This window comes from Acuticoccus sp. MNP-M23, from assembly GCF_031195445.1.
Taxonomy (GTDB): domain Bacteria; phylum Pseudomonadota; class Alphaproteobacteria; order Rhizobiales; family Amorphaceae; genus Acuticoccus.
In genome coordinates this window covers 1,406,417-1,519,667 of record NZ_CP133480.1, presented here as the reverse complement: position 1 = coordinate 1,519,667, position 113,251 = coordinate 1,406,417, and the positions used below count along the sequence as shown (strand labels likewise).

103 protein-coding genes and 1 tRNA gene (1 of these 104 only partly in view) are annotated in these 113,251 nt (G+C 66.6%); 37 read left to right on the top strand and 67 right to left on the bottom strand.

Translation table 11 applies throughout. The features are described from left to right. Window positions 1-194: 194 nt before the first annotated feature. From RDV64_RS07195 to RDV64_RS07185, 3 genes are read right to left on the bottom strand one after another with little or no spacing between them, the layout of a single operon-like run. The gene (locus tag RDV64_RS07195) at window positions 195-1,343 is read right to left on the bottom strand and encodes a mandelate racemase family protein (RefSeq protein WP_309198590.1); all 1,149 of its coding nucleotides are present in this window, start codon (window positions 1,341-1,343) and stop codon (window positions 195-197) included. A 1-nt stretch (window position 1,344) separates the two neighbouring features. Then, window positions 1,345-2,265: a 5-dehydro-4-deoxyglucarate dehydratase gene (gene kdgD, locus RDV64_RS07190; protein ID WP_309198589.1), complete on the bottom strand. Its 921-nt coding sequence runs from the start codon at window positions 2,263-2,265 to the stop codon at window positions 1,345-1,347. Window positions 2,266-2,320: 55 nt separating this feature from the next. Further along, the gene (locus RDV64_RS07185) at window positions 2,321-3,073 is read right to left on the bottom strand and encodes a FadR/GntR family transcriptional regulator (protein ID WP_309198588.1); all 753 of its coding nucleotides are present in this window, start codon (window positions 3,071-3,073) and stop codon (window positions 2,321-2,323) included. A gap of 376 nt (window positions 3,074-3,449) precedes the next feature. Here RDV64_RS07185 and RDV64_RS07180 point away from each other — a divergent pair, with 376 nt between their 5' ends. Together RDV64_RS07180 and RDV64_RS07175 are read left to right on the top strand one after the other, a co-directional pair. Continuing rightward, complete coding sequence (locus RDV64_RS07180) at window positions 3,450-4,001, top strand: BA14K family protein (protein ID WP_309198587.1); 552 nt, start codon at window positions 3,450-3,452, stop codon at window positions 3,999-4,001. A gap of 198 nt (window positions 4,002-4,199) precedes the next feature. Further along, window positions 4,200-4,523, top strand: a complete 324-nt coding sequence (locus RDV64_RS07175; RefSeq protein WP_309198586.1) for a metalloregulator ArsR/SmtB family transcription factor — start codon at window positions 4,200-4,202, stop codon at window positions 4,521-4,523. A 184-nt stretch (window positions 4,524-4,707) separates the two neighbouring features. Here the strand turns inward: RDV64_RS07175 and RDV64_RS07170 are convergent, their stop codons facing one another. Beyond that, window positions 4,708-5,739, bottom strand: coding sequence for a putative zinc-binding metallopeptidase (locus RDV64_RS07170; protein ID WP_309198585.1), 1,032 nt, complete (start codon window positions 5,737-5,739; stop codon window positions 4,708-4,710). 192 nt (window positions 5,740-5,931) lie between these two features. On the opposite strand from RDV64_RS07170, the gene RDV64_RS07165 reads away from it, so the two are divergent. The 4 genes from RDV64_RS07165 (at window position 5,932) to RDV64_RS07150 (ending at window position 10,764) form a co-directional block, all read left to right on the top strand. Then, window positions 5,932-6,870 carry a TAXI family TRAP transporter solute-binding subunit gene (locus RDV64_RS07165; protein WP_309199449.1) on the top strand — a complete coding sequence of 313 codons (939 nt, stop codon included), beginning with the start codon at window positions 5,932-5,934 and terminating at the stop codon, window positions 6,868-6,870. Between the two features lie 9 nt (window positions 6,871-6,879). Continuing rightward, window positions 6,880-8,658 (top strand): TRAP transporter permease, encoded by a 1,779-nt coding sequence (locus RDV64_RS07160; protein WP_375143813.1) that lies wholly within the window; start codon window positions 6,880-6,882, stop codon window positions 8,656-8,658. 25 nt (window positions 8,659-8,683) lie between these two features. Beyond that, the gene (locus RDV64_RS07155) at window positions 8,684-9,655 is read left to right on the top strand and encodes a calcium/sodium antiporter (protein WP_309198584.1); all 972 of its coding nucleotides are present in this window, start codon (window positions 8,684-8,686) and stop codon (window positions 9,653-9,655) included. Between the two features lie 74 nt (window positions 9,656-9,729). After that, window positions 9,730-10,764 carry an aspartate-semialdehyde dehydrogenase gene (locus RDV64_RS07150; protein WP_309198583.1) on the top strand — a complete coding sequence of 345 codons (1,035 nt, stop codon included), beginning with the start codon at window positions 9,730-9,732 and terminating at the stop codon, window positions 10,762-10,764. Window positions 10,765-10,984: 220 nt separating this feature from the next. On the opposite strand, the gene RDV64_RS07145 is transcribed toward RDV64_RS07150, so the two are convergent. Then, entirely contained in the window at window positions 10,985-11,326 is a 342-nt protein-coding gene (locus RDV64_RS07145; RefSeq protein WP_309198582.1) for a DUF952 domain-containing protein, read from the bottom strand. A 215-nt stretch (window positions 11,327-11,541) separates the two neighbouring features. Here RDV64_RS07145 and RDV64_RS07140 point away from each other — a divergent pair, with 215 nt between their 5' ends. Beyond that, the gene (locus tag RDV64_RS07140) at window positions 11,542-12,177 is read left to right on the top strand and encodes a helix-turn-helix transcriptional regulator (protein WP_309198581.1); all 636 of its coding nucleotides are present in this window, start codon (window positions 11,542-11,544) and stop codon (window positions 12,175-12,177) included. A 7-nt stretch (window positions 12,178-12,184) separates the two neighbouring features. Here the strand turns inward: RDV64_RS07140 and RDV64_RS07135 are convergent, their stop codons facing one another. Continuing rightward, the gene (locus RDV64_RS07135) at window positions 12,185-13,252 is read right to left on the bottom strand and encodes a ligase-associated DNA damage response exonuclease (RefSeq protein ID WP_309198580.1); all 1,068 of its coding nucleotides are present in this window, start codon (window positions 13,250-13,252) and stop codon (window positions 12,185-12,187) included. 91 nt (window positions 13,253-13,343) lie between these two features. Here RDV64_RS07135 and aceB point away from each other — a divergent pair, with 91 nt between their 5' ends. After that, entirely contained in the window at window positions 13,344-14,927 is a 1,584-nt protein-coding gene (gene aceB / locus RDV64_RS07130) for a malate synthase A (protein WP_309198579.1), read from the top strand. A gap of 243 nt (window positions 14,928-15,170) precedes the next feature. On the opposite strand, the gene RDV64_RS07125 is transcribed toward aceB, so the two are convergent. Further along, window positions 15,171-16,055, bottom strand: coding sequence for a rhodanese-like domain-containing protein (locus RDV64_RS07125; RefSeq protein ID WP_309198578.1), 885 nt, complete (start codon window positions 16,053-16,055; stop codon window positions 15,171-15,173). Between the two features lie 76 nt (window positions 16,056-16,131). After that, window positions 16,132-16,932 (bottom strand): sterol desaturase family protein, encoded by an 801-nt coding sequence (locus tag RDV64_RS07120; RefSeq protein ID WP_309198577.1) that lies wholly within the window; start codon window positions 16,930-16,932, stop codon window positions 16,132-16,134. A gap of 134 nt (window positions 16,933-17,066) precedes the next feature. On the opposite strand from RDV64_RS07120, the gene RDV64_RS07115 reads away from it, so the two are divergent. After that, on the top strand, window positions 17,067-17,810 hold the full coding sequence (locus tag RDV64_RS07115; RefSeq protein ID WP_309198576.1) for a sulfite exporter TauE/SafE family protein: 744 nt from the start codon (window positions 17,067-17,069) through the stop codon (window positions 17,808-17,810). Here RDV64_RS07115 and RDV64_RS07110 read toward each other — a convergent pair. From RDV64_RS07110 to RDV64_RS07040, 15 genes are all read right to left on the bottom strand, one after another. After that, window positions 17,807-18,301, bottom strand: coding sequence for a PAAR domain-containing protein (locus RDV64_RS07110; RefSeq protein WP_309198575.1), 495 nt, complete (start codon window positions 18,299-18,301; stop codon window positions 17,807-17,809). The genes RDV64_RS07115 and RDV64_RS07110 overlap by 4 nt on opposite strands. Window positions 18,302-18,319: 18 nt before the next feature. After that, window positions 18,320-19,600, bottom strand: a complete 1,281-nt coding sequence (locus RDV64_RS07105) for a type VI secretion system ImpA family N-terminal domain-containing protein (protein WP_309198574.1) — start codon at window positions 19,598-19,600, stop codon at window positions 18,320-18,322. Between the two features lie 93 nt (window positions 19,601-19,693). Then, complete coding sequence (locus RDV64_RS07100) at window positions 19,694-20,233, bottom strand: OmpA family protein (protein ID WP_309198573.1); 540 nt, start codon at window positions 20,231-20,233, stop codon at window positions 19,694-19,696. A 48-nt stretch (window positions 20,234-20,281) separates the two neighbouring features. Beyond that, window positions 20,282-21,826 carry a caspase family protein gene (locus tag RDV64_RS07095; RefSeq protein ID WP_309198572.1) on the bottom strand — a complete coding sequence of 515 codons (1,545 nt, stop codon included), beginning with the start codon at window positions 21,824-21,826 and terminating at the stop codon, window positions 20,282-20,284. Window positions 21,827-22,077: 251 nt separating this feature from the next. Continuing rightward, window positions 22,078-24,540, bottom strand: coding sequence for an autotransporter outer membrane beta-barrel domain-containing protein (locus RDV64_RS07090; protein ID WP_309198571.1), 2,463 nt, complete (start codon window positions 24,538-24,540; stop codon window positions 22,078-22,080). A 223-nt stretch (window positions 24,541-24,763) separates the two neighbouring features. After that, complete coding sequence (locus RDV64_RS07085) at window positions 24,764-27,244, bottom strand: protein kinase (RefSeq protein ID WP_309198570.1); 2,481 nt, start codon at window positions 27,242-27,244, stop codon at window positions 24,764-24,766. Continuing rightward, the gene (locus RDV64_RS07080) at window positions 27,244-28,008 is read right to left on the bottom strand and encodes a protein phosphatase 2C domain-containing protein (RefSeq protein ID WP_309198569.1); all 765 of its coding nucleotides are present in this window, start codon (window positions 28,006-28,008) and stop codon (window positions 27,244-27,246) included. The genes RDV64_RS07085 and RDV64_RS07080 overlap by 1 nt, the downstream gene beginning before the upstream one ends. Continuing rightward, window positions 28,005-28,613, bottom strand: coding sequence for a type VI secretion system-associated protein TagF (gene tagF, locus RDV64_RS07075; protein WP_309198568.1), 609 nt, complete (start codon window positions 28,611-28,613; stop codon window positions 28,005-28,007). Before tagF ends, RDV64_RS07080 begins: the two co-directional genes overlap by 4 nt. A gap of 6 nt (window positions 28,614-28,619) precedes the next feature. After that, window positions 28,620-32,138 carry a type VI secretion system membrane subunit TssM gene (gene tssM, locus RDV64_RS07070; RefSeq protein WP_309198567.1) on the bottom strand — a complete coding sequence of 1,173 codons (3,519 nt, stop codon included), beginning with the start codon at window positions 32,136-32,138 and terminating at the stop codon, window positions 28,620-28,622. Between the two features lie 9 nt (window positions 32,139-32,147). Next, complete coding sequence (gene icmH / locus RDV64_RS07065; RefSeq protein WP_309198566.1) at window positions 32,148-33,644, bottom strand: type IVB secretion system protein IcmH/DotU; 1,497 nt, start codon at window positions 33,642-33,644, stop codon at window positions 32,148-32,150. A 2-nt stretch (window positions 33,645-33,646) separates the two neighbouring features. Continuing rightward, complete coding sequence (gene tssK, locus RDV64_RS07060) at window positions 33,647-34,978, bottom strand: type VI secretion system baseplate subunit TssK (RefSeq protein WP_309198565.1); 1,332 nt, start codon at window positions 34,976-34,978, stop codon at window positions 33,647-33,649. Between the two features lie 37 nt (window positions 34,979-35,015). Further along, window positions 35,016-36,527, bottom strand: coding sequence for a type VI secretion system-associated FHA domain protein TagH (gene tagH / locus RDV64_RS07055; RefSeq protein ID WP_309198564.1), 1,512 nt, complete (start codon window positions 36,525-36,527; stop codon window positions 35,016-35,018). Window positions 36,528-36,608: 81 nt separating this feature from the next. Next, window positions 36,609-37,166 (bottom strand): DUF6931 family protein, encoded by a 558-nt coding sequence (locus RDV64_RS07050; RefSeq protein ID WP_309198563.1) that lies wholly within the window; start codon window positions 37,164-37,166, stop codon window positions 36,609-36,611. Window positions 37,167-37,177: 11 nt separating this feature from the next. Further along, window positions 37,178-38,986, bottom strand: coding sequence for a type VI secretion system tip protein TssI/VgrG (locus RDV64_RS07045; RefSeq protein WP_309198562.1), 1,809 nt, complete (start codon window positions 38,984-38,986; stop codon window positions 37,178-37,180). A 177-nt stretch (window positions 38,987-39,163) separates the two neighbouring features. After that, the gene (locus tag RDV64_RS07040) at window positions 39,164-39,946 is read right to left on the bottom strand and encodes an SDR family oxidoreductase (RefSeq protein WP_309198561.1); all 783 of its coding nucleotides are present in this window, start codon (window positions 39,944-39,946) and stop codon (window positions 39,164-39,166) included. A gap of 471 nt (window positions 39,947-40,417) precedes the next feature. Here RDV64_RS07040 and RDV64_RS07035 point away from each other — a divergent pair, with 471 nt between their 5' ends. Next, window positions 40,418-40,627, top strand: coding sequence for a cold-shock protein (locus RDV64_RS07035; RefSeq protein WP_309198560.1), 210 nt, complete (start codon window positions 40,418-40,420; stop codon window positions 40,625-40,627). A gap of 92 nt (window positions 40,628-40,719) precedes the next feature. Here RDV64_RS07035 and rocF read toward each other — a convergent pair whose 3' ends face one another. The 8 genes from rocF to RDV64_RS06995 all read right to left on the bottom strand — a co-directional run bounded on the left by rocF (window position 40,720) and on the right by RDV64_RS06995 (window position 48,457). After that, entirely contained in the window at window positions 40,720-41,634 is a 915-nt protein-coding gene (gene rocF / locus RDV64_RS07030) for an arginase (protein WP_309198559.1), read from the bottom strand. Between the two features lie 123 nt (window positions 41,635-41,757). Next, window positions 41,758-42,549: an ABC transporter ATP-binding protein gene (locus tag RDV64_RS07025; protein ID WP_375143796.1), complete on the bottom strand. Its 792-nt coding sequence runs from the start codon at window positions 42,547-42,549 to the stop codon at window positions 41,758-41,760. Then, window positions 42,537-43,604 (bottom strand): dihydrodipicolinate synthase family protein, encoded by a 1,068-nt coding sequence (locus RDV64_RS07020; protein WP_309198557.1) that lies wholly within the window; start codon window positions 43,602-43,604, stop codon window positions 42,537-42,539. Before RDV64_RS07020 ends, RDV64_RS07025 begins: the two co-directional genes overlap by 13 nt. Further along, entirely contained in the window at window positions 43,601-44,434 is an 834-nt protein-coding gene (locus RDV64_RS07015; RefSeq protein WP_309198556.1) for a GNAT family N-acetyltransferase, read from the bottom strand. The genes RDV64_RS07020 and RDV64_RS07015 overlap by 4 nt, the downstream gene beginning before the upstream one ends. Beyond that, on the bottom strand, window positions 44,421-45,476 hold the full coding sequence (locus RDV64_RS07010; RefSeq protein WP_309198555.1) for an NAD(P)-dependent oxidoreductase: 1,056 nt from the start codon (window positions 45,474-45,476) through the stop codon (window positions 44,421-44,423). Before RDV64_RS07010 ends, RDV64_RS07015 begins: the two co-directional genes overlap by 14 nt. Continuing rightward, window positions 45,473-46,879 (bottom strand): amidase, encoded by a 1,407-nt coding sequence (locus RDV64_RS07005; protein ID WP_309198554.1) that lies wholly within the window; start codon window positions 46,877-46,879, stop codon window positions 45,473-45,475. The genes RDV64_RS07010 and RDV64_RS07005 overlap by 4 nt, the downstream gene beginning before the upstream one ends. After that, window positions 46,876-47,724 (bottom strand): ABC transporter permease, encoded by an 849-nt coding sequence (locus RDV64_RS07000; protein WP_309198553.1) that lies wholly within the window; start codon window positions 47,722-47,724, stop codon window positions 46,876-46,878. Before RDV64_RS07000 ends, RDV64_RS07005 begins: the two co-directional genes overlap by 4 nt. Before the next feature lie 70 nt (window positions 47,725-47,794). Then, a complete protein-coding gene (locus RDV64_RS06995; RefSeq protein WP_309198552.1) occupies window positions 47,795-48,457 on the bottom strand; it encodes a TetR/AcrR family transcriptional regulator in 663 nt (220 codons plus the stop codon). A gap of 148 nt (window positions 48,458-48,605) precedes the next feature. Here RDV64_RS06995 and RDV64_RS06990 point away from each other — a divergent pair, with 148 nt between their 5' ends. Then, the gene (locus tag RDV64_RS06990) at window positions 48,606-49,592 is read left to right on the top strand and encodes an ABC transporter substrate-binding protein (protein ID WP_309198551.1); all 987 of its coding nucleotides are present in this window, start codon (window positions 48,606-48,608) and stop codon (window positions 49,590-49,592) included. 100 nt (window positions 49,593-49,692) lie between these two features. On the opposite strand, the gene infC is transcribed toward RDV64_RS06990, so the two are convergent. Both infC and RDV64_RS06980 read right to left on the bottom strand, forming a co-directional pair. Further along, complete coding sequence (gene infC, locus RDV64_RS06985; protein WP_309199447.1) at window positions 49,693-50,238, bottom strand: translation initiation factor IF-3; 546 nt, start codon at window positions 50,236-50,238, stop codon at window positions 49,693-49,695. Window positions 50,239-50,331: 93 nt separating this feature from the next. After that, entirely contained in the window at window positions 50,332-51,513 is a 1,182-nt protein-coding gene (locus RDV64_RS06980; RefSeq protein ID WP_309198550.1) for a glycosyltransferase family 4 protein, read from the bottom strand. Window positions 51,514-51,584: 71 nt separating this feature from the next. Between RDV64_RS06980 and RDV64_RS06975 the strand changes: the two genes are divergently transcribed. Then, window positions 51,585-52,340, top strand: coding sequence for an alpha/beta hydrolase (locus tag RDV64_RS06975; protein ID WP_375143795.1), 756 nt, complete (start codon window positions 51,585-51,587; stop codon window positions 52,338-52,340). Here RDV64_RS06975 and ccoS read toward each other — a convergent pair. From ccoS to ccoG, 4 genes are all read right to left on the bottom strand, one after another. After that, on the bottom strand, window positions 52,337-52,516 hold the full coding sequence (ccoS, locus tag RDV64_RS06970; protein ID WP_309198548.1) for a cbb3-type cytochrome oxidase assembly protein CcoS: 180 nt from the start codon (window positions 52,514-52,516) through the stop codon (window positions 52,337-52,339). The genes RDV64_RS06975 and ccoS overlap by 4 nt on opposite strands. After that, window positions 52,513-54,720: a heavy metal translocating P-type ATPase gene (locus RDV64_RS06965; RefSeq protein ID WP_309198547.1), complete on the bottom strand. Its 2,208-nt coding sequence runs from the start codon at window positions 54,718-54,720 to the stop codon at window positions 52,513-52,515. The genes ccoS and RDV64_RS06965 overlap by 4 nt, the downstream gene beginning before the upstream one ends. 123 nt (window positions 54,721-54,843) lie before the next feature. After that, the gene (locus RDV64_RS06960) at window positions 54,844-55,308 is read right to left on the bottom strand and encodes a FixH family protein (protein WP_309198546.1); all 465 of its coding nucleotides are present in this window, start codon (window positions 55,306-55,308) and stop codon (window positions 54,844-54,846) included. Next, the gene (gene ccoG / locus RDV64_RS06955) at window positions 55,305-56,849 is read right to left on the bottom strand and encodes a cytochrome c oxidase accessory protein CcoG (RefSeq protein ID WP_309198545.1); all 1,545 of its coding nucleotides are present in this window, start codon (window positions 56,847-56,849) and stop codon (window positions 55,305-55,307) included. Before ccoG ends, RDV64_RS06960 begins: the two co-directional genes overlap by 4 nt. A gap of 129 nt (window positions 56,850-56,978) precedes the next feature. On the opposite strand from ccoG, the gene RDV64_RS06950 reads away from it, so the two are divergent. Beyond that, complete coding sequence (locus RDV64_RS06950) at window positions 56,979-57,695, top strand: 3-keto-5-aminohexanoate cleavage protein (RefSeq protein WP_309198544.1); 717 nt, start codon at window positions 56,979-56,981, stop codon at window positions 57,693-57,695. A 92-nt stretch (window positions 57,696-57,787) separates the two neighbouring features. On the opposite strand, the gene ccoP is transcribed toward RDV64_RS06950, so the two are convergent. The 6 genes from ccoP to RDV64_RS06920 form a co-directional block, all read right to left on the bottom strand. Beyond that, window positions 57,788-58,666, bottom strand: a complete 879-nt coding sequence (gene ccoP / locus RDV64_RS06945) for a cytochrome-c oxidase, cbb3-type subunit III (protein WP_309198543.1) — start codon at window positions 58,664-58,666, stop codon at window positions 57,788-57,790. Further along, window positions 58,663-58,902 carry a cbb3-type cytochrome c oxidase subunit 3 gene (locus tag RDV64_RS06940; protein WP_309198542.1) on the bottom strand — a complete coding sequence of 80 codons (240 nt, stop codon included), beginning with the start codon at window positions 58,900-58,902 and terminating at the stop codon, window positions 58,663-58,665. The genes ccoP and RDV64_RS06940 overlap by 4 nt, the downstream gene beginning before the upstream one ends. Further along, on the bottom strand, window positions 58,899-59,678 hold the full coding sequence (ccoO, locus tag RDV64_RS06935) for a cytochrome-c oxidase, cbb3-type subunit II (protein ID WP_309198541.1): 780 nt from the start codon (window positions 59,676-59,678) through the stop codon (window positions 58,899-58,901). The genes RDV64_RS06940 and ccoO overlap by 4 nt, the downstream gene beginning before the upstream one ends. A 4-nt stretch (window positions 59,679-59,682) precedes the next feature. After that, entirely contained in the window at window positions 59,683-61,302 is a 1,620-nt protein-coding gene (gene ccoN / locus RDV64_RS06930) for a cytochrome-c oxidase, cbb3-type subunit I (protein ID WP_309198540.1), read from the bottom strand. Window positions 61,303-61,482: 180 nt separating this feature from the next. Further along, on the bottom strand, window positions 61,483-62,226 hold the full coding sequence (locus tag RDV64_RS06925; protein ID WP_309198539.1) for a Crp/Fnr family transcriptional regulator: 744 nt from the start codon (window positions 62,224-62,226) through the stop codon (window positions 61,483-61,485). A gap of 151 nt (window positions 62,227-62,377) precedes the next feature. After that, window positions 62,378-63,082 carry a DUF2927 domain-containing protein gene (locus RDV64_RS06920; RefSeq protein ID WP_309198538.1) on the bottom strand — a complete coding sequence of 235 codons (705 nt, stop codon included), beginning with the start codon at window positions 63,080-63,082 and terminating at the stop codon, window positions 62,378-62,380. Between the two features lie 156 nt (window positions 63,083-63,238). Between RDV64_RS06920 and RDV64_RS06915 the strand changes: the two genes are divergently transcribed. Next, window positions 63,239-63,880, top strand: a complete 642-nt coding sequence (locus tag RDV64_RS06915; protein WP_309198537.1) for a DNA-3-methyladenine glycosylase I — start codon at window positions 63,239-63,241, stop codon at window positions 63,878-63,880. Window positions 63,881-63,892: 12 nt separating this feature from the next. Here RDV64_RS06915 and hisG read toward each other — a convergent pair whose 3' ends face one another. The 3 genes from hisG to hisS are packed head-to-tail and all read right to left on the bottom strand — an operon-like array spanning window position 63,893 to window position 67,370. Next, window positions 63,893-64,864, bottom strand: coding sequence for an ATP phosphoribosyltransferase (hisG, locus tag RDV64_RS06910; protein WP_309198536.1), 972 nt, complete (start codon window positions 64,862-64,864; stop codon window positions 63,893-63,895). Further along, window positions 64,864-65,949: an ATP phosphoribosyltransferase regulatory subunit gene (locus RDV64_RS06905; protein ID WP_309198535.1), complete on the bottom strand. Its 1,086-nt coding sequence runs from the start codon at window positions 65,947-65,949 to the stop codon at window positions 64,864-64,866. Before RDV64_RS06905 ends, hisG begins: the two co-directional genes overlap by 1 nt. Then, window positions 65,946-67,370 (bottom strand): histidine--tRNA ligase, encoded by a 1,425-nt coding sequence (hisS, locus tag RDV64_RS06900; protein WP_309198534.1) that lies wholly within the window; start codon window positions 67,368-67,370, stop codon window positions 65,946-65,948. The genes RDV64_RS06905 and hisS overlap by 4 nt, the downstream gene beginning before the upstream one ends. Window positions 67,371-67,634: 264 nt before the next feature. On the opposite strand from hisS, the gene RDV64_RS06895 reads away from it, so the two are divergent. Then, window positions 67,635-68,522: a hypothetical protein gene (locus tag RDV64_RS06895; protein WP_309198533.1), complete on the top strand. Its 888-nt coding sequence runs from the start codon at window positions 67,635-67,637 to the stop codon at window positions 68,520-68,522. Between the two features lie 59 nt (window positions 68,523-68,581). After that, a complete protein-coding gene (locus RDV64_RS06890; RefSeq protein WP_309198532.1) occupies window positions 68,582-70,177 on the top strand; it encodes a helicase HerA-like domain-containing protein in 1,596 nt (531 codons plus the stop codon). 4 nt (window positions 70,178-70,181) lie between these two features. Here RDV64_RS06890 and RDV64_RS06885 read toward each other — a convergent pair whose 3' ends face one another. Continuing rightward, a complete protein-coding gene (locus RDV64_RS06885; RefSeq protein WP_309198531.1) occupies window positions 70,182-71,585 on the bottom strand; it encodes a malonyl-CoA decarboxylase domain-containing protein in 1,404 nt (467 codons plus the stop codon). Window positions 71,586-71,653: 68 nt separating this feature from the next. Here RDV64_RS06885 and RDV64_RS06880 point away from each other — a divergent pair, with 68 nt between their 5' ends. Beyond that, window positions 71,654-72,241: an NUDIX hydrolase gene (locus tag RDV64_RS06880; protein WP_309198530.1), complete on the top strand. Its 588-nt coding sequence runs from the start codon at window positions 71,654-71,656 to the stop codon at window positions 72,239-72,241. Between the two features lie 18 nt (window positions 72,242-72,259). Here RDV64_RS06880 and RDV64_RS06875 read toward each other — a convergent pair whose 3' ends face one another. Genes RDV64_RS06875 through RDV64_RS06860 form a run of 4 tightly spaced genes read right to left on the bottom strand, consistent with a single transcriptional unit; the run spans window position 72,260 to window position 75,487 of the window. Beyond that, window positions 72,260-73,051 (bottom strand): class I SAM-dependent methyltransferase, encoded by a 792-nt coding sequence (locus RDV64_RS06875; RefSeq protein WP_309198529.1) that lies wholly within the window; start codon window positions 73,049-73,051, stop codon window positions 72,260-72,262. Next, on the bottom strand, window positions 73,048-74,091 hold the full coding sequence (locus RDV64_RS06870; RefSeq protein ID WP_309198528.1) for a glycosyltransferase family 4 protein: 1,044 nt from the start codon (window positions 74,089-74,091) through the stop codon (window positions 73,048-73,050). Before RDV64_RS06870 ends, RDV64_RS06875 begins: the two co-directional genes overlap by 4 nt. 13 nt (window positions 74,092-74,104) lie before the next feature. Further along, a complete protein-coding gene (locus RDV64_RS06865) occupies window positions 74,105-74,503 on the bottom strand; it encodes a 6-carboxytetrahydropterin synthase (RefSeq protein ID WP_309198527.1) in 399 nt (132 codons plus the stop codon). 18 nt (window positions 74,504-74,521) lie between these two features. Further along, window positions 74,522-75,487, bottom strand: coding sequence for a zinc-binding alcohol dehydrogenase (locus tag RDV64_RS06860; RefSeq protein ID WP_309198526.1), 966 nt, complete (start codon window positions 75,485-75,487; stop codon window positions 74,522-74,524). A 182-nt stretch (window positions 75,488-75,669) separates the two neighbouring features. Between RDV64_RS06860 and mdoH the strand changes: the two genes are divergently transcribed. Beyond that, window positions 75,670-77,460 (top strand): glucans biosynthesis glucosyltransferase MdoH, encoded by a 1,791-nt coding sequence (mdoH, locus tag RDV64_RS06855; protein ID WP_309198525.1) that lies wholly within the window; start codon window positions 75,670-75,672, stop codon window positions 77,458-77,460. Between the two features lie 5 nt (window positions 77,461-77,465). Further along, a complete protein-coding gene (locus RDV64_RS06850) occupies window positions 77,466-78,227 on the top strand; it encodes an MOSC domain-containing protein (RefSeq protein WP_309199446.1) in 762 nt (253 codons plus the stop codon). A gap of 48 nt (window positions 78,228-78,275) precedes the next feature. Here RDV64_RS06850 and RDV64_RS06845 read toward each other — a convergent pair. Then, window positions 78,276-78,360: transfer RNA gene (locus tag RDV64_RS06845), tRNA-Tyr, on the bottom strand. A 48-nt stretch (window positions 78,361-78,408) separates the two neighbouring features. Here RDV64_RS06845 and RDV64_RS06840 point away from each other — a divergent pair. Continuing rightward, window positions 78,409-79,131, top strand: coding sequence for an RNA methyltransferase (locus RDV64_RS06840; protein ID WP_309198524.1), 723 nt, complete (start codon window positions 78,409-78,411; stop codon window positions 79,129-79,131). Here RDV64_RS06840 and RDV64_RS06835 read toward each other — a convergent pair. Together RDV64_RS06835 and RDV64_RS06830 are read right to left on the bottom strand one after the other, a co-directional pair. Beyond that, the gene (locus RDV64_RS06835) at window positions 79,121-80,068 is read right to left on the bottom strand and encodes a glycosyltransferase (RefSeq protein ID WP_309198523.1); all 948 of its coding nucleotides are present in this window, start codon (window positions 80,066-80,068) and stop codon (window positions 79,121-79,123) included. The two genes, RDV64_RS06840 and RDV64_RS06835, sit on opposite strands and share 11 nt — an antisense overlap. Window positions 80,069-80,097: 29 nt before the next feature. Next, on the bottom strand, window positions 80,098-80,922 hold the full coding sequence (locus RDV64_RS06830; RefSeq protein ID WP_309198522.1) for an SDR family oxidoreductase: 825 nt from the start codon (window positions 80,920-80,922) through the stop codon (window positions 80,098-80,100). 97 nt (window positions 80,923-81,019) lie between these two features. Between RDV64_RS06830 and RDV64_RS06825 the strand changes: the two genes are divergently transcribed. Beyond that, complete coding sequence (locus tag RDV64_RS06825) at window positions 81,020-82,093, top strand: Ldh family oxidoreductase (protein WP_309198521.1); 1,074 nt, start codon at window positions 81,020-81,022, stop codon at window positions 82,091-82,093. A gap of 54 nt (window positions 82,094-82,147) precedes the next feature. On the opposite strand, the gene RDV64_RS06820 is transcribed toward RDV64_RS06825, so the two are convergent. Further along, a complete protein-coding gene (locus tag RDV64_RS06820; RefSeq protein ID WP_309198520.1) occupies window positions 82,148-82,780 on the bottom strand; it encodes a glutathione S-transferase N-terminal domain-containing protein in 633 nt (210 codons plus the stop codon). 161 nt (window positions 82,781-82,941) lie between these two features. On the opposite strand from RDV64_RS06820, the gene RDV64_RS06815 reads away from it, so the two are divergent. From RDV64_RS06815 to RDV64_RS06805, 3 genes are read left to right on the top strand one after another with little or no spacing between them, the layout of a single operon-like run. Then, window positions 82,942-83,877, top strand: a complete 936-nt coding sequence (locus RDV64_RS06815; protein WP_309198519.1) for a TAXI family TRAP transporter solute-binding subunit — start codon at window positions 82,942-82,944, stop codon at window positions 83,875-83,877. A 21-nt stretch (window positions 83,878-83,898) separates the two neighbouring features. After that, entirely contained in the window at window positions 83,899-85,788 is a 1,890-nt protein-coding gene (locus RDV64_RS06810) for a TRAP transporter permease (protein WP_309198518.1), read from the top strand. A 53-nt stretch (window positions 85,789-85,841) separates the two neighbouring features. Beyond that, window positions 85,842-86,579 carry a fumarylacetoacetate hydrolase family protein gene (locus tag RDV64_RS06805; protein WP_309198517.1) on the top strand — a complete coding sequence of 246 codons (738 nt, stop codon included), beginning with the start codon at window positions 85,842-85,844 and terminating at the stop codon, window positions 86,577-86,579. 7 nt (window positions 86,580-86,586) lie between these two features. Here RDV64_RS06805 and RDV64_RS06800 read toward each other — a convergent pair whose 3' ends face one another. Both RDV64_RS06800 and RDV64_RS06795 read right to left on the bottom strand, forming a co-directional pair. After that, window positions 86,587-87,396, bottom strand: a complete 810-nt coding sequence (locus tag RDV64_RS06800) for an exodeoxyribonuclease III (protein ID WP_309198516.1) — start codon at window positions 87,394-87,396, stop codon at window positions 86,587-86,589. Then, entirely contained in the window at window positions 87,393-88,214 is an 822-nt protein-coding gene (locus tag RDV64_RS06795) for a CoA ester lyase (RefSeq protein ID WP_309198515.1), read from the bottom strand. Before RDV64_RS06795 ends, RDV64_RS06800 begins: the two co-directional genes overlap by 4 nt. Before the next feature lie 133 nt (window positions 88,215-88,347). Here RDV64_RS06795 and RDV64_RS06790 point away from each other — a divergent pair, with 133 nt between their 5' ends. Further along, window positions 88,348-89,805, top strand: coding sequence for a PfkB family carbohydrate kinase (locus RDV64_RS06790; RefSeq protein ID WP_309198514.1), 1,458 nt, complete (start codon window positions 88,348-88,350; stop codon window positions 89,803-89,805). A gap of 3 nt (window positions 89,806-89,808) precedes the next feature. Here RDV64_RS06790 and RDV64_RS06785 read toward each other — a convergent pair whose 3' ends face one another. Next, a complete protein-coding gene (locus RDV64_RS06785; protein ID WP_309198513.1) occupies window positions 89,809-90,531 on the bottom strand; it encodes a L,D-transpeptidase in 723 nt (240 codons plus the stop codon). A gap of 70 nt (window positions 90,532-90,601) precedes the next feature. On the opposite strand from RDV64_RS06785, the gene RDV64_RS06780 reads away from it, so the two are divergent. Beyond that, the gene (locus RDV64_RS06780) at window positions 90,602-91,402 is read left to right on the top strand and encodes an alpha/beta fold hydrolase (protein ID WP_309198512.1); all 801 of its coding nucleotides are present in this window, start codon (window positions 90,602-90,604) and stop codon (window positions 91,400-91,402) included. Here RDV64_RS06780 and tssH read toward each other — a convergent pair. From tssH to tssB, 7 genes are all read right to left on the bottom strand, one after another. Beyond that, window positions 91,399-94,059: a type VI secretion system ATPase TssH gene (tssH, locus tag RDV64_RS06775; protein ID WP_309198511.1), complete on the bottom strand. Its 2,661-nt coding sequence runs from the start codon at window positions 94,057-94,059 to the stop codon at window positions 91,399-91,401. The genes RDV64_RS06780 and tssH overlap by 4 nt on opposite strands. Window positions 94,060-94,092: 33 nt before the next feature. Beyond that, window positions 94,093-95,085 carry a type VI secretion system baseplate subunit TssG gene (gene tssG, locus RDV64_RS06770; protein ID WP_309198510.1) on the bottom strand — a complete coding sequence of 331 codons (993 nt, stop codon included), beginning with the start codon at window positions 95,083-95,085 and terminating at the stop codon, window positions 94,093-94,095. After that, a complete protein-coding gene (tssF, locus tag RDV64_RS06765) occupies window positions 95,082-97,037 on the bottom strand; it encodes a type VI secretion system baseplate subunit TssF (protein WP_309198509.1) in 1,956 nt (651 codons plus the stop codon). Before tssF ends, tssG begins: the two co-directional genes overlap by 4 nt. 3 nt (window positions 97,038-97,040) lie before the next feature. Continuing rightward, window positions 97,041-97,586 carry a type VI secretion system baseplate subunit TssE gene (tssE, locus tag RDV64_RS06760; RefSeq protein WP_309198508.1) on the bottom strand — a complete coding sequence of 182 codons (546 nt, stop codon included), beginning with the start codon at window positions 97,584-97,586 and terminating at the stop codon, window positions 97,041-97,043. 62 nt (window positions 97,587-97,648) lie between these two features. Continuing rightward, on the bottom strand, window positions 97,649-98,131 hold the full coding sequence (locus tag RDV64_RS06755; RefSeq protein WP_309198506.1) for a type VI secretion system tube protein Hcp: 483 nt from the start codon (window positions 98,129-98,131) through the stop codon (window positions 97,649-97,651). A 117-nt stretch (window positions 98,132-98,248) separates the two neighbouring features. Further along, a complete protein-coding gene (tssC, locus tag RDV64_RS06750) occupies window positions 98,249-99,739 on the bottom strand; it encodes a type VI secretion system contractile sheath large subunit (RefSeq protein WP_309198505.1) in 1,491 nt (496 codons plus the stop codon). A 28-nt stretch (window positions 99,740-99,767) separates the two neighbouring features. Further along, entirely contained in the window at window positions 99,768-100,295 is a 528-nt protein-coding gene (tssB, locus tag RDV64_RS06745; protein ID WP_309198504.1) for a type VI secretion system contractile sheath small subunit, read from the bottom strand. A 226-nt stretch (window positions 100,296-100,521) separates the two neighbouring features. Here tssB and RDV64_RS06740 point away from each other — a divergent pair, with 226 nt between their 5' ends. Beyond that, complete coding sequence (locus tag RDV64_RS06740; RefSeq protein ID WP_309198503.1) at window positions 100,522-101,871, top strand: tetratricopeptide repeat protein; 1,350 nt, start codon at window positions 100,522-100,524, stop codon at window positions 101,869-101,871. Window positions 101,872-101,906: 35 nt separating this feature from the next. On the opposite strand, the gene RDV64_RS06735 is transcribed toward RDV64_RS06740, so the two are convergent. Next, window positions 101,907-102,347 carry a hypothetical protein gene (locus RDV64_RS06735; protein ID WP_309198502.1) on the bottom strand — a complete coding sequence of 147 codons (441 nt, stop codon included), beginning with the start codon at window positions 102,345-102,347 and terminating at the stop codon, window positions 101,907-101,909. A gap of 64 nt (window positions 102,348-102,411) precedes the next feature. On the opposite strand from RDV64_RS06735, the gene RDV64_RS06730 reads away from it, so the two are divergent. The 7 genes from RDV64_RS06730 (at window position 102,412) to RDV64_RS06700 (ending at window position 110,316) form a co-directional block, all read left to right on the top strand. Further along, window positions 102,412-104,748, top strand: coding sequence for a BON domain-containing protein (locus RDV64_RS06730; protein ID WP_309198501.1), 2,337 nt, complete (start codon window positions 102,412-102,414; stop codon window positions 104,746-104,748). Between the two features lie 18 nt (window positions 104,749-104,766). After that, complete coding sequence (locus RDV64_RS06725; RefSeq protein ID WP_309198500.1) at window positions 104,767-105,060, top strand: hypothetical protein; 294 nt, start codon at window positions 104,767-104,769, stop codon at window positions 105,058-105,060. Between the two features lie 105 nt (window positions 105,061-105,165). Further along, window positions 105,166-106,230 (top strand): 2'-deoxycytidine 5'-triphosphate deaminase, encoded by a 1,065-nt coding sequence (locus tag RDV64_RS06720; RefSeq protein WP_309198499.1) that lies wholly within the window; start codon window positions 105,166-105,168, stop codon window positions 106,228-106,230. Further along, the gene (gene recQ / locus RDV64_RS06715) at window positions 106,227-108,083 is read left to right on the top strand and encodes a DNA helicase RecQ (protein WP_309198498.1); all 1,857 of its coding nucleotides are present in this window, start codon (window positions 106,227-106,229) and stop codon (window positions 108,081-108,083) included. The genes RDV64_RS06720 and recQ overlap by 4 nt, the downstream gene beginning before the upstream one ends. Before the next feature lie 309 nt (window positions 108,084-108,392). Beyond that, window positions 108,393-109,646 (top strand): flavodoxin-dependent (E)-4-hydroxy-3-methylbut-2-enyl-diphosphate synthase, encoded by a 1,254-nt coding sequence (ispG, locus tag RDV64_RS06710; protein WP_309198497.1) that lies wholly within the window; start codon window positions 108,393-108,395, stop codon window positions 109,644-109,646. 2 nt (window positions 109,647-109,648) lie between these two features. Then, the gene (locus tag RDV64_RS06705; protein WP_309198496.1) at window positions 109,649-109,930 is read left to right on the top strand and encodes a 4a-hydroxytetrahydrobiopterin dehydratase; all 282 of its coding nucleotides are present in this window, start codon (window positions 109,649-109,651) and stop codon (window positions 109,928-109,930) included. Continuing rightward, on the top strand, window positions 109,927-110,316 hold the full coding sequence (locus RDV64_RS06700; protein ID WP_309198495.1) for a YkvA family protein: 390 nt from the start codon (window positions 109,927-109,929) through the stop codon (window positions 110,314-110,316). The genes RDV64_RS06705 and RDV64_RS06700 overlap by 4 nt, the downstream gene beginning before the upstream one ends. Window position 110,317: 1 nt before the next feature. Here the strand turns inward: RDV64_RS06700 and RDV64_RS06695 are convergent, their stop codons facing one another. Beyond that, entirely contained in the window at window positions 110,318-110,554 is a 237-nt protein-coding gene (locus tag RDV64_RS06695) for a hypothetical protein (protein ID WP_309198494.1), read from the bottom strand. 95 nt (window positions 110,555-110,649) lie between these two features. On the opposite strand from RDV64_RS06695, the gene RDV64_RS06690 reads away from it, so the two are divergent. From RDV64_RS06690 to rlmN, 3 genes are all read left to right on the top strand, one after another. Then, window positions 110,650-111,534 carry a LysR family transcriptional regulator gene (locus tag RDV64_RS06690; RefSeq protein ID WP_309198493.1) on the top strand — a complete coding sequence of 295 codons (885 nt, stop codon included), beginning with the start codon at window positions 110,650-110,652 and terminating at the stop codon, window positions 111,532-111,534. Between the two features lie 159 nt (window positions 111,535-111,693). After that, on the top strand, window positions 111,694-112,194 hold the full coding sequence (locus RDV64_RS06685; RefSeq protein WP_309198492.1) for an invasion associated locus B family protein: 501 nt from the start codon (window positions 111,694-111,696) through the stop codon (window positions 112,192-112,194). Window position 112,195: 1 nt separating this feature from the next. Beyond that, window positions 112,196-113,251 carry the 5' portion of a 23S rRNA (adenine(2503)-C(2))-methyltransferase RlmN gene (gene rlmN / locus RDV64_RS06680; RefSeq protein WP_375143794.1) on the top strand. The gene runs 168 nt beyond the window's last position, so the window shows 1,056 of its 1,224 coding nt (coding positions 1-1,056); it begins with the start codon at window positions 112,196-112,198; the stop codon falls past the right edge of the window.

The following is a 113,251-nucleotide window of genomic DNA, read 5'->3' as shown; positions in this document are numbered from 1 at the left end:
GAAAGACGAGGGATTTCCTCCCTCGTGCTCCCTCCCGTTCGCCACGTGGCAGGGGTTCAGGGCAGATGGCCGCTTCGCGTCCTTCTGTCCTGAACCCCTGATGCGAGCGTGTGCCGGGCCCGGCACGCGTCAAGGGTGAAGGCTTCGCCCGCCTTCGGCGCCCTTGACCCGTGCCGGTCCCTCGGGAAGCTGGCTCAGGCGACGCGGTTGTTCTCGATGTGGTCGAAGTCGATCTCTTCGCCGAGGCCCGGCCTGTCGGAGAGGTGGACGAAACCGTCCTCGTCCATGGGGTCGGCCAGCGTCTTCAGGTAGTCGTGCCCGTCGTCATATTCGAGGAAGGGGTGGAGGAGGCCGCGCTCGTACCAGCGGCAGTTGCGCGAGGCGGCGGCGACAATGAGGTTGGCCGCGCCGTTGCCGTGGACCTCGCAGTCCATGCCGAAGCATTCGGCCATGCGCATGGTTTTCAGCGCTGGGGTGATGCCGCCCACATCGTGAACGCCGGTGCGCAGGATATCGACCGCGCCGGCCTTCACCCACTCGGCCCGTGCCCAGAACTTGCCTGCCGCGGTTTCGGGGCCGAGCACGGGGATGTCGAGCGCGCCGGCAAGCCACGCATAGGACGACATCGACTGCTCGTCCATCGGCTCCTCGATCCAGGCAAAGCCCAGTTTTTCGAGGCCGCGGCCAAGGGCCAGTGCGTCGAGCCGGGAGTACCAGTGGAAGGCGTCGATCATCAGCGCAATGTCGGGGCCGACCGCCTCGCGCACGGCAGCGCATGCCCTGAGGTCCGCCTTCACGTCCGGCGCCCAGGAGACCGGCGGCATCCAGGTGTGGAGCTTGATGCCCTTGTAGCCGCGGGCAACCAGCTTCTGCGCAAACCTGCCATAGTCGTCGGGGGTGGCAAGGCCGCCTTCCAGCTCGTCGCCGCACATGGTGGAGCCGTAGGCGGGCACCTTGTCGCGGTAGGCGCCGATGAGCTTGTGGACCGGCTGGTTGAGCGCCCGGCCGGCAAGGTCCCACAGCGCGCAGTCGACGATGGCGAGGGTGCGGTCGGTCAGTTGGGCCGCGGAGCCGCGCTGCCAGTGCGCCAGATCGTGCCACAGGCGTTCCCGGTCGCGCGCATCCTGCCCGATCAGCACCTTCTTCACGTACTTGTCGATGAGGTGCGGGCGGACCACTTGCGGCGCCGCAAACGCATGGCCCTCGTGACCGTCCTCGGTGGTGACGGTGAGCAGGGATTGCGCGACCTTGTGAGCAGGGCCGGGGTGGCCGTGCCCTGCGCTGTCGGAATGGCGCTTCGTCTTGGTCCTGAAGGTGCGGACGGAAACGTCTGTGATGATCACATCATGCCTCGACGGAGTTGGCGTCCACCTGGTCCATGAGGCGGGACATCATGGCCTCTTCCTCGCCGGTGAGATCGGTGAGCGGGGAGCGGACGCCGCCGGCCTTGAAGCCGCGCAGGCGCACGCCGGCCTTGATCGCGCTGACGGCGTAGCCCTTCTGGCGGTTGCGGATGGCCATGAACGGATAGAAGAAATCATTCAGGATCGCCGTGCAACGGGCGATGTCACCGCCGCGCAGGGCCTTGTAGAACTCCTGCGCCAGCGCCGGAACGAAGTTGAACACCGCCGACGAATAGGTGGTGAAGCCTGCGCCGAGATAGGCTTCGGCAAACAGCTCGGCGGTGGGCATTCCGCCCAGATAGGTGAGCCGGTCACCCATCTTTGCCGTGATCTGGCGCACCTTGCCGATGTCGCCCGACCCGTCCTTGAAGCCGACGAGGTTGGGGCACGCATCGCAAAGGCGGGCAAGGGTGTCGGCCTCCAGAATGGAATTGTCGCGGTTGTAGACCATCACGCCGATGCCGATCGCGTCGCAGACCGCCTTGATGTGGGCGAAAAGGCCCTCCTGCGGTGCGTCGATCAGGTAGTGCGGCAGGAGGAGGATGCCGTCGCCGCCGGCGCGCTCCACGGAGCGGGCGATCTCGATGGCAATCTCGGTGCCGTAACCGCAGCCGGACACGATGGGCGTGTTGCCGGCCGCTTCCTTGGCCGCGGTGACGATTTCGGGAATTTCGCGGGGGGCAAGGGAGAAGAACTCGCCGGTGCCTCCTGCGGCAAACAGGGTCGCCGCATTGTAGCCGGACAGCCATTCGACGTGGGCCTGGTACGGCTCTCTGGTAAAGGCGCCGTTGGCATCGAATGCCGTCACCGGGAAAGAAAGCAGCCCACTGCCGAGTGCTGCCTTGAGGTCTTGAGGGGTCATCCTGCGTCCTTCGCCTGTCGTTCGGCTTGCAAATCAGCACAAATGACGAATCTGTTCAACTCGTATGATGAGTTGCGGGACGGTGTCGCGCCAGATCGCGATAGCGCTGCTGGCTGCGCTTCAGATGGTCGCGCATGGCCTCGCGGGCGGCGCCCGGATCTGTCCGGCAGATCGCATCGGCAATCTGGTCGTGCTCGTTGCAGAGCATCTCGATGTAGTCCGGCGTGATTACGCTGCTGATTTCGGCGCGCATGGCGGCGCGGGGGATGGCGCCAACGCCCATCACCTCCAGAAATTCGCGAAAGCGCGGATTATTGGTGGCATCTGCGATGGCAAGGTGGAAGGCAAGGTCTGCTTCCGTGGTGAGGATGCCCGCGGCCGCGCAGCGGCGCAGCTCGGTACAGGCATCCATGATCGCATCTTCCTGGACCGGGGAGCGGCGGTTGGCGGCGAGGGATGCGGCCTCCATCTCCACCGCGGCGCGCAGTTCCAGCATCTCGATGATGGCCGAGATCCGGTCCCAGTCGAGGATCTGAAACGGCTTGGCTTCGTCGATTGCAGGTTCGAGCACGAAGACGCCTGCGCCTTGCCGGGGCTCCACGAGGCCATCGGCGCGCAAGCCGGCGATGGCTTCCCGCACCACGGTTCGGCTGACCTTGAACTGCTCGGTGAGCTGGCTTTCCGGCGGCAGACGTTCGCCGGGCTTGTAGGTGCCGCCGGCAATCTGGTTGCGGAGATCCTCGATCACTTCCAGCACCAGATTGCGCCGGGCCGGCCTCGGTACTCCGGCGTTGCGTTCATCGGTCATCGATGGGGGCCTGGCGCGCTTGAGGTCGACATACGGGCCGCCGGGCGGCGGGTCGCAAGTCGTATCATATCTTGATCTGAATTGGTGTGATAGCTCTGCGGGGCGGAGGGTCGCGCGGTTTTACCGGCCGGCAATCCTTCGCAGACGGATGTCTGCAAGTTGAGTGTTCTGGCCATGGGCGACCCTTGCCCCGTTCTGCTCCGGCGGTAAAACGTTCAAGCGACATTCATGGTCACGGGACGATATTGGCATTATTCGGTTGCCAAGGAAGGCGTCCGCGGCAGCACGCACCAAGGAGAGTACAATGTTGTTCGATCGAATTCGTCGGCCGGCCGCATGGATCGGTCTCACGGCCGCGATGGCGCTGGGAGCGCCCATGGGGACTGCCAGCGCAGCGGTTCATGGCGGCCCGACGCCGCTGACCATCACCCCGCACTTTGCTGACGTGATGGCAAATGCGGCAACCGAGGATGCTGCCGCAGGGGAGGGTGTCCAGGTTGCCGAGACCGCGCGCCAGCGGCGCTTGCGGATCCGACGCCAGGAGCGCAGGCGCGCCAACCGCCGTGCCACGCAGCGCAACCGCCAGGTCCGGCGCAACGTGAGGCGCAACACCCGCCGCCGCGTGGCCCGGCAGGAGCGCAACCGCATCTACCGCAACAATCGCTGGTACTACTACAACGATGGCGGTTGGTACGATAACAACGGCGCAGCGTTGGCTGCTGGCCTGGTCGGCCTTGCCGCCGGTGCAGCCATTGCCGGCTCCGTGAACAGGCAGCCTGAGGTTGTGGTGGTTGAGCCCGGATACGGCGTCGCGCCCTACTCTTCGGAGTGGTATCGCCGCTGTGACATGAAATACAACTCGTTCCGCGCCAGCGACGGGACGTATCTGGGTTATGACGGCGTTCGCCACACCTGCCGCCTGCCCTGATCCCTGCCAGTCAGGCCTTTGATAATGAAGCCGGTCCCCAGCGGGGCCGGCTTTTTTCGTTGTTATTAAATCTCGCCATAACTCGACCACATTCTTAAATCACTATCGGATCATTCAAGGGGTCTATGCAAATCAAGGTTGCAAAATGCCCGCAAAGGTACTAATAATCAATTAATGCAACCCATACGGGAGATTGACATGACGGATTCTAATGGTTTGCTCGCAATTTTCGCGGCACTCGCAGACGACACACGCTTTGCGATCGTACGGAGGCTGCTGTCCGACGGGGAACTTCCCGTTGGCGCGATTGCCGCACCGTTCAGCGTGACGGCCCCGGCAATTTCCCGGCACCTGCGCGTCCTCGAGTCCGCGGGCCTTGTGGAGCGTCGCATCGACCGGCAGCGCCGGATGATCCGCGTCCGCCCGGATGCGCTCTCTGAAATCGCGGCATGGCTGAACCAGGAGCCGCAGGTTGCCCCGGGCGCCATCGGCAAGCAGGGCCCGCTTTCCATCCACGCCTGATGGACGGATCACGGCGGTCTGGCGAGCAAACGCCGCGATTGGTTCACGCAATCCGGGTTTCTCGCCGCACCGCAGCCACTGCACGATAAACAGGGCGGCTGTTCGCCTCGCGGCAAGCTCTGACCGGAGCCTGCCGCGCGGGTCTCATTCCATCATGCGCGCGGCTGTTCCGTCCGGTTGTGCTTCAGCCCGCCGCGACGGGGACGCGATGCACCATGTCGTGAATGAAGGCGAGCTTCTCGCTCACCGGGCCTGACAGGACGAACGGGTAAAGGTCAGGCTGACCCATCGAGCGGTTGATCGCGTTGATGGCCACCGTCGTCGGCACCCAGGCCGCAACCAGCGCGGCGGAATCTGTCGCCTGATACGGGTCTGCAATCGGCGCAACATTGCCAACGCCAGCGCCGAACGCCGCAGCCGTCTCCAGCCCGTCCACCATGTGAACATAGTGGGCGAAGGTTTCGGCAAAATCCTCCCATGCGTGCGCGGTGGCGTATGTGGAAATGAAATTGTCGGCCCAGTCGGCCGGCGCGCCCTCATCATAATGACGCTTCAGCGCCTCGCCATAATCCTCCCGGTCATCGCCGAAGAGCGCGCGGAAGCTTTCCAGCCGCGCCGGGTCCGTGGCTACCATCCGGTCCCAATAATAATGCCCGACCTCGTGGCGAAAGTGGCCGACCAGCGTGCGGTACGGCTCGCCCATGGACGTGCGGCGCCGTTCGCGTTCCGCATCGTCGCCCTCGGCGATGTTGATGGTGATGAGCCCGTTGGCGTGGCCGGTGAGGTGGTTCTTCTCACTGCCGTCCGCCAGCACCTGATCGGCCAGAAAATCGAACGCCAGACCGCCGTCGTCCGCGGCGACCTTCACCGCCCGCGGCAGATCCCAGGCGATCAGCGAATAGAACAGGACGCGCTTGGCCGCCTCGATCTTGGCCCAGCGCGCAGCATTGCCGGGAACCGAAAGGTCCGGGATCAGCCGGTTGTGCCGACAAGCCTCGCACAGGGCCTCATCGTCGGTCGTCAGCCAGTTGCATCCGATGTCGGCGCGGTTGTCGCAGGCGGGGTAGGACACATCGCCAATCTGCCAACGCTCTCCAGCGGTGCTGAGCATCACGGCCTGCTGCGGCGCATAGGCCAGCGCCTGCCCGCAGCTCACGCAGCTGACAGAGTCGAAAAACACGTCGTGGCCGCAATTCTGGCACGTAAGCCGGCGCATCGCGCCCTCCCTGGTGTGCGCCTCGCATGAAGTGGAGGCGGCATTGGCGCTCCCAAACGCATGGGGGGTGCAATAGTTTCCGCCCCCTGCGCCGTTCGTGCGCTTGCGCCCTGTGCGCCGTTCATGCCCTCATCCGGCAAACGGGGTGAGATGCCCCAGAAAAAACTCACCGGGAGGTCAAGTCAGATGCGTATGAAAACCGCCGCCAGCGCCCTCGTTGCCGGCCTCGTCCTGTTTGCCGCTTCGGCAGATGCGCAGACCCGCGTGACGCTGAAGGCCGCCAAGGCCGGCTCGTCCTATTACCAGATGGCCGTGCAGCTGGCCGAAGCCATGCCGTCCGGCATCGCGGTCACCGTGGAAGAGAGCCAGGGCTCGGTTCAGAACGTGATGGAAGCCACCGTGCGCGGCGGCGATTACGTGTTCACCAGCCCGCCGTCGCTCGTCGGCCTCGCACGGGATGGCAAGGCGATGTTCGCCGACCGCGCCAGCCCCAAATTCGCCGATATCCGCGCGCTGTTCCCGATCCCGTCGCTGACCATGCATTTTGTGGTGCGCGCTGACCAAAACGTGTCGACCTTCGCGGACCTCGAGGGCAAGTCCGTCCTTCTCGGCAAGGGCTCGTTCGGTGCCCGCGAGGGCGAGAAATATATGGCGCTCTTCGGGCTCGACGGGAAAGTGGACATCGCGGACGCTGAGCTCTCCAACGCCGTCGCCGCGCTGAAGAACGGCCAGATCGACGCTTTCGTGACCGCAGGCTCCTTCCCGGCGCCCAACGTGGTCGAGGCCGCGGCCGGCAGCGACGTGACGCTGATCTCGATGACGGACGACGAGGTCGCCGCCACCAAGCGCACCCGGCTCGTCATCCCCGCCGGCACCTATGCCGGGCAGGACGAAGAGGTGGTGACCACCTCGCTGCCGGTCGTCGCCTACGCCACCACCGGCATGGATGACGATACCGCCTACACGCTCACCAAGGCATTCTGGGACAAGAAGGCCGCTCTGGGCAGCGACGCCCGCTGGTGGGACGGCGTGACGCCTGAACTGCTGGCCAACATCACCGGCCAGATCCACCCCGGCGCGCTGAAATATTACGAGGAAGCCGGCATCGAGGTGCCCGAGACGGCGCAATAATTGACCACGATCGAAGACAGCGCGGACGCGCGTCCGGCGATCGGTGCGCGTCCCGTCTGGATCGTACTCGGCGCCGCGACCATTGCGTTTCATCTCTGGCTCGTCGCGTCGGGGCTGGTGCCGAACCTTGTGGCGCGGCCGCTGCACATGGCGCTCGCCATCCCCTGGGTCGCCCTTTATGTGCGCGGGCCGTCCATATCCGGGGCGATCCTGACGGCGGTGGGCGTTGCCGCCTGCCTCTACATTGCCATCAACCACGCCAGCCTCGGTGATCAGTACGGCATGGTCTTCGGCATCACGCAGAAGGTCGTGGCGTTTGCGCTTCTGGGCGTCACCCTGGAGCTGGCGCGCCGGGCCATCGGCTGGCCGCTGCCGCTGGTGGCGCTGATTGCGCTCCTTTACGCATTCTTCGGCGAGATGATCCCCGGCCGCTTCGGCCATGCCGGCATTCCGGACGCCAGCCTTCTGGGCACCCTGACCATTGCCGAGGGCGGCCTCTGGGGGCAGCTCACCGGCATTTCGGTCAACGTGGTCGCCGTGTTCGTCATCTTCGGTGCGGTCCTCAATGCCGGCGAGGCTGGCGCTGGCTTCATGAATGTCGCGGCTGCTGCCGCGGGGCGGCTGAAGGCGGGCGCGGCCAAGGTTTCGGTGCTGTCGTCTGCCCTGTTCGGCTCCATCTCCGGCTCGGCGTCGGCCAATGTCGCGTCCACAGGCGCGGTGACACTGCCGGCAATGCGCAAGCTCGGCTATCCGCGCCATCTGGCCGGCGCGGTGGAGGCTGTCGCGTCCTCCGGCGGCCAGATCATGCCGCCTCTCATGGGGGCGGGCGCCTTCGTGATGGTTGAGCTGACGGGCACGCCCTACAACGCCATCGTGCTGGCGGCGCTTCCCGCGGCCTTTCTCTATTTCTTTGCCGTGTGGATCGGCATCGACGCGTTCGCCACCCGCCACCCGCTGAAGGGACTGCCGCCCGAGGCGCGCCCGGCGGGGCGCACGGTGCTGGTCACCTCGCTGTTTTTCCTCGTGCCGTTCAGCATTCTTTTGGGGGCCATGTTCGGCCTTGGCTACACGCCGCAATATGCAGCGGCCATGGCCATTATGGCCGGTGCCGCGCTGCTGCTCCTCAACGGGCAGCTGCGGTTCAGCCTGCGCCACGCCGGTTCGCGGCTGGCCCGGGCAGCGCTGGTGGCCGGCGAGCAGGTTGCCATCATTGCCGCCATCATCCTGTGCGCCTCCCTCGTGGTGGGCGTGCTGGGCATGACCGGCCTTGGCGTGAAGGTGACGTCGCTCATCTTGTCGGGGGCGGGCGGCGTCCTGTGGCCGGCGCTTCTCCTCACGGCGCTCGCCTGCCTCATCCTCGGCATGGAGGTGCCGACCACGGCGGCCTACGTCATCTGCGTTGCGGTGGCAGGCCCGGCGCTGATCGACCTCGGCCTCGAACCGCTTCACGCGCATCTCTTCGTGTTCTGGTACGCGCTTTTGTCCACCATCACGCCGCCGGTGTGCGGCGCGGTGTTCATTGCCGCCGGCATGGTGGAGGAAAAGTGGCTGAAGGTGGCTGGTGCCGCCATGGCGCTCGGCGTCGGCCTTTACCTTATCCCGCTGGCAATGGTTGCGAACCCGGCTCTGCTCGCCCTGCAGACGGCGCCGCTTCTCGCGTTGCTTGCGCTGCTGAAGTCCGGCGCGGGGCTGGCTGCGGTGTCTTGGGGCATCATCGCGCGCGGCCGCCTCTTTTTGCGCGCGGGCCTTGTGGCCGGCGGTCTCGCCATCATGTTGTGGCCAGTTTGAGTTCCTCCGGCGCGGACGTTGCCCCATGACCTACCTGACGTTGCTTGCCGGCCTCGCCCTTCTTCTGGGCGGGGGGGACTTTCTGGTCCGCGGTGCGGTTGCGCTGGCAACGCGGCTCGGCGTTTCGCCGCTGGTGATCGGGCTCACGCTGGTGGGGTTCGGCACGTCCATGCCGGAGCTGGTGGCCAGCATCCAGGCCGCGCTGATCGGGGCGCCGGGCATTGCGGTGGGCAACATCGTGGGCTCCAACATTGCCAACATTCTCTTGATCCTCGGCCTGTCGGCGCTCATCCTGCCAATCGCGGCAACGCGCGCGGTGCTGCGGCGCGACGGCGTGATCATGTTCGGTGCCTCGCTCGTGCTGGTCGCGGTGGCAGTGTCCGGCGCCATCGAGCGGTGGATGGGTGCAGCGCTGATTGGCGCGCTTGCCGTCTACACCATCGTCTCGTTCGTGCGCTCGTCGCGCAGCGGTGAGGCAAGCGGGGAAGCGGCGGATGTGCCGGGGTGGCCGCGCGGCCTGTGGGTCTCGCTCGCGGTCACTTTGGCGGGCATTGCCGGCGTGGTCGTCGGTGCGGACTTTCTGGTCAAGTCGGCAATCGTCATCGCGCGGGACTTCGGCCTCTCCGAAGCTGTCATCGGGCTGACGGTCGTGGCCATCGGCACGTCGCTGCCGGAGCTGGTCACCTCGGTGATGGCGGCCTTCCGGCGGCAGGGCGACGTGGCGCTCGGCAACATCATCGGCTCCAACATCTTCAACATTCTGGGCATCGGCGGGGCGACGGCCCTGGTCACACGGGTGCCGATCCCGCCGCAGATCGTCCAGCTGGACGTCTGGGTGATGCTGGGGGCTGCGGCCCTGCTCATCGTGTTCGCGTCGATCGGCCGGGGGATTTCCCGCGCCGAGGGAGCGATCCTCGTGGTGTGCTACGGGCTTTATCTGGCGCTGCAGTTCTCGCCGGTCCTGCGCGGGTTCATCGGCGTATCATGGCACCCATGACACATTGCGATTGGACAAGCGCACCGGTTGGCGCCTATGTGCCCGCTGTCAGACCAACGAGAAGTGAGATGGACATGGGCTTTCACGTGGCAGTCGTGGGCGCGACGGGCAACGTCGGCCGCGAAATTCTGGATATTTTGGCTGAGCGCGGCTTTCCGGCCGACAAGGTGACGGCGCTCGCCTCCCGGCGTTCGAAGGGCACCGAAGTGTCCTACGGCGACAAGACGCTGATTTGCCAGGACCTCGAAACCGCTGACTTCTCCAGCGTCGACATCTGCATGATGTCCGCCGGCGGCGACGTCTCGCGCGAGTGGGCGCCCCGGATCGGCAAGGCGGGCTGCGTTGTGATCGACAACTCCTCCGCCTTCCGCACCGACCCGGACGTGCCGCTGATCGTGCCGGAAGTGAATGCCGATGCGGTGACGGGCTTCACCAAGAAGAACATCATCGCCAATCCGAACTGCTCCACCGCGCAGCTGGTGGTCGCGCTGAAGCCGATCCACGACGTGGCAAAGATCAAGCGCGTTGTGGTGTCGACCTACCAGTCGGTCTCCGGCGCCGGCAAGGAAGCGATGGACGACCTGTTTGCGCAGACGCGGGCAGTCTTCGTGTCCGACTCGGTGGAATCGAAGAAGTTCCCCAAGCGGATGGCCTTCAACATCATTCCGCAGATCGACGTGTTCATGGAAGACGGGTCCACCAAGGAAGAGTGGAAGATGATGGTCGAGACCAAGAAGATCCTCGACCCCAAGATCAAGCTGACCGCCACCTGCGTGCGCGTGCCGGTGTTCATCTCCCACGCCGAGGCGGTGAATCTTGAGCTCGAAAGCCCGCTTTCGGCTGACGAGGCGCGCGAGATCCTGCGCGAAGCGCCCGGTTGCCTCGTGATCGACAAGCACGAGCCGGGTGGATACATCACGCCCTACGAAGCGGCCGGCGAAGACGCCACTTACATCAGCCGGATTCGCGACGATGCGACGGTGGAGAACGGCCTGACGATGTGGGTTGTCTCCGACAACCTGCGCAAGGGTGCCGCGCTCAACACCGTGCAGATTGCTGAACTGCTCGTGAACCGGAAGCTCCTCGGCCAGACCCGCCAGGCGGCCTGATGCGAGCGGGGCAGGGCCCAAGGCCCTGACCCCCACCCGCCTTTGCATTAATGCTGATGCAGAGCGGTAACGGCCCCCACGCCCGAAAATTCCTCATTGAGCCGGCGTATTAGCGGTATTTCCGCAATTGCAGGGTGGGCGCGGCCATTCGCGGAAATGAATAATATCCCATACTGACTCAATGGGACTAATTTAGATGCGTCAATCTGCCGCGCCCTGCTCAAGCGGTTTTGTACGAAAAAATCTGGTTGCTGCCGGAACCGTTCAGCGGCCGGATAGAAACAATATCATCTATGTTAAAATCCCGAAAAAGGTGGGGAAAGAAATCCCCGTTGCGGGACGCTTCCCACCGCAGGGCATCTCCCAAAGCGTTCGTCGCCAGTTCCACGGCATATAGTCCTGTCTGACCCTCGAAATGCTTGTCGAGTGTGCCCCGCATTTGGATCAAAGTTGAGAGATGGATGAATCCATCTCGCTTGTCGTCTTCCGAACCGTCGAAGTTCTTATGGTGGAGAAGATGTACAGCCTGCGCTGTCGAAAGTATTTTCCAAACCGTATCCATCGGGATCCCGTATTTTCCAGTTTTGCAAAGCACACCGGAGCGTAGTCCGCGCGCTCAATGTTTCGTAAGACGATGGGAGCTGCTATAGAACTCCAGCGAAAGCCGTTCGGCCTGCATCACAATCCGAGCGGGCACTGAACTCGGCTGGACGTGGTTACCCTGGCGCAACTTCGCCTGATTTCCGTCGCATTTCGCGGCGTAGACGTGGAGGTGGTATGCTGGCACACGATGATGTGTGGGGCGCAATTGATTCCCTCGCCGAACGCAATGGCATGTCTCCTTCCGGGCTGGCACGCCGTTCCGGGCTCGACCCCACCACTTTCAACAAATCCAAACGGTATGCGCCCGACGGAAGGCCGCGGTGGCCGTCCACCGAATCGATCTCGAAGATCCTGCGCGCCACCAGCAGCAACATCGGCGAACTGTTCGGCAGTGGCGCTGTCGCCGGGGGCAGCGGTGCGCTTGCAGTGCCGCTTCTGGGCGAAGCCCACGCCGGGTTCGACCTTGCGCCAACTGGCACCGAGGACCCTGTCATGGTCCCCAAACCGCCACGGATCGTCAGCTTTCCCGACAAACGGCACGACCCGCTCTATGCCCTGTCGGTGGTCGGCTCGTCCATGGAGCCGCTTTACCGCGACGGCGACATCCTGTTCATCGCACCGTCCGCGCCGACGAACCCCGGCAACCGCGTCGTGGTCAAGTTGAAGGACAACGATGTCGTGGTGAAGGTGCTGAAGGAAGCCGCAGGCGACAATTTCGCGTTCCACGCCGTCAACCCCGACCATGAAGACGTGGCGGTGGATGGCGACGAAGTGGAGTGGATCGCGCGGATCGTCTACGCCACACAGTAGGCCGCGCTCATCCGCCATCGCCGGACGCCGGTTTCTCGGAGGCGCCGTCCACCAAGGCGGTGTCGTCTTCCTCGTCGCCGTAGCCGAGGAGATGCAGCGGCCTTGCGTCGATCCCCTGTGTCCGCGCCCAGTGGCAAAGGGCATCTTCCTGCCCGTGGGTGACCCACACCTGCGTCGCGCCGGTCTCCACAATGGTGGTGCACAGGTCCTCCCAGTCGCCATGGTCGGAAATGACGAGGGGAAGCTCCACGCCGCGTTGCCGGGCCCGTGCGCGCACCCGCATCCAGCCTGACGCGAACGCGGTGACGGCATCGCCGAACCGCTGCGCCCACCGGTCCGACAGCGCCGACGGCGGACACATCACGATTTCCCCGCCGAGCGACTTGCGGTCCACGTCCTTCACCGGAACAAGCTCGCCGAAATCCTGTCCACTCGCGATGTAGTGCTCGGTGAGTCGCTGCATGGCGCCGTGGAGGTAGATCGGCCGCGTGTGGCCGGCCGCGCGGATCAGCGCCATCACCCGCTGCGCCTTGCCCAGCGCATAGGCCCCCACCAGATGCGGCCGTTCGGGAAACAATGCGGTCGACTGCACCAGTTTGGCGACCTCGCCGGCGGCGTCCGGGTGGCGGAAGACCGGGAGCGCGAAGGTCGCCTCGGTGACGAACAGGTCGCACGGCACCAGCTCGAACGGGGCGCAGGTGGGATCGCTCTGCCGCTTGTAGTCGCCCGACACCACGGCGCGCTCGCCCCCCCGCTCGATCAGAATCTGCGCCGAGCCGAGGCAATGGCCGGCGGGGTGAAAGCTGACGGTCACGTCGCCGACTTTGGTGCGGACGCCGCAGGGCGAGGGTTGCCGCGTCTGGCAGAACCCTTCGCCGTAGCGCACGGCCATGATGCCGATCGTTTCGGGTGTGGCCATCACGGCGGTGTGGCCGGACCTCGCGTGGTCGGCATGGCCGTGGGTGATCAGCGCCCGCGCAACCGGGCGCACGGGGTCGATGTGAAAGCCGCCGGGCGGGCAATACAGCCCTTCGGGTGAAAGGGAGAGGATCGGAACGCTGGCCACAGGGGACAATGTAGCCCATCGCGGCCGGGGAAACAGGTTGCGCACCCGGCAATCCCAGCCCAGAACTTGATGAGACACGCAACAGCCTAAGGAGCGCAGGGTGGCAGATCTTGACGGGGTGACGATCACAGGGGCGATGGCGCCGCGTTATGACGAGGTTCTGACCGCCGATGCGCTGGCCTTTCTGGCAACGCTGCACCGGGCCTTCCAGCAGCGCCGGGTGGATCTGCTCGCCGCGCGGACCCAGCGCCAGAACGCGATCGACGCCGGCGCGCTGCCGGACTTCCTGCCCGAAACCGCCGACATCCGTGAAGGGGACTGGACGATCGCGCCGATCCCGGCTGATCTCACGGATCGCCGCGTCGAGATAACCGGCCCCGTCGACCGCAAGATGATCATCAACGCGCTCAACTGCGGCGCCAAGGTGTTCATGGCCGACTTTGAGGATGCTTCGTCCCCCACATGGGCCAACATGATGGACGGGCAGGTCAACATGCTCGACCTGTGGCGCGACGAGATCGACTTCACCGACGATCGCGGCAAGGACTACAAGCTGTCGGACGACCCGGCCGTGCTCCTCGTCCGCCCGCGCGGCTGGCATCTGCCGGAAGAACACTTCACGGTTGACGGTGAGGCAATCTCCGGCGCGCTGTTCGATTTCGGCCTTTATTTCTTCCACAATGCGAAGAAGCAGATCGACAAGGGCACCGGCCCCTATTTCTATCTCCCAAAGATGGAGAGCCACCACGAAGCTGCGCTCTGGAACGACGTTTTCGTCGCAGCGCAGGACTATGTCGGCCTCCCCAACGGGACCATCAAGGCCACGGTCCTGATCGAGACGCTACCGGCAGCCTTCGAGATGGACGAGATCCTTCATGCGCTGAAGGACCACATCGTCGGCCTCAACTGCGGGCGGTGGGATTACATCTTCTCGTTCATCAAGACGCTGCAGGCCAAGCCCGACTATGTGCTGCCGGACCGCTCCCAGGTGATCATGGGCAAGGCGTTCCTGCGGGCCTATTCGCAGCTTCTGATCAAGCAGTGCCACCGCCGCGGCGCGTTCGCGATGGGCGGGATGGCGGCGCAGATTCCCAACCGGCGCGATGCCGATGCCAATTCGCAGGCGCTGGAGAAGGTCCGCGCCGACAAGGAGCGCGAGGCCATGGACGGCCATGACGGCACGTGGGTTGCCCACCCGGATCTGGTGCCCATCGCCATGGAGGTGTTCGACCGCGTGATGCCCGGCGCCAATCAGGTGGGCCGCCAGCGTGACGACGTGACGATGAGCCAGGCCGCGATGCTTGAGGTTCACGAGGGCCAGAAGACCGAAGCTGGCGTGCGCGACTGCATTCGCGTCGGCGTCCAGTACATCGAGGCGTGGCTGCGCGGGAAGGGTGCGGTGCCGCTCTACAACCTGATGGAAGACGCCGCGACCGCGGAAATCTCCCGCTCGCAACTGTGGCAGTGGCTGAAATATGGCGCAACGCTCGAGGACGGCACCACCGTCGACCGTGCGCTGTTCGATCGCTGCCTGAAGGAGGAGATGGCTGCGGTGCGCGAGGACGTGGGCGCCGAGACGTACGACGCAGGCCGGTTCGATGACGCGATTGCGCTGTTCACCGATCTCTCCACGGCGGACAGCCTGTCGCCCTTCCTGACGCTGCCGGCTTACCGGATGCTCTGAATTGGGGTGGTCGGCGCTACGCGCCGGCTCTTCACCTGAAAGACGAGGGATTTCCTCCCTCGTGCTCCCTCCCGTTCGCCACGTGGCAGGGGTCAGATCAGACGGACGCTTTGCGACCGGCTGTTCTGATCCCCTGATGCAAGCGTGTGCCGGGCTCGGACCGCGTCAAGGGTGAAGGCTCCGCCCGCCTGCGGCGCCCTTGACCCGGCCCGATCCCTCCCGCGACGTGCGTTGGGCGTTGGCTTACTCGCCGGGGACGGCCTCGCCGCCATTCTTGACCCAGCCGACCATGCTCTCCGGGTAGAGCTTCACGTTGTCCTTGCCGGCAAGCTCGGACAGGGCGAACCAGTTGGTCGCCGCCCAATGGCCCGTGTTGCAGAAGGAGACGATCTCATCGCCCTCATCCGCGCCGAGGCCGGTTGCAAGGTCGGCGGCGTGCGACGCATTGGTGATCTTCACGTCGTCGCCATCGAACCAGTTTGCGAAGGGCAGGCTTTCGGCGCCCTTCAGCGTACCGGCTTTCGCAGCGACCTTGTGCTTGGTCTCGCCCTTGAAGAAGGGGTCTGGCCGTGCGTCGATCAACGTGCCTTTGCTCTCGCCGGCGACGATGGAGGCGACGTCGCCGGCCTCGACCATCCATTTGTCCGACAGGGTGAACGTCTCGTCATGGGGGGCAACCGCAACTGCGTCGGTTGAGAGCGGCTCGCCTTCGGCAGTCCAGCCCGCGATGCCGCCGTTCAGAATGGCGATCTCGGGGAAGCCTGCGGATTTCAGGGTCCAGTAGACACGGGCTGCGGCGCCGAAGTCGGTCTGGTTCGCGCCGGACGACACGACGACCACCTTGTCCTGGTGGTCGAGGCCCGCATTTTGCAGCACTTCGGTGAGCTGAGCGTCGCCGATGACGGCGCCGGGGTTGTCCGCCGGGCCGCGCCACTTGCCGTAGGGCGCGTTGACGGCACCGGCGACATGGCCGGCGGCGTAATCGTCAGGCGAACGGATGTCGACGATGGTCACGCCGTCCAGCGCGGCAAGATCGGACGGGGTGAGAAGCTTCTGCCAGTCGCCGGCGGCCTGCGCACTGCTGGCGGCAAGGGCAGCCGCCATCGCGGTAAGGAGAATGCGTTTCATAAGAGCGTCTCCGTATAGGGTTTTTCTATTCGTGCCACTGCACATAATAGAAAAACCTGCGGTGACAAGCGCCCGGTCAGATGTCGCGGGAGAGGGCGACGTCGCGCGGTTCGGGCGCGTCGCCACCGGCAACGCGCGTCTCCATGGCCACCACGGCGTCGTCATACCTCGGATGGACGGTGCCCATCACCCGGTCCCAGACCGAGAAATGGTTGGCGAAATTGTAGTTGAACGTCGAGTGGTGAAGATCGTGGAACGTCACCGATGCCAGCGGCCATGGCGCGCGCGAGGACGGCCCGGCCGCGAACTCGAAGCCGGAATGGCCGATCATGCCGTTGAAATGGTCGAACACCCGGTGCGCGACGAACACGAACGGCGAGAACGGCGCGATCAGCGGCATGAACAGGAAATAGCTCTGCTGGGTGAAGGCATCGAAGAAGGTATCGGAATAATTGCTCCACACCGTGGGGGCGACCGACTGGTGGTGGAGGAGATGCCACTTTTTGAAGGCGCCGGTGTGGCCGAGGCGGTGGACCCAGTAGAACCACGTGTCGAACAGGACCACCGAGGCGCCGAACATCAAGGGCGCGGACCACCAGGTGAGCGCCAGCGGGTCGAACAGGGTGTAGCCACGCAGCGCAAGGTGCAGGCCGCCGGCAAAGCAGGCGCATGTGACGATGAGCGACCGCGCGCTCGCCGCGATTTCCTTGTTGCGTCGTTTCAGGCCGTCCCGGCGCGGCTGGATCTTGCGTTCGGGATGGTGGTTGGCCCATGCGGTAAACAGGACGCCGAAAATCAGGTATGAGCCGAACGTGAGTGCATAGGTCAGCGCCCAGAGCAGCGAAAAATCCGCAAAGCTTTCAACAAGGCCCGACATGGTGGACTCCACTTCGACAACGCCGCACGTCTGGCACTAAACGATAGACGACAAAAACGAAAGCGCCGGACAGCGACGCCCAGCGTTGCACGAAACGCGCGGCAGCCGGAATCCGGGAGATTGGACGGGGGTTTATGGAGGAGTACGGCTGGCTCGCGGGGGCGATCGGTCTGTTGATCGGCGGCATCCTGAAGGGGGCCACCGGGGCTGGGGCGCCGATCGTCGCAGTGCCGGTGCTGGCGCTGATCTACGATGTGCCGCTCGCGGTGGCGGTGTTCACCACGTCTTCGCTGCTGTCCAACATCTGGCAAGGGTGGCGCTATCGCGGATCGCAGGGGTCCAAAAGTTTCGTGTGGTGGTTCGCCGGGATGGCGTCGGTGGGCACGATTCTCGGCTCCCTGCTCCTGGTGACGCTGCCGTCGGAATTCCTGATGACGTCTGTGAGCGCGCTGGTGTTCCTCTATATCGTGTTCCGCCTCTTGCGGCCGGAATGGCAGCTTTCGGAGCGGGCGGCGGGGCGGATTGTGGCGCCGGCCGGCTTTCTGGGCGGAATGTTGCAGGGGGCGGCGGGGCTTTCGGCGCCCATCTCGCTCACCTTTCTGACTGCGATGAAGATGGAGCGGGCGCGGTTCATCGCCACCGTGTCGGTGTTTTTCGCAATGACGTCGATCACGCAGATCCCGACCCTTTACGGGCTCGGCGTGATGACGCCGCAGCTCTTCGGCGTCAGCCTGCTCGCCTGCATTCCGGTGTTCGGCGGCATGCCCATCGGCGCGGCGCTGGCAAAACGCTTCTCGAAGAAGACGTTCGATACCGTGATGCTGGCGATCCTCGCCGTGGTCGCCTCGCGGCTGGTGGTCGAAGCGCTGTTCTTCTAGCCGATCGACACGGTGAAGTCGCCGGAGACGATCTTGTTTGGCGGGCCGACGGCTTCCAGCAGCGTGTCGCCCATCCGGCAGGCGGGCAGGTTGTTGATCAGCACGGTGGGGCTGCCATTGATGACGACGCCCACGCCGTGCGGCGGGATCGGCAGCGGCGTGCCGCACATGTGCTTGTCCGCCATGCCGGCCGCGCTGGAGATGGTCGAGCCCATGGTGGCGGCGGCAGCGGCCTTGGTGGTCTCTTCGGCCGCCTTGGCGGCGGGGGCGCCCGGCGTTCCGGCGGCGGCCAGCGTGGCGGTTTCGGCCACCTGGATGGTGGTATCGCTCACCTGCTTGGCGGCCTGAAGGCCTGCGGCAACGGCGGCCATCACCCCGCGCCAGGCGGGCTTGCCGCCGATCAGCACGGTCACCGATCCGGGGCCGGGTGCGAGGGCAGGGGGAATCGGGTGGACGACATTGTCGGCGACCCGTGCAGCGGGCTTACCCATCGGTCAAAACTCCTTCGATCATGCGTCCGGCACCGTCAGTTCGGTGAGGAGCGATGCAAAATCCTTCGACATCAGTTCGCGGGCTTTATCGAGCAGAAGCGGGATCGGGTTGGACGGTTCGCTCACCCTGTACCAGCGGGCGACTTCGGACAGCAGCGCCGTGGCACTTGCCCGGTCCGGCGCCGCATAGTCCTGGGTGGGGCTTTGCTCCTCCGCCGCTTCCACTTCGACGTAGGCGAATTCCTCGGTCAGCTTTTCCATGGGAAGCGAGATCCGCTTGCGGCCCGGCAGCGGGATGGCGGTGGAATAGACCGCATCGGGCGCAATCTGCTGGATCAGTTGCGGAAACGTGAGGCCGATCAGCGCCTGCGACTTCTTCAAGAGGAGGAAGGCGGGGCTTGAGGGTTCGTTGTGCTCGAAATAGCGGGAGGCGGCGATGAGGGCGGCCTTGGCGTCCCACAAGGTCTGGACGGTGCCGATGGACGGGGTGGCGCCGGCGTCCGCCGCGGGAGCCGCCGGATCCTCTGCGGTCTCGTCCTCCGGGGCGGCTTTGGCAAGGGCGGGATCGCGGTTGGCAACCGATCCGTCGAGGAAGGCCGCCATCTTCTCCAGCATTGGCGCAAGACGCCTGAAGACGAGGCTGGAGGGGTCGGTGTCGCGCGCGGCCCAGAGGAGGGTGATGGCGGCAAGATCGTCCACCATGCTGGCGGCTGTGTCGCGTGCGGCCACCAGCACGTCGAGGTCGCAGCGGGCGAGAACGCGTTCGATGTCGGACTGGCTGGGGTGGCTGTCGCCTTCGCGTTCGCTGAGGGCACCGCTGGCCACCGCATGGTCGCGGTAGCAGACCTGCCCGTTCCGGTCCGACACCAGCGGTGTGTATTGCAGCGGCAGGACAAAGGCCGCGAACTCGTCGAGCCGTTCCACCGCCACGCCGCGCAGGATGTGGACGCTCTCGCCGGCTTCCGGCTGCACGGTGTCCCACCGTTCGGTGAGATAGTGGCGGATGAGCGCCATTGCGGCGGCGGTGTTGGGGAGGCTTGCCTGCAGCGCGGCGATTTTGGCCAGCGCCACCAGCAGGCGGACGTCCCGGCTGCGATCGAGGAGGGCAAGGGTCCGCGCGCCGAACGTGTCCAGATCCGGGTTGATCTTGCGGAAGCCGAAATAGAAGTCGTCGGCCTTGGTGGGCAGGAAGCCTTCGATGTCGGCTTCGAACTGGGCAAATTGCGGGTCGTCGCCAAGGTCGGGGCCGTCGCTGCCGTCCGCAAGCGGAGCGGCAAGGCTCGTGAAATCAATGTCCATCGGGGGTCATCATGGGTTGCGCGCGAGCCCATTGGCGCCCTGTTGCGCGGATTGCGCAGCAGGGCGCCGAAGGGTCACGGCGTTGCCCGCTGGCTACTGGATGTCGGCCAGGGAGGCTTCCACGCGGCGATTTTCGGCGGCAAACGGGTCGAGGTTGATGGGCTGGGTCTCGCCATAGCCCTCGGCCTTCAGCCGTGCGGACGATACGCCCTTGTCCACCAGATAGGCGACAACGGCATTCGCGCGCCGATCCGACAAGGTGAGATTGAGGCCGTCGGCGCCGCGCGCATCGGTGTGACCGTCGATGTGGAAGCTAGCGCGGGACAGGGCCCCGGTTGCAGCCTCGGCAAACACGTCAAGCTGCTGGCGGGCCTCCGGCGTCAACTCGGCAGAGCCGAGCGGAAACTGGATCTGGAGGTTGAACGGCTGCGGTGCCGCGGCGGCCTCGGGCGCGCCGCACTCGGTCGGCGTGCCGATGCACAAGGCGCGTGTCTTGCCGAGGTTGGCGCTCTGCGAGAAGTGTTTCACCACATCGGACACCGAGTAGGTGTCCTCGGCGGATGCAGCGCCGGCGGTGAGGGCGAGCCCCGTGCCCAGAACGGCAACGCGGGCGAAGCGGGTCAATACGATCAACACAAGCTTTCTCCTTTGAAGGGGGCGGCGAAATGGATTGCCGCTCGATTAAAAACCGATACCAACGCCCATCTGAAGGTCGGGCGGCAGAGCCTCGCGACGTTGCGCGCGGCGGGAGACCTGGGCCTTGCGGCTCTGGCCCTTTGCGGCGCGCTTGCGGAACGAGGGAACAGTCTTCCTGCTGGCGCGCTTCGTGCGTTGCTTGCGCACGGTCGCGCGGGCCGGGGTGCGCTTTGCGACGTTGACGCTCTTCTTGCGCTTGATGATCACCGGCTCGCGGCAGATCCGGCCCGAATCGAGGCTCGTGCGGTTCAGCATCGAGACTGACGGGTCGAGGCTGTCCGCCGAAAGGTTCTTTTCCTTGAGGTATTTGCGCAGGGCGCCGCGTGAGCCGCGTCCCCAGTCCCCGTCGATGCGCATCCGGTAGCAGCCGAGCCGCTGGAGTTCGGTCTGCAGCTTGCGCGCAAGTTCGCGCCGGTCGACCGGCTGCGGGCCGGGCGCGCTGGCCACCGGGCGGCCGTCGTCCAGCCGGGCGAACATCAGCGTTTCCAGCACGTCGTCGCTGCGCTGGCTGTCGGCCGGGTCGGTGTTGGACGGCGCGGTGCTGGCGATGGCGATGTTGGACACCGGGTCATCGCCCGTGCCGTCTTTGGCAGCCTTTTTCGTGCCGTCCGCGGGCTTTTCGTAAAGCTCCTCGAACTGCAGCGGTGCGGGCTGACCGAGGACGGAAACGCCGCGCTGGCGGGCCCGGAAGACGGCGGGCAGGAAGCTGAGATTTTCCTCTTCACGCGCCTTCAGGAAAGCCTCCAGCTGGCGCGGGTCGTTCAGGATTTCGGCGGCGGCGATCCGCAGCGCGGCGGGGTCCAGCACCTGCCGGTCCGTGAAATAGAACTGCGCCTGCAGCGACTCCTGCGTCCATGGCGTTTGCCGGTTCAGCGTCAGGTCCTGGGTCTCGTTGCGCACGGCAATCATCAGGTCCGACACGCTCTGGCCGGGGGTTTCGAGGTGGGTGGCCATGGCCAGCGCAAACGGGCTGTTGTTGCCCTGCCCGCCGAACGAGACCTTGCCCAGCTCCGTGGAGAACGCGATGAACGTGTTGGTGCCGGCTTCGATCTGCGCCAGGCCGTCGATGGTGTCGGCGTCGACCGAGGGCGGCAGCGGGTTTTCCCGGCACGCATCCATGAAGATCAGCGTCGGCCTGTCGGTATTTGCAAGCTCGGCCACAAGCGCGTCGAGCTGCACGGTCTGCAGCGGGATGGCGCCGATGGAGGTGAGCTGCGCGTCGACGGGAACCACGTAATTCTTGCCGTCAAGCTGGAAGCCGTGGCCGGCATAGTAGAGGACCACCGCTTCGGCATTGTCGATCTTGGCGCGGTTGCTGGCGAAGAGGGTCGTCAGCTCGTCGAGCGTGAGGTCGTAGCCCTCCACAACGTCGAAGTTGAGGCGGCGAAGCGACCGGGCCACGAGCTTGCCGTCGTTGATGGGGTTCTTCAACGCGTCGACGGTGAGGTTGTCGTAGTCCTGGTTGCCGATGACGAAGGCGACGCGCGGCGGCTCCGAAGCACTGATATCGCGCGCATCGCTGGCTGCCATGGCGGCTCCGCAGAGCCCGAAGCCGGTTGCGACAATGGTGGTACAGATCGCCTTAAATAAACGCGTTGTGCGTTTGAGGCTTTTCCCAAGCATTCTCGACGCCTCCCCTCATGCTGACGAAATATAATTCGCGCCAGTGTGCCGTCTAGATGGGGAAGACGATAGCAGCTCCCCCTCGCTTCTCCAATGTCCGGGAAGTGGGGACCTTCGCGGGAGCAGTCAAGCAAGAGACCATCATTGTGTGATCGGGATTACGAATCCCGTCCGCCGCCAAAGCGATAGCTGAGAGACAGTTTTCCGAAGATCGAACGCTGGTCTTCCGAAAGACGTCCCTGAATGGCGGCGCCTGCGGTCAGCCGCTCCGTGAGGTTTGCTGTGGCGCCAAGCTCGCCGCCGACCGTGAAGTCCGCGTCGTCGAAGGAGAAATTGGTGCCGTTGATGCCTGCGGTGTTGTCGTAGCCGACCCGCAGCTGCATCAGCGCGCGGGCGGTCGGGTTGATGCGCACGCCATTGTCCAGGACGAATGCGGTGGAGACGCCCGGCTCGAAGTTGAGGAGGCCGTAGCTGGTTTCGCTCTCGCTGAAGTTGGTGCCCACCGAGTCGGTGAAGCTGTTGCCGTGGAAATAGACGTAGGAGCCGCCGAAGCGCAGGTCGAGGCGCACCCGATCGGCGATGGGCATGTTGCGGCCCACTTTTGCCGACAGGATCAGGCCTTGCGTGCCGTAGCTGCCCTTGCCGTTGTTGTCGCCGTTGGTTGTGTCGGTTTCACCGAGCAGGCCCGCGACGCTGCCCAGCGCATAGTTGAGGTTGCCCTCGCCCTGGATCTTGCTGACCAGAACCGAGCCGCCCAGCACAGCGCCTTCGTTGAAGCCGGTGCTAGTGAACGGCGTTGGCGGCCCGCCATCGAGGCTGCGGTCCAGCGACACGTAGGACTGGACGTAGCCGCCGAAGACCGACAGGCGCAGACCGATATCCTCGATGCCCCACTGGGCGGAGGCGTCCAGCTCGCCGGTGGCAAAGAGCGAGAAATTGTCTGCGGTGAAATCGGGGGTCGCAAGGTTCGTTCCGCCGCCGGAAACCGAGTATCCGTCGTGGAAGACGCGGCCGAAGGAGCCGTTGGAAAAGACGCCGAACGTGGGCGAGATCTGCGTGCGGCCGGCGCCTCCGCCGAAGCCTGTGGCGCCATCGGCAAGCTGGGTGTTGATTTCACCGACCTCACCGCTGGTCAGCGCGGCGGCGGCGCCGTTGGCAACTGCGGGCGGCGGGTCGAAGGAATCACCCGCGTCGACAGCGGCGGACACCAGGACGACCGTGCCGTTGTTTCCCGGCCGCAGGGTCAGTTCGCGCGTCGGATCGTAGTTGGGGCCGATGCCCTCTGCGCTGAAGGTCGACAGCGCGGCCTGGATGAAGCGCACTTCGCTGTCGCCGTAGATTTTCGCGATCTCCACCTCCACCTCGCCGCTGGTCGGCGCGACAAAATTGACCTGGAGGATGTTGCGGCCAGAGATCTGGTCTTCCAGCTGCCGGTTGATCCGGCGCCGGTCGAAGATCAGCTGGTCGGCCCGCTGGTTGGCACTCACCGCATCCACGTCGAACCGAAGGGTGGAGTTCTGGAACCGCCCGGCCGAGATGCGCAGGCTGTCGTCCGCCGCTCCGTCCACCGCGTCGATGATGGAATTCTTTGCCACCAGTCCGCCGCGCGAGCCGCCGGAGATGAGGCTGACCGCCCCGGAAATCGCCAGACGCGAGTTGTTGATGAGACGCAGCTCGTTGATGCCCTGCTGGCCCGAAAGGCGGAATTTCGAGCGGGAGACCGCAAATTCGTCCACGCCCGACAGGTCGAATGTGGGCGCGCTGCTGCCGCGGCTCAGGAAGTTCGTGCCGGTGAGGGACACGTCGGTGGTGCCGGTGCCTTCGATCGTAACGGTGCCGCCGATCCGGGCGCCGTTCTTTTCCTTGATGTCGACGGTCTCGAAGCCGGTGATGGCGCCGCCAACCTCGCCGCCGGTGAAGTTCAGCGTATCGCGGCCGGTGCCACCGGCGAGGGTCCCGTCGATCCTGCCGTCGAACAGGGTGACGCTGTCATTGCCGGCGCCTGCGTCCACCGAGCCATAGCCGAAGCCGCCCCAGGTGATCGTGTCGTTGCCGCTGCCTGCCAGCACGTCCATCGACGCGAAATAATTCCGCGAAACCTGAATGTTGTCGTTGCCGGAGCCGGTGTCCACCGACGCATTGGTGGGAAAGCTCGCCCGCGGCGGCAGTGAAGTCGTCCGGCCCGGCGCGAGATTGACGCGGCGGCCGAAGATCACGGTGTCGTTGCCGGCGCCGGTGAGGATGGTGCCCTCGTACCTGGCGTCGCGGATCACGAATTCGTCGTCTCCGGCACCAAGGTCCAGAAACGCTTCGGTGTTTTCGACGGTAATTGTCTGCACCCGCAGGACACTGTCGGATCCCTCGGGGTTTCCGGTCACCAGCAGGCGGTCGTTTCCTGCAAAATCGGTGGTGACAGTGCGGTCCCCGGAGAGGGTCAGCTCGTCGGTGGATCTGCGGTAGGTCAGCGTCTGGGTGAAATCGCTCTGGCGGCAGTTCACCAGAATGGGCGAGGCGTTCTCAATGGCGCAGGCGGCAGCGGCGCGGTCGGGCGCCGCGAGGGAAACAGCGCCCAGCGCGACAGCGGACAAAGAAACACGCAGAAAGGCCTGACGGAGATCCATCCAGAAATACCTCGGTCTGATCTGCCGGTCCGCAATATTGGCAGCAAGTTTTAGAAACGCTTTTGCAACTTGCCTTACGTTTGCGCAGGCGCAACGGCAAAAGGGTCAGAAGACCGCTCATCCGCGCCGTCAGCCCGATTCGCTGCGCGGTTGTTGCCAGGCTGCAACATCCGCCGATGCTGTCCACAGCTTGTCCGCTGCGGCGCAGAGTCTTCAGGTGCCGTCACTCGCCGTATTTAAAGTAACGCAGAACTGCCTCGACATTGCTGCTCTTTGTAAGGCCCGCACGAATTTGCGCGATTTCCGCGGCTGCACTGCCGGCAGCGGAAATCTCGACTGCGGGCAGCGCATTGCCAGCGAGGGCCAGAAGCAGGTGGCCGCTTTCCGGGCCTGAGGTGCCGCTCATCACGGTGTGGAGTGCCGCGTCGTCCTGCCCGCGAGTGATGAGGTCGTCCAGCCCGTAAAGCCGCCCGTCGCTGGCAACGAGGTAGATCCTGAGGTCGCGCCCGTCGAGCCCGGTGACGGCGCCTGACAGGACGTCGCCGGGCTTGATGATGTCCTTGTCCAGCTGAAAGCGCAGCTCTCCCTCGTCACGCGGGGCGACCGCGTCGGCAAGGTCCACCAGCGGGCATTGGGCCGGCGTCACGATCTGAAGGTTGATCTGCGCCTCGAACCCGTTGCTTTCCTTGAAGTTGCTGTCGAACTCCTGAAATGGCGGGACCGTGTCGCCAAAGGCATCCACCACGGCACTGGCCTCGCCGTAGCTGGTCAGCCGGATATGGGTGCAGGGGCCGAGGCGGGATTGGCGCACATAGCGCAGGACGCTGTCCTGCGGTTCGCCGCTGGGGGCGAACGCACTGTCCGGGTCGATGGCCGCCAGGTCGACTGGCGGCGCTTCCGGATCCGGCGCGGCTTCGGTCACCGGCACGGAACCGACTTGTTCCGCGGCAGTGACCCCTTCAGGCTCAGCGGCGGTTTCGGGCGTGTCAGGCAGCGCCGCCACCACGATAGTCTCGGCGTCCGGCGCAGGATCGTCCGCGATCTCCTGATCTGGCGGGGTGATTGGCGCGGGCTCATCCTCCACCCGCACCGGCGTGATGATGGCGGCCGGCCGGGATGTGTCGTGCGTCACGGATGCGGTGCCGCCCGGCGCGTCCGTGGGCTCTGGAGGGGTCGGTTCGGCGCTGGCCTTCTGTTCCGGCGGGGGGGCCGTGAAGGCATCCGGATCGGACGTGTCCTCGGCAACGGTGGCGTCCGCCGGCTCCGAGGGCACCGGTTCGCCGGTGCCTGCTGGGTCCGGAAGAGCTTCGGGGTCTGGTGCGGGCGCGGCCTCTATGGCGGCCGGCTCCTGCGCCACGGGCGGTTCTGCATCCGGGATGGCGGCCGTGGCGGGCGCTGTGCCGGGTTCCGGCGCCGGGGCAGTTTCGGGCACGAGGGCGGCAACCTCGGGCGGCGGTGCTTCGGGCTCGGCATCCGGTGCGCTGTCGGGGGGCGCCTGGGTGATCGCTGCCGGCGGCGAGAGCGGGCTTTCCGGCGGGGGCGCCTGGTTGGTGACGGGCTCGGCGTTGTTTGCGGTGCTGTTGGCGGTGGACCGTGCGTCTGCCTCCAGGACGGCGTCCTCGGCGGGGTCCGGTACGGGGACGAGGGCAGGCGGTGCGGCGCGCGCGGGTTCCGCGCTGTCGGCCTGGCGCATCAGGGGCGGCGGCCCGTTTTCGGCGTCCGGCGGAATGTCGTTGTCGCCCTCGGTGAGGTAGAGCGCGCCGCCGCCCGCAACGAGGCTCGCCACCACAACGCCGGCGGCAATCTTTGCCCAAGGGCGTGCGCCGCCCTTTTTGGAAATGCCCGTCCGCAGCGCGTGGGCCTGCTCCACCACGGCGCCCATCGAAGCCACGCGGTCCTGTGGCTTGGGCTGGGTCATGGCCGTGAGGAGGCCGCGCAGGCCCGGTTCGACGCCGGAAAGGTCCGGCACCTTGCGGCGCTTCTCCACCACCTCCAGCTGCGTGCCGCCCATGTTGAGGCCGCGCCCCAGCATCGCCTCGGCCAGCACGATGCCGAGGCTGTAGATGTCGCTGCGCGCATCCACGCTGCCGCCATAAAGGCCGAGCTGCTCGGGCGACATGTAGTCGAACTTGCCGGCAATGGAATCGCCGATCACCGTGCCGCCGCCAATGGTGGCCGCCCGCGCGATGCCGAAATCGATGATCTTGGCGCGCTTCACGTCGCGGGCCGGGAGGATCACGTTGTCGGGCGAAATGTCCCGGTGGAAGATCGAGAGCGCGTGGGCGGCGCGCAGGCCGTCGGCAAGGCGCTCTGCCAGCGACAGCACCTCGTTGCGGCTGAGCGAGCCCTCGCCCGTGATATCGGACAGCGAGGTGCCCTCCACGAACTCGGTGGCGAGATAGGGCCGCCCGATGCCGGGGTCGGACGTGAACAGGTAGTAGCGGACGATGGCGTCGTGGAAGAGCTGGTTGAGCACCGCCGCTTCCTTGCGAAACAGCGCAATCACCTGAAGATTGTCGGCCATCTCCGCCCGGACGATCTTGATGGCAACAGCGTCGCCGGTCTCCACATTGTGGGCGCGGTAGACCATGCCCATCCCGCCCGCGCCGATCTGCTTCTCGATCTCGAAGATGCCGTTGAGGCGGGTGCCGGGCGGGATGGTGAGGCCGAAGCCGGCCACGCGGGTGGGTTCGTTGCCGGACATCACATCACCTTCCGCGCAGGATGAAAGACGGTGGTCTGGTTAGTGTCCACGTCGGCACGCACGACAATCACGCTCACGTTGTCTTCTCCTCCACGCGCCAGCGCCTGCTCGATCAAAGCCGAAACCGCCGCTTCCGGCTCGTTATGGATGACGTAATCGCGAATTTCGTCGTCGGTTACATGCAGCGTCAGCCCATCGCTGCACAAGATGAAGGCGTCACCTGCGCGCAGGTCGCCGTAGAGCACCTCCATCTCCAGCTCGTCGTAGACACCCACCGCGCGGGTGATGGCGTTCCGCCCCTTCCACGCAAGCGCTTCCTCCCGGCTGATGACGTTGCGGGCCAGAAGGTCGCCAACCTCGTTATGGTCGCGGGAGAGCTGGGCAAGGCGGTTCTGGCGGATGCGGTAGAGCCGGCTGTCGCCGGACCAGACGCAGGCGACGTATTCCTCATAGGCCAGCAACGCCACCACGGCGGCGCCGACCACGCGGGCCTGCTGCGCGTGCGCGTAGGCCACAAGTTCGCGGTGCGCGCGGGTGAGGCGGTCCTGCGTGCGGCCGAGGAGGTCGTCGGCGGAGGTGGCGCGGCCGATTGTGGTCATGGCGGCAATGACGGTGGCGCTGGCGTGGTCGCCGGCCGCCTCGCCGCCCATGCCGTCGGCCACCACCCAGATGCCATGGTCCGGGTCGGACAGGAGCGCGTCCTCGTTGCGGGTGCGCACCCGGCCTTCGTGGGTGCCGGTGGCGCAGTGGAACCGGAACTTCATTGCGGCAGGGCCTTGGTTGGCCCGTCTGCCGCCACCGTCGGCACGGCTGGCGCCGGACCGGCAAGGAGGGCGGCAAAGGCGGTGGGGGGCGGCAGTCCCGCAAAGGCCTCCCGGCGCGGGGCGTGTCCTTCTCCGCCAAGGGTCCACCATAACGAGCCGTCCACCGGCGCCTCCACCGAACCCGCAAGCCCGGCCGGGATTGCGGCAAGCCGGTCCAGCAGCGCATCCAGCGTCGCCTCGTGGGACAGGGCGGAGAGGAGCGCGGCCTCGACCGCGGCGAACCATCTTTCGTGATCGGGCCGGGGCGCTGCGAAGTCGCGGCCATGGGGGGCAAGGTCCAGCGCCAGAAGCGGGAAGTAGCGGCCCACCTTGTCCACCGACGGCATCAGCACGCCCGCCGCGCCGGACCCCGCCACCGACGCGCTCCACCAGAACCGCCACAGCGGCGCGCCGAGATAGGCGTCCAGCCACGTCGTGCCGAGGGTGGCTTTGCTCTGCGCCATCGCCTCCTGCAACCACGGCTCGATCTGCTCCAGAACAGGGTTCGGCACCCCGCGGGCGATGAAGTCCCGCCGGGCGGGGAGTTTGCCGAAGAGGGCGAGCACCGCGGCTCAAAGCTCCGCCGGGCAGCGGAATTGTCCCAGCGCCGGCAAGGTCAGCGGGTTGATGCCGGCGTTGGAGACGAAGCTGAACGAGAGCTGCTTGCCGCCCACGTTGAAGTCCACCACCAGCTTGCCGTCACTGGCCACCGCACGCCCGGCGCGCACCAGGCGGAACAGCGCCCACGGCCCCTGCGTGGCAATCCGCTCGGTTCTGGCGCTGGGGCCATAGGTGACGGACACGACGGCCTGATTGTCGGCATTGTCGCCCGGCCACTTCACCGGTTGCGAGTATGCGATGCGACTGGCGTGGACGAAGGTGCGGTTGATCCGCAGGACGCCGGAGGACGCGGTGGGGTCCAGCGCGCGGGTGGTGACGATCATGTCGAACTTCGGATCGGCCGACCCGTCTGCGAAGAAGGCCTCGGTGATCTCCGCTGCTTCCTCGAAGGCGCGCAGCGTGCGTTCCGACAGGTCCACCTGCGGCAGCCACTGCCACTGTTGCCCGGTCTTGTCGATGTAGGTGTCGAGATTGGCCTTGCGGAAGCCGTCGAGCAGACCGTCCGGCTTGAAGAGGGTGGCAAAGTCCCCCAGCGTCATGTCGCGGGCGCTGTCATAGAAGGGAAAGCGGTTGGCGAGGATCGCCTCGCACTGCTGCGTCACCTCCCGGTTGAACGATTGGGAGACGCGCGTGACCCGCTCGCCGCGCAGGTCCGACCCCACATCGGCGATGGCGGAGAGAACGAGACGGGAGGCGGGTTCGGGCAGGCGGGCGGCGTCTGCCCGCAGCGCGGCGAGTTTTTCGTTCAGCGCCTCGATGTCGGCTTCGGTGTCGGTCGTGCCGGCAGCAAGGTTGATGAGCCTGTCGTGCAGCTCGCTGAGCGATGCGATCACCGGCGGCAGCGCGGGTTCCACGTCGGCCGCCATCAGCTCGTGGATGGGGGCAAAGGCGTTTTCCACGGCGGCGCCGGGCTCGGTCTGCACGCGGTCGCGCACGGCGGCGCGGTTGTCGAGGTCGGCCGCGATGGTGAGCTGTGCCGGACCTTCGGCGGACGCGGTTTCGGCGGCATCCGGTGCGCGCTCTACCGCGGTAAGCCGCGTTTCGTCCGATACTGATTGCATCAGCTGGCGCAGCGGCGAGGCGGGTGAGGACAGGGCGCGCAGCGCGGTGTAGCGCGGCTTGTCGATGGCCATCGGCGTCAGCAGCAGCCTGTCCAGCATCTTGCGCCAGACGTCGACGTAGCGCGCCTGATACTTGGCGAGAAGGTCGGCCTGGAGGGTGCCGTACTGCTCTGCGAAGGCGCGCTGGTTGGCAGCATCGCCGAACAGCCATTCCTCGGCTTTCATTTCTTCCTCGATGGCCGGCAGGCGGTTGATGAGCGCCTTCTGGAACCCGGCGCGGGTGAAAAAAGAGGGGATCACCACGTCCGTCAGCGGGTCGCCTTCGCGGGTGCGGAACACGGTTTCGGCATCGGAGCCCGCCTGCTCCTCCAGCGACCAGTCGAACAGGGCCGGGTCGGCGGTGGCGTCGAGCGCGAGGCGGGAGAAGGCGAGGTCCGCCATCGGCACGCGGGCCAGAACGCGTTCGGCATCCTCCACCAGCGGCTGGTTGGGCTCGATGCCGATGGGGCGCCCCTGGTCGAGCTGAAGGAGGGCGGTGAGGTGTTCGCGCAGCGCCTCCCGGCCGCGGGCGTTGAGAATGCCGGAATAGACGTTCTCTTCCCAGTCGCGGACCATCCAGGCGACGATCACCTCGTCGTCCGTGTTCTGGCCGGTGAGCATCTTGTAGACCTCGAGCGTCTCGTAGACGAACTCGGGCTTGTCGAGGTTGGCGTTCAGCACCTCCTCCACGCGCAGGATCAGGCGGGAGCGGAACGAGCGTTCCAGCGCGCGGTGGTAGGCTTCCTCGGCGGCAGCGTTGAGGCGGCCGCGCTGGCTGAGGCCGAAGCCTTCGCGCATGGGAAGGTCCGCGCCGCGGGTGGCGTAGCCGACGGGCATGGTGCGCAAGGGGTAAAGCAGGGCGGACTGCGCTTCGTTGAGGTCCGGGTCGTCCACCGCGCGCTCGCCGATCAGGCTTGCAGCGCCCACGCGATATTCCTCCACCGCGTCATCCACATCGCCGATCAGCGCGTTGTTGGCGGCAAAGCTGACCCCCAGCGCCGCGATGCACACGCCCGTGACCAGCGCCACAGCGGCCAGGCCGGCAGCGCGCAAAAGGCCGTCGCGGCGGATCCGGGCACGGTTGTGGGTGACCCACCCCGCCTCACCGAAGATGACCCTGGTGAGGAGGTTGGTGAGGAAGAAGCTGCGCCCCTTGCCGGACATGCCGGACGCGGGCGCGTCGCCCTGCCCGAGCGCGCGGGCGCTGGCGCCGATCAGCTGGTCAAGCGCGGTGCCTTCCTGTGTGCCGGAGGTGAAGTAGAAGCCGCGCAGCACCGCGTTGGCGTGGTAGCGCGTCGGCTCGAACACCCGCGACAGGAAGGTCATCACCGGTTCGCGCAGCGCATTGAACTGGGACGGGAAGCCGAGGATCAGCGAGCGCCGCGCCTGGTTGGGCTCGGACTGAAGCCGGTCCAGCGTGTTTTCCGACAGGCGCATCACGAGGGCTTCCAGCTCGCCCGGCACGTCGGTGATGGTGTTTTTCGTGCGGTCCTCGGTCTGGAACGTCGCGCCCCAGACGATCTGGCGCTCTTTTTCGCGCAGGTCGCCGAAGAACTCGCCGAAACCCTGCAAGAGGTCGGCCTTGGTGAACATCACGTACACCGGGAAGGCGACCTTCAACTTGTCGTAAAGCTCGACGAGGCGGGTGCGAATGGCGTCGGCGTGGGCGTTGCGTTCGGCCTCGCTCATGGTGATGAGATCGTCGATCCCCATGGCGAGAATGACGCCGTTGATCGGCTGGCGCGGCCGGCTTTTGCGGATGAGGTCGAGGAAGGCGAACCAGGAGCGGCGGTCGAGGTTGTCGTCGCCATCGTCCTCGGTGCCGGAATCCTGCGTGGTGTAGCGGCCTGCGGTGTCGATCAGCACGGCGTCTTCGGCAAACCACCAGTCGCAGTAGCGCGTGCCGCCGACACCCTCGACCATCGCCTTCGCGCCGCCGGTCATCAGCGGAAACTTGAGGCCGGAGTTGATGAGGGCGGTGGTCTTCCCCGCGCCGGGCGGGCCGATGATGACGTACCAGGGGATCGAATAGAGGTAGTCGCCCCGGTTTGCGGTGGACTTCTTCAGCGTTGCCAGCGCGTCCTTCAGCCGGTCGGCAAGGACGGCGCCATCGTCGGCGGCGGGCTTGGTGATGCCGTCCTCCAGCGTCCGCGCCTTGCGGCGAGCCCGCAGGAAGCCGACGCCGAAATAAAAGACGATGAAGAGCGCAATGGCGGCGCAGACGATGGCGCGGTTGAGCGCGCTCGTCAGCGGATAGAACCCGTCCGTGCCAATGGACGGGCCCCAGAACCACACCACCATTATGAGCATGGCCGCGCCGCCGAGCGAGCCTGCGGCGCGGACGTAGCCGAGATAACCGAGAATTTGCATGGGCGGCTCCTACTCGGTCTCTGCGATGACGATGTCGACGCGCCGGTTGCGGGCGCGCCCGCCGGCGGTGCCGTTGTCGTCGATGGGGACGTTGGCGCCCTGGCCCTTCGTCTCGAACCGCTCGGGGTTGCCGGAGACCTCGCGCAGGAGACGCGTGACCGCCTCGGCGCGCTTGACCGAAAGGTCGTAGTTGGAGGCGAAGCGCACGCCGCGGTAGGGCACCGAATCCGTGTGGCCGATCACGGTGACGGCGCCGGGCACCTGGTCGATGACCGGGGCGATGCGGGCGATGATTGCGGCGTAATCGTCCGAAATGTCGGCGCTGGCGGAGCGGAAGAGAACGAGGCCGGGACGATCGCCGATGGTGAGGCGAAGGTCGCCGCCGCATTCGCCGATGTCGATCCGCGCGCCCTCGATGTCCGACAGAAGCGCCGCGCGCACGTCTTCGCACGGCGTGGGCGGCGGCGGGGCGAGCGGCACGGGCTCGGCAGGCGCTACGACGATCGGCTCGGGCTCGGGCGGCAGAGGGGCGGGGGGCACATAGTCCGGCCGCACGAGGGTGACCGGGGCCAGCGGATACAGCGCAAGCAGCTCCTCCTCCACCTCCGCCGCGCCGCCGGACAGCATCAGCCGCAGGCCCAGAAAGCTCCCGAACACCAGCGCCAGCGCGAACGCGGCGACGGCCCAGAGCGGCACGCGGTTCCGCTTGTCGCGCGGCTTGATGCCGGACCCCTGCCAGCGGGGCGACAGCTCGAAGCTTTCGCGCGGGCGGACGCGGCGGATCACATCGTAGAGGTCGCGCTGGATCTGCTGGAGCGCGGCCATGCCGCCCGGCGACGTGCGGTGGACGCCCTCGAAGCCGACGGCGAGGCAGGCGTACATCAGCTCAAGGACATCGATGTTGGCGAGCGGGTCCGCCTTCATCCGGCCCAGCTCCTCGAAGAAGCGGATGCCGCCGGTGCGCTCGCCGAAGAACTGGGACAGCATGGAATATTGCGTCCACAGCCGCCGGTCGTCGACGGGGATGTTCTGGACGACGTCGTCCGCCGTCGCGGCCAGCGCATACTTGGCCACCTGCGACTGGTCGGCCGAGTATCCGGACTGGGTCATCGCCGCCTCGAACCCGTCGATGGAGCGTGCCACCTCTTCCATGATGGTGGCGGACTGGGCACGCACCAGCCCGGCGCGCAGCTTGCCGAGCATGAGGAGGAGGGGGGCCGCCGCGCGCAGCATCTCGTTGTTGTTGAGCGCTGCCTCCGAGCGGAGGAGCGCTGCTGCGCCGATGGGCGAGTTTTCCGGGTTGGCCGGGGGCGCGCCGGCACCGGCACCGGCACCGGCACCGGCTGGGGCGCCACCGTTGCCACCGCCGCCGGCCGGCCACGGGTCGCGGCTCCATTCGTCGGTGGCGGGCGGGTCCATCGGCGCAGGCTTGTCGGCCACGGGGCGCCGGCCGCCGGGGTTGGGCAGGATGACGGTTTGCTTGTTGCGATCGCCATCCGATGCCATTGCTAGCGTCCTTCAATCACGGCCCAGAACTCCAGCTCGAGTTCCGGCCAGTCGCCTGAAAAGTGCATCCCCACGGCGCTCGCGGTCGAGAATTCGGGCCAGAGCGGGCTTTCCCGGTCGAGCGCGAAATAGACGTGATCGGACATCACGCGAAGCTGCGGCGGCGGGTTCGGCAGGTGGACGAGCGGCACGCCCGGCAGGTGCGCGTGGACGATATCGCTCATCTTGGTGTTGGGGCCGAGCTTGAAAAGCTGCGGGAAGCGCTGCTGGATCTCGGTCAGCGGCCTGCGTGCGGACACCTCCAGCACGAAGGTCGCCTCGCGGAACAGCGCCCGGTCGCGGATGGTGGACACGAATGCGTTCTGCGCCCGCTCGATGATCTCGAGACGGATGGCGCGGCGCGAGAAGCGGGCCGACAGGAACTCCTGAAGGTCGCGCACCACGGGGGCAAACGTGCCTTGCAGGTTGTCGTGGTCGTACTGGGGGTAGAGGCGCGCGCGGCGCTCGGGCGTCGCAAACGTGGCCATCTCGCCGGCAAGGCGCAGAAGCTCCATGTAGACGCGTTCGGGGTGGGTGTAGCGCGAGGCGCGCAGGTGCCGAAGCGGCGGCAGGCTGCGGTTGAGGAGCTGGAGCACCAGATAGTCCGCGCTCTGAAGCCCGCCGCCCGCGCTGGGGTCTGCGGCGTAGCGGGAGAGTTCTTCGAGCTTGGTTTCGACCCAGCCGATCGATCGGTCGAGCCAGCCTTCCGCGTTGGGGTGGGCGGCGATGGTCAGCACCGGGGGCGTGAACCGCTCGTCGAAGATGATCGTGCGGTCGCGCACCTCGACGATCCGGGCGACGGGCAGCACCGCGTAGCCTTCCTTGCGGGTGCGGCGGACCTCGTATTCCAGCCGCGGCTTGGCGAGGTCCACGTCTTCCTCGGTCTGCGTCTGTGCGGTGGAGTCGGCAATCAATGCGCGGTCGGCGTAGTAGCGGGTTTCGCGGTTGGCGGTGCGGTCGCCGATCTCGCGGGCCCCTGCGGTGGCGACGGGCATGGTCAGCCACACGATCCGGTCGGCAGCATCGTCCGCCACGGCAATGGCCTGCGCCACCGTGTCTTCTGGGATGGCGAAGGGGGTGCCGTCGGGCAGGATGCCGGTGGCGGCGCGCAGCGCGAACATCGACTGCTGGGCAAGATCGGTGTCGATCTCGAAGGTGGCGAAACCCCACGGGTAGGGCGATGCAAGCTGCGTGCGCTGCGCGAGCAGATGCTCGAAGTACCGGTCGTTCTGCTGCAGATGTTGCGGGCGGAGAAACAACCCCTCCGACCACAGGACTTTACTGTTCCAGTTCATTGCGCGCCCGTGTTGCCGCCAGAGTTCCCGCGTGTCCTCACCGTTCGTTGATCGCCCGGTTGTAGGCTTCGCTGAAGCACATCATGAAAACGTCGACCATGCCATTGTCGTGTTGGCTGGCACGCGCATTGTAGCGCTCCTTGTATACCTCCCAGAGCTTTGATTTTCTCGATGAAACGCCGGGTAGCGAAAAGCCGCCCCGATCTTCACCGCCGCTCGCCTCGATGGTTGCCGGGTCGAGATCCTGCAACATCCGCTCCACGGCCGATTGCATGGCGGCGTAGAGCGCCATCTGGTGGGTGCCCAGCTCGGTGAAGCTCTCCTCGAGGGATTCCTCGATGGAGAGATAGCTGCGGCTGGGGGGGCCGAACAGCACGTCCGCCGCCGCGCCAGGCGTCGGCATGAACTTGAACGGGTTGTTGCCGACCGCCTGCACCTGCGTCGCGGTGCCGGAGCGCATGTAGCCGCGGGAGGCCGCGCGGGCCTTCATCAGCTTTTGCATTCCGGCGATGGTGATGGTGATGAACTCGCCCACCTTCTGTGCGGCGTCTTCCGGCGTGTCGGCGGCCAGCCGGCTGCGCGGAACGTCCAGCGCCTCGGCCAGTGCGTTGAAGAAGCGCTCCATCTCCGGGCCGGCGGGAGGGGGCGGCGCGGTCCCGGCCGATGACGCCTCCGCTGCCGCGGCGAACCCGCCGGGGCGCGCAGCCTCGGGCGCCGCGTCCGCTGGCGGTGGTTCTGGCGCAGCGGGTGGCTCGGGCCTGTCCGCTTCCGGAAGGTGCGCGGGCGCTTCCGCCTCGGGTGGTGCGGCCGCTTCTGGCGCTGCTGCCATTTCCGGCAGGCTGGCGGGCGTCTCGGGGTCGTCCTGCCACGGGCCGCCCGTCTCTGCAGAAGGGCTGACAGGGGGGCGGGCGACAGGTTCGGGCGCCGGCGGCGTTTCCGGCACGGGCGGTGTATCCGGCACGGGCGGTGTGTCCGCCACGGGTGTCGTGTCCGGCGGGGGAGGAGGTGGTGGCGGCGGGTCCGCCGGACCGGCAGACCTGTCCACGGCGGGCAGATCCACCACCCAGTCCAGCATGTCGGCGTTGACGGGCTTCGCCTCGCGCTCGCGCCGCTTCTCCGGGCGCTCGGCCGGGGCAGCGCCGTCGTCGGTCACGTCCCACAGGGCGGCGGCGGAAAGCTCGGGCGGGCCTTCCGGCGCCGGATCTATCGTGCGCGAGGGCGCATCGCCGCCGTCCACAAACACGTTGATGAGGTAATCGCCAATCGAGATCCGGTCGCCGGTGCGCAGCCGCGTCGGTTCGGTCAGCCGCCGGTCGCTGCCATTGAGATAGGTGCCGTTGGTGGACACATCGGTCAGCCAGTAGCCGCCATCGCGATAGCCGATTTCGCAGTGGCGGCCGGACACCACGCGCGCCGGATCGGGCAACGTCCAGTCCAGGTAGGAATTGCGCCCGATATCGACACTCCGGCGCCCTTCCACCAGCAAAGACGTGGGTCCGCCGTCAGACAGGTTCGTCATGTTGTCGAGTTCGAGACGCAGCGCAACCAAACGGTCATTCCCTCTTGTTCATTGTTCTGGCGGCAATAAAGATAAACCGCATTTGATAATTATATTTCGCGCAGGGCGCGGCTAGTCAAAATGGTCTTCGATGTCATCGTTGGCAACTGCAATGGCTTCGTCAAGGCAGCGTTCGAGGCGGGCGCGGCGTTCGCGGAATGGTGCGCGCGAAACCGCAATCAGCACGGCGGCGCGCACGGCCTTTGCGGTGAGGTATGGCGGTGCCGCTACCGGCGCCGGCTGATCGCCGCCCGCAATGTTGCCGCCGGACCATCCGGCCGCGAACGCGATCCAAGTGGCCTGATCTGCGGATCCGGTCGCTTCGGCAATCTGCAGCGCTGCGATCCGCTGGGCCTCCTCCGGCTCGGCCACCCAGGCGTCGGCTGCCGCGAGTGCGCCGGTGGGGTCTTCGGTGCCCAGCGCATGCAGGCAGCGGCAGCCCCACCACACGGCTTCACGCCGCGGTGCCAGATAGGCGAAAAAGGACAGGCAGTCCTCCGGCGTCTCGCTGGCGGCCAGCTGCCTTGTAAAATCCAGCGGCGGCGTCTCGCTTGCGGCCGCCTCCACGTCGTCCTGCAATGTCGGGAAGGCCACGAAAAGATCTTGCGCCGTCTCAAATTTAATTCTCAAGAAAATGCCTCTTAATTCAATTTGATGATGGCGCCATTAATCTTGATCATGCCCGCGGCCTTAATATCAATGCCGCTTGGCGTCAGCTCGATCTTACTGGAGCCCACCTTGAAGGTCATCTTCATCCCCGCCTCGATGGTGATGCTCTGCCCGGCCTTCACCTCCTGATTTCGCGCGATGTCCACCGTCTGGCTGCCGGTGTCGAGCGTGAGTGCGTCGTCGCCCTTCTTCAGCGTGGTCTCTCGGGATGTACCTGCGGTGAACTTCTCGCCAATCTCGCGGGTCTCGCTGTTGAGAATGACGATGTTCATGTCTTTCTGGGCGTGGATGCCGATTTCCTCGGAGTCCTTCTTGTCCTCCAGAACAATCTCGTTGTAACCGGAACCGCCCTTGGACGAGTTCGACTTGATGCCGCCTTTGGTCTTGTTGGCCGGCAAGTCGTAGGGGACGGTCTTTTCGGCGTTGTAGACGGTGCCGACCACCAGCGGCTGGTCCGGGTCGCCCTCCAGATACTCGACGACCACCTCTTGGCCGATGCGCGGGATCATGATGGCGCCCCAGCCCTTGCCGGCCCAGGCCTGTGCCACGCGCACCCGGCGCGACTGGTCCTTCTGCCTGTCCCAGTGGAACTGTACGAGGATGCGGCCCTCCGCGTCGACGTCGATCTCCTCGCCGCTGGCGCCGACCACCTTGGCCGTCTGCGGGCCGCGGACGATGGGTTTGGGGGTGCTGCGCGGCGCGCGAAACTGCCGGTCGCTCGGCTGCAGCTCGTAGGCGCCGTTGTAGGGGTCGCGGCCATCGCCGGCGCTGGCCGTGGAGCGGTAGTCCTGCGCCTCAAACGTGTGACGGCAGCCGACCACCAGATACTCGATGTTCTCGCTGTCCTGCGGATGGTTCTTGAGCCTGACGAGCCCGCCCGGATAGGCGGCCGGAACGTCCCCCACCGCCTTTCGGCGCTTGTCGCCAGCCTGCTCTGCCTCCAGGCGTACCTTGGCAAAACGGTTGCCGTCGCCGGTCTCGGTATAGCGGCCCGGGTAGTCGTAGATCTCCAGCCCGTCGTTGGTGTAGCCGGAGGGATTGTTGTGGGAGGTCTCCATCTGCGCGCTGGGCTTGCCATAATCGTAGTCGTTCAGCGCAACCTTGCCGGCACTGAAACTGCGGGCTGCGGTCAGGTCCAGAAAGGACTCAGAATCGGTGCGGATGCCCACCAGCCGGTCCACAAACAGGATGTCGGGCAGGTTCGGCACGGGCGTGTGGGACGACTTGGCGTCCGCCAGGATCAGCTTGTGCCCCATGTCGCTGTGCTCGAAGAAATAGTAGATGCCGTCTTCTTCCATCAGGCGGCAGACGAAATCGAGATCGCTCTCGCGGTACTGGACGGTGTATTCGCGGGGCGGGTAGCTCTCGGTGAGCTTCAGCGTGAAATCGCTGAAGCCATGCTTGCCGAACACGTCCTCGATGATCTGGGGCGTCGTCTTCTTGTGGTAGATCCGGCTGTCGCTGGTGCGCGACAGGAGCCAAAGCCACGGCCGCAGGACGATACGGTAAAGGTTGTGGCTGTCGCTCTCGCCCAGCCAGTCGGCCCCCACCATAATGCCGGAGAAATTCCGCGCGGTGGTCTTTCCGTGCAGCGACAGCGTGCAGTTCTTGCCGATGGCGCCGTCAAAATCCACCGGGTTCTTGTCACCGATCGCTTCCACCGAGAACTCGAACAGGGTGCTGAGGCCTTCCGTGCCATCGAAGCGGACGGCGTTCAGAACGTCCTTGCCCAGCGGTGTCTTCAGCTGCGCGACGCGCTGATCCTGCGTGGGAGTGGCCATGGCAACGCCTTTAATTAATGTTCAATAAAAGTTACGTCGTAAAAAGTACTCCGAAAACATGGTTGGCGGCAGCGGCAAGAACAAGGCCGCGCGTGCGAATACAATATTCGAGCTGAAGCTCCTGCGTGAAATTCGGCAGCCGCGCCAGTGTATTGGCGCGACTGCCATAATGCTGGCTCAGCCCATGGTGGAGTTGAACGCACCACCATCGAGGAGCACGTTCTGGCCGATCATGAAGCCAACATGCTCGGAGCACAGGAACGCGCAGACCTTGCCGAATTCCTCTGCCGTGCCGAAGCGGCCGCGCGGGTTGGCGGCCTGCGCCTGCGCACGGGCCTCTTCAAGGGTGATGCCCTGGCTCTTGGCAGCGCCTGTGAGCATCCCCTTGATCCGGTCGGTATCGTGCTGGCCGGGGAGGATGTTGTTCATGATGACGCCGTGCTGGGCCACCTGCCGCGCGGTGCCGGCCACAAAGCCGGTCAGGCCTGCGCGCGCGCCGTTGGAGAGGCCGAGGCGGCCGATCGGCGCCTTCACCGATCCGGACGTGATCGACACGACCCGGCCCCAGCCGCGGTCGATCATTCCCGGCAACACGGCGGTGGCCAGAAGGATCGGCGTCAGCATGTTGGAGCGGAACGCGCCTTCCCACTCTTCGGCGCCCCAGTCGGACCACACGCCGGGGGGCGGTCCGCCGGCGTTGTTGATCAGAATGTCGGGCGCCGGCTCCGCCTCCAGCAGCGCAGCGCGGCCTTCGTCGCTGGTGACGTCGGCGGCGACAGTCTTCACATTTACGTTATACTTGGCGCGGATATCGTCTGCCGTCTGCTCCAGCGTTTCGGCGGTGCGTGCGTTCAGCACCAGATCGCAACCGGCTTCCGCCAGTGCTTCCGCGCTGCCACGGCCGAGCCCTTTTGACGAGGCGCAGACGATGGCCTTACGGCCCTTGATCCCTAAGTCCATTTGAGTTTCTCCTAAACCTACCTTGCGGATCGCATGGGAAGCTGCCGTACCGCAAGGTGGTCGCGCGGCAACGCGTCGCGAAACCTCTATGGGATCATAAAAACGGCTTCCATTTCGATTTGCGATGTGCATTCGTTGGGGTTGAGAACCAATTGGCGTTCCGCCCTTAGGGTGAATTCGCCGGACCGCGGCGGCAGCCGCGAACAGGGCCGCGGTGGCAATGCGGCGGCCCCTGGACGACGACGCTAACAGCCGCCTCGACGGCACTGGATCTAGAGCCAGCGGCGGAAGCGGCTGCGGCGGTGCGATGACAATCTGCGACCTTATTAAAACCAAGCGTGCCGTCAGGCGTTCATTTCAGAACGGCTGCTGGCGCGCGTTTTGCTGCGCAAGCCAGCGAGAAGGTCGTCACACGCTATTCGACGTTGGGTGAGGGCCTGGCGCGAAGGTACCGGGAGATAGGAGGCCGCTATGGCGCAAGGTACAGTGAAATGGTTCAATGGAACCAAGGGTTATGGGTTCATTCAGCCCGACGAAGGCGGGGCCGATGTGTTCGTTCACATTTCCGCCGTCGAACGCGCGGGCATGACTTCGCTGACCGAGGGACAGCGCGTTACGTTCGAGATGTTCAAGGATCCCAAGCGGGGCCGGACATCGGCTGAACAGCTGAAGGCAATCTAGGTCGGTCCCAGACCTTCAATCAACAATGCCGGGTGCCGGGGTGGGTCACACTCCGGCACCCCTTGGTGCCTGCGGTCGCTGAAGGGCGCCGGCTACCAGCTGCGGGTCGGACGGTCCATGATGGATCGACCGAACAGGCTGGCGGCCAGGTCGACCATCAGCGTCGCAGTGCGGCCGCGCTCATCCAGGAACGGGTTGAGCTCCACCAGATCGAGCGACCCGACGCGCCCGCTCTCGTGGAGCAGTTCCATCGCAAGATGCGCTTCGCGGAAGGTTGCACCGCCCGGCACCGTGGTGCCCACCGCCGGCGCGATGGCCGGCTCCAGAAAATCCACATCCAGGCTGACGTGGATGGGCGCGCCAGCCGCTTCCGCCTTCGCGATGGCGCCGCGCACCAGCACCCCCACGCCGTGCTCGTCCACGGCCCGCATGTCGTGGACCGTTACGCCGTGTTCGGTGAGGAGCGCCCGTTCGGCCGGGTCCACCGAGCGAATGCCGATCATGGTGATCTGCGAGGGGGGCAGCGGCGTGATCGGGCCGCCATAAATGAGGTCGGCGCCTTCGAGGCCCGCTGCGATGGCCACTGGAATGCCGTGGAGGTTGCCGCTCTGCGTGGTGCGGATGGTGTGAAAATCGGGGTGGGCATCCAGCCAGACGATGTGCGTTGCGGGCGCATGATCCATCACACCGGCCAGCGACCCGGCGGCGATGGAGTGATCCCCGCCCAGAAGGAGCGGGAACGCGCCGGACGCCAGCGTTTCGGCGACTGCGGTGCGGATCGCGCGGACCCAGCCCGCGGTCTCTCCCACATGGTGGGCGGGCAGATAGGGCGCATCGTTCATGTCGAGCGGGACGGGGGCAAGGTCGCGGTCCGCCGAGACAGTGTGGCCAAGGTCGGACAGCGCCTCCACAAGGCCGGCCGTGCGCAGCGCTGCGGGGCCCATCAGGCAGCCGCGCCGGTAGGTCCCGGACTGGGTAGGCGCGCCGAGAAGTGCAATATTGGCCAAATGAACGGTCCTCAGGATGCTTCGCAGACGGGCGCAGGGCGCCGCCACCTGTGGGCAGATGGCGCCCTGCGGGGGCTCAACTTCGCGGTTGCGGTGCCGTGAGGCAAGGCCGGTCCGCGGCGCTCAGTCTGCCGCGGCCTCGACCTCGAGGTTGAGGAGGCCGTAGATCCGGCGGGTGTATTCGCCGAAGCGTTCGTTTGTCTTCATCGACAGGGTACGCGGGTAGGGCAGCTCGATCGGGAAGACATCGGCCATGCGGGCGGGTCCTGCGGTGAGGACCGCGCAGCGTGAGCCCAGAAAGACGGCTTCCTGGATCGAGTGGGTCACGAACAGGATGGTTTTTTGCGACCGCTCCCAGATCTTCAGCATCTCGAGGTTCATCTTCTCGCGCGTGAGGGCATCCAGCGCACCGAAGGGTTCGTCCATCAGGAGGAGCTTCGGATCGTGGATGAGGGCGCGGGCGATGGCTGCGCGCTGCTGCATGCCGCCCGACAGCTCGTAGGGGTAGCTGTCCTCGAACCCCGAAAGGCCCACCATGGCGAGGAGATCGCGCGCCCGTTCCCGCGCCTCCTTCATGGGCAAGCCGATGATTTCGGCCGGCAGGAGCACGTTGTCGATGATCCTGCGCCACTTCAGGAGCAGCGCCTGCTGGAACACCATGCCCACATCGCGGCTGGGGTCGAGCGGAGCGCCGGGCGCGCCGATCGCGACGGTCCCGCCATCCGCCTTGATGAGGTCGGCCAGAATTTTCAGAACGGTGGACTTGCCGCAGCCGGACGGACCCACGAGGGAGACGAAATCGCCCTCGTGCACGTCCATGGTCACGTCGGACACGGCAAGAACGTCCCTGTCCCGGCCGCGATAGATCTTGTGAACGCCTTCCAGGCGGATGAGAGCGTCGGTCATGCCAGCCACCTTTCAAGATTGCGGGCGACAAATTCGTCGTCGGTGAGGTGCGGGTAGGTCGTGGCCACGCGCGAGATTTCGTCCGCCTGGCCGGGGCTGAGCCGCTCGCCGGGCGACAGGCAGCGCACCGCATCCAGAAGGCCCTGCCGGCGCAGCACCTCGTGGCAACCCGCAATGGCGCCCTTGAAGCCGTTTGCCACATCAAAGAGCGCTGCGTTGCAGTCGGTCACCTGGGGGTCGAGCGCCAACAGGTCGGCGGTCACCACGCTTTCGGCGGATGCGGCGCGGCAGCGCGCATGGAGCGCCACGGCGGCTTCGGTCCAGACCGACCAGTGGCCGAGAAGGCCGCCCCGGATGCGCAGGGTCACGAAACCGCCGTCACGCGCGATGGCGTAGGGGGCGATCAGGTCGCCGACGATGTGGTCGTCATTGCCGGTGTAAAGGGTGACGCGGTCTTCCGCCCGCGCGGCGGCGACACCGCGCACAACGTCCAGCGTGGCGTAGCGGTTGAACGGCGCCATCTTGATGCCGACGACATTTTCGATGGCGGCAAAGCGGCGCCAGAATTCGAACGGCAGCGCGATCCCGCCCACCGCCGGCTGAAGATAGAAGCCGAACAGCGGCATTTCGCGGGCGACCACTTCGCAGTGGTCGATCATCTCGTCGACGCTGGCGTCCTTCCACGCGGCAAGGCTCATCAGCCCGGCGTGGTAGCCGAGGCTGCGCGCAATCTGCGCTTCGGCCACGGCCTGGCGGGTGCGGCCGACGAGGCCGGCCACCTTGACGAGCGGACGGTCGCTCCACGCATCGGCGCTTTCCGAGGCAAGGGCGAGAACGTCCTCGTAAAGGCCATGCTCGCGGATCTCGAACTGCGTGGTGTGGACGCCAACGGCAAGGCCGCCGGCACCAGCGTCGATATAATAGCGGGTCAGCGCGCGCTGGCGCTTTGTGTCGATGCCCATGGCGGGGGAGAGCGCCAGCGGGTGCGCGGGGATGACCGTGCCTTCGCGCAGGAGCGTGAGCACGGGAGCCGGAATGTCGGTGAAGTGCATGGCGTTGGTCATCCAAGTTCCGGGCCGGCGGCGGCGTGGGTGAGGGAGTGGTTGCCGGGCAGGGGGTCTGCCCCACGGGCCATGCGCGCAAACGGCCGCTGCGGGGTGAAGCCTGCTGCCCGAAGCGTCGCGCCAAGCGCTGGCTGATCGTCGAACGCATCCACGATGACGGGGCCTTCAATTTGGGCGAGGGCGGTGTGCAGGAGGGCGTTCGCGGCGGCAGGGCTGGCAGCGGTGAGCGGCCCGAGATGCGTGGCGTTGCGGCCCGCGCGCGCCAGGAGAAAGCCGTCCTTTGCCTCCCGCGCGAAGGCCGGTGCGCCGGGCCGGGCCAGAAGGTCGGCCAGCACGCCGCGCCGGTCGAGCCCGAAGCTGCTCCGGTCCATTGCGCAAATCCAGTGCAGATCATCCGGCCGGGCAGGCCGTACGCTCGCCGCTGCATCGCCCGCGTGCCAACCGGTGCCTTGCCACCGGGTCAACTGTCGCAGCGGCTGAAAGCCCATGGTGCGGTAGACGGCCTCCCCGGCGGGCGTGGCGTCCAGAGCCGGGCGGGCACCGGCGCGCTCCAGTGCGGCGGCGGCGGTCTCCACAAGCCGGGTCGCGAGACCTTGCCTGCGGGCCGCAGCGGTGACCAGCACCATGCTGATCCACCCCACCGGACCGTAGGGAAGCGCAACGGCACTGGCGACGAGGCGCCCATCCGCTTCGAAGCCGAAGCCCAGACCAAGGCGCAGCATCATCAGCCAGTCGGCCTCGAGCTGGTTCCAGCCGGCCTCGTTCGACAACGGAAGCGCACGGCCGGCATCGAACGGGCCAAGGGAGAGCGGGCGATCAATAACGGCCATCGCGACGCTCGAATTTTGTGGGTTTGTCGAGGCTCGGCATGTCGCGCGCCACCCAGTCGGCGACCCAGTCCATCATGGTTGCCAGCGGCACCTCGGGGTAGCCGAACAGGCTGAACGCATGGGCCGAGTTGTTGAGCCACGCGTCCGGCGAGGGGGTGCCGGTGAACGCCGGCTCCCGGCCGAGGCGGGCGCCAAGCTCGGTCGCCAGCCACGCCACCGACAGCGTTTCGGGACCGCTGACATTGAGCGGCGCAGTCGGCGTTGTGGCATGGGCGAGGGCCCGCAGCGCGTAGCGGTTGGCATCGCCCTGCCAGATGACGTTGACGTGGCCGGTGCCAAGGTCGATGGCGCGGCCGGCCTTGATGGCGCTGGCAAGGTCGTGAAGGACGCCGTAGCGAAGGTCGATGGCATAGTTGAGGCGGATGAGGCGGCCCGGCGTGCCGTGGACATTGGAGAAGTGCTGGAACATCCGCTCCCGGCCCACGCAGGACTGGGCGTATTCGCCGGGGGCGTCGGGCGCCAGCGCCTCGGTGGCCCCGCCGCTCGTCACGGGCACGAAAGGGTAGACGCAGCCGGTGGAGAAGGCGGAGATCCGCGCGTTCGGGAAGGCTTCGGCCACGAGGCCGGGGAGGTAGGCGTTCATGGCCCAGGTCAGCCCCTGATTGCCGGACGAGCCGAACTTGTGCCCGGCCATGAAGACGATGTTCTTCGCCTGCGGGAGCTTCGCCAGCGCCGCCCTGTCGAGAAGATCGGCCTTGATGGTTTCCACGTCCGCCGCGTCAAGCACCGCGCGGCTAGCGGGGTCGCTGAACCGCGCAACGCCGATCACCCGGCGGCCGGGCACCGCGCGCCGCGCCATTCGCGCCAGGCTGGGGCCGACCTTGCCGGCAACGCCCAGCACCATGATGTCGCCGTCCAGCGCCTCGAGGTCACGCGCGGTTGCCGCGTCCGGGCGGGACAGAAGCTCCTCCAGCGTCTCGATGTCGGCGACGGTATTCGGCAGGGCGCCCACCTTGCTATCCGGGGCTTCAATGGCAGTCATCGGGTGGTCTCCGGAAGGCTGGGGCGGTGCTGGCGCCAGGGGCTGGCGATCTCGAAGGCGCGTGCGGCCTGAAGGACCGCAAGGTCGGCGTGGGGCGGCCCAACGATCTGCAGGCCCACCGGCAGGTTTGCCGCCGTAAAGCCGCAGGGCACCGAGGCGGCGGGCTGGCGGGTGAGGTTGAACGGCACGCAGAAGCTCGTCCAGCTGTAGCGGGTGTGGCCCGCGGGCCGCTCGATCCCGGCTGAAAACGGTGGCACGGCAAGCGTTGGCGAAAGGATGAAGTCGTATGTCTGATGGAGGGCGATCATGGCGCGGCCCAGTTCGGCGCGTGCCATCTCGGCTTCCATATGCGCCATCAGGTCCGCGCTCTGGCTGTCCTCGATCTCGGCAACCACGTCGGGGTCCATGAGCGCCATCTGTTCGGGGCCGAAATTGCGGAAGGCGAAGGCGGTGAAGCCACGCCGCAGCTTCGTCATCAGCGGGGCGGGGTCGTCCATGATCTGCTCCACCCGGTCCACCGTCGCGCCGGCCCCTGCGAACACGGTTGCAGCCGCCTCCGCCAGAGCCGCCACCTCGGGGTCGACGTCGGCAAAGCCGAAGGTGGGGCTGTAGGCGATGCGCCAGCGTGCGGGGTCTGCGTCCAGCTGCGATGCGTAGGGCGCCGGGTCGTAGATGGCGGCGGTCCAGTCGCGCGGGTCGGGCCGGGCGATGGCCTCCAGCATCCGCGCGGCGTCTTCCACCGTCCGCGTGATGGGGCCGAAGCCGACCAGCGAGGCAAGCGGCGTCGGCGGATAGGTGGGCACCCGGCCGCCAGAGGGTTTCAGGCCGAAGACGCCGGAAAAGCTCGCCGGAATGCGGATGGAGCCGCCGGCATCGGTGCCCAGCGCCAACGGCCCCATGCCGGCGGCCACCGCGGCCGCGGCCCCGCCGGAGGAGCCGCCCGGTGTCATCGACACATCCCACGGGTTGCGGGTGATGCCGGTGAGCGGGCTGTTGGTGATGGGCTTGAAGGCGAATTCGGGCGTGGTGGTCTTGCCCAGAAGAACGGCGCCGGCTTCGCGCAGGCGTGCGACGGCCGGGCCATCCTCGTCCCAGGGGCCAGCGGGGTCGATGGTGCGCGACCCCCGCAGGGTCGGCCAGCCGCGCGTGAGCACCAGATCCTTGATGGAGACGGGCACCCCGTCGAGGCTGCCCGACTGGGTGCCGTTCCGCCAGCGCGTTTCGGCGTCCCTTGCCGCCGCGCGGGCGGCCGGATCATCGACGAGGCAGAAGGCGTTGAGCGCCGGATTGTGGCGTTCGATCTGCGTCAATGCCGCGTCCGTCGCCTCCACTGGCGAGAGGGTGCCGGCGGCGTAGGCGGCCGTCAGCTCGGCGGCGCTGAGAAATGCGACTTCGGCCGTCACGCTGGCGCCCCGTCCAGCCGCGCGTCCTTCACCACCAGCAGCATTTCGAGCAGGACCACCAGCCCGTAAAGGACGATGCCCAGAAGGCTGAGGAGGATCACCGCCATGAACATGGCCGCCGTGTCGAGCGTGGATTGCACCTGGATCATCAGGTAGCCAAGGCCCTGGCTGGAGGCGACGAACTCGCCCACGATCGCGCCCGCCACGGCGAGGATGGCGCCGACCTTCATGGCCGAGAAGATGTAGGGGAGGGCGCCGGGCAGCTGGATCTTGCGGAACACCTGCCAGCGGCTGCCCTTGAGGGCGCGCACCAGATCCAGAAGGTCGGGCTCCACTTCGCGCAGGCCGCGGGCGGTGGTGATGAGAATGGGGAAGAACGAAATGATGAACGCAAAGAATGTGTTGGTCCAGATTCCGTAGCCGAACCAGACCACCAGAAGCGGGCCCAGCGCCACCTTGGGCACCATGGAAATGGTGATGAACAGCGGAAACAGCGTGGCGCGCAAAAGGCCGAACCACGAAAACAGCATGGCAAGCACCACCCCCACCGCAACGGCAATGCTGTAGCCGGCGAAGATCTCGAAAGCGGTCACCGCAATGTTGCTGCCCCACTGGTAGGTGGGCGAGGCGAGCGTTGCGACCGTTTCTGCCGGGGAGGGGAGAATGAAGGAAGGCACCCCGCCATAGGCGCTGGCGGTCCACCACGCACCCAGCACCGCCAGATGTGCGGCAATGGCCAGAAGCGTGGTTGTGGTGCCCTCGGGCAGGAGCGGCTGGCGGCGGCGGCGCGCCTCCGCCGCAGCGGCCATCGCAGCTTCGGCATTGGTGAGGCCGGATGCAGCCATTGAAGTTCCTCCGATGACGGCACATCTCAATCAACCGTTTGGTTGATTTTGTGGCGCGGCCGTGCCGCTGTCAACTCTCCGGGTCAGCCCGCAGCGAATTCATCACGAAGTCGATCACATGGGCGCGGCGCGCGGCGACGGCGGGCGGTTTGCCCAGCGGCTCCCCGAAGATGGCAGACAGGGTGTGGACGTTGCTGAAGTAGAAGAACCCCAGACCCGCAATGGAAATATACAGTTGGCGCGGGTCCACCCCGGTGCGGAAGAGCCCCGCCGCGCGCCCCGCATCCAGCGTATGGGCGATGCCTTCGATCAGCGCGCCGTGCAGGCCGGCAAGATGGTCCGCCTCGCGCAGGTGCCGCCCTTCGTGGAAATTCTCGTCCGCCAGGAGGGAAACGAATTCCGGGTTCTGGTGCAGGTAGTCGAACGAGAAGGCGATGAGCGCGCGCATGGCTTCGTCCGGCGCTTTCTGCGTCAGGTCGAGGGCGCGCTCCTTGGCGCGGATATCCACGTACACCGCGGTCAGAACCTCGCGGTAGAGCGCCTCCTTGGCACCGAAGTGGTGGTAGACGAGCTGCTTGTTGACGCCCGCCTTGCTCGCGATCTCGTCAATCCGCGCGCCCTCGAAACCGCGCCGGGCAAATTCCTGACGCGCGGCCGCCAGGAGAAGATCACGGCCGGACTTTCTCGGCTTGGCGGTTTTCTTGGGTTTTGCGGTGGTTTCGGGGTCGAGCACGTCCGTTCCTCAGCAAGCCGACTGTTCGCCGAGCGGTAGCACGACACAAAGAAATCAACCAAATGGTTGGGTGGTGTATTGACGATGTTTGCCGGTGGCGCCTAGCCTTCATCCCCGATGATTTTTGCACCGGGTCTGGGAGACTGACATGAGACAGTTCATCGTTGCGGGCGCCGCGGGCGCTCTTTCCTTGCTGAGTGTCAGCGCCAGTGCCGAGCCGTTGTCGCTCCTCCTCAACTGGACACCGGCAGCGGACCACGCACCCATCTATTATGCGCTCGACAATGGCCTTTACGAAGAGGCGGGCATCGAACTCACCGTGGAGCCCGGCAAGGGCTCCGGCATGGCCGCGCAGAATGTGGGCGTCGGTGCCAAATCGCTCGGGATTGCCGAACTTGGCACCGCGTTCCTCGCCAAGTCCAAGGGCGCGGATCTCGTGGCCGTCATGGCGATCTACGCAAATTCGCCGTTCACGCTGTACTGGCGCAAATCATCGGGCATCGAAGGCCCGGCGGACTTTGCGGGCCATACTCTGGGCAATCCCTCCGGCGACGCCGCACGGGTGATGTGGCCGGCTTTTGCCAAGGCAGCCGGCATTCCGGAAGACGGGGTGAGCTTCGTCAACATCGCGCCCGCAGCGAAGATCCCGACGCTGGCTGCCGGACGGGTCGACATCATCAGCGATTTCTACAACGGCCACGACCAGAAGATCGAAACGCTGGGCGATGATCTCGGCTCGCTGCGCTGGAGCGAGGTGGGGCTGAACCCCTATGGCAACTCGATCATCGTCAACGGTGAATTCCTGTCGGAAAACAAGGATATGGTCGCCAGATTCGTGGATGTGACGCAACAGGCGTACCGCACCTGCGCTGAAGACATCGAGCCGTGCATTGCGGCGCTGATGAACAACGCGAGCGGCCTCGACCATGATGCGATGGTGGCCCAGTGGGGCCGCATTGCCGAGCTGATGACCACCGAAGCGACGGTGAACGAGGCGCTCGGCTGGTTCGACCCGGTGCGCATTCAGGAAACCTACGACCTGGTGAACACCTATTTCGAGCTGGACGCCCCGTTCGATCCGGCGACCGCCTACACCAACGACTATCTGGATACCGCCATCAAGATGGTCGAATAGAAGCGCTGGCAACAGGCAGGACGAAAAAAGGGCCGCCCGGTGGGGCGGCCCTTTTGCAATCAATTCAGGATCGGCCTCGTCGCAGAGGCCGCTGTTCGGCTCAGCGCTGAACCGGCGCCAGCACCATGACCATCTGGCGGCCTTCGAGCTTGGGCTCGGCTTCCACCTTGGCAAATTCGCTCGTGTCGTCACGGACCTTGTTGAGAAGTTCCATACCGAGATTCTGGTGCGCCATTTCGCGGCCACGGAAGCGCAGCGTGACCTTGACCTTGTCACCACCGTCAAAGAATTTGCGGACGGCCTTCATCTTCACCTCATAATCATGAGAGTCGATGTTCGGGCGCATCTTGATTTCTTTGACCTCGAAGGTCTTCTGCTTCTTGCGGGCCTCGGCGGCCTTTTTCTGGGTCTGGAACTTGAAGCGGCCATAATCCAGGATCTTGCAGACCGGCGGATCGGAGTTCGGCGCGACCTCCACCAGGTCAAGCCCCTGCTCTTCGGCCAGCAGGACGGCATCTTCGGTTGTGAGGATGCCACGGTTCGAGCCGTCCGCGTCGACGAGCTGGACGCGGGGGACGCGGATATCGCGGTTGGTACGTGGGCCTTGCTTCAGGACGGGCTGAGGGGCGCGGTGTGGTCGGCGAATTGCAGTGTCTCCACTAATCGTTTTTCTGACATCGTAGCGTCTCGCAACCGGCCGATCAGAGTGTCTGACCGGACGCGAGCCGGGTTTCTTACCCTAATATAGCGCGGAAACGTCATCTTCCAAAAGAGAATGGTAGACGCCGAGCGTTTTGCGGTTCATCGCGTCGAGGGAAAAGTGGGTCAAAGCATGCGCCCGGCCCCTGATTCCTATGGTTTCGCGAATGTCGCGCGAGGTTTGTAGCGCGGAAAACAGCGCCTCCGCCAGTGCCGGGGCATCGCCGGGCGGAACGCGCCAGCCGGTGCGCCTGTCCCGCGGGACCTCCGGCGGCGCCAGAACCGTTTCGCGGACCGCACCATGGTCGGACACCACCACCGGCACACCGGCGGCCTGCGCCTCCACCGCGGCACGGCCGAATGCTTCGGGCTCCACCGACGGCACGACCGAAACGCTGGTAGCGGCCATGGCGCCCGGCACATCGCTCACATGGCCGACAATGCGCACCCGCTCGGTGAGCCCCATCGCCCTGGTCCTGGCAACCAGCCGCTCGCGGTAGCCGGTGCGGCCCTGGTCGTCGCCGGCCATCACGCACACAAAGGGGCGCGCATAACGCTCCTGGAGGATGGCGAGTGCGTCGAGCAACACCTCCTGCCCCTTCCACGGCGTCAGCCGGGCAAGGTGCAGGATCACCGGGTCGGCCGGCTCCACCTTCCATGCCTTGCGGAGCGCTGCTGCGCGGTCGCCGGCATCTTCCTCGAAGCTCGACAGGTCGATCCCGCGCGGGATGGTGATGATCCGGTCGGCCGCAAAGCGATGGCGCTTGCCGATCAGCGCGGCGGTGTAGGCCGAATTCGCGATCACGATGTCGCCGCGCGCCATCACCGAATTGTAGCGGTTCTTGATGGCGGTCTTTTCGTTGTAGGCCCCGTGATAGGTGGTCACCAGCGGCCGGTAGGTCCACGATGCGGCCCACAGCGCGGACCAGGCCGGCGCGCGCGAGCGGGCGTGAATGATGTCGACGTCTTCTTTCTCCATCAGCGCGGCAAGCCGGGCCGCGTTCCGCCTGAGGCCGAAGATCGCCTTGGTGGCAACGGGCATTTCCACATGCTCGGCCCCGGTCGCCAGGAGCTCGTCCACCATGCGCCCGCCTTCGGACACGACAATGGCGCGGTCCCCCTTGGCGACGAGCGCGGCGGCCACGTCGATCGTCGTTCGCTCCGCCCCGCCCGTTTCAAGGGATGGCAGGACTTGCAGGACGGTCATCGGCCGTGCGCTCATCCGGGTTCCTTCGCTGTTTGGCCGCCCGCTGCGGGTGCGTCCGCGATCCAGTAGCAGAGAGTTCTAGGGGAATGGTTGACATGAGTCCGCAACGAATTGGCTCGGGCGCTGACGAGATTGCCGTCGAGATAACGCCCGGCAAAGGCCCGCCGATCCTCTGGCTCGGCGGCTTTCGCTCCGACATGACGGGCAGCAAGGCGTTGCGGCTGGCGCAGTGGGGCGCCGAAAAGGGCCGCAAGGTGGTGCGGTTCGACTATCGCGGTCACGGTGCCTCCAGCGGCACGTTCGAGGATTTCGTCCTGTCCGACTGGCTGGCGGACGCCGAGATGGTGATGGGCCGCTTCTGCGATGAGGCGCCCGTTGCGGTGGGCTCTTCCATGGGCGGCTGGATCGGCCTGTTGCTCGCAAAGGCGTGCCTGGCGCGCGGTCGGCCGCTGGCGGGCCTTGTGCTGATTGCCCCTGCCGCCGACTTTACCGAGCGGCTGATGCTGCCCCGCCTGCCGGAGGCTGCCCGCAAGACGCTCGCCGAAGAGGGCCGCGTCGACATCCCGTCGAACTATGACGCGCCCTATACGGTGACGGCGCGGCTGTTCGAGGATGGCCGCCAGCACCTTCTTTATACCGATGACATGATCGACGTGGGCTGCCCGGTGCACATCCTGCAAGGGGTGGAGGACGACGCCGTTCCCTACGGGCACACGCTGGAGCTGGTGGAGCGGCTGGCCCACGACGATGTGGTGCTGACCCTTGTGAAGGATGGCGACCATCGCCTCTCCCGCGAGGCGGACCTTGCACGCCTGATCGCGGCGGTGGAGGGCCTTGTCTAGTCGGTCCTGTGCCGCCTCGGCGGAGATGGTGCCGGCGGGCGGTCTTCCCCCAGAATGCGGTTGGCGGCACCGTCCATATCCTCGAACTGGTCGGTGCGGATGCACCAGAAGAACGCCCCGAGCCCCACAAGGCCCAGGAAAAGTGCTGCCGGCACCAGAATGACGAGAATGTTCATGCCGCAACCGGGATGCTGGCGCTGGGTGCTGTCTGGCGCGGGGGCACGGTCCGGGCCGGGCGCGGGGTCAGGCGCAGGGCGTTGAGGGTGACGAGGATCGACGACGTGCTCATCGCCACTGCGGCCACCAGCGGCGAGGCGAGGCCCAGCACCGCCAGCGGGATCGCCACGGCGTTGTAACCGGCGGCAATGGCAAAATTCTGCAAGATGAAACGGTGGGCCCGGCGGGCGGTCGCGATGGCCTCCCATGCCTCGGCAAGGTTTCCGCCGGTCATCACCACATCGGCTGCGGTGCGAGACAGGTCGGACGCGTCGGCCGGGGCGATGGAGGCATAGGCCGCCGCAAGGGCCGGGCCGTCGTTGAGGCCGTCCCCCACCATCAGGACGCGTTCGCCGGCAGCGCTGCGCCGTGTCAGGCAGGTGAGTTTCGCTTCGGCAGACATGCCGGCCGTCCAGTCCTGAACGCCCAGCGTCTCGGCCACGGCGCTGACCCTGTCGGCGCTGTCGCCGGAGAGGATGCTGACGGCAATGCCCGCGGCCCTAAGTTCGGCGACCAGCGCCTGTGCCCCCTCCCGCAAGCGCTCGACGACCGGCAGCGCAACCGGGGCGTCGTTGCCTCGCTGGAACACCAGCCCCTCGCCGCCGCCGGAAGCGCCGAGGTACACCGGCGCCCCGTCGATGGTGCCCCGCACGCCGCGCCCGCGCTCCTCGGCCACCGCGGCAACCGATGGCAGCGAAAGCCCCCGGTGCACCGCTGCTTCGCGCACCGCCCGCGCAACGGGGTGGGTGGAGTGACGGGCAAGCGCGGCTGCCGCGGCGAGGGCTGCTGCGGGAATGTCGGCCTCCGGGTCGAGGGCCGGGGTGGTCAGCGTGCCGGTCTTGTCGAAGGCGGCGGCGGTCACGTCCTTCAACCGTTCCAGCGCGCCGCCGTCCTTCAAAATGAGGCCGCGGCGAAAAAGCCGGTCGGACGCCGCGACCTGGACGGCCGGCACCGCCAGGCCCAGCGCGCACGGGCAGGTGATGATCAGCACCGCAATGGCCGTTGCCACGGCAAAGCCGGGCGAGGCGCCGGCAACCAGCCAGCCTGCCAGCGTGAGCGCTGCCAGAAGGTGCACGGCGGGCGCGTAGATCCGCGCGGCACGGTCGGCAATGCGGGCGGGGCGTGAGCGGGTTTCCTCTGCGGCGCGTTGCAGGTCGGCAAGGCGGGTGAGGAAACTATCAGCCGCAGGGCGGGTCGCGGCAAGGCGCAACGGGCCGGACAGCGCCAGCGCGCCGGACAGGATTTCGGCCCCGGCCGCAATGGTGACCGGGCGGCTCTCGCCCGTTGCCAGCGAAAGGTCGACCGCGGCGGCGGCGTCCAGCGTGCCATCCACCGGAATGCGCTCGCCCGCGGCAATCTCCAGCACCATGCCGGGCCGCACATCGCAAAGCGGCATGGGGACGGTCGATCCGTCCGCGCCGAAAACGTGCGCGGTGGCGGGCGCTATGGCGGCAAGTTGGCGGACCGAGGCGCGCGCGCGCTCGCGCATCATGTGGTCGAGGACGCGGCCGGCCAGAAGGAAGAACGTGAGCGTGATCGCCGCATCGAAGTAGGTTTCGCCGTCGCCAGCCACGGTGCGCGCCAGGCTGAGCCCGGCCGCCAGCACGATGGCGAGCGCAATGGGCACGTCCATGTTGAGCCGGCCGCCGCGCAAGGCCCGCAGCGCCGAACGAACGAAGGGCCGAGCGGCGTAGGCCAGCGCCGGCAGCGCGATCAGCGCCGAGAACCAGTTGAAGAACGCCGCCGTGCTGTCCGCAGCGCCGGACCAGACCGAGACGGAGAGAAGCATCACGTTCATGGCGGCAAACCCGGCAACGCCAAGGGCGCGGATCAGGGTCCGGCCTTCCTCGTCGCGGATCGGCTGATCCAGCGGGGTGAGGCTGTAGCCGAGTTCGCGCACGGCCGCGACGGCGTTTGCGGGCGACGACGTGCCGTCCCATGAAAGGGTGAGCGTGCGGCGGGTAAAGTTCACCCGGCCCCCGACGCCATCGCCTGCAGCAGCCACGGCATCCTCGATCCGCCCGATACAGGCCGCGCAGCTGATCTGCGGCGCGTGGAGCGTCAGACTGTATCCGCCGTCTGTCCGGCGCACCGCGGCATCCATTTCCGGCGAAAGGCCGGTGGATGGTGCCACCTGCGCGCGGAAATCGCCGCAGCAGCTCATCGCGGCAATATCCGCATCAACAAGGCAGGAGGGGCGGGGGCCGCGGGGCGGTGGGCGATGATGTAGGTTTTCAGCCGGGCAAGGCACAACTGGCAGGCCAGCGGCGGGCTGCGCCGCACGCCGCTACTCATGAACATCGGCGACCAGCCGCCAGCTCAAGGTCTCCTCGCCGGTGCCGACGGCCACGGTGATGGCCCAGCGGCCGGGCGGCAGCGTCTCCGGCGCCACCAGCACGTTTCCCTCACGCCGCAGCGGGAGGACGAATGGGGCGCCATCGGCCGGCATTGCTTCTATGCTGGCCTCCTCGGCCACGGCCAGCGGGCGGCCGAGCGCGTCGCGCGCATCCACCATCACGCGGCCATTCTCGGCGGTGAGGGCGATGGACCACTCCCGCGCATCCGCAATCTTTCGTGCCGCTTCGTCGCGCGCATAATCGATGGAGGCGACATAGCCGTTCTTGGCCACAAGGCCGGTCCAGCTCGACGTGGCGAGTACCGCCATCGAGAGGTTCACGACAATCACCGTGCCGAAGAACATGAGCATGATGGCGAGCATGTGCCCACCGGTGAAGGGTCTGGTCGGGGTCATTGCGGCACCTCGAAAACGGCTGCGGTTTCGGACGATTCGCGGCCATTCATGTCAAACGTGCGGAACGAGAAGGGCTGCGGCGTTTCGCTCAGGTCGGCAGGGTCGGCTGCCACGAAGACGCGGAACTCACGCACGCTGTCCGGTTCGACGGGGACAGCGAAACGGCGCGCTGCGTCATGGGTGAAGTCCGGGCTCCACATCAGCCCGCCGGGAAGGCCGACGAGCCCGAAGTCGAACGTGCGCGGCGTCGGCTCCATGTTCAGCACCTTGACCGTGTAGCCGTTGCGCACCGAACCGTCGGAGAGCTGGACGAAGCGGGGGTTGCGGTCGTGGGCGACCGAAAGGTCGAGCCGGTCGCGCGCGATCACCGCAACCAGCATCGCGACGCCGATGAGCGACCACAGGCCGAAATAGACGAACACGCGCGGGCGCAACACTTCGCGCCAGCCCGGCAGCACCTGCTGGGCGCGCGCGATCTCCGCGCCATCGGTCGCGGCACGGGCGGTGTTGGCGGCATAATCGCCCAGTGTTGCGTAGGAGATCAGCCCGCGCGGTTTGCCGATCTTGTTCATCACGTCGTCGCAGGCGTCGATGCACAGGGCGCAGGTGATGCAGGGGAGCTGCTGGCCGTCGCGAATGTCGATGCCGGTGGGGCACACCGCGACGCAGGCGTTGCAGTCGATGCAGTCGCCCATCACGCGGCCCTCGGCCGCGCCGCGCTTCCTGTGGCGCGAGCGCGGCTCGCCCCGCCAGTCGTTGTAGGTGACGGTGAGGGAGTGCTCGTCCATCATTGCGGCCTGGATGCGGGGCCAGGGGCACATGTAGGTGCACACCTGCTCGCGCATCAGCCCGCCCAGCGTGTAGGTGGTGAAGGTGAGCACCGCCACCGTGCCGTAGGCGACAGGCGCCGCCTGCCCGCGCATGAACTGGCCGATGAGGGTCGGCGCGTCGGCGAAATAGAAGATCCACGCGCCGCCGGTCGCCACGGCAATCAGGAGCCAGATCCCGTGCACGGTGGTTTTCAGCCGGATCTTGTGGGCGCTCCACGGGCTATTGTCGAGCTTGATGCGGGTGTTGCGGTCGCCGATGACGAGGCGCTCGACCCAGACGAACAGGTCCGTCCACACCGTTTGCGGGCAGGCATAGCCGCACCACGCGCGGCCCACGGCGGAGGTGACGAGAAACAGCCCGACGCCCGCCATGATGAGCAGGCCCGCGACGTAGAAAAATTCCTGCGGCCAGATCTCGATGGGGCCGAAATAGAACCGGCGGCTGGCAAGGTCGACAAGCACGGCCTGGTTGGGCGCATAGGGGCCACGGTCCCACCGCAGCCACGGCGTGACGTAGTAGATCGTGAGCGTGATGCCCATGATCCACCATTTCAGCGTGCGGAACGTGCCGTGGACGCGGCGCGGGTAAATCGGCTCCCGGCCCTTGTAAAGCGATGCCTTCTTGCCGTTGTTGACGGCCGCAACATCGTATTGCGCGACCGGGGCGCCGGAAGCGGATGTGCCCTCGGTCTGGTGGAGGGTGGCAGGCATGGCCCTTGCCTTCGATCGTTCGAGAAGGACGGACCCTATGCCCCGCCTCGGGGCGGAGCGTTGATCGAGATCAACGACACCTGCGCCGGCTCGTCGCGGCAGGCGTGCTGACCGGAGAATGATTCGACCATGATTCAGGCCTGCCTCAATGGCGACCGCACCAAGCGGCAGAACCCCGCCGTTCCCGTCACCGTCGCCGAGCTTTCCGCCGAGGCGGTCGCCGCCTGCGCGGCGGGGGCGAGCGCGCTGCACCTCCACCCGCGCGGTGGGGACGGTGCCGAAACGCTTGCGCCCGAGCTTGTGGCGGCGTGCCTTGCGGCGGTGCGGGCGGCTGTCCCGGGGGTCCCCGTCGGGGTTGGCACCAGTGTCGGCATTGCGCCCGGCGGCGCGGCCCGGCTCCGCCATATCGCGGCATGGGAGACCCTGCCCGACTACGCGTCCGTCAACCTCAACGAGCCCGATGCGCCGGAAAACATGGCTCTGATGCGCCAGAAGGGAATCGGCATCGAGGCCGGCATCTGGACGCTTGGCGATGCCGAGCGCTTCGTTGCGCTGCCGCACCGCGATGAGTGCCTGCGCATTCTCATCGAGGTGATTTCACCGGACCCGGATGCGGCGCGCGCCGAATATCATGCCATCACCGGGGTGCTGGATGGCGCGGGGGTGACACGGCCCCGGCTCCTCCACGGCCTCGACGGCAGCGCGTGGGCCATGATCGCAGAAGCGGGACGGGACGGCCTCGACACCCGGATCGGTCTTGAGGACGCGCTCCTGATGCCGGACGGCACCCCCGCCCCCGGCAATGCCGCAATGGTGACGGCGGCGCGTGCCCTCTATCGCGCCTGAGCTTCGGCCGACTATGAACCGGCCCCCTCGCCATTAAAAAAGGACGGTGCCTTGCGACACCGCCCTTTTCCCATTCGCGAACCTGGTGGCGCCTACTCGCCGCCGCCCAGCGCGTGCACGTAGATTGCCAGCTTCTTGCGCGTCGCCTCGTCGAAGCGTTGCGCCCAGGGGGGCATCACGCCCATGCGCGGGCTCGTCACCTGCGCCATGATGTCGGCGTGGTCGGAGCCGTAGAGCCAGATCGCATCGGAGAGACGCGGGGCACCGAGGAGGTGGTTGCCGCCGCCATCGGCACCGTGGCAGGCCACGCACTGGGTGGCGAAGGTCTGCGCGCCGCGTTCCGCTGCCGCCTCGTCGTGCTCCAGGCCGGAGAGGGAACGCACATAGTCGGCAACGTCGGAGATCTGCTGCTGGTCGAGGATGCCGAGCGCGCCGTAGGCCGGCATGGCCGAGTTGCGTGCCTCGGGGTCCTCTCCGTTACGCACGCCGTGGCTGATGGTCTTGTAGATGGCGTCCATCGTGCCGCCCCAGAGCCAGGAATCATCGTTGAGGTTGGGGTAGCCGAGCTGCTGGCTGCCCTGCGCGCCCGAACCGTGACACTGGACGCAGACGATCTTGAACGCCGAGGCGCCAGAGCGCTGGGCGTAGTCCATCAGCCCGGCGTCGGCGGCGATCTCCTCGAACGAACGGTTGGCGATCTCCGCGTCCATCTCGGCGCGGCTTTGCTCGATCGCCGTCATGTCGGCAACCAGCTCTTGCCGGCTCGACCATTTGAGCGCGCCGGGCCAGGCCCGCTCGATCAGCGGGATCGACGGGTAGGCGATGGTGTAACCAACCGCGAAGATGATGCAGGCGTAGAAGATGTAGAGCCACCAGCGCGGCAGCGGGTTATCCAGCTCGCGAATACCGTCCCATTCGTGGCCGGTGGTTTCGGTGCCCGTGGGCTCGTCGATGGGCCGCTTCGTGCTCACGTCTTTGTTCCCTTCTCATCGGGACGGTCGTCTGCGGGCCGTGCCGCCTTGATGTCGTTGATGGATTGATCGGGGCCGGCCGGGCTTTCCGGCGCATCGAGCGGAATGCGAGCTGCACGCTCGTACTCCTTGGTGGCACCGCGGCGGAACAGCCAGACGATGAGAATCACGAACAGAAGGGCCAGAAGAACGAGGCCCCAGGTGTCCGCGAAGGCGCGGAAATCGTGGTAGTTCATCGCCCGCTCTCCACTGGCTCGAAGGTCGAGAAATCCACCAGCGTGCCCAGCATCTGGAGGTACGCGATGAGCGCATCCATCTCGGTGGTCTCGCCGGGGTTGTTGTCGAAGTCGCGCGCATTCACCCGGTCGCCGTAGCGCTCGATCAGGCCTGCGGGGTCGCCGTCACCGGCCTGGGCCAGCATGTCGGCGGCGGCATTCTCGATCATCGCCTCGGTGTAGGGCACGCGCACCATCCGGTTGGTCGCCAGATCGGCCTGGATGACACTGGGGTCGACCTTGCGGTCCCTGAGGAAGCCGTATTTCGGCATGATGCTTTCCGGCACCACGGAGCGCGGGTCGGTCAGGTGCTGCCAGTGCCATGCGTCGGAGTAGCGCCCGCCGACGCGGGCAAGGTCCGGCCCGGTGCGTTTCGAGCCCCACTGGAACGGGTGGTCGTACATCGACTCCGCGGCCAGCGAGTAGTGGCCGTAACGCTCCACCTCGTCGCGGAACGGGCGGATCATCTGGCTGTGGCAGAGGTAGCAGCCCTCGCGCACATAGACGTTGCGGCCCGCCAGCTCCAGCGGCGTGTAGGGCCGCATCCCGTCCACCTTCTCGATGGTGTTGTTGACGTAGTAGAGCGGCGCGATCTCCACGATGCCGCCGATGGCGACAACGATGAAGGTCATGATCAGGAGGAGCGTGATGTTCCGTTCGAGCCGGCCGTGGTCGAAGAATTTCTTCTTCTGCGGCACTTCCGGCGGAGTGGGGGCGCCTGTTTCCGTTGCTGACATGGGGCTACTCCGCAGGCTGGAGGGCGGCGGCAGCGGCCGGCGTGCGCTCGGAGCGCATGCGGATCGTCTGCCAGACGTTGAAGGCGAACAGGATGCCGCCGGTGAGGTAGAGAACGCCGCCAAGGCCGCGGATCACGTAGTAGGGGAACAGCGCCGCCACGGTTTCGGCGAACGAATACACGAGGTAGCCGTCGGCATTGTACTCACGCCACATGAGGCCCTGCGTGACGCCGGAGATCCACATGGACGCGGCGTAGAGAACGATGCCCAGCGTCGCCAGCCAGAAGTGCCAGTTGACCAGCCGCAGCGAGTAGAGTTGCGGTTTGTGCCAGAGGACCGGCACCAGATAGTAGACCACGCCGAAGGTGATCATCCCGTTCCAGCCGAGTGCGCCGGAGTGGACGTGGCCGATGGTCCAGTCAGTATAGTGCGACAGCGAGTTGACGGACTTGATGGACAGCATCGGCCCCTCGAAGGTCGACATGCCATAGAACGCGATGGCCATCACCATCATCCGCAGGACCGGATCGGTGCGCAGCTTGTCCCACGCGCCGGACAGCGTCATCAGGCCGTTGATCATCCCGCCCCAGGACGGCATCCACAGCATGATCGAGAAGGTCATGCCGAGCGTCTGCGCCCAGTCGGGCAGGGCGGTGTAGTGGAGGTGGTGGGGACCTGCCCAGATGTAGAGGAAAATCAGCGACCAGAAGTGGACGATGGAAAGCCGGTACGAATACACCGGCCGCTCCGCCCGCTTGGGGACGTAGTAGTACATCATCGCAAGGAAGCCGGCGGTGAGGAAGAAGCCGACGGCGTTATGGCCGTACCACCACTGGGTCAACGCATCCTGCACACCCGAATAGATGATGTAGGACTTGGAGCCGAACCACGAGACCGGCACGGCGAGGTTGTTGACCACGTGCAGCATCGCGATGGTGACGATGAAAGCGAGGTAGAACCAGTTGGCGACGTAGATGTGCGGCTCCTGCCGGCGCACCAGCGTGCCGAGAAACGAGATGAGGAACGCGACCCAGACGATGGTGAGCCACAGGTCCACGTACCATTCCGGCTCGGCATATTCCTTGGACTGGGTGACGCCCATCAGGTACCCGGTGGCCGCCAGAACGATGAAGATCTGGTAGCCCCAGAAGATGAACCAGCCCATCGTCTCGCCGCCGAACAGACGGGCCCGGCAGGTGCGCTGGACCACGTGCATCGTGCTGGCGATGAGGATCGATCCGCCGAACGCGAAGATCACTGCCGAGGTGTGCAGCGGGCGCAGCCGGCCGAAATTGAGCCAGGGTTCGAGGTTGAGATCGGGGAAGGCGAGCTGAAAGGCGATCAGCGTGCCGGCCGCAAACCCGGCCACGCCCCAGAAGACGGTGGCGATCACGCCGGCGCGGATCGGCCCGTCGACGTAGCCGCTTTCGTCGGGTTTGGGGGCAACCAGCTTGCCGGCTGCGTTCCAGTTGAGACTGCGCGCATTCACCACCACAACGGCGATCGCGAGCACTGCCAAAAGCCACATATGCGTGGCAAAGGCGCTGTCGCGGGCGAATGCGGCGGCCACCACCGCCAGAAGGGTGATGGCGCCGAAAATCGGGATCAGCGCGACGTTGCCCATGAAGAGACCTTTTCGCTACGAGCCCAGCCGGGAGGTGCGCGCATGCCAGAGGGCACGCGCCGCCTGCGGCGGGCGCTTCGAGTTCGAGACAGGCTCTTGGGTAGAAGGCGCGTGCGGCCGATGCCTTGACCAAAGTCAACGACGGGCCGTGCGGGCAGCCTTAGGAGACGTTTGTGGCGATCAGGTTTCGCTGCCGCCGGCTGCGGCGACGAGATCAGACAGGCGATCGATCGAGAAGAGGCGGGTCTCGTCGAAGCTGATGATGCCTGCTTCGCGCAGGGCGGTGAGCCTGCGGCTTACCGTTTCGATGGTGAGGCCGAGGTAGGCGGCGATCTGCGCGCGGGTGATCGGAATTTCGACGCGGGCGCCATCGGTGAGCGGTGGTGCGGTGTGATGCCCGCAACCCACATCTGCCTGCCGTGTGGCGAGGCGCAACATAAAGGTGGCAACGCGCTCGGACGCGCTTTTCTGGCCGAGAAGGAGCATCCAGTCCCGCGCTTCCCGCAGGGCCCTGAAGGCATAGTCGGACACCGCGTGCTGCAATGCGGGAAAGTCGTCTGCCAGAGCGCCGAAGGTGGCGCGGTCGAAGGTGCAGACTGTGGCGGAGGTGATGGCCTGCACTGTCGTATCGGCAGCAGTGGCGCTGATGTTGCCGTGAAAGTCGGCGGGAAAGAGAAGCGAGACGATCTGCTCCCGGCCGTCGGGCAGGGTCTTTTTCTCGCACAGGATGCCGCTGGTGACGTTGCCGAACACATCGGTGTCGCCTTCGGTGACGATGATCTGCCCCGCGGAAAAGCTCCGCGGCCGGGAGATCCGGTTCAAGGCGCCAAGCTCGACCGGGTCCAGTTTGGCGCACAGGCTCCGGCTGCGGACGGCGCAACGGCTGCAAACGGGCGGCATCGCCGGGTATTCCATCGACGCCATCAATCAAACTCCCTCGGCGCTCGACCGGGGCGGCCGGTCGATGCGGCAAGTCATCTGGCTAGCACAGGCTTCCAGCGTACGCCTATGCAGCAGCCGGGACCCAGTGTCGCGCGTCGCTGCCAGCTCCGGGCCGGCACGGCAAATCTGCCGGTCAGCGCAGATAGCCGAGATCGGCGAGCGCGCGGGGCAGGGCGCGGTGCGCCTCGGTCCCGGTCATGCCCGGATGGATCGACGGGTGATAGAGAACGTTGAGGATTGCCTCGTCGAACGCCGTGAACGTGGTGTGGTGCGAGGTGTCGTTGAACACGCTTTGCGACAGGCCGGGGTTGTCGTTCATGGGGCCGAGGCCCTGCAGCACTTCTTCCACCAGACAGCGGGAAAACAAGTAGTCGTCATCGCCGATGATGACGGCGACAGAGCTCTTGATGCGCCCGCGGTCGGTGGTGACGCCGACGAGGCAGCGCGCATTCATGGCCACAGCATCGGCGCGCAGTTCGCGCGAGACGACGGTGGCGAAATCTTCTGCCCGCACGATGAGGACACGGAAATTGGCATCGCGGACCCGAGCCACACGGGTGCTGCGGAAATTGCCGATCCGGCGGGGGAGGCTGTCCAGAAAGGCCTTTGCTGCGGGCATCCGCGCCTGACCCGAAAGGTCGGCCACATGGAAGCGCACCGGCGTCACGAACCGCTTCACCCGCTGGGCATCAACGTGGCCGCCATACTCCAGCCCGAACACCGTATCGAAGAACCCGCGGCTGATCTCGCGTGCCGTGGAGGTCCGCATCTCGCCGGGCGTCGCTGAGCCTGCACTTGCGATGCAAAGGATGAGTGCTGCGATGAAACTCTTGAGCATCGGCCGTTTCCGCCTGTTGCGCTGCGTTGTTGAGCCTCATGGTAACGGTCGTGGGCATTTATGGAATGCCAGTTCGTAACATTTGGTTAACCACATCGCGGCAGACCCCGTTAACGCTGTTGCGGTGGCCCGGCCGCCGCCGACCAGGAGCGCCCCATGGCTGACGATCGCGCCGCCCGCACCGGCCTGACCACCGCGCCGGACGGCAAGCCGCGTTGCGCCTGGCACGGTGGGCAGGCGGACTATGTCGCCTACCATGACGTTGAATGGGCGCGGCCGGTGGGCAGCGACACGCGCCTCTTCGAGAAGATCTGCCTTGAAGGCTTCCAGTCCGGCCTGTCGTGGCTGACGATCCTGCGCAAGCGGGAGAATTTCCGCCGTGCCTTTGCGGGGTTCGACATCGAGACGGTGTCGGCGTTCGGCGAGGCGGACGTGGCGCGGCTTCTGGCAGATGCCGGCATCGTGCGGCACCGGGGCAAGATCGAGGCGGCCATCAACAACGCGCGCGCTGCGGCAAGGCTGATCGAGGCGGAAGGGTCGCTGGCGGGGTATCTCTGGCGCCACGAGCCCGAACCCATGGAGGCGCCCGCCAGCTGGGAGGCGCTGTCCGCCCGCTCGATCCGGCCGGAAGCTGCCGCACTGTCAAAGGACCTGAAGAAGCGCGGCTGGCGCTTTGTGGGGCCGACGACCATGACGGCGCTGTTTCAGGCCGCTGGCCTCGTCAACGACCATATCGAGGGCTGCATCTGCCGCGCCTCCGTGGAGGCGGCGCGGGCCGAATTCGTGCGGCCCGGCTGACGGCAGCGCTGCTCAGACGGTGGCGAGCCGCGCCAGAAGATCGCGCGAGAACACGTTTTCTTCGTAGATGTCGGCGACCTGGGTGGTGACCACAGTGGCGGCGCCCTCGGCGCGCAGCCAGCTGGCACAGTCCGACGCGCGGCGCCGGGCCACGTGCAAGGTGAGCGGCACGGGCTCGCTCCCGAAGGGCGCAATGGCGTCGAACCGGCTTGAAGCATCGCGCGCCGCCGCGGCGGGGTTCGGCATCACGGCGCGCAGTTCCAGCACGGCCTGCGCGCGCATTTCGGCGGCAATCCGGTCGACGATGGTGGCGGCCATGGCGCGTGTGTCGTCACACCAGGGCGCCGCCAGGGAGGCGACGAACTGCGCTTCGGAAGACAGGATCAGCCCGTCGGACAGGATCTTGAGCTGGTTTGCGGCCAGCGTTGCGCCGGTTGTGGTGATGTCGACAATCAGATCGGCAGCGCCGGATGCCGGCGCGCCTTCGGTGGCGCCGAGGCTCTCCACAATCCGGTAGTCCACCACGCCGGCTGCGGCAAAGAAGCGGCGCGTGAGGTTCACGAACTTGGTGGCAACCCGGAGGGTTCGCCCATGGCGCGCGCGGTGGAACTCCGCAACGTCCGCCAAGTCTGCCATGGTTTCAACGTCGATCCAACGCTCCGGCACGGCGACCACAACGTCGGCGCGGGAAAAGCCGAGCGGGGTGACGACGTGAAAGCGGTTGTTGCGCTCATGGGTGTCGTCCACCGCCTCGTGGAGGAGGTCGAGGCCGGTGAGGCCGAGGTGGGCGTTGCCGGCGGAGAGTTCGCGCGCGATCTCGGAGGCGGAGAGGAACGCCACCTGCACGCCCGGAAGGCCCGCGATGCGGCCGCGATAGTCCCGTCCGCCGCGGGCGCGCTCCACCTTCATGCCCGCGCGGGTGAGGAAGTCGAGCGCAATTTCCTGCAGGCGGCCCTTGGAGGGGGCGGCGAGGACGAGATCCATCAGATCGGCTCCGGGATACGGTCGAGCCACACGGAAAAGCCGATGGCGGGCAGCGATTTTTCAGGGTCGAGCAACGCCATCAGCGTGTCGTAGCGGCCGCCTGCGATCACCTCGGCAAGGGGCTCGGCGGGGTCGATCATGTCGAACACGAAGCCCGTATAATAATTGAGGCGGCGGCCGAAACCCGCCTCGAAGCCGATGTCCTCCAGCGAGACGCCGCCCTTGGTCAGCGCGTCTGCCCGCGCGGCGAACACGTCGATTGCGGCGGAAAGGTCCACCCCGGCGTTCTGCGCAAAGGCGCGCAGGGTGGCAACGGCATCCACCAGCGGCACGGCAATCTCGCAAAATTCCTCGATGATGCGGGCGGCCTGCGGGTGACCGCCATTGCCGGCGGCCTGTTCGAGCAGGCGCGCTGCAATATCGTCGGCACTGCGGCCGGACGTGGTGGCGTGCTGGGGGAGGCCGATCACCGCGTCGACGATGGCGCGCGCCTCGGTGGGGTCCACGCGGGCGAGCGCCGGGGCAAGGCGTGCGGCAAGGCCGTCCGGCACATCCCGCCGTGTGAGGCGGGCAAGCGTTGCAGTGAGCCGGTCGCGGTCGCCGAATGCGGCGGTGAGGCGCGTGCGCCATGCCGGCGGCAGCGCCAGCGCGTCCACCAGCGCGCCGAAGAGGTACGCATCGCCCATGCGGATCTTCGGCTTGAGGCCGACAATGCCGGCCGCGTCCATCGCCAGCGCGAACACCGCGGCGTCGGTCTCGATCTCGTCGGTGTGGCCGATCCATTCGGTCCCGGCCTGCTCGAACTCCGGCGCCCCGATCATCCGCCGCTTGCGAAAGATCTTGCCGCGGTAGTTGTAGGCGGACGGGGACTTTCGGCCGGCTTTCAGGTGTTCAAGGCACACCGGAATGGTGAAGTCCGGCCGCAGGCAGAGCGCCTCGCCATCGGCGCCCTCGGTGGTGAACAGGCGCTTGCGGAATTCCTCGCCCGCCAGCTCCACGAACACGTCCATCGGCTGGAGGACGCCGGGCAACACGAACTCGTCGCTGGCGCGGCCGAGAAGCGCCATCAAAGCCGAAACGCTCATTGGAGGATGTTGCGCACCGCCGCGGCGATCGCCTCGATGGTGTCGTCCACTTCCACCTGCGCGGGGCGGCTTGCCACCCAGTCGCTGCGGTTCTCGATCTCTTCAGCGGCGCGCTTGCCTGCGGCGAGATCCTTGATCTGCACCTTGCCCGCCTCGCGCTCCATCGAGCCCTGGATGATGACGCAGGGCGAGTTGCGCCGGTCCGCGTACTTCATCTGGGCCTTCATGCCGCTGTCGCCGATGTACATTTCCACCGGCACCGTCATCCCGCCGGTGTTGAGCGCGTTGCGCAGCTTCGACGTCATCGCCTGATAAAGGGCGATCTCGTCGCGATCCATCACGGTGACGATCACCGGGCCGACGCTGGGCTCGGCATCCGACCGTGCCATCAGCGCCGCCGCCAGCCGCGACACGCCGACCGAGAAGCCGGTGGCCGGCACGTCGGCCGACCGGAAGCGGCCGACGAGCCCGTCATAGCGCCCGCCGCCGCCGACCGAGCCGAATTTCTGCGGCCGGCCCTTGTCGTCCAGCACCTCGAACAGCAGCTCCGCCTCGAACACGGGGCCGGTATAATATTCGAGCCCGCGCACGACGGAGGGGTCGACCTTGATCGTCCCGTAGCCGGCGGCCGCCACGTTGTCTCGGATCATTGCGAGATCGTCGCTGATGCGCGGCTCGACCGACGGGTCGAGGAGGGAGAGGACGACCGCGGCCTGATCGTCCGACAGGCCGGCGCCCTTGGTGAAGTCGCCGCTTTCGTCTTCCCGGCCCTTGCCGAGGAGTTTTGCGATCTCGGGGAGGGGGAACTTGTCCGCCTTGTCGATGGCGCGGAGGACGCCGAGGCGGCGCGGGTCGTCGGCGTCCACGCCGGCATCGGCCAGCACGCCGTCCAGCACCTTGCGGGAATTGACGCGGATCACGTATTCGCCGTCCGAAAAGCCAAGCGCCTTCATGACGTCGGCTGCCATCATGCAGACTTCGGCGTCCGCCAGCGGCGAGGCGGCGCCCACAATGTCGGCATCGCACTGCATGAACTGGCGGAAGCGGCCGGGGCCCGGCTTCTCGTTGCGGAACACCCAGCCGGAGCGGAATGTCTTGTACGGCTTTGGCGTCGCCTCGAAGTTTTCCGCGACCATGCGCGCCAGCGGGGCGGTCAGGTCGTAGCGGAGCGAGAGCCACTGCTCGTCATCGTCCTGGAAGGCGAAGACGCCTTCGTTGGGCCGGTCGGCATCCGGCAGAAACTTGCCCAGCGCGTCGGCGTATTCGATGAAAGGCGTTTCCACCGGCTCGAAGCCCCAGCGTTCGTAAACGCTGCGGATTGTGGAAAGCATCGCCGAGGTGCGCCTGATTTCGGCCGCCGAACGATCGGCAAACCCCCTGGGCAGTCTCGCCTTGGGCCGGTTCACCTTGTCTTTAGCCATTATCGCCTCCGTGAGGTCCGAGCATCTACCGCGATGCGGCCCCGGCCTCAACCGGCTTGTTGCGATGCAGCATTGCCGCATGCCGATTTAAAGCGCCCGGACGGATGAAACGGCGTCCCGGCGCGCGTATATCTGGCAATGGTTGCTTTTTCGACCTGTCCCGCAGGCCGCCACCTGCTCGGGGCGCAGAATTCGTTTTTTCGTTTTTCAGCAAGAGGCGCCGCGTCGCCTCTGAGATTATTGGCCTTGAAGGAGGCGCATACCATGGGTGACCGCGAAACTTGCCGGGATATCTTGGCCATTGTCCCGGAGACTGCCGTCCTGGCGTTCGATGTGGTCGGCTGGACCGACCCCGATGGCCCCCGCCGGATGGCGAACGCGCAGGAGGTGCGCAAGGCGATCGACGCCGAACTCACCAAGCAGGCCGAGGCGCTCCACAAGAAGCACTTCGCCGGCAAGACCGTCACCCAGGAAGATGCGGTCAAGCTCCTGATGACGGTGCCGAAGGAGATCCTCGACAAGCAGAAGAAAGAGGCAGGCGAGCGGCTGAAGTGCGCCTATCAGGAATCCCCGCTCGGCGTCTGGCTGGACCGCAATTCCTGGGTCCTCTACGTGTTTGCGCCCATCGTGGTCGGCGCCGCAGGCACGATCATGTACGTCGCCCGCACCGGCGACCAGCCGGCAAGCTGGGCGACCGGCATGGCAAAGACGAAAAAGAGCTTCACGACGAAACATCTGGGCACCGTCACCCTGGGCACCAACAAGGTCACCTTCGTGCCCTCCACCCGCAGCCTCTCGGTCAACGCGTTCGGCGAGATGAAGTGGGAGCGCGTTGCGGTGAAGCTGACGCTGGGCGGCGGGATGAGCGAAGGCGAATACAACGCCAGCCTGTTCGGCGTCGATCTCACCACTGCGGTCACCCGTGACCTCGACCTGAAGATCGGCTCGCAGGCGGCCAACCACATGAGCCAGTGGGGCGGCACGTCCACCGTGGGGCTGAATTACAAGGGCAGCGGGGCGGCGGCCAACACATCCATCATGCTGGGCAGCCAGTTCTCATACGGGCAGACCGGCGCGTTCGAGGGGATGCCGGCGGTGAAGCCGCCGCCGATGGGCGCAACCTTCAAGCTGGAGCTGAAGTTCGCCTTCTGACACTGTGATGGCCGACTTTTCGTGCCTTCAGGTGCGCGGCAAACTCCGGAAGGCAGTCCATGGCAGATGAAATCACGAGTGTCCTCAGGGACGATGCCGTCTTTGTCGGCACGGCCGAGGCGCCGCAATATCTGCCGCTGAAGATGGCGAACCGGCACGGCCTCGTCACCGGTGCCACCGGCACCGGCAAGACCGTGACGCTCCAAATCCTCGCCGAGGGCTTTGCCAAAGCCGGCGTGCCGGTGTTCTGCGCCGACATCAAGGGCGACCTTTCGGGCATTGCCGTCCCCGGCGAGGCGAAGGATTTCCTCACCAAACGGGCAGACACCATCGGCCTTGGCGCGGACTACAAATTCGGCGCCGCCACCGCCTCGTTCTGGGACCTGTTCGGCGAAAAGGGCAACCCGATCCGTACCACGGTGACGGAGATGGGGCCGCTGCTGCTTGCCCGCCTGCTCGACCTCAACGAGGTGCAGGAAGGCGTCCTCAACATCGCCTTCCGCCTTGCCGACGACGAGGGCCTCGCCATCCTCGACCTCAAGGATCTGCGCGCGCTGATGGTCCATGTGGCGGACGAGGCGTCCGAACTGTCGCGGATCTACGGGCTGGTGTCGGCCGCCTCCATCGGCGCAATCCAGCGCGCGCTGCTGGTGCTGGAACAGCAGGGCGGCGACCGCTTCTTCGGCGAGCCGGCGTTCGACATCACCGACCTGATGCGGCTCGACGACAACGGCCACGGCATCGTCAACGTGCTCGCCGCCGACGATCTGATGGCCAACCCGCGCCTTTACGCCACCTTCCTCCTCTGGCTCCTGTCGGAGCTGTTCGAGGAGCTGCCGGAGGTGGGCGACCCGGACAAGCCGAAGCTCGTGTTCTTCTTCGATGAGGCGCACCTTCTCTTCACCGAGGCACCCAAGGCGTTGCTGCGGACGGTGGAGACCGTGGTGCGGCTGATCCGCTCCAAGGGCGTCGGCGTGTTTTTCGTGACGCAGAACCCGCTCGACCTGCCGGATGCTGTGCTGGGCCAGCTCGGCAACCGCGTCCAGCATGCGCTGCGCGCCTACACGCCGCGCGACCAGAAGGCGGTGCGGGCGGCGGCGGAGACCTTCCGCCCCAACCCGGCGCTCGACACCGAGCGCGTCATCACCGAGCTTGGCGTGGGCGAGGCGCTGGTGTCGACGCTCGGCCCCAAGGGCGCGCCGACAATGGTGGAGCGCACGCTGATCCGCCCCCCGTCGGGCCGGCTGGGGCCGATCACGCCGGCCGAACGCGCCGTGCTGATTGCCGCCGACCCGATGCGCGGCAAGTATTCCGAGACGGTCGACCGCGTGAGCGCCTACGAGATGCTGACCGAGCGCGCCGCGAAGACCCCGCCGCCCGAAGCCATGCCGGATGCCTCGCCGACCAAAAAGGCCGAGCCGGACCGTGAGCCGGAACCTGAGGAGGATGGCTGGCTGGTGAAGCTGTGGAACTGGCTGACGGGCAATGCGCGCGGCGCCAAGCGCCTCACCACCACGCAGAAGGCGGCAAGGGGCGCCGCCCGCAACGTTGCCGCCGACATTGGCGGGCGGATCGGCCACATGGTCGGCGGGGCGAGCGGCGCGCGGATCGGCAAGCAGGTTGCGCGAGGGATGTTCGGCAACCTCCTGCGCTGACCCGTCACCCCTCGACGGGTTCGCTTTTCTTCGGTGGGGCGAGCTGGCGGGGGGCGTCGCTCGGCGGACGTTCCGCGACCTTTACCGTGCGGGCAAGTTTGGTGATGGCGGGGGTGGCGATCACCTTGCCGTCGCCGACAAACGCCTCGTGGTTCTTCTCCACGTCGGCCAGCACGTAGCGGTAGTTCACCATCATCCCGAACGCGTTCTTGATGCCGCGCTCGGACGGATCGGCGTTGAAGTCGATCTGCTCCAGCCGTGCGCCGTTGCCGAGGTGGAACCGCGCAACGGGGTCGATCACGCGGCCCTTCGCGTCCCGCGCCACGGTGAGATAGTGCGCCGCAAGCGGCATCAGGGCAACTTCGGCGGCCTTGGCGAGCGCAGGGTCGGTCAGGAACGCCGGGTCGTGGTCGAGGCGTTCGAGCAGATCGCGGGTGGGGGTGTCGACGGCGCTCGTGGGGCGGGCCGCCTCCTCGCGCAGCCATTTGGCGAACCCCGGAACCGGCGAGAGGGTGACGAAGGTCTTGAGGTTCGGCAGCTCGCGCGCAAGGTCGCCGGCCACCTGCTTGATGAGGAACGAGCCGAACGAGATGCCGCGCAGCCCGTCCTGGCAATTGCTGATGGAATAGAACGTGGCGGTGGTCGCAGCGCGCGGGTCGATCGGGGTGCGGTCCTCGGCCAGAACGGGGCCGATGGCGGTGGGAATCGCGCCCGACAGTGCGACTTCCACGAAGATCAGCGGCTCGTCGCCGAGGCGGGGGTGGAAGAAGCCGAACAGGCGGCGGTCCGGCACGTCGATCCGGCGGCGCAGATCGTCCCAGCCGTTGATGGCGTGGACCGCCTCGTAGCGAATGATTTTTTCGAGGATGGCCGCAGAGGTCTGCCAGTCGATCTCGCGCAGATCGAGAAAGCCGCGGTTGAACCAGGCGTTGAACAGACGCTTGAGGTCGTCGTCGACCACCCACAGGTCCGGATGGTGGGCGATGCGCTCCATCAGCTCCAGCCGCAGCGCCACCAGCGCCTGCGTGCCGCCGGTGATGTTGTTGAGGCGGCGGAACAGCTCGACCCGGCGCGGCTCTGCGGCCTTCTGCAGCGCCTTTGCGGCAGCCTCGCCCGGTGCGGCGATATAGGCTTCCGCGGCGGCCTTCAGCGTTTCGGCATGGGGGCCGTAGTCGTGCGCGAGGGTGCGGAAGACGAAGGTGCGACCGGCATAATCAAGGTCTCGGTAGGCGCGCAGAAAGTCGCCCGCCTTCTCGGTCGCGGACGCTTCGCCACGGCCGCCGAGCAGCGCCTCGATCATCTCCACCAGCGTTTCGCGGCTGGCGCGGCGGGGCTTGCGCCGCTCGCCGAAAATGCGGTTGTCGGTGATCGCACTCAACAGGTCGTTGATCACGCTGGGTTGGGGCATAAAGGCTCCTTGCACACAGCCGTGGTAGTGAAACGGTATCGCATTTTGAACCGGTCCGGGGATTCCTAGTGTCACAGCAGCAGTACACGACGCAGCACAAACGCTCGATTTACGAAGGTTTCATGAAACTGGACCTCTACGACGCGACTGTCACGCGCGGTGACGAGCGTGTGGAGATCACGCGCGAGGTCCACGACCATGGCAACGGTGCCTGCGTTCTGCCTTACGATCCGGCCCGGAAAACCGCGCTTCTGGTGCGTCAGTTCCGCATGCCGGTGCATGTGGCCGGCGAAAGCGGGCTGGTGCTGGAGGCCGCCGCCGGGGTGATCGACCCCGAGGACGAAAACCCGGCATCCGCGGCCCGGCGCGAGGCGCACGAGGAACTTGGCTACGACGTGCACGATCTCATCCACGTGTCCACGTTCTACCCCATTCCGGGGATGGTGACGGAGCAGATGTCCTGCTTCCTTGCCCGCTACACCCTGGCGGACAAGGTGGAGGGCGACACCGGCGCCGACGAGGACGAGATCATCGACGTGGAGGAGTGGCCGCTCGGCGATCTGTGGCGCGCCTTCCAGGCCGGCGAGTTGCGCGACGGCAAGGCCATCGTCTGCCTGATGGCGCTGCGCATCGCAGAGCCCGCGCTGTTCGACTAGGCGCCGGCCCGCGCCGGATCACGGCGCCTTGTGAAAGAACTGATCGCGGTGGCCGACGGTCAGGGTCCGGGCGTCCTGCCGCGCGCGCCGCCAGGCGGAAATGGCGTCCGGCTGTGCAGGCAGGATTTCGCTGGCAGCCTCGGTCCAGCCATCCAGTGTGGCGGCCATCAGCGCGTCGTCCCGCCCGGCCTCCAGCTGCCATGGGGTGCTGGCCTCGTCCGCTGCAAAGCCATGGGCGCGGAACGCTGCGGCAAGGGTCGCAGGGGCATCCGGCCCTTCGGCGCGGCCAAAGGTCTTCTCGCCCTGCTGATGGGCGATGAAGGCACCGCGCATGGGCCCATCGAACGGATGGGCCGGGCCTGCCTCGAGCACCCCGTCGAAGGTGAGCATGGCGAGAAGCGGCACGCCCGTTGCCCCGCACGCTGCGGCAAGGCGCGCAATCCACGGCGCGGAGGCAAGGTCGAACAGGGCGGAGGCGGTGAGGAGGGCTGGCGGCGTGTCCCACGGGGCGGGGTCTGCCACCAGGTCGTGGGCCCGGGTCTCGATGCTGACGCCTTCGACAGGCCGCGTGGCAAAGCGGCGCTCGGCTTCGGCAAGGAGCGCCGGATCGGCATCCACCAGCACGAAATGCAGCGGTTTGGGGAGAAGCGGGGCGAGCGCGAACAGGGTTGCACCGCTGCCGGCACCAAGGTCCACGATCGTTGCGCCGGCGCCCACATGGCGGGCGGCGGCGGCGATGAGTTCGGCGCTGCGGGCGCGGTCGTCGGCCGCAGCGCGCAGGCTCAGCCAATCCGCCGAAAAACCACTCATTGCAGGGCCTCCACCACTTTTGAAACGGTCCGGGCGGTCTCGTCCCAGTCGCCGAAGCGGGCGCCGGCGGTTCGTGCCCCATCCGCCAGCCGGTCGCGCAATGGCGGATCGGTGAGGATCGTGCGCAGCGCGGCGGCGAAGGCTTCGGCGTCGCCGGGGGGGACCAGAATGCCGGCGTCCGGGGGCACGACGTCCGGCACGGCGCCGCCGGTCGTGCCGACAACGGGCAGGCCCGCCGCCATCGCCTCGGCAAATACCATGCCGAAGCCCTCATAGTGGGTTGCCAGCGCAAACACAGAGGCGCGGCCGTACAGCGCCAGCAACGCGTCCTCGTCCAGCGCGCCGCGCAACGCTACGCGGTCCGAAAGCGCGTGGGCGGCAATGGCGTCTTCCAGCGCACGGCGGACGGCACCGCCATCGTGGGTGCCGCCGACAATTTCGCAAGTCCACGCAAGGCCCCGAAGCTGTGCGAGGGCCTCGATCAACACGTCGTGTCCCTTGCGCGGCGTGAGACTGCCGACGACGGCAATCACCGGCGGTGTTTGCGGATGGGACTCGACCGCGCGCCACGCCGGTGAAAAGCCGGGGAGGGCGACCACGGCGTCCGGCACGCCATAGTCCGCGGCGAGGATGGCGGCGGTGTTGGGGCTCGTCACCACCACGGCCCGCGTGTGGGCAACGGCGGCAAGTTCGCTTTGTGCCAGCGTGGCGGCCTCGGCTGCGGAAAGGCCCGCCTCCAGCGCCAGCGGGTGGTGAACGAGGCCGATCAGAGGCGCCTTCAGGCCATCCAGCGTTGCCGCCGGCAGAACGCCGAGGGCAAGGCCATCCACAACAAGGGCGGCCTCTTCCGGCACGTCCGCCAGCCTGGCCTGCGCATCGTCAAGGGCCGCAGCGTCCGGAAAGGGAAAGCCTTCGCGCAAGGGGACCACGGTCACCGTGTGGCCGAGCGCCTTCAGCGCTGCAATCAGCGCGCGGTCGTAGCGGTAGCCGCCGGTGGGGGTGTCGAGGTCGCCGGGGACGGCGAAGGCGATCGGGCGCATGGGGGTCCGAAGCCTAGAGGTCCGCTTCGTACCAGGCGCGGGCGACGTGGGATTCCTCCAGCGCCACCTTCAGCCGCGTCACGCCGGCTGCATCCTCGCCCAGCGTGCCGGCTTCGATGGCCTCTGCCAGCTTGTCGAAGATGTGCTTGGCCAGAACCTCGGTGGTGGAGCGACGGTCGGAGAACTCGGGCAGCTCGTCGAGGTTCTTGTAGTTGAGGTTGGCGAGGATCGCCTTCAGCCCATCGGCGGCAAGGCCGATGTCGAGCACGATGGCGTTGGGCCCGAGCTTTGGTGCGAAGAAGGCGGCATCAACGATGAAGGTGGCGCCGTGCAGGTTCTGTGCGGGGCCGAACGCCTCGCCCCGCAGGCTGTGGGCGATCATGATGTGGTCGCGGACTTCGAGGGCAAACATTTCGGCGCTCCGGCAGGGTCAGTAGGTGAGGAGGATGGCGAGCGCGCCGGGATCGGCGAGCAGGGCGGGAAGGCGGTCCGGTGCCTCGGCAAGCGGCACGCGGTGGGTCAACAACGCATCCAGCGCCGGATCGTCAAGCAGCGAAAGTGCCGCGGTGAGGCGCCGTTTGTAGGTCCAGCGCGGCGCGCGGGCCGGCGGCAGGCTGCCCACCTGCGAAGACACGATGCTGAGGCGCTGCGAATGGAACGCACCGCCCAGTGGCAGATGGGCCTCTCTGGTGCCGTGCCAGCTGGCCTCTACCACACGGGCTTCGCGCCCGGCGCTCGCCAGCGCGCACACCAGTCCCTCGCTTCGTCCGCTGGCGTTGATGGCAATGTCGGCGCCTTCCGGCGCATCGGCCGGCAACGCGAACGCTGCGCCCATCGCCTCCGCCGCCTTGCGCTTGGAAGCGTCGGTATCCACCGCGGTCACCACCACGCCGGGGGTGCGGGCCAGAAGCCGCGCGATCAGAAGGCCCACCACGCCGCAGCCGACAACCACAACATTGTCGCAAGGGGCAGCGCCACTGTCCCACACGACGTTGAGCGCAGTTTCCATGTTGGCCGCCAGCGCCGCCCGTTCGCTCGGTACGTTGTCCGGCACGGCAATGGCCTCTTCGGCCTTGAGCGCAAACATGCTCTGGTGCGGCTGCAGCGCGAACACGCGGCCGCCAAGCCGCGCCTCAGGCCCCGAAACGATGCGGCCAACAGCCGCGTATCCATACTTTACCGGAAACGGAAACTCTCCAGCCTGCGCGGGGCAGCGCATCCGCGAAAACTCCGATGCCGGTATCTCGCCGGCCAGAACCAGCCGCTCGGTGCCCTTGCTGACGGCGGAGAAGGCGGTCTCGACAACGATATCGTGATCGGCCGTGTCAATCCGCTCGTTGCGCAACCCGTATGTCCCGTGCTTTTCGCACCACAGTGCAGTTGCGGGACCGTTCATGCTTGAAAACCTGCCATACTCTTCAACATACCATCACAGGCAACGGCCCGTTCATCTGACGTTGAGCGGTAAACGCTCATGACGGCGCGCACAACGACGCCGTGCTGCAAAGCCTCGAGGGCAGCCGCGCGCTGCCCCCTTCGATATTTTGGCGCCCAGGGCGCCGGCAAACAGGATTTTTCATGTCCCGCGTAGATATTTCAGCGCCGGCCGGCGTCGCGGCTTCAACGCGTCTCGGGCAGCTCGAACGCCGGTCGCGAACGCTCTGGCGCCGCCGTCTCCTGGTGGGGACGCTCAACCTTCTGACCATCGGCGGGCTTGCGGGGCTGATGGGGCTGGTGCTGGGCCGCGGCGGCTGGACGGTGTTCGAAGCGGGGATGATGACGGCCTTTCTCGTCACGCTGCCGTGGCTTGCCATCGGCTTCTGGAACGCGGTGATCGGGGCACTCCTCATCGCAAGGGGCGAGCGCGATGACGACCCGCTTGCGCTCTCGTTCAATCCGGGTGCTGCCATCGTGACGCGCACGGCCATTGCGATGGCCATCCGCAACGAGGCGCCGGGTCCTGTGGTCCTGCGTCTCAGCGCCATCATGGATGACCTTGAGGACCACGGTGCGGCCGATGCCTTCGACATTCACATCCTGAGCGACACCGACGACGCTGAGATTGCCGTCGCGGAAGCTGCTGAAATCGAGCGCTGGCGGGCAGGCAGCGGCCGGGCGGCGCAGATCTTCTATCGCCGCCGGGACACCAACGAAGGCTACAAGGCCGGCAACCTGCGCGAATTCTGCCAGCGGTGCCTGCCCGACTACGCATTCTTCCTGCCGCTGGATGCCGACAGCCACCTCTCCGCCGGATCGATCCTGCGGCTGGTGCGGACCATGGAGCAGAACCCGCGCCTCGGCATCTTGCAGACACTGGTGGTCGGAACGCCGGCGCGGGCGTTCTTCACCCGCGTCTTCCAGTTCGGGATGCGCCACGGGATGCGCGCCTATACGACGGGTTCGGCCTGGTGGGCCGGCGATTGCGGTCCCTACTGGGGCCACAACGCACTGATCCGCCTTGCCCCGTTCGCGCGCGCCTGCAACCTGCCGGTCCTGCCCGGCGACGGCCCCCTCGGCGGCCATGTGATGAGCCACGACCAGGTGGAGGCCGTCCTGATGCGCCGCGCCGGCTACCATGTGCGCGTGATTGCGCAGGAGGGCGAGAGCTGGGAGGAAAACCCGCCCTCGCTGCCCGACTTCATTCGCCGTGAACTGCGCTGGTGCCAGGGCAACATGCAATATTTCCAGCTGATCGGGATGCGCGGGCTCAAAACCATGAGCCGCGTCCAGCTTGGCCTTGCGATTCTGATGTATCTCGGTGCGCCGGCGTGGATGGCGTTTCTGGTTCTGGGTGCGGCCAGCGTCCTGTCCGGCGGGAGCGAGGCGGCGGCCATCGCCAACGGGCCCGGCGTGGTCCTCTTCGCGATCATCCTCACCATGAGCTTTGCCCCCAAGCTGATGGGGCTTGCAGGCATTCTGGGCAGCAGACGCGAGAGCGCGCGGTATGGCGGGCGCGGCCGGGTGGTCCTCGGCGGGCTGGTGGAGATCATCCTGACGACGCTGATGGCGCCGGTGGTGGCGTTTGCCATTGCGGTGTTTGCGGTGGGGCTCCTGTTCGGCCAGCGGCTTGACTGGCGGGCCCAGTCGCGCAGCGGCCGCCGGGTGAGCTGGGCCGAGGCCGGCCGCTCGTTCTGGCCGCAGACCCTGTTCGGGGCAGTGCTCCTCGTCGTTCTGGCGAACTTCATGCCGGGCGTGCTGCCGTGGGCTGTGCCGGTGATTGCGGGGCTGCTTCTTGCGATCCCGCTGGCTGTGGTCACCACGTCCGCCACCTTGTCGCGCTGGAGCCGCGCGCGGGGCCTCTGCGACATTCCCGAAGACCACGCGCCGCCGCCGGCGCTGGTCCGGATCGCACCGGCAATTTCAGCGTGAGCGCGATGGAGGGGGCGGTCGTCGCCCTCGCCCGCTACCCGGTGAAGGGCCTGTCCGCCGAGAGCCGGGACAGCATCTCGCTGACAGCGGGCGAAGGGGTCCCGCACGACCGGGTGATGGCCTTTGCCCGCCCCGGCAACATTTTCGACGAGGCGGCGCCCCAGCCCTTCCCCAAGAAGCAATTTTACATGTTGGCGCGCGACGAGGCCCTCGCGAAACTGGCCACCCGCTACGACGCGGCGAGCGATAAATTGCAGCTCGGCGAATCGGCCTTTGCGCTGTCGACGGCAGACGGGCGGGCCGGCGCTGAAGCGGCGATCGCCGAAGCGCTCGCCCTGCCGCCCGGCGAAATGCCACGGCTGGTGCGCGGCGGCACCCACCGCTTCACCGACGTTTCGGTGGTCTCCGAAACGATGATGAACGCGATCTCGCTGATCAACCTTGCCTCCGTCGCAGCGCTCGGGGCAGCGGCCAGCGCGGAGGTGGACCCGGTCCGTTTCCGCGGCAACGTGGTTTTCGACGGCTGGCCCGCATGGTCCGAGCTGGAGCTTGAAGGGCGGGAGATCGGCATCGGCCCCGCACGGCTGAAAGTGCTGCTGCGCACAAAACGCTGCGCCGCCACCACGGTGAACCCCGACACGGCCGTGCGCGACATCCCCGTGCCGCGGATCCTGTCAAAGACCTTCGGCCATCCGGACATGGGCATTTACGCCGAAGTGCTCGAAGGCGGGACGATCCGGCAGGGCGACGCAATCACGCTGCTCTGAGGCGGGCGATGCGGCCAAGTGGTGGAAAAGACCGGTGTGCGGGAAATTTGGTGGAGGGAGTTGGATTCGAACCAACGTAGGCATAGCCAGCGGATTTACAGTCCGCCCCCTTTAGCCACTCGGGCACCCCTCCAGCACCGAAGCGGCGTCTTAGAATCCACCCGCCAGGAAGTCAACGCACATGGCGCATGATGACGACAATGAACCCTATTGGCTCTACGGTTTCCACGCCGTAAGGGCCGCTCTCGGCAATCCGGCGCGGAAAATTCACCGCATGGTTGCGTCGCGCAATGCGCTCAACCGGCTGGAAATGGAGCCGCCGAAAAACGTCGACATGATGGACGTGCGCGGCATCTCCAAACTCCTCGGCAGCGACACCGTCCACCAGGGCATCGCCATCTATGTGGAGCCGCTGGAGACCAAGACGATGGATGCGCTGGCGGATGCCACCGCCGTCCTCTGCCTCGATCACATCACCGACCCGCACAATGTGGGTGCGATCCTGCGCTCCGCGGTGGCGTTCAAGGTGGATGCGGTGGTGACGACGCGCCGCCATTCCGCGTCGGAGACCGGGGCGCTGGCCAAGGCTGCCTCCGGTGCGCTGGACCTGATCGACCTTGTGGCGGTCACCAACCTCTCGCGCGCCGTCGCCGAATTGCAGACGATGGGCTTTGCCACGGCTGCGCTCGACAGCGAGGCCCCGATGGCGCTGGAAGACCTTGCGCCGGCGCACCGCTGGGCCTTCGTGCTGGGCGCGGAAGGGAAGGGCGTGCGCCAGGGCGTGGTGGCCACCTGCGGCCAGTCGGCCCGGATCGAGGCGGACGGGGCGCTGGCCTCGCTCAACGTCTCCAACGCCGCCGCAATCACGCTCTACGCGATGCGCAAGTCGCTGCTCAAAGGCTGAGGGCGGCCGCCTCGTCGGTTGCATGGCTGGCGAGGAACGCGTCCATGCCGGCCGCCGCGCCACGCCACGCCCGCACCCAAGGGTCGCGCTTGCGCCGGCGCGCGGCGGCGTGGCTCTTGGCCGGCCCCCACGGCTTGCTGCCGACGAAGTGGACAATGGCCGGCCGCGCCCGTGCGCGCTCCAGCGCCGCCTTCTCGTCCGGCGGAAACGCCCAGAGGTTCAGCCGCGCCATGCTGGAATAGGTGTTCCAGCGCGGATCGAGCCGCAGAATATCGCCGCGGGCGACGCCGGCGATCCAGTCCTGATCGAACTGGGCGAGACGGCCGGCCGCCGCCAGATCGCCGAACCGTTCCACGCCAATTCGCGCGCGGATCACGTCGAGGTCGAGGAGGAGGACCCCGGCGTTGATGTGCTCCGTCAACGCGCCGAGCCCGGCGTCCCGCTGAAGGCGCGCGGCCTCTTCGCGGGCCTGCCGCACCATCTTCGGGTGAAGCCAGCGCCACCTGGAGCGGGCGACATGGTGCTTTTCGGCCGTGCGCAGGTTGGTCACGGCAGCGACGGCGTGCCCGTCAAGCGGGGTCGCAAACAGGGTCGCGACATCGTCGAGGACCACGAGGTCGCTGTCGAGATGCAGGCATCTTGTTACGTCCGGCAGGACTTCGGGCAGGGTGAGGCGGACCAGCGTCGTCTTGTAGCGCTCCGGAATGTCCGGATGGCGGTCCAAAAGCGGCCGGCATGGGGCAAATTCTATGGAGGCATCGCCGTGGGCGGTCATCAGCCGGCGGTAAGCGGCGTGCTGCACCGGGTTCAGCCCGCAATCCAGCAGGTGGACGCGGACGGGCGATGACGTGTGCGCCAGCAGGGACCACAGCGTAATGGCTGCATAGCGGGCGTAGGCCGCGTTGGCGGTGATGGAGATGTGGATCGGCTCGGGCACCCGTCGTCCTTCGTTCAGCGTACCGCCCGTCAGTCGTCCGCAGCTTCGGCGCGGCGCGCGGCGCGGTCGAACCGGGCATTGAGGACCGGGGAAATCATCGAGGCGGTCCACCCCAGCGCGGTGGTGGCGGTGTTTGGATAGATGGCGAAGGTGCCGCGGTCCATCCCGCGCACCACTGCCCTCGCCACAGCCTCCGGCGTCGCGACCGATGCACCTGCGGCGATGGCGCTGGTGGCGGCGGGCCGGTGGGCGCGCTCGGCTTCGAGCTGGGCGGTGTCGGTATCGCCGGGGTAGGCGACGGAAACGGCGATGCCGCGCGATGCCGCCTCGCCGCGCAATGATTCGGCAAAGCCGCGCACGGCGAACTTGCTGGCCGCATAGGCGGTGTAGCCGTAGACGCCGATAAGGGCTGCTGCGGATGCGATCATGCCGATCCGCCCTGCGCCGCACTCCGCCATGGCGGGGTACACCGCCTGCACCGCGTGGAGCGTGCCGAAGAAATTCACCTCCATCTGCTGCCGGAACGCGTCCTGGGGGAGCGCGTCGAACTTGCCGGGGATCACCATGCCCGCTGCCGTGACCAGCGTGTGGCAGGGGCCGCGGCGTTCGGTCACCCGCTTGAGTGCAGCAGACAGCGCGGCGGGGTCGCCCACATCGCACGCCTCGAAACCGGTGGGCGCGCCGCTTTCGCGCGACAGCGCTTCGCAGGCGGTGACCAGATCGTCCGCCCGCCGTGCCAGCAGCGACAGCTGAAACCCCTGACCTGCCAGAATTCGCGCCACCTGAAAGCCAATGCCGTGCGAGCCGCCGGTGACGATCGCATGCCGGGGCTCCTGACCATCGCTCTCGTTCATTGCGCTCAACCTTCACCGCAGGTCTGAAAAAGTCCGGACGGCGCTTTGTTCTTGCCGGCGGACCGGCGTAGATGTGCGCGATCACGCGGAAAAAGCCATGACAAAAACGGACCATTCCGACGCGCATTTCGCTCTTGGCGATCTCGCCGCGTTTCTTGAGGCAGCGCTGCTCGCATCGGGCGCCGATGCCGACACGGCGGAAAGCGCGACCCGCGCCATGATGCACGCCACCCGTTTTGGCGTGGACAGTCACGGCGTGCGCCTGCTCGACCACTACATTACCGAGATGGAGCATGGCCGGGTCACCAAGACCCCGTCGCTGGCCTTCAGCCAGACGCTGCCGGCGATTGCGGCGCTGGATGCCGGCCACGCCCAGGGTGCCAGAGCCACCTTTGCCGCCATGGAGAAGGCGATGGAGATGGCCGAGACCTGCGGGATCGGCGCCGTGGGCATTGGCAACAGCGCGCATTTCGGTGCGGCTGGGGCGTATGCGTTTGCGGCGGCCGAGCGCGGCTTCTTCGGCTACGCCTGCTGCAATGCGGACAAGATCGTCAAGCTGCACGGGGGGGCAGCGCCCTTTCACAGCACCAACCCCCATGCCTGGGCCATGCCGATGCCGGACGGGCGGCACTGGTTTCTCGACATGGCAACCAGCGCGATCCCGCTCAACCGCGTGAAGCTTTATCGCAGCCTTGGGACCGAATTGCCGGAAGAGACGGCGGCCGACGCTGCCGGGGAGCCCACCACCGATGCGAACGACGCAGTGATGCTGATGCCGCTGGGCGGCGCGTTCGGCTTCAAGGGGGCAGGGCTTGCGGGGGTGGCCGAGGTGCTGTCTGCCGTGATGAACGCGATGAACCTCAGCGAAGACGTTCTGCCCATGGGCGGGCCCGACCTTTCGACCCCGCGAAAGATGGGCGCCTTCGTGATGGCAATGCGTGTCGATGCCTTCGCAAGCCGCGCCTCCGTTGACGAGACCATGGCGCGCTACCTCGAAAAGCTGCGCAGCTCCGCCGCCCAGCCGGGCGAAACGGTGATGGCGCCCGGAGACCGGGAGTGGGCCGTGGCCGACGCGCGCGAGCGCAGCGGCACCACGCTCGACCCCGATACGGCCGATGCCTTTACCCGTCTGGCCCAGCGCTACGGCATCGCACCGCTCAAGCCGCTCTGACCGGCCCCCGGACACAGCAGCCGGCCGTGCGGGCCGGCTGCGCTTTCCACCGCCTTACGACGGCATGGGGATGTCCTGTTCGGTGGGCACGTTGTAGCCGCGCTTCACCGCATCGCGCCCGGCAATGGCCACGTACCAGCGCTTCACATTCGGAAAATCGTTGAGGTTGATGCCGTGCCACTCGTGGCGGGCAGCCCAGGGCCATGCGGCAATGTCGGCAACAGAGTAGCTGCCGGCAATGTAGTCCCGGCCTTCGAGGCGCTCGTCGAGCACCTTGTAAAGGCGCTTGGTCTCTTTCAGGTAGCGCTCTTCGGGGTAGGGATATTTGCCGGCGTTGAAGCGGTGGAAATGATGCGCCTGACCGAGCATCGGGCCAAAACCGCCCATCTGCCACATCAGCCATTCCACGGCGCGCCAATAATCCTCACCTGGCGCAGGCAGCAGCTTGCCGGTTTTTTGTGCAAGATAGAGCAGGATCGCACCCGTCTCCATCAGGTTGAGGTCGTTGTCGGTATCCACAATCGCGGGAATCTTGTTGTTCGGCGCGATGGCCAGAAACTCCGGCGAAAACTGCTCGTCCTTGGTGATGTTGATGGGGTGAACGTTGTACTCCAGTCCCAGCTCCTCCAGCATGATCGAGACTTTTTTGCCGTTGGGCGTGCCCCAGGTGTAAAGTTCTATGGTCATGGCTTTGTGCCTCCTGTCGCGTGTCGCTGACCCTAGCCAATAGGGCGTTGGGCCGTCAGTTGCCACAGCACGGATGCGTCAAGTGCTTGTGCCGACGGAAAATTGCATACAGAATGACACAGCTGCCGAAAGAGCAGATCACAATCCTTGGGAGGACCTTTATGCGGACTCAGTTCCTGACCGCCGCGGCCGTCGCCGCACTTCTGGTTGCAGGCCCCGCCACAGCGCAGAACATCAAGCTGATGACCGGCCCGCAGGGCGGTTCATGGTATCCGCTGGGTGGCGCGATCCAGAGCATCATCGAAAACGGCGTGGACGGTGCCAGCGTGATGGTGCTTCCCGGCGCCGGTATCGCCAACGTGAAGGCCGTGCAGGCCGGCAAGGTCGACATGGGGTTCGCCAACTCCGTCTCCACCGTCGATGCGATCAACGGCAATGCGCCGTTCGAGGAAAAGGCTGACGACGTTTGCAACGTCGCGACGCTTTATCCGCAATATTTCCAGGTCATCGCGCTTGCCGATTCGGACATCAATTCCCCGGCGGACCTCGGCGGCCATGCAGCAGCGGTGCAGCCGGTCGGCAACACGGGTGAGGCCATCACCTCGCACATGCTGAAGAGCCAGGGCCTCTCCTACGACGACCTGCCGCGCGTCAACCACGGCTCGTACACCGACTCCGTTTCGCTGATGAAGGACGGCAACGCCGCATTCTTCACCCTCGGCACCACCGTTCCCGCAGGTGCGGTGATGGACCTTGCTTCGGCCCGCGACATCAAGGTCGTGCCGATCGAAGGCGAGGCGCTTGAAAAGATGCAGGCGCTCAACCCCGGCTACAAGCCGATCGTCATCAAGGCCGGCAGCTATCCGGGCCAGGATGCCGACGTGAACACCATCGGCTATGCCACGCACATCATCGCGCGCTGCTCGCTCGAAGCGGACGTCGTGTACAACGTGCTGACCAACATTGCCGCCAACGTCGGTGACCTTGCCTCCATTGCAAACGCAATGAAGGGCGCAACGCCGGCCGACATGTCGCGTGACATCGGTGTGCCGATGCACGAAGGCGCGCAGCGCTTCTATGATGAGCAGGGCAGCTAAGCCCAGCGCCTGAGTCAGACAGTGCTCAAGAACCTTGCCCGAAACTGGAGCGCGGCCGCCTTTGCGGCGGTCGCGCTCGCCATGTCGACGTTCCACCTCTATGTGGCGTTCTTTGGCCCTCCTGACGCGCAGATCTTCCGCGCGATCCACCTCGCCTTCGTCATGGCGCTCGCGTTCCTGCTATTGCCCGGCTTCCTGTACAAGGGCGGGCGCAAGAACCCCAATATTCTCGACATCATCCTCCTGATCCTCGGTGTCTCCGCCGCGCTCTATCCGATTGCGGTGTACGATTACATCGTCACGCGGATGTACTATGTCGACGATCTCAACACCTACGACTTCATCTTCGGCTCCATTGCCATCGTGCTCATCCTCGAAGCGACGCGGCGGGCGGTTGGCCTGGCGCTGCCGCTGACGGCTGCACTCTTCCTCGCCTACGCAGTGTTCTGGCGCGGCTTCGGCCTGCAGATGATGCTCGACCAGCTCTACATGACCACAGAGGGCATCTTCGGCATCCCGCTCGGCGTGTCGGCGACCTACATCGTCCTTTTCATCATCTTCGGTGCGCTCGTCGAACGCTCCGGCGCGGGACGCCTGTTCATGGACTTTGCCATGAGCCTCACCGGCCACACCGCCGGCGGCCCCGCCAAGGTTGCGTGCGTTACGTCCGGCCTGTTCGGGTCGGTCTCGGGCAGCGCGACGGCCAACGTGATGACCACAGGCGTCTTCACCATCCCGCTGATGCAGAAGATCGGCTACAAGAAGGGCTTCTCCGGCGCTGTCGAGGCGGTCGCGTCGACCGGCGGGCAGATCATGCCGCCGATCATGGGGGCTGCGGCCTTCGTGATGGCCGAATTCCTCGGCATCTCGTACCTGGAAGTTGCCGCCTTCGCGCTCTTGCCGGCGATCCTCTACTATGTGGCGCTGTTCACCGCCGTTCACTTCGAGGCCAAGCGCACCGGGATGGTGGGCTTGCCGCGCAGCGAGCTGCCGCACCTGCCGACGGTGCTGAAGGAGCGCGGCCACCTCTTCCTTCCGCTCGTCATCATCGTGTGGACGCTGCTTGCAGGCTATTCGGCTCCGCTGTCGGCGCTGGCCGGCATCATGTCGGTGATCCCGACGGCGCTCCTGCGCAAGACAACCCGCGCCGAAATCACGCTCAACACCATCCCCGACGCGCTCATTGCGGGTGCACGCAACACCATTCCGGTGGCGCTTGCCTGTGCCTGCGCCGGCATTGTGGTGGGCACGATCACGCTCACAAACCTCGGCACGGAGTTCACGCAGCTCGTCATCCTCGTCTCGCAGGACTCGCTGGTTCTGGCGCTGGTGCTGACGATGATTGCCGGCATCATCCTCGGTATGGGAATGCCGACGACGCCGGCCTACATCGTCCAGGTGGCGCTGCTGGTGCCGGCGCTCGTCAAGCTCGGCGTGATGGTGGAGGCGGCGCACATGTTCGTCTTCTACTATGCGATCCTGTCGGCAATCACGCCGCCGGTGGCGATGGCGGTCTACGCCGCCAACGGCATTTCGCGCGGGACGTTGTGGGACACAGGCTACCAGGCGCTGAAGCTGGGCGCGACGGGCTACATCATCCCGTTCATGTTCGTGTTCGGCCCGTCGATCCTCCTGATCGGCGACACGCTGCCCATCATTCTGACGATGATCACCGCCACCATCGGCGTGATCTGCCTGGCCGGCGGGATGATCGGCTACCTCCTCGGCCGCGCGACCGTGGTGGAACGGCTGATGCTGATCGGTGCTGCCGTGGCGCTGATCAAGCCGGGGCTGGTGACGGATGCGACCGGGTTTGCCCTTGCCGGCGGCGTGGTTGCCATCCAGGTGATAACCCGGCGCAAGGACCAGCCCGTGCCGGCCGCTGTGCGGCCCAACACCGCCACATCCTAGTGGCGGCGTCCGCCGAACAGGTCGAAACGCTCGCGGCGGAGGTTTTCGCCGCGATGCAGGACGCACGGCAGATCGCGCCTTTTTCAGGCCGTGTCGAGGGCTATGGCCTCGATACGGCCTACGCCGTTGCCGCAGCCCTTCGGCGGCTGAGGGGCGCGAAGGAGGTGGGCCGGAAAATCGGCTTCACCAACCACACCATCTGGGCCCGCTACGGCGTCGATGGCCCCATGTGGGGCGATATGACCGAGACCAGCGTGACCGCGCTGGACGAAACCACCGTCGACCTCTCCCCCTACCTCGAGCCGCGGCTGGAGCCGGAAGTCGCGCTGTGCCTCGGCGCGGCCCCCATGCCGGGCATGGATGAAGCAGCGCTGGCGGACTGTGTGGCGTGGTATGCGCCAGCGTTCGAGATCGTGCAGTCGCTCTTTCCAGCCTGGCAGTTCACCCTGGCCGACTGTGTGGCGGCGGGGGGCCTTCACGGGCGCCTGCTCCTCGGTCCGCCGGTGGACGCCGGGCCGTACGCCGCCGAGTTCGCCCGTCTGCGCCTTGAGCTGAAACAGGATGACCGGCCGGTCGAAACCGGCAGCGGCGCCAATGTTCTGGGTGGCGGGCCGCTGGCGGCGCTAGCCCATCTGGTCAAAGGCCTTGCCGCACGCGGTGAGCGCGGGCTGGCCGCTGGCGACATCATTACCACCGGCACGCTGACCGACGCGCAACCGCTCAAGGCCGGTACGGTCTGGTCCGCCACCTACCATGGCACACCCTTCGGCACGATAAAGGCGCGGTTCTGAGCGGCCGTCAGGCCGTCAGCGCAATCCGTGCAATCACCGGCGCATGGTCGGACGCCTTTTCCCACCCGCGCGCTTCGGTGAGAACGTCCGTCGTCACGCGGTGCGCGGTGGAGGGCGACGCCCAGATGTGGTCCAGCCGGCGACCGCGGTTGGACCCCGGCCAGGTCTTGTTGCGGTAGCTCCACCACGTATAGAGCGGCTGGGGCTCCGGCCGGTCTTTGCGCATCACGTCCACCCAGTTGCCGGCTTCGCGCGCGGCTTCAAGCCGGGTGGTCTCGGCCGGCGTGTGGCTGATCACATTCAGGAGCTGGCGGTGGGACCACACGTCGCTTTCATAAGGCGCGACATTGAAGTCGCCGGTGAGGAGCGCAGGTTCGGTCGAAGCCACCTTTCCCCACGCGGCCAGCTCGTCGAGAAAAGCGAGCTTGTGTTGAAATTTGGGATTGGTCTCGACGTCGGGTTCGTCACCGCCGGCGGGGATGTACAGCGAATGCAACCGGATCGGGCCGCCAAAATTGACCAGCGCGGAAACATGGCGCGGATGGTCGATCCCGCCCAGAATGTCTGAATTAACGTCGAGGAGTGGCACCTTCGACAGGATCGCGACCCCGTGGTGCCCGCCGCGCCCGTTCAGCGCCTCGTAAGCAAAACCCAGCTGGCGCAGTGGCTTGAGGGGGAACGCGCTGTTGTCGCAGCGGGTCTCCTGCAGGAGCACCACGTCGGGCTCCACCATGGCCACCATCCTTGCAAACAACTCGGTCCGCGCACGGATCGAGTTGATGTTCCAGGTGACGACGGTGAGGGGCTTTTCGGTCATGTGTTCCGGGTCTCGATGCTCTTGGCGCGGGAAAGAACGGCGCGGGCCGCTTCGGCGTGGAGGGCTTCCACCATGCGTCCGTCGAGGACGGCAATGCTGCGGCCCTCGGCGTGCGCGGCATCCACCGCGGCGATGATGCGGCGGGCGGCTTCGATCTCGTCCGGTTGCGGCGAGAAGGCCGCGTTGACCGGGTCAATCTGTGCGGGGTGGATGACGCTCTTGCCGTTCATGCCGAGAGCGCGGCCGGCGGCGCTTTCGCGGGCCAGGCCATCGACGTCGGCTGTGTTGTTGAACACGCCGTCGATGCCATCGAGCCTGTGGGCGCGCGCAGCCAGCACGGCGGTCTGAAGGGCATGAGAAAGCTCGGCCCGATCGGCGGACAGCGCGATGCCGAGTTCTGCCGCCAGATCGTTGGTGCCAAGGATCAATGCGGCGTTGCCGGTGCGCCCGGCGGCCTCGGCAATCTCTCCGGCGGCCAATATCCCGGCAGCGGTTTCGAGCATCGGCCACACGCAGGCGCCTTTTGCATCCAGCGCTGCAATGTCGGCCGCGCTGCGGACCTTGGGCAGGACCACGGCGGCAAAACCGGCAGCGGCCTCGAGATCGGCGTCATGCCAGGGGGTGCCGGCGGCGTTGATCCGCAGCGCCACTTCGCGCGGGAAACCCGAAAAGGCGCGGGCCGCCTGCCGGGCCGCCTCCTTGCGCTCGGGGGCCACGGCGTCTTCCAGATCGACGATTATTGCATCGGCATCCAGCGTGCTTGCTTTTTCAAGCGCGCGCGGGTTGTCGGCTGGTACGTAGAGGATGGAGCGGCGCAATCGGGACTTCCTGTGACAAGGCGGGGACGGCAGGTGAGGTCTTCCCGATTGGGAGTATACAATGTCAATGGGGCTTTGAACGATGACCGGCAGCACTGTTGCGGCAATTTCTTCACTGGTTATGCGCGGCAGCGTGGGATTGCGTGCCGCCACCTTCGCGCTGACGCGCCGCGGGCACACGGTGTGGATGGTGCCGACGGTGGTGATGCCGTGGCATCCGGGCCATGGCGCGTCCACCCGCACCCCGATGCCCCAGCTTGCCGCGCAGCTTGAGGAAATGGCGGCCAACGCCGCAGGCGTGGACGCGGTGCTGACCGGCTATTTTGCCGACGCGGCGCAGGTGAAGGCCGCCGCCGCGTTCATTGATGCAGTGAAGGCCGCCCGGCCGGACGCGGTGGTGGTGGTCGACCCCGTCACCGGCGACGAGAATGGACGCTATGTCCCCGATGCGGTCGCCGAGGCCATCCGCGACTGCCTTCTTCCACGCGCTGACGTTGCCACGCCAAACGTCAACGAGCTGCGTGACCTTGGCGGTGCGGCGACCCCCGAAGCTGCGGCGGGTCTGGCGCCTGCCGTGGTGGTGACCTCTGCGGTGTTGTCGGCGGACGAGATCGAAGGCTGGGTTGTGCGCGGCGCGGATGTGGTGCGCCTCTCCCATCCGCGCGTTGCCAGCGCCGCGCGGGGGACGGGAGACCTTTACAGCGCAGTCCTCACCGCAGCGCTCTTGGAAGGCGGTAGCGTGGTGGATGCAGCGCACACCGCGGCGGCGGCCACGTTGTCGGCGGTCCACCGGTCCGGCAGCGAGGCGCTGGACCTTGCCGCGAGCCAGAACGCCATTGCCGCGCCGGATCTTGCCACCGTCCACCGCGACGGCACGACTGGGCGCCGCGTGCACGGGGTGGATGGCTGCCCGCGCGGGTGGGCGGTCGTATCCGTGGCGGCGGAGGGGCCGCTGCTGCCCGAGGCGTCCCTTGTGCCGACGCTCGCGCCGCTCGTTGCCAGTGGCGAAATCGTTGCCGTCGACATGCCCATCGGCCTGCCGGACCGGATTGTCGGGCCGGGGCGGGGGGCCGAACAGGCGGTGCGGCCGCTGCTGCGTGGCCGCCAGTCGTCCGTGTTCTCGATTCCAGCGCGTGCGGCAGTCTATGCGCCGGACTATGCGAGCGCGTGCGAGGCGGCCCTCGCCACGTCCGAACCGCCGCGCAAGATCAGCAAGCAATCATTCATGATCTTTCCGAAAATCAAAGAGATCGATGAGCTTCTGACGCCGCTCAACGAGGAGCGGGTATTCGAGGTCCATCCCGAGATGGCATTCTGGCACCTGAATGGCGGAGAGGCGATGGCCACCGCCAAGACCGTGAAGGGCATGCCAGCGCGCCAGGGACTGGAATCGCGGATTGCGCTGCTCGTGCGCGAAGGTTTTGCGCCGGCCTTTTTCGAGGCGCCGCCGGCTGGCGTTCCGCTGGTCGATCTGGTGGATGCTGCGGCCTCTGCGCTGATTGCCCGCCGCTGTGCCGCCGGCACGGCCCGGCCCTATCCCGACCCGCCGGAGCGGGACGCCCGGGGGCTCCGGGCTGCAATCTGGGTCTGACCGTCAAAAGGGTGTGGTGGCGGCGACAATCTGCGAGCGGTCACTCTGCGGGCCGAACACGATGACCTTGGCGCCCACCGGCGTGCGGGCGTAAAGGTCCGCAATGTCCTCGTTCAGCATCCGGATGCATCCGGACGAGACGGCGCCGCCGATGGTGCTTTCCTGCGTCGTTCCATGGATGCGGTAGAGCGTGGAGCCGAGATAGAGCGCGGCCGCGCCGAGGGGGTTGCCGGGACCGCCGGGCATCCATTCGGGAAGTTCGGGCTGGCGCTCACGCATTTCGGCAGGCGGGGTCCAGGCGGGCCATTCGGCCTTGCGGCTCACCTTTTCCACGCCGGACCAGGTAAACCCCTCCCGGCCGACGCCGACGCCGTAGCGGATGGCGACGCCGCCGGTCTGGATGCGGTAGAGGTAGCGCGCTTCGGTATCGACGACGATGGTGCCGGGCGCCTCACCGGTGTTGAAAGTCACCAGCGCCCGCGCGTAACGCATCCGCCGGCGCTCCTCCAGTTCCTTGCGATTGATGCCCTGCTGCACCCACTTGCGGCTGCGCCCGTCGAATACGGTGCGGGTGCGGCGCGCGGCTTGCGGCTTGGGAGAGAAGGACGGGCGGTAGTTGAATTGCTGGCCCGTCAGCGGATTGGTGAGTTCCATCGTGCCCGCGGTGCCGGGAGAGGCCGGCGCGGCCGCAAATGCGAGGGCGAGTGCCAGAAGTGCGATGCGCATGAGCTTGCCTCCAATGCTTACCGAGACGTAACCAGAATTGGTAAACGCGCCGTTAAGGAGTTCTGACCCGATGGACGAGATCCCCGCCCCGCTGATCCCGCTCCCCCACACGAGCCGCGGCGACGGCGATCCGCCTCTGGTTCTGATCCACGGTTTCGGCGGCGACCGGCTGGCATGGTCGGGCCTTGCCGGTCCGCTCTCCCGGCAGCGGCGGACCCTTGCATTCGACCTGCCGGGCCATGGGGCGGCGGCGGCGTGGTCTCCGGTGCCCAATGCTGCCGCGGCAGCCCGCGCGCTGATCGACAGCCTCGATGCGCTCGGCATCACGCGTGCGGTGCTCGTCGGCCACTCGCTGGGCGGGGCGGTGGCCAGCATCGTTGGTTTGATGCGGCCTGATCTTGTGGCGCGGCTGATCTTGCTGGCGCCGGGCGGTTTCGGGCCGGAGATGAACGTGGCGCTGCTGCGCCGCTATGCCGATGCGCAGGACGAAGCGGCGCTCGCCGCCGTATTGCCCGGCTTTTTCGCGCCGGACTTTGCGGTGCCGCCGGCGCTTGCCCGGCTCGGAGCCGAGAGCCGCACGGCGCCCGGCGTTGCCGACTCGCTGGCCGCGATCGTGAAGGTCATCACCAAGGATGAAGGGCAAGGAACACTGCCGCTGGCCGACCTCGCCGCACAGCCCTTTCCCGTGACGCTCGTCTGGGGCGATGCGGACGGGGTGCTGCCGGTGGCGCAGGCTCTCGCCGCGCCGGAGGCCTTTGTGCGCCACATCCTGCCCGGCGCCGGCCACATGCCGCATCTGGAAGCGCCGAAGCGGGTCCTGGAGATCATCACCGAAACGCTCGCCGCTGACGCCGCCACGCCGGCAGGCTAGCTGGCGACGCTGGCGGGCTCCGGCGGTGCATCGGGGAAGGCGTCATCGTTGAAGGCATAAAGGAGTTCGCCGTCTCTGGCAGTGACGCGCACCGTGTCGATGGCCTCCTCGCGCATGGCGCGGGTCAGGAACTCGCGGCTGATTGTGGGGAGGATCGAGTTGGTGATGATCCGGTCGATCATCCGCCCCCCGGAGCCGGGGTCGTTGCAGCGCTCGACAACGTGGCTCACCAGCGCGTCGTCAAACGCGAACGCTGCGCCCTGGTTCTCCTTCACCGTGCGGGCAACGCGGCCCAGCTGAAGGCGGACGATCCCGGCCATCACGTCGTCGGAGAGGGGGAAATAGGGGATGGTCACCATCCGCCCCAGGAGCGCGGGCGGGAACACCTTGATCAGCTCGTCGTTGAGCGGGCCGGAGAGTTCGTCCGGGTTGTCGCGATAGAACGGATCGCGGGCAAGGCCGGTGATGAGGTCGGTGCCCACGTTGGAGGTGAGGACGATCAGCGTGTTCTTGAAGTCGATCACGCGGCCGGTGCCGTCCTCCATCACGCCCTTGTCGAACACCTGAAAGAACACCTCGTGGACATCGGGGTGCGCCTTCTCCACCTCGTCCAGAAGGACGACCGAGAAGGGTCTGCGCCGCACGGCTTCGGTCAGCCGTCCGCCTTCGCCGTAGCCCACATAGCCGGGGGGCGCTCCCTTCAGCGCCGAGACCGTGTGCGCCTCCTGAAACTCCGACATGTTGATGGTGATGACATTCTGCTCGCCGCCATAAAGCTGTTCGGCAATGGCCAGCGCCGTCTCCGTCTTGCCGACGCCGGAGGGGCCGCACAGCATGAACACGCCGATGGGCTTGTTGGGATTGTCGAGCCTTGCCCGGCTGGTCTCCACCCGTTTGGCGATGGCCTTGAGGCCGTGGGACTGGCCGATCACGCGGGCAGCCAGATGGTCGGAAAGCGCCAGCACGGTTTCGATCTCGTTGCGCACCATCCGGCCGACGGGAATGCCCGTCCAGTCCGACACCACGGAGGCGACCGCCTCGGCATCGACGTGGGCGTGCATCTGCCGGCGGTCGGGGTCGATGGCTGAGAGGGCATCGAGCGCGGCGCCCAGTTCCGCGCGGTCCATCTCGCCGTCGGCGGCGCGCAGCGCGAGGATCTTCGAGACGTGCTCACGCTCGGTGGTCCAGTCGGCCTCCAGCGTTTCGCGCTCGCCCTTCAGGCGCGTGACCTCTTCGGCGAGCTCGTCTGCGCGGCTTCTGGTATCGACGCCGAGGTCGGTGTCGGCGGCAAGGGCGGTTTCCTCTCGCTCCGCCGCGGCGAGGGCGGCTTCCACGTCCGCCAGCGCGGCGGGCTTGGTTGCCTGGGTGATCGCCACGCGGGCACAGGCGGTGTCGAGCAGGCTGACCGCCTTGTCCGGCAGCTGGCGGGCGGGAATGTAGCGCTTGGAGAGGGCAACGGCGGCGGTCACCGCGCCGTCGGCAATGCGGACATGGTGGTGCTTTTCCATGGGGGCCACCAGGCCGCGCAGCATGTGGACCGCGCGCGCTTCGTCCGGTTCATCCACCGCAACGGGCTGGAAGCGCCGCGTCAGCGCCGGGTCTTTTTCGAAATATTGGCGGTATTCGCTCCACGTGGTGGCGGCGATGGTGCGCAGGGTGCCGCGCGCCAGCGCCGGTTTCAGGAGGTTGGCGGCGTCGCCGGTGCCGGCCTGCCCGCCCGCGCCGATTAGGGTGTGCGCTTCGTCGATGAACAGGATGATGGGGGTTTCGGCGCCTTGCACCTCGTCGATCAGGGTTCGCAGCCGCTGCTCGAACTCGCCCTTCATCGAGGCGCCGGCCTGCAAGAGGCCGATGTCGAGCGACAGGACGGAAACGCCCTTCAGCGCGTCGGGGACGTTGCCGGCCACCACCTGCTGGGCAAATCCTTCCACCACCGCCGTCTTGCCGACGCCCGCCTCGCCGGTGAGGATCGGGTTGTTCTGCCGCCGCCGCATCAGGACATCGACAATCTGGCGGATCTCGTTGTCCCGGCCCACGATGGGGTCCATCCGGCCCGAGCGTGCGTCCGCCGTCAGGTCGGTGGTGAACCGCTCGATGGTGCCGCCGTGGCGCTTCTCGCCGCCATCGTGCGCCGGTGCGTCGGCGGACAGGCTGGACCCGTCGACCGGGCCGAGGCTTTCCTCGACGGACTGGCGCCACAAGGTGCCATGCTCGCGAACCACGTCGTCCGCCGAAAGGTCGGCGAGGAGCGGGGAGAGGTTGGCGATGATGCGGCTGGCCGACCGCGACCGCAGCGCACCCACCAGAAGATGCCCGGAGCGCACCTGCGTTTCGCCGAACATCAGCGTGCCGAAATACCAGGCTTCGCGAAATGCCTCGAAGATGGACTCGCCAAAGCCGGGGCTGGCGGACGGCCTGCGGGGGTAGGCCTCGATCACGCGCTGCACATCGGCCAGAACGCGGGCACGGTCGACGTTCAGCCCGTCCAGCGTGAGGGCAATGTCGCACTGGTCGTTCTGCAGGAAATGGGCGAGCCAGTGGGCAAACTCGACAGCGGAATGTCCGTCGCCCCGCGCCTGCCGCCGCGCCCTGATCAGCATTTCATAGCAAACGCGGTTGAGCTTGCCGAGGATGACTTCGTTGGTAACGTCGAGCATGGCGGGGTCTCCGTCCTGAAATTTCTTGTGCGTCTAATGAGTTGGGCCTGGCGGGCGAAATCTTGCGTCGGCGAGTACGGTTTTGTCCTGGCCCTGGTGTTGCGGGTTGAGCCAGCCGGTCCAGCCGAGCTGGCCGGCCACGCCAAGCGTTGCGGACGGGGCAAGGTGCGTGGGCAAGGCCAGCTCGATGTCCCAGTCCAGCTCGTCGCCGAGGTAGAAGTCGATGGCGTCGGCCAGGCGCACGGCGTTGGGGCCCGTGGGCAGGAACGAGGCATAGTCGCCGAGCGATCCGACGGTGACGCGGATGCGGATCTTCTCGTCGAAGGTGAGGACCGTGCGGCCCGCCATCAGGTCGACGCCGAGCGCGCTGTTGGCCATGCCGAGGCGGGACTGGTCCTCCGGCGCCAGAGCCAGCGCGGTGGGCACGAACTCCTCCACCTCCACATCCACCGCAAACAGCCCGGCCAGAAACGACCGCAGCCGCGACGCCGATTTAACGCGGGCCGAAAGAAGCCCGGCGTAGGCCGTCTTGGCGATGTCGGCGACGGCGCCGGGGGGCTGCGGCGCGGGCAGGCCGAGGCCGACCACGGCACCGACGTAGCGCATGAAGCGGTCGTCGTCCGGCCGGTCGTGCTGGGCGATGGGGCGGGCATCGGCCCAGGCGCGGTAGAAGAGCTGGATGAAGCGGTTGTTGAAGATGTCGAGGAAGCGGGCGAACGCCTCGTCGTCATGGATCTGCCACTGGTAGGCTTCCTCGGTCACCGACAGCGGCAGCGCGCCCATCGGCCCCATCAGGCCGAGAAACTGCACGGCCAGAGAGAGCCGGCCCGCCTCGTCGACACCGGCGCGCACCACGTTGGAGGCCGGAAAGGCGAAGAACGGGTCTTGCGCGAGGTCCGCCAGATCGCGGTTGCGCCGGCCGGCCTCGCCGATGCGCGGGTGGTCCGGCCGCTCCCGCTCGGCCCGGCGCAGCAGCGTGAAAAGGTCGTACCGGAAGGGTTCGGCGGGATCGACGGTGCGGGTCACAGGGAGGGCCGTTCGCCGAACACCGGGGCCCAGCGCTGGATCTCGCCGCGCTCCACCGAGCGCAGCACCGTCTGCGTGAAGCGGTTGATCGACACATACTCGGCAAAGAATTTGTTGAGGACGACGCCCATCAGATAGGCGCCCGACCCCTCGAACGCATTCTCTTCCACGGTGACGGTCACCTCCAGCCCGCGTGCAGCACCAAAACCGCCGGCGGAGCGGATGCGGCGCACGATGGGCCGGCTCTCCACCGTGCGAATCGCCTCGATCCGGCGGCGGGCCGCGGCATCCGACGGGTCGGCGAACAGGGTGAGAAGGCTTTTCAGCGTTCGTGCGCCCTCGGCCGGGTCCGCCTCGGCCAAGCCGCGCTGATTGAGGCTCATGAAGTTCACGAGCCGCCAGGCCACGCTGCCGGTGTGAAGCACGTCCTCGCCGGTTTCGCGGTAGGCGACGACGGGCGGGCGGGGCGGTGTCGGGCCGGCCACGCAGTGGATGTCCAGCTCGGTGTTGTCGAGGAGGGTGAAGTCCACGCCGCCTTCGCCAACGGGAAGCTGCTCGGTGAGGTGCCGGTTGGAGCAGAGACCTCGCAGGCTGATCTGGGAAATTTCGGAGCCGAAGCCGGGGCCGGCCGGTTCGGACAGCGAGACGAACAGCTCCGTGCCGGCGTAGGTCGATGCGCGGCCGGTGCGCTCTTCCTGGCTTGAGCGTTTGCGCGGCAGGCGGCGCACGGTGTAGGCGAGCGCGCTTTCGTCATCCACCTTGCGGCCGGAGGCGGAGTAGAGCGGCAACACCGGCACCTTCGCACCCCCGCCCGCATGATGGGCGTAGACCTCCTCGATGCGGAAGGGCTCGTAGTCGAGCGGGTGGGTGCGGTCGGGCACCACATGAAATTCGTGCCGGTTGTCGGTGACGGAAACCCTGTCCATGCTCTTGGCAAAGAGGTTTACGGCGGGGGCGGCGTACAGCGCGAACGCATCCTTTGCCACAATCTGCGGCAGGCGGACGCTGGACGCGGAAAAGCCGAACACGATCTCGAAATTGTTGCTTTCGACGTGGCTCAGCGCTTTTTGCAGGCCGTTGATGGTGAACCCGAGGAATTTGTGGGCGAACCAGAAATATTCCCGCAGCGCGTGGAAACCGCGGAACACGCGGCCGGTCTCGGGGATCAGGAAATCGTCTGCGGTGAGGCCGAGCGGGGTGATGGCGCCGGGCCCGAGCGCGATGGCCACCGGGTCGCCATGCCGGTCGGCAAACCGGACCCATACGCCGGCGCGGCGGCCGAGGATCTGTTCGTAAAGGGTGACGGCATCCGCCTCGGGCGCGACGAGGTGGATGGGCAGCGCATCAAGGTCGATGCCTTTCACCCACTGGCCCGGCTGGGTTGCCTCTTCCGGTTCGTCGCGCCGCGCCGCCGCAGTCCGGTTGCGAAATTTGAGCGACAGGCCGCAGGGGGTCCGCGGAGGTGGGTTGATGCCCAGCGCATGAAGCGAGGCTTCGGAAGGCAGGTGGGTCGCGGCCGTCAGCTCCAGCGGCCACAGGGTGATGGGCGCTCTCAGCTGGTAGCGGCAGGCAACGCGGCGTTCGCGCTCCAGATAGGTTGCGTCGATCAGGCTGCCGCTGGCGATGGTCTGCCCTTCGCGCAAGGCGGCATCGCCGTAACCGGGCGTGAAGGCGGCCATCAGCGCCGAGGGGGTCGGCGCCAGATAATCCGGCAGGAGCTGTTCGATGTAGTTGGACGTGAACTCGTGGAATTCGTGCTTCAGCTTCAGCTGCACGCGGGCGGCGAGGAAGGCAGCACCTTCCAGAAGGCCGGTGATGAGCGGGTCCTGCGCATCGCGCGTGAGGCCGCCCAGCCGCTCGGCAATTCCCGGAAATTCGCGCGCGAACTCGCCCGCATGATCGTTGAGATATCGAAGTTCATGGTTGTAAAGGCTGAGGAATTCCCGGTCCACGATCTACAGCCTTTCGATGCGGAACTTGCCGGGCACATTGTCCACCTCGGCAATGAACTCGACGGGGATGTTGAGCGGCTCGGCCCTGAGCTCGGCGTAGACCAGAAAGCGGAGCTGGAGCGTTGCACTGTCCACAGCGGTGTCGCGGCGGGCGTCGATGCTGCCGGGCACCACGCGCGGCTCGAAGTTGACGATCGCCTCGCGGATACTGCCGCCGACCGCGTTGACCGCAACGTCCTCCAGCGTCAGCCGAGACAGGTCGGGCATGCCGTAGTTGAGGATGGAGCTGCGCACTTCGGGCAGATCGGAAAAATCTTCGGTGGCTTCCATGTGGACCGAGTTGAGAAGGCCGGAGAGATTATCGCGCACCTCGGCGCGCAGGTCCGCTTCGTCCACCGGGTGGCGGCCCATGCCGCGGTGGCCGCTGACAATGCGCGCGCCTGAGGCGTCGCGCATGTCCAGCGGCTTTTTCGCGTCGCCGGCCTTGTGGGCCTGGGCGAAGATGAAGTGGAGCGGCGGCAGGGTACGCGCCGTTTTCGGCGTGGCCACGGCGTGCCTCTACCGTCGGGCGACACGGCCATGAGGCCGCGTCGCGAGGGGGTGGCTGACGGTTACTTCCACTCCTGCGTCTGGATGTTGAATTCCATCTTCTCGTCCTTGTCCTGGGAGCCGTCGGCCTTCTGCGAGAAGTACTGGTATTCGACCTTGGCAAAGTTGAGCGAGATGCTTTCGGTGATCCGGTCGTCGCCGCCGGAGCCGCCGAACTGGTAGGACGACACGAGAATGTCGGTCATCTTGATCTTGATGTACTCGAGCGGTTTGTCGCCGGCCTTGCGGACCACCATCATGCCTTCCTTGATGTGCTTGCCGCCGGCGCACATGCGGGCCAGGACCGGAGACGACAGGTCCGTGTACTTGGTGAACGAGATGTCCTGCACGTTCGCCTTGCCGGAGCCGCCGCCTCCGCCGAGGTGCCGGGTGGCGCTCTGGTTCAGGCCCCATGACCAGGCCAGAACGTCGATCTCGTCCTTGTGCTTGGAGTCAAAGGATTCGCCCTTAATACCGTCGAGCTTGAGAAAAAAGTCTACAGCCATTGTCTATTTCCTTTTCCTATACGCTAATTTACTGCGTATGAATGGATATGTGATGCAGATCACAAAAGACCCGCGCCCTGTTGCTATCGCCCGGGGCTGAAAACCGCCCGGTTTACGTTAGGTGGGCGTTGGCAGGCGCGACACAAGACTTAAACCGATGTCCATTCCTTCCAATTGATAGTGAGGCCGCAAATAGAACCGCGCACTGTAGTAGCCGGGGTTCTCTTCGTCCTCGACGACCTTGACCGACGCATCGGCCAGCGGCTTCTCGGCCTTCTGCGCTTCGGAGGCGATTGACGGGTTGGTGAGGACGTAGCGGTTGATCCAGCTCTGCAGCCAGCTTTCCAGCTCGTCGCGTTCCTTGGAGGAGCCGATCTGGTCTCGGACCATGCATTTCAGGTAGTGGGCGAAACGCGAGGTGGCGAAGATGTAGGGCAGCCGGGCTGACAGGTTGTCGGACGCGGTGGCCTCGGGCTTGTCGTATTTCTTCGGCTTGTAGATCGACTGGCCGCCGATGAAGGCCGCCTTGTCGGTGTTCTTGCGATGGATGATCGGCAGGAAGCCGGCCGCCGAAAGTTCGCCCTCGCGCCGGTCGCTGATGGCGATCTCGGTGGGGCACTTCATGTCGGTGCCGTCGTCGGTCGGGAAGGTGTGGATCGGCAGGTTGAGCACCTCGCCGCCGGACTTCACGCCCCTGATGCGGGTCGACCAGCCATATTCCTTGTAGGCGCGGTTGACGTTGACGGCCATGGCATAGGCGGCGTTCATCCAGCCATATTTCTCGCCGTCGTGGCCGTCGGTCTCTTCCTCGTAGGCGAATTCCTCCACCGGGTCGGTGGCTGCACCGTAGGGCAGGCGCGACAGGACGCGCGGCATGCACAAGCCGAGGTAGCGCGTGTCGGTTTCGTCCCGCAGGCCGCGCCAGGCGGCATATTCCGGCGTGTCGAAGATCTTGCCGAGGTCACGCGGATTGGCGAGCTCACGCCAGGAATCCATGTTCAGCATGTTGGGATCGACGCCGGACATGAACGGCGCGTGCGCAGCGCTGGCGATCTTGGCCATGGAGCGCATGATCGCAACGTCCTGCGGCTGCTGGCTGAAGTAATAATCCCCCACAAGCGCGCCGTAGGGGTGCCCGCCGAGTTGCCCGAACTCCTGCTCGTAAATCTGCTTGAACAGCGGGCTCTGGTCCCAGCGCGCGCCCGGATACTGCTTGAACATTCCGTTGAGTTCATTCTTGGAGATGTTCAAGACTTTGATCTGTAGCGCAGAATCTGTCTCGGAGTTGAAAACGAGGTGGTGCAGGCCACGCCACGCGCTTTCGATCTGCTGAAACTCGGGCGCGTGCATGATCTCGTTGACCTGATCGGTCAATTTCTTGTCGATGACCGCGATCATTTCTTCGATGGTGTCGAGCACGTCCTCCTTGATGAGGCTCGTGTCGGCCAGTGCCTGGGCCACCAGGGTGGTGACGGCGTTCTCGACGTCGGAGGCGGCCTGCTCCGTGCGGGGGCGAAAATTCTGTTTCAGCAGGTCGGAGAATTCATCCGGATCGACCTCCCTGGCCGTGCCTGCTGCGGAGTCCTGTGTCGTGTCAGTGGACGACATAATATTCCTCAAAACAAAGGGTTATGGATCAAGAGCCGTCGTCGGCGGTGTTGCCGCCCTGGGCGGCCGCGCGCTTCTGGAGGGCCGCCATAAGATCGGGATCCTGGAGCAGAGCCTTGATCTGACTGGACGCGCCCGACTTGCCGTCCATGAACCGCAAGAGGTGAGAAAGCTGCTCGCGCGCCTCAAGAAGTTTCTGCGTCGAAGGGACCGCCCGTGCGACCGCCGCTGGCGAAAAATCTTCCATGCGCTTGAAATTCATCTGCACAGACATTTTCTCAGTGGAGTCCGGATCGAGTTTGTTGGCAATTGCCATCGCGATTCCCGGGTCGACCGATTCCATGAACTTGGTGAAATTATCCATGTCCACTTTCGAAAACGTCCGATCCGAGACTTCCGCCTTGTCCTTGCCGGCAGCGTTGCCGGAAAGGTCGGACAGCACCCCCATCACGAAGGGGAGTTCGACCAGCTGCTCGGCGTCGTATGGATCTTCATAAGTAATATGGACCCGAGGCGGCCGGTTTCGGCCGATAAAACCTTGCCCACCGCTTGGCATGGTTGCCTCCCTCAATAAGGTTTCAAAAATGCTCGAACACAGATAAGCCGCAGGAAGCGGCGTCCGTCAACGCAGAATCTATTATTTTTTGGTCGCAAACACCTGCGCAATGCTTGAAGATTGCAGTGATTGTGGCCGTCTTGTGGCATGGATCCGTGCATTCCATCACATGCCGTCCAAATTTTTCGAGATAATTTCTTTAAACGCCATATTGGAGCCAATGCTCATGGACGTACAAGAGAACGACGCCAACCCCGTTGAAGCCTCGGCACGGCCGCGCGAGCGCGTGGTCACCTCACCGCAGGAAGCGCTTCAGCTCGCAGTGGAAATGCACCGCCGTGGCAACGTGGAGCAGGCCGAAGAGATCTACACGGCCGTTCTGGCGCACGAACCGGACAACTCGTCTGCCCTCCAGTTCCTCGGCGTTCTGCGTCACGGGCAGGGCCGGGAGACCGAGGCGCTCGATCTGTTGCAGCGCGCCACCGAAGCCGCGCCGGACTCGCCCGGCACCTTCATGAACTACGGCAACGTGCTTCTGGAGGCCGGCGAAGCCGACAGCGCGGTGGATGCCTACAAGCGGATGCTGGAGCTGGCGCCCGACCATGCCGGCGCATGGAACAACATGGGTGTTCTCCTGCGCACCCTCGGCCGGATCGAGGTGGCCGAAGAGGCGCTGCGCAAGGCGATAGCGCTGGCCCCGGAGGATGCCGGGCCCTGGCACAATCTCGGCAACCTGCTTCTCAGCGCGGGGCGGATCCAGGAGTCGGTCGAATGCGCGTTGCGTTCGGTGACGCTGCTGCCGGAAAGCACCGTCGGCCGCAAGCTTCTGGGTGTGGCCTACGCCTATCTGGGTGAAGCGGAGAAGGCGAAGGCCGTCTTCTACCAGTGGCTGGAAGAGACGCCGGACGATCCGACCGCGTTGCACCACCTGGCAGCGCTGGAAGGCCGTGTGCCCGAGCGGGCCTCCGACGCCTACGTCGAGGATGTGTTCGACAAGTTCGCCGCCTCGTTCGATTCAAAGCTGGAGATGCTTGAGTACCGGGCACCGGAACTGGTGCGCGACTCGCTGGCGGCCATGGTGGGCGACCGCCGCGTCTCGGTGCTGGACGTTGGATGCGGTACGGGACTTGTCGGCCCGCTGATCCAGGGCCGGGTCGGCCATCTCACGGGGATCGACCTCTCCGGCAAGATGCTCGCCAAGGCGAAGACGCGCGGCGTCTACGATGCGTTGGAGAAGGCGGAATTCATCGCCTATCTTGGCGCGGTGGAGCGGGGGTTCGGCGCGATCATTGCGGCCGACTCCCTGTGTTACGTGGGGCCGATGGATGCGTTTTCCGCCAACGCACTGGCCGCGCTGGAGCCGGGCGGCGTGATGATCGGCACGTTCGAGGCCGATGATGACGAGAATGCGGTGACCCTTGGCTATAGCGGGCGCTACACCCACGGCAGCGCCTACCTTGCAAAGACATTTGCGGCCGCCGGCTTCGAGGCCGTCAGCGTCGAGCCGCAGGTCCTGCGCATGGAACAGGGCAAGCCGGTGCACGGCTACATGCTGACGGCCCGCAGGCCCGGCTGAGCCGCGCCTGGGGCGGCCAACGCGCGCTGTTGCGCCTAGTGATCGAGCCCCGCGTCGGCGCGGCTCGTCATCGCAAGAGCGTCCGCACACCCTTCGATCCCGTCGCAGCGCAGCACCTCGTTGACGAAAAGCTTGCCGATATCGCCGCAGCCAAGCGCGAGATCGAACGGGAAGATCTGCATGCGTCCGGCGTCCACCGGCCCGAATGGCAGCGCGAGGCGCTGGAGGATGATCTCGTCACTGCCGAACAGAAATGTGTCCAGCTCCAGGCCGTCCAGCGGGCTTTCGGTCTCGTTGCGGATGATGAAATAGGCCCGGCAGGCGCCGTCCACAGGCTCCAGCTTGTTGAGCTCAACGGCCAGTTGTTGGGGCGGCGCGGTCTGCGCGGCGGGGGATTGCGGGGTGGCTTCCTGTGCCGCGGCAATGGGGGCGGCGGCGAGGAGGAAGCCGAGCGTCAGGGCAAGCCGGCGGAACATGGGGGCCTCAAAGGCTGGTGTGATGGTTCGGAAAGGCTGTTGTCGCTAGAATGGCACGATGACGATGAACTGGCCACACGTGGAGGAGCGCGACCGCGCGCTGTTGCCATCGCAACCTTCGCGCCGCGGCCGCAAGGCGGCGATGACGGTGGCGCTTGCGCTGCACGTCGGCCTCGGCTGGACGGTGCTGTTCGATCCGCCGCCGGATCTCGCCACGCTGACGGAGCGGCGCGAGGCCATCAAGGTCGAGATCATCGCCTTGCGCGATCTGGACGGGATGCGGCGGCCGACGGAGCGTCCGCCCGCGCCAGCCCCGGCCGCGATTGCGGACGATCTCGCCGCCCCGCCGGAGCCCGAGCAGCAGGATGCAGCGCCGGAAATCGACCCCGAGCCGCCCCAGCGTGCCGGACAGCGTGTGCCGCAGGCGCCTGCCTCTGACACTGCGCCAGTGGAGGCTGCGGCGCTTCCCCCGCTGGTTCCGGCGCAGGCCGCGGCCGGGCCAGCATCGGCGCAAACGGCAGCCGCGCCCGCCGCGGCTTCTGTTCCGGCCGGTCCGCTTGCCGCGGCTCCGGCGGTCGGTCAGACTGCGGTCCCGTCTCCCATCCCCAGGGCAGCCGTTTCAAAGGCCGTCGAAGCCGCGCCCGTAGCAGGCCCCGCCGTTGCCGCGGTGTCTGCACCGGCGGCAGGCGCCCGCCACGCGCGACCGCCAGTGCCGCTGGAGCCGTCCGTGGCCGTGCGGCCAGCCAGCGAAACCGCCCGGCCTGACGTTGCGGCCACGGCCCAGGCGCCGCCGGCGGCCGATGCGGCGGTTCCAGGCGTGGCCGCACCCGTGGCCGAGCGCACGGCAGCTTCGGTTGTTGCGGCGCCGCCTCCCCGCGCCGCCCCGGCCGCGACGGTTGCTGCGATCAATGCGCCGCCCCCAACGCAGCTGCCCGGCACCGAAGGCGGCGCGACACTCGTGGCGGCGCGACCCTCTGCCGCACAACCGGCTGCTGTGTCCGTGCCGGAGCCGGGGCCTGCCGCCCGTGCGCCCGCCACGGCGGGACGGGCGGGGCGCGTCGTGGCAGCGGCCGCAGGCGCAGCGCCGCCGGTCGGCACGTCGGCAGCATCGGCAGTGCGCGCCGCCGCACCGGCGTTTGCGGGCAGTAGAGTTGCGGCACCTGCGGTCACGGCGGCCCTGCCGTTGCGGCGCGCGGCGTCTGCTGCACTGGCACCGCGCCCGCCGTCAGCGGCCACGGCCGTTGCGGCCCGCGCGGTCGCGCCTTTGGCGCCGTCGGGGCAGGGCAGCGCTGCGACAATTATGGCGGCCGCGCCACAGGCCGCAACGGTTCCGGCGCCGCCGAGCGAGCCGGCGGGCGGTGAAGCGCGCGTACCGTCGGCCCCCGCGGCGCTGGCGGCAGCGGCGGCCGGTGCGCCTGCATCTCGCGCGGCGTTGACCCCCGTTGCAGCGGTCGCGCCTTCGCTCCCGCTGCGCGCCGCCGCAGCCCAGCGCCCCAGCGGCACCCGCGCCACGCCCGGTGCAGCGAGCCGGATTGCGCCGCGGGCTGTGGCAGCAGTGGCAGCGGCGGCAACCGCAGCCCAGCGCCCCAGCGGCACCCGCGCCACGCCCGGTGCAGCGAGCCGGATTGCGCCGCGGGCTGTGGCAGCAGCGGCAGCGGCAGCAACCGCGAGCGCCGCGCCGCGGGCGGCCACTTCGGGGGCGGGCGCCCGGCTGGCCCCGCGACTTTACGACCTGTCGCAGGCGGTGAACGATGCACTGGACAAGACGCCCTGCGCACGGGTGGCGGGCCTCTCCCGCGGCGCCGGTTCGGTGTCGCTGTCGGGTATTGCCGGGTCGAGGGCGGCGCGCGACGCGGTCATCCGGGCCGCCCGCGGTGTCCCCGGCGTCGAGACGGTGGAGCCGGACATAGCGGTGCTGTCATTCCCCTGCGCCTTCGCCGAGCTGGTGGCAGCGCTGGAAAGCCGGCCGGGCGGGGAGTCTCTGGTGCTGCCGGAGCGGGAGCAGCCCTCCATTAAGGAGTTTCTCGCCTACAAGCAGCTTCTGCTTCAGTTCCGCACGCCTGAATTTCCGAGCCATATTCTGATCGACTATTTCGCGCTCGACGGCTCCGTCGTCCATCTCGACAGTCATTTATGGCCGGACGATCCGTTTCCGCCCAACAAGCAGGTGACGGTGGGCCGGCCGGGGCTTGGCCTCCCCATCACCCTGCGGCCGCCGGCAAGCGAGGAGCTGATCGTCGTGACCGCAACGTCGGAGCGGCTGTTTGCCGAACGCCCGCAGGACGAGCCCGCCGCCGCCTACGTGGAGGCGCTTCAACCCCGTCTCGCCGCTCTGCTCGACCGGGGCGGCGAGGTGGAAATTCTCTCCACAATCATTCAAACAATGGATGACGAGGATTGAGCCGGAGAGGACGACCCCGTGCGCCGCAACAGATTCGAGATCGTTGACGAAGTTCAGGACGACGCCATCACGCTGGAACTTGCCGCCGGAGGGGACCCCGAGATGGCGCGGGTGCATGTGCCGGGCCCTGGCGCAGCGCCGGCCGAAGACGGCACGCCGGCCGAGGCGGAAAAGGTGAGCGAACCGCTTGCCCGCAAGGACGCCTTCCGCGGCGCGATCCAGCTTGCCAACACCATGAAGATGCCGGTGGTGGTGATGGGCGACGATGCCGCCTGGGACCCCATGTGGGGCGACCTTTATCGCCCGGTCTGACAGCGGACGGGCGGTGGAGAGCCGGGATATCCCCGATACTGCCGTCGCGTCGCCCGCACGCGCCTGCTAACGCTGACAATTGACGACAAAATTCAGGGGCGCGTGATGGAAGGTATCCTGCCGCGGCAGGCGATCGAACGGCTGATTGCGGACGGGTCCATTGATGCCGCCGCGGGCATCGAGCCCGGCCAGCTTCAGCCGGCCAGCCTCGACCTGCGGCTTGGGCCGGTGGCGCACCGCATCCGCGCCAGCTTCCTGCCTGGCAGGGGCGAGCGGCTGGCCGCGAAGGTGGAGAGCGTGCGCCTCCACACCATCGACCTTTCGCAGGGCGCGGTGCTGGAAACCGGCTGCGTCTATCTCGTGCCGCTGCAGGAGCAGCTGGCGCTTCCGGCGGACGTTGCCGCCTCCACCAACCCCAAAAGCTCCACCGGCCGGCTCGACGTGTTTACCCGCGTGATCGCAGACGGGGCGGGCGGGTTCGACTTTGCGCCCGCCGGCTACCGCGGTGCGCTGGCGGTGGAGATTTCGCCGCGCACCTTCCCCATTCTCGTGCGCGCCGGCTCCCGCCTCAGCCAGATCCGGTTCCGCCGGGGCGACGCGCGCCTCACCGATGCCGCCCTCACCGAGGTTCACCGCGAAACGCCCATCGCAACGCCGGACGCGCGCATCCACGATGGCCTCAACGTCTCGATCGATCTCATGCCCGAGGCCGGCCGCCCCGCAGGCTACCGCGCCAAGCGCCACACCGCGCTGATCGACGTCGACAAGCGCGACGGCCTCGACATGGCCGAATTCTGGGACCCCATCGAGGCCAAGGACGGCCGCCTGATCCTCGACCCCAACGAATTCTACATCCTGATGAGTCGCGAGGCGGTGACCATCCCGCCCCAGTACGCAGCCGAAATGGTGCCGTTCGACCCGCTGGTCGGCGAATTCCGCGCCCACTACGCGGGCTTCTTCGACCCCGGCTTCGGCACCGTGCCGTCGCGCGCGGTGCTGGAGGTGCGCTCGCGCGAGGTGCCGTTCATTCTGGAGCACGGTCAGGTTGTGGCACGGCTCGCATATGAACGTATGGCTGAATTGCCGGATCAGTTGTATGGTACGGACATCAAGTCAAACTATCAGGCGCAATCGTTGAAACTCTCCAAGCACTTCAAGGCGGTGCCATGAGCGATCTTCTGGACCTCGCCCCATCGAAGGCGCCCGCTGGCGGTGACCGGCGCGGCGCGGACGAGATCCTGCACGATGTGTTCGGCTTCGAGACCTTCCGCCCCGGCCAGAAGGAGATCGTCGATGCCGTGGCCGCCGGCGAGGAAGTGCTGGGCGTGATGCCGACGGGCGGCGGCAAGTCGCTCTGCTATCAGCTCCCGGCGCTGATGCGGCCCGGCGTCACCATCGTCGTCTCGCCGCTGATTGCGCTGATGCGCGATCAGGTGTCGGCCCTGCGCGGCCTCGGCGTGGAGGCCGGCGCGGTCAACTCCTCCAACGACGCCTCGGACAACCGGCGCCTCCTGTCGCGTGCTGCATCCGGCGACCTCAAGCTCCTCTACATCTCGCCGGAGCGGCTCTCTTCCGCCGAAACGCTGCACGCGCTGCGCGATGCGCCCATTGCCATGATGGCGGTGGACGAGGCACACTGCGTCTCCCAGTGGGGCCACGATTTCCGCCCGGAGTATCGGCTGCTGGGCGAAGTCCGGCGCGACCTCGGGATCAGGCAGACCGTTGCCTTCACTGCGACGGCCGACAAGATCACCCGCGACGATATCGGCGAGCGCCTGTTCGCCGCGGCGCCGCGCGTTTTCGTGCGCTCGTTCGACCGGCCGAACATCTCGCTGGCGATGACCGCGCGGCAGGACGGGCGGGCCGAGCTCCTCGCCTTCCTCAAGGCGCACGAGGGCGAAAGCGGCATCATCTACTGCCAATCCCGCCGCAAGGTGGATGAAACCGCCGCATTCCTCGCCGCGCGCGGCATGAAGGCGATCGCCTACCACGCGGGCCTGGAACGCGGCGAACGCGACCACAACCAGGATATTTTTCTGCGCGAGGACGGGGTGATCGTGGTCGCCACCGTTGCGTTTGGCATGGGTGTCGACAAGCCGGACGTGCGGTTCGTCTTCCACATGGACCTGCCGAAAAACATCGAGAGCTATTATCAGGAGATCGGCCGTGCCGGGCGCGATGGTCTGCCCGCCACCGCCCACGCGCTCTACGGCTTCGGCGAGATCCGCCAGTTCCGCCAGTGGATCGAAGGCGCGGAGACCACGCCCGAGCAAAAGGCCATCGAGCACGCCAAGGTGAATGCGCTGGTGTCCCTTTGCGAGGCGCCGCGCTGCCGCCGCGTCGTCCTGCTCGACTATTTTGGCGAAACGGCGGAACCCTGCGGCAACTGCGACCTTTGCGGCGGCAAGGTGGAAACCTTCGATGCCACGGTGCTGGCGCAAAAGGCGCTGTCCGCCGTGGTGCGCACCCGCGAACGGTTCGGCGTGGAGCACCTCATCAACATTTTGCGCGGCGAACCCTCGGACAAGGTGACGCAGCACGGGCACGAGAACCTCCCCACCTTCGGCGTCGGCAAGGACCAGTCGAAGAACGCGTGGCGGTCGATCTTCCGCCAGATCGGCATGATCGGCTACGCCGGCGCCGACCCCGAGCGGCACGGCGGCTGGCGCGTTTACGAGACCGGGTGGAAGGTACTGAAGGGCGAGGAAAAGGTAACGCTCCGAAAGGACGCTCTCTCCCTCAAGGACAAGACCCCCAAGGGCGCCGCCGCCGACCTGCCGACCGACTACGACAAGGACCTTCTCGATGCGCTGAAGGCCCGGCGCCGCACCCTGGCGGACGAGCGCGACGTGCCGGCCTATGTCATCTTTTCCGACCGCTCGCTGATCGAGATGGCCGCAAAAGTGCCTGAAAGCATGGACGAAATGAGGGGCATTCACGGCGTCGGCGAACGCAAGCTGAAGGACCTCGCGCCTTCATTTCTTGAAGTGGTGCGGGAATATAGCGGGGGTGCATCCTCCTGAGAGGGTGTGCCTCGCGGCGCGGTTGCTCGCGGCCGTGCCCATAAGCTCCCTCGGTTGTCGAGGCTCCCGCGGAGCGGTGACCGCGTCAACCCACGCTGCGCTCTTCGGGGTTGACCCGGCCACCGCTCCGCGGGGTTCTGAGGGTGTCGGCTCCGCCGGAATGTCGCCAAGCGAAGACTCGCCTCCGGCGGGTCTTCCACCGGAATAGGGAAGAGGGCGTTCGGCGCGGGCGCGGTGCTTCGTGGCGGGTGCGTTGTCGGCGGCGGCGATCGTCGATATATCCGGACAACGGTTTTGGAGGCTTTGCCAATGAACGCGCCTGTCCGCATTTCCAGCGGCCCGCTTGAGCGGCGGCGGTCGATCCCCGTCAACGTCGGCGGGGTCACCGTGGGCGGCGACGCGCCGATCGTCGTGCAGTCGATGACCAACACCGATACTGCCGATATTGCCGGCACCATTGCGCAGGTGGCAGCGCTGGCCGCGGCAGGCTCGGAACTGGTGCGCATCACCGTCGACCGCGATGAAGCCGCCGCCGCCGTCCCGAAGATCCGTGACGGGCTGGCGCTGCGCGGCGTCAACGTGCCGCTGGTGGGTGATTTCCACTATATCGGCCACAAGCTCCTTGCCGACCATCCGGCATGCGCCGAGGCGCTGGCCAAATACCGCATCAACCCCGGCAACGTCGGCTACAAGGCCAAGCGGGACACGCAGTTCGCGTCGATCATCGAGATGGCGATGCGGTACGACAAGCCGGTGCGCATCGGGGTCAACTGGGGTTCGCTCGATCAGGAGCTCCTGACGCAGCTGATGGACGAGAACTCCCGGTCCGATGCGCCGATCTCCGCCGCTGCCGTGCTGCGCGAAGCGATGGTGGTGTCCGGGATCTCGTCGGCCCGCCGCGCCGAAGAGCTTGGTCTGGGCGCCGACAAGATCCTGATTTCGGCCAAGGTGAGCGACGTCCAGCAGCTGATCGCGGTCTACCGCGACCTTGCGGCGCGCTGCGAATATGCGCTCCATCTGGGGCTCACCGAGGCAGGCATGGGCTCCAAGGGGATTGTCGCGTCCTCTGCGGCGCTCGGCATCCTGTTGCAGGAGGGGATTGGCGACACGATCCGCATCTCGCTGACACCGGAGCCTGGCGGCGACCGCACGAAGGAAGTCACCGTCGCGCAGGAGCTTTTGCAGACCATGGGGTTCCGCGCTTTCCTTCCGGTGGTTTCGGCCTGCCCCGGCTGCGGGCGGACGACATCGACCGTGTTTCAGGAGCTGGCGCAGGACATTCAGGGCTTCATCGGCACCAAGATGCCGGAGTGGAGCCAAGCCTACCCCGGCGTCGAGACCATGAAGGTCGCCGTGATGGGCTGCATCGTCAACGGCCCCGGCGAGAGCAAGCATGCCGACATCGGCATCTCGCTCCCCGGCACCGGCGAGACGCCGACGGCGCCTGTCTTCATCGACGGTGAGAAGACCCAGACCCTCCGTGGTCCGGCAATTGCCAGCGATTTCAAGGCGATCGTCGAGGATTACGTGGTGCGGCGCTACGGCGAGAGCGGGGTGCGCTGACCATGGACGCCGCCGATATTGCCGGTCATGTGCCCGAGTGGACGCTTGAAGACGGCGGCAAGGCGATCGGCCGCGATTTAAAGTTTGCAAACTTTCGCGCCGCGTTCGCGTTCATGACAGAGGTCGCGCTTGCGGCCGAAAAGATGAACCACCACCCGGAGTGGTCGAACGTGTACAACAAAGTCTCTATCCGCCTGACGACGCACGATGCCGGCACGCTGACCGATAAGGACATCGCGCTGGCCAAAGCCATCGACAAGGCCGCGCACGGGCGCACGCGATGACCCGCACACCAGGCAACACGCCGCTGGACGGCGAGATCCTGATGCCCGAGCCGGTGATGGATGCGGACGATGCCGCGCAGCGCGAAAACGCGGTCAAGAAAGGTTTCTGGCGCACGTTGAAGCGCGCGGCACGCCAGATCCCGTTTACGCACGACCTTGCGGCGGCGTATTATTGTGCCATCGACCCGGAAGTCCCGTTCCGTGTGCGGGCGACCTTGCTCGGGGCGCTCGCCTACTTCGTCGCGCCAATCGACGCGCTACCGGATATAATTCTGGGTATCGGCTTTACGGATGATGCCACCGTGCTTGTTGGCGCGATCAGCATGGTGGCTGCTCACATCACGGCCGCTCATCGTGAGCGTGCCAAACAAGCCCTGGCAGAATAAATCAGCGATCCAGCCCATAGCGCAACCCTCCATCACGCGCCGCCGGCACGTCCCACAACGGGCGTGCCGCTTCCCTGCGGGCGCTGTATTCCTCAATGCCAATGTCGGCCAGCATCCGCTGGTCGAGCCGTTCTAGTGTCCGCCGCTCCGACCAGACGTCGAGCCACAGTCGGATACGTTTCAGTAAACGCGGCCGGGTCGCTCCGGGCGCATACTTGCGTGTAATTACAGTTTCCATGGTGCCCTCCTCAGCCCCGTTGCAACTTGATATGCGGTGAGGAGGTCGATAAAGAAAACGAAACGTTCTGATGTATTCGATCACGGATATTGATCATGGCTCGCAATCTCGACATCTCCGCGCTGCGCAGTTTCGTCGCAATTGCCGAGAGCGGTGGCGTCACCCGTGCGGCGACCCGGCTGAACCTCACCCAGTCCGCCGTGTCGATGCAGCTGAAGCGCCTTGAAATGGCGCTCGGTCAGCCATTGTTCGAGCGCGAGCGCAAGAAAATGAACCCGACCGCCCATGGCGAGCAGCTCTTGAGTTATGCCGTCCGAATGCTCGACCTCAACGACGAAGTCTACGCGCGGATGACCGAGCGTGCGTTCGAGGGCGAGCTAACCCTCGGCGCGCCGCATGACATCATCTATCCGCACATACCTGATGTGCTGAAGCGTTTTGCGCGCGATTATCCGCGCGTGCGCATTTCCCTCCAGTCGTCCTATACGGCCCACCTCATCGAGCAGTACAACGCCGGCGAGGTCGATGTCATCTTGACGACGGAAACCCATCCGGGCGCCTCCGCCGAGATCTTGCAGGAGTCGCCGCTGGTGTGGATCGGCGCGCCGGGCGGGACAGCCTGGCGCCAGCGTCCGCTGCCGCTGGCGTTCGAGACCGGCTGCATCTTTCGCCCCTGGGTCCAGCGTGCGCTGGACGAGGTGGGCATTCCATGGACAATGGCGGTGGACTCGCTTTCCATCCGCACCATTGATGCGACCGTGTCGGCAGATTTTGCGGTGCACGCCGCCATCAACTTCACGGTCCAGAGGCGTTACGAGCTGATCGAGCATGGCGGCTTGCTGCCGGAACTTCCCTCCATCAAGGTTGCGCTCTACGTCCGCAACGGGCCCAAACACGCGCTTGCGCAGAAGCTTGCCGACGTGGTTCGGGAAAACTGGGCGGACGGAACGACCCATGACAAGGCCATGGCGGCGGAGTGAACATTCACCGTCTCTTCAGGCATTCCCGTCAAAAAGGGGAGACGTTTGCGCATATTGTCAGGCCAAGATGGCAAATGCGTAACGCGGCGGGGCTTGACCGCGCCGCTCTGCCTCTGGAATGGGAGGGGCACGGCCCTCTTCGGACACTGGGATCATAGAATGCGGACGATTGCGGCACTCCTTTTCCTGCTGTGGCCCATCGCGGCCTCTGCGCAGGGCGCGCCTACGCTGCTTCAGCAGTACAACGATTGGGAAGCTTACCGGTACGACGGTGGCGGTCAGAAGACCTGCTACATCCTGTCCAAGCCGAAGACGTTGCAGCCCACCAACCGCAACCATGGTGACGTCTTTTTCTTCCTGACCTCGCGGCCGGGCGAAAACGTCTTCAACGAGGTATCGGTTCTGGTCGGCTACCCGTTTGCGCCCGAAGGTCAGGTCACGGTCGATATCGACGGTCAGACCTTCAACCTCTTCACCAAGGACGATGGCGCCTGGGTGGAGCAGCCTGCCGACGAGAAGCAGCTCGTCGCGGCGATGAAGGCCGGCAAGTCGATGGTCGTGAAGGGCAAGTCTGCCCGCGGCACCGAGACCACCTACACCTTTTCGCTTTCCGGCGTGACGGCGGGCACCAACCGCCTGACCAGCGAGTGCCCCAACTGACATGGCCAACCTCTCCCTCCTGAAGCGCCGCACGGGTGACACGGCGGTCACGCCTGCCGTCACCGCCATGCCGGCGCCGGAGGGGGCGCAGCTGATCGGCGCCACGCGTGACGAACTGGCCGCCCACTGCGCGGCCGCAGGCATTCCGTCGCACCAGATCAAGATGCGCGTGGCCCAGCTCTGGCACTGGCTTTATGTGCGCGGGGCCTCCAGCTTCGACGAGATGACCAATATCGCGGCGCCGGCCCGTACGGCGCTGTCCGGCACGCTCCCCATCGGTTCTGCCGAAATGGTGGAAGAGCAGATCTCCACCGACGGGACGCGCAAGTGGCTGATCCGCCTGCCTGCCCGTGGCGCCGGCCGCCCGGTCGAGGTGGAGACGGTCTACATCCCGGAGGAAAACCGCGGGACGTTGTGCGTGTCCAGCCAGGTGGGCTGCACGCTGGCCTGCACCTTCTGCCACACCGGCACCCAGCGCATGGTGCGTAACCTCACCGCCGGCGAAATTGTCGAGCAGGTTGTGTTCGCCCGCCGCCGTCTGGGTGATTTCGCGAAGCCGGGCGAGGCCGAGGGCGATGTCGCCGGTCCCGCCACCGGGCGGATGATCTCCAACGTCGTCCTGATGGGCATGGGCGAGCCGCTCTACAATTACGACAACGTGAAGGCTGCCATGGCCATCGTGTCGGACGGGGAGGGGCTGTCCCTCTCCCGCCGGCGGATCACGCTGTCCACCTCCGGCGTCGTGCCGACCATCCACCGCGTGGGTGCGGAGATGAACGTGCTCCTCGCCATCTCGCTCCATGCCGTGCGCGACGAAACCCGCGACGAGCTGGTGCCGCTCAACAAGAAATATCCCATCGCGCAGTTGATGGACGCGTGCCGCAATTATCCCGGCCTCTCCAACGCCCGGCGGATCACCTTCGAGTACGTGATGCTGAAGGGCATCAACGACAGTCCGGCCGAGGCGCGCGAACTTGTGGCGCTGATCCGAGGCATTCCGGCCAAGATCAACCTCATCCCGTTCAACCCGTGGCCGGGCTCGCCGTATGAGTGCTCG

Bases quoted from the DNA above. Each gene is read 5' to 3' on its own strand.
- RDV64_RS06860 (WP_309198526.1), bottom strand. From the start codon at position 75,487: ATGAACGGTCCCGCAACTGCACTGTGGTGCGAAAAGCACGGGACATAC.
- RDV64_RS06925 (WP_309198539.1), bottom strand. From the start codon at position 62,226: ATGGCGTCGATGGAATACCCGGCGATGCCGCCCGTTTGCAGCCGTTGC.
- icmH (WP_309198566.1), bottom strand. From the start codon at position 33,644: ATGGCATCGGATGGCGATCGCAACAAGCAAACCGTCATCCTGCCCAAC.
- RDV64_RS07115 (WP_309198576.1), top strand. From the start codon at position 17,067: ATGGAGGAGTACGGCTGGCTCGCGGGGGCGATCGGTCTGTTGATCGGC.
- RDV64_RS07180 (WP_309198587.1), top strand. From the start codon at position 3,450: ATGGGGACTGCCAGCGCAGCGGTTCATGGCGGCCCGACGCCGCTGACC.
- RDV64_RS07020 (WP_309198557.1), bottom strand. From the start codon at position 43,604: ATGACCAACGCCATGCACTTCACCGACATTCCGGCTCCCGTGCTCACG.
- RDV64_RS06830 (WP_309198522.1), bottom strand. From the start codon at position 80,922: ATGAACGAGAGCGATGGTCAGGAGCCCCGGCATGCGATCGTCACCGGC.
- RDV64_RS07120 (WP_309198577.1), bottom strand. From the start codon at position 16,932: ATGTCGGGCCTTGTTGAAAGCTTTGCGGATTTTTCGCTGCTCTGGGCG.
- RDV64_RS06690 (WP_309198493.1), top strand. From the start codon at position 110,650: ATGGCTCGCAATCTCGACATCTCCGCGCTGCGCAGTTTCGTCGCAATT.
- RDV64_RS07035 (WP_309198560.1), top strand. From the start codon at position 40,418: ATGGCGCAAGGTACAGTGAAATGGTTCAATGGAACCAAGGGTTATGGG.
- RDV64_RS06740 (WP_309198503.1), top strand. From the start codon at position 100,522: ATGGACGTACAAGAGAACGACGCCAACCCCGTTGAAGCCTCGGCACGG.
- RDV64_RS06950 (WP_309198544.1), top strand. From the start codon at position 56,979: ATGATTCAGGCCTGCCTCAATGGCGACCGCACCAAGCGGCAGAACCCC.
- RDV64_RS07125 (WP_309198578.1), bottom strand. From the start codon at position 16,055: ATGAAACGCATTCTCCTTACCGCGATGGCGGCTGCCCTTGCCGCCAGC.
- tssK (WP_309198565.1), bottom strand. From the start codon at position 34,978: ATGAACTGGAACAGTAAAGTCCTGTGGTCGGAGGGGTTGTTTCTCCGC.
- RDV64_RS06730 (WP_309198501.1), top strand. From the start codon at position 102,412: ATGAACTGGCCACACGTGGAGGAGCGCGACCGCGCGCTGTTGCCATCG.
- RDV64_RS06990 (WP_309198551.1), top strand. From the start codon at position 48,606: ATGAGACAGTTCATCGTTGCGGGCGCCGCGGGCGCTCTTTCCTTGCTG.
- hisS (WP_309198534.1), bottom strand. From the start codon at position 67,370: ATGGCTAAAGACAAGGTGAACCGGCCCAAGGCGAGACTGCCCAGGGGG.
- RDV64_RS06720 (WP_309198499.1), top strand. From the start codon at position 105,166: ATGGAAGGTATCCTGCCGCGGCAGGCGATCGAACGGCTGATTGCGGAC.
- ccoG (WP_309198545.1), bottom strand. From the start codon at position 56,849: ATGCCTGCCACCCTCCACCAGACCGAGGGCACATCCGCTTCCGGCGCC.
- RDV64_RS06705 (WP_309198496.1), top strand. From the start codon at position 109,649: ATGGACGCCGCCGATATTGCCGGTCATGTGCCCGAGTGGACGCTTGAA.
- RDV64_RS06820 (WP_309198520.1), bottom strand. From the start codon at position 82,780: ATGACCATAGAACTTTACACCTGGGGCACGCCCAACGGCAAAAAAGTC.
- ispG (WP_309198497.1), top strand. From the start codon at position 108,393: ATGAACGCGCCTGTCCGCATTTCCAGCGGCCCGCTTGAGCGGCGGCGG.
- ccoN (WP_309198540.1), bottom strand. From the start codon at position 61,302: ATGGGCAACGTCGCGCTGATCCCGATTTTCGGCGCCATCACCCTTCTG.
- RDV64_RS06755 (WP_309198506.1), bottom strand. From the start codon at position 98,131: ATGGCTGTAGACTTTTTTCTCAAGCTCGACGGTATTAAGGGCGAATCC.
- RDV64_RS06915 (WP_309198537.1), top strand. From the start codon at position 63,239: ATGGCTGACGATCGCGCCGCCCGCACCGGCCTGACCACCGCGCCGGAC.
- recQ (WP_309198498.1), top strand. From the start codon at position 106,227: ATGAGCGATCTTCTGGACCTCGCCCCATCGAAGGCGCCCGCTGGCGGT.
- RDV64_RS07150 (WP_309198583.1), top strand. From the start codon at position 9,730: ATGGGCTTTCACGTGGCAGTCGTGGGCGCGACGGGCAACGTCGGCCGC.
- RDV64_RS07090 (WP_309198571.1), bottom strand. From the start codon at position 24,540: ATGGATCTCCGTCAGGCCTTTCTGCGTGTTTCTTTGTCCGCTGTCGCG.
- ccoO (WP_309198541.1), bottom strand. From the start codon at position 59,678: ATGTCAGCAACGGAAACAGGCGCCCCCACTCCGCCGGAAGTGCCGCAG.
- hisG (WP_309198536.1), bottom strand. From the start codon at position 64,864: ATGGATCTCGTCCTCGCCGCCCCCTCCAAGGGCCGCCTGCAGGAAATT.
- RDV64_RS06940 (WP_309198542.1), bottom strand. From the start codon at position 58,902: ATGAACTACCACGATTTCCGCGCCTTCGCGGACACCTGGGGCCTCGTT.
- RDV64_RS07105 (WP_309198574.1), bottom strand. From the start codon at position 19,600: ATGGACATTGATTTCACGAGCCTTGCCGCTCCGCTTGCGGACGGCAGC.
- RDV64_RS06920 (WP_309198538.1), bottom strand. From the start codon at position 63,082: ATGCTCAAGAGTTTCATCGCAGCACTCATCCTTTGCATCGCAAGTGCA.
- RDV64_RS07045 (WP_309198562.1), bottom strand. From the start codon at position 38,986: ATGGCCACTCCCACGCAGGATCAGCGCGTCGCGCAGCTGAAGACACCG.
- RDV64_RS06885 (WP_309198531.1), bottom strand. From the start codon at position 71,585: ATGCCCCAACCCAGCGTGATCAACGACCTGTTGAGTGCGATCACCGAC.
- RDV64_RS07085 (WP_309198570.1), bottom strand. From the start codon at position 27,244: ATGTCCGGCAACGAACCCACCCGCGTGGCCGGCTTCGGCCTCACCATC.
- RDV64_RS07165 (WP_309199449.1), top strand. From the start codon at position 5,932: ATGAAAACCGCCGCCAGCGCCCTCGTTGCCGGCCTCGTCCTGTTTGCC.
- RDV64_RS06785 (WP_309198513.1), bottom strand. From the start codon at position 90,531: ATGCGCATCGCACTTCTGGCACTCGCCCTCGCATTTGCGGCCGCGCCG.
- RDV64_RS07010 (WP_309198555.1), bottom strand. From the start codon at position 45,476: ATGACTGCCATTGAAGCCCCGGATAGCAAGGTGGGCGCCCTGCCGAAT.
- tssC (WP_309198505.1), bottom strand. From the start codon at position 99,739: ATGTCGTCCACTGACACGACACAGGACTCCGCAGCAGGCACGGCCAGG.
- RDV64_RS07170 (WP_309198585.1), bottom strand. From the start codon at position 5,739: ATGCGCCGGCTTACGTGCCAGAATTGCGGCCACGACGTGTTTTTCGAC.
- RDV64_RS06825 (WP_309198521.1), top strand. From the start codon at position 81,020: ATGACAAAAACGGACCATTCCGACGCGCATTTCGCTCTTGGCGATCTC.
- RDV64_RS06815 (WP_309198519.1), top strand. From the start codon at position 82,942: ATGCGGACTCAGTTCCTGACCGCCGCGGCCGTCGCCGCACTTCTGGTT.
- RDV64_RS06960 (WP_309198546.1), bottom strand. From the start codon at position 55,308: ATGACCCCGACCAGACCCTTCACCGGTGGGCACATGCTCGCCATCATG.
- RDV64_RS06840 (WP_309198524.1), top strand. From the start codon at position 78,409: ATGGCGCATGATGACGACAATGAACCCTATTGGCTCTACGGTTTCCAC.
- RDV64_RS06890 (WP_309198532.1), top strand. From the start codon at position 68,582: ATGGCAGATGAAATCACGAGTGTCCTCAGGGACGATGCCGTCTTTGTC.
- RDV64_RS06870 (WP_309198528.1), bottom strand. From the start codon at position 74,091: ATGCGCCCGATCGCCTTCGCCGTCCCCGGCGACCTCGACACCCCCACC.
- RDV64_RS07095 (WP_309198572.1), bottom strand. From the start codon at position 21,826: ATGGCAGCCAGCGATGCGCGCGATATCAGTGCTTCGGAGCCGCCGCGC.
- mdoH (WP_309198525.1), top strand. From the start codon at position 75,670: ATGTCCCGCGTAGATATTTCAGCGCCGGCCGGCGTCGCGGCTTCAACG.
- tssM (WP_309198567.1), bottom strand. From the start codon at position 32,138: ATGCAAATTCTCGGTTATCTCGGCTACGTCCGCGCCGCAGGCTCGCTC.
- kdgD (WP_309198589.1), bottom strand. From the start codon at position 2,265: ATGACCCCTCAAGACCTCAAGGCAGCACTCGGCAGTGGGCTGCTTTCT.
- RDV64_RS07080 (WP_309198569.1), bottom strand. From the start codon at position 28,008: ATGAAGTTCCGGTTCCACTGCGCCACCGGCACCCACGAAGGCCGGGTG.
- RDV64_RS06850 (WP_309199446.1), top strand. From the start codon at position 77,466: ATGGAGGGGGCGGTCGTCGCCCTCGCCCGCTACCCGGTGAAGGGCCTG.
- RDV64_RS06805 (WP_309198517.1), top strand. From the start codon at position 85,842: ATGCAGGACGCACGGCAGATCGCGCCTTTTTCAGGCCGTGTCGAGGGC.
- RDV64_RS07145 (WP_309198582.1), bottom strand. From the start codon at position 11,326: ATGGATACGGTTTGGAAAATACTTTCGACAGCGCAGGCTGTACATCTT.
- RDV64_RS06780 (WP_309198512.1), top strand. From the start codon at position 90,602: ATGGACGAGATCCCCGCCCCGCTGATCCCGCTCCCCCACACGAGCCGC.
- tssH (WP_309198511.1), bottom strand. From the start codon at position 94,059: ATGCTCGACGTTACCAACGAAGTCATCCTCGGCAAGCTCAACCGCGTT.
- RDV64_RS07040 (WP_309198561.1), bottom strand. From the start codon at position 39,946: ATGGACTTAGGGATCAAGGGCCGTAAGGCCATCGTCTGCGCCTCGTCA.
- RDV64_RS06735 (WP_309198502.1), bottom strand. From the start codon at position 102,347: ATGTTCCGCCGGCTTGCCCTGACGCTCGGCTTCCTCCTCGCCGCCGCC.
- RDV64_RS06865 (WP_309198527.1), bottom strand. From the start codon at position 74,503: ATGTTTGCCCTCGAAGTCCGCGACCACATCATGATCGCCCACAGCCTG.
- RDV64_RS07175 (WP_309198586.1), top strand. From the start codon at position 4,200: ATGACGGATTCTAATGGTTTGCTCGCAATTTTCGCGGCACTCGCAGAC.
- ccoS (WP_309198548.1), bottom strand. From the start codon at position 52,516: ATGAACATTCTCGTCATTCTGGTGCCGGCAGCACTTTTCCTGGGCCTT.
- RDV64_RS07110 (WP_309198575.1), bottom strand. From the start codon at position 18,301: ATGGGTAAGCCCGCTGCACGGGTCGCCGACAATGTCGTCCACCCGATT.
- RDV64_RS06975 (WP_375143795.1), top strand. From the start codon at position 51,585: ATGGTTGACATGAGTCCGCAACGAATTGGCTCGGGCGCTGACGAGATT.
- tssB (WP_309198504.1), bottom strand. From the start codon at position 100,295: ATGCCAAGCGGTGGGCAAGGTTTTATCGGCCGAAACCGGCCGCCTCGG.
- RDV64_RS07000 (WP_309198553.1), bottom strand. From the start codon at position 47,724: ATGGCTGCATCCGGCCTCACCAATGCCGAAGCTGCGATGGCCGCTGCG.
- RDV64_RS06875 (WP_309198529.1), bottom strand. From the start codon at position 73,051: ATGAGTGGTTTTTCGGCGGATTGGCTGAGCCTGCGCGCTGCGGCCGAC.
- RDV64_RS07155 (WP_309198584.1), top strand. From the start codon at position 8,684: ATGACCTACCTGACGTTGCTTGCCGGCCTCGCCCTTCTTCTGGGCGGG.
- RDV64_RS06685 (WP_309198492.1), top strand. From the start codon at position 111,694: ATGCGGACGATTGCGGCACTCCTTTTCCTGCTGTGGCCCATCGCGGCC.
- RDV64_RS06895 (WP_309198533.1), top strand. From the start codon at position 67,635: ATGGGTGACCGCGAAACTTGCCGGGATATCTTGGCCATTGTCCCGGAG.
- RDV64_RS06980 (WP_309198550.1), bottom strand. From the start codon at position 51,513: ATGAGCGCACGGCCGATGACCGTCCTGCAAGTCCTGCCATCCCTTGAA.
- RDV64_RS06800 (WP_309198516.1), bottom strand. From the start codon at position 87,396: ATGACCGAAAAGCCCCTCACCGTCGTCACCTGGAACATCAACTCGATC.
- RDV64_RS06905 (WP_309198535.1), bottom strand. From the start codon at position 65,949: ATGAGCGTTTCGGCTTTGATGGCGCTTCTCGGCCGCGCCAGCGACGAG.
- RDV64_RS06965 (WP_309198547.1), bottom strand. From the start codon at position 54,720: ATGAGCTGCTGCGGCGATTTCCGCGCGCAGGTGGCACCATCCACCGGC.
- RDV64_RS06695 (WP_309198494.1), bottom strand. From the start codon at position 110,554: ATGGAAACTGTAATTACACGCAAGTATGCGCCCGGAGCGACCCGGCCG.
- RDV64_RS07185 (WP_309198588.1), bottom strand. From the start codon at position 3,073: ATGACCGATGAACGCAACGCCGGAGTACCGAGGCCGGCCCGGCGCAAT.
- RDV64_RS06700 (WP_309198495.1), top strand. From the start codon at position 109,927: ATGACCCGCACACCAGGCAACACGCCGCTGGACGGCGAGATCCTGATG.
- RDV64_RS07140 (WP_309198581.1), top strand. From the start codon at position 11,542: ATGCTGGCACACGATGATGTGTGGGGCGCAATTGATTCCCTCGCCGAA.
- RDV64_RS07015 (WP_309198556.1), bottom strand. From the start codon at position 44,434: ATGGCCGTTATTGATCGCCCGCTCTCCCTTGGCCCGTTCGATGCCGGC.